Annotated in this window: 99 protein-coding genes and 2 pseudogenes (1 of these 101 running past the window's edge); 65 read left to right on the plus strand and 36 right to left on the minus strand. The window is 67.9% G+C overall.

Annotation, left to right across the window (positions count from 1 at the left end):
- Positions 1 to 590: hypothetical protein (locus A5732_RS06030; RefSeq protein WP_076101809.1), on the minus strand; the 590-nt coding region annotated here is incomplete at its 3' end.
- A gap of 305 nt (positions 591 to 895) precedes the next feature.
- Between A5732_RS06030 and arc the strand changes: the two genes are divergently transcribed.
- On the plus strand, positions 896 to 2725 hold the full coding sequence (gene arc / locus A5732_RS06035) for a proteasome ATPase (RefSeq protein ID WP_076056639.1): 1830 nt from the start codon (positions 896 to 898) through the stop codon (positions 2723 to 2725).
- A gap of 89 nt (positions 2726 to 2814) precedes the next feature.
- Here arc and A5732_RS06040 read toward each other — a convergent pair whose 3' ends face one another.
- The gene (locus A5732_RS06040) at positions 2815 to 3459 is read right to left on the minus strand and encodes a hypothetical protein (protein ID WP_076056585.1); all 645 of its coding nucleotides are present in this window, start codon (positions 3457 to 3459) and stop codon (positions 2815 to 2817) included.
- Between the two features lie 9 nt (positions 3460 to 3468).
- Positions 3469 to 4650 carry a hypothetical protein gene (locus tag A5732_RS06045; protein WP_081395993.1) on the minus strand — a complete coding sequence of 394 codons (1182 nt, stop codon included), beginning with the start codon at positions 4648 to 4650 and terminating at the stop codon, positions 3469 to 3471.
- A gap of 209 nt (positions 4651 to 4859) precedes the next feature.
- On the opposite strand from A5732_RS06045, the gene dop reads away from it, so the two are divergent.
- From dop to A5732_RS06100, 11 genes are all read left to right on the plus strand, one after another.
- Positions 4860 to 6368 carry a pup deamidase/depupylase gene (gene dop, locus A5732_RS06050; RefSeq protein WP_064951595.1) on the plus strand — a complete coding sequence of 503 codons (1509 nt, stop codon included), beginning with the start codon at positions 4860 to 4862 and terminating at the stop codon, positions 6366 to 6368.
- A 118-nt stretch (positions 6369 to 6486) separates the two neighbouring features.
- The gene (locus A5732_RS06055; RefSeq protein WP_064951594.1) at positions 6487 to 6681 is read left to right on the plus strand and encodes a ubiquitin-like protein Pup; all 195 of its coding nucleotides are present in this window, start codon (positions 6487 to 6489) and stop codon (positions 6679 to 6681) included.
- Positions 6678 to 7568 (plus strand): proteasome subunit beta, encoded by an 891-nt coding sequence (gene prcB / locus A5732_RS06060; protein WP_076056583.1) that lies wholly within the window; start codon positions 6678 to 6680, stop codon positions 7566 to 7568. The genes A5732_RS06055 and prcB overlap by 4 nt, the downstream gene beginning before the upstream one ends.
- The gene (gene prcA / locus A5732_RS06065) at positions 7565 to 8335 is read left to right on the plus strand and encodes a proteasome subunit alpha (RefSeq protein ID WP_064951592.1); all 771 of its coding nucleotides are present in this window, start codon (positions 7565 to 7567) and stop codon (positions 8333 to 8335) included. The genes prcB and prcA overlap by 4 nt, the downstream gene beginning before the upstream one ends.
- Positions 8336 to 8546: 211 nt before the next feature.
- A complete protein-coding gene (gene pafA, locus A5732_RS06070) occupies positions 8547 to 9905 on the plus strand; it encodes a Pup--protein ligase (RefSeq protein WP_139334795.1) in 1359 nt (452 codons plus the stop codon).
- 122 nt (positions 9906 to 10027) lie between these two features.
- Positions 10028 to 11065 (plus strand): helix-turn-helix transcriptional regulator, encoded by a 1038-nt coding sequence (locus tag A5732_RS06075; protein ID WP_076101456.1) that lies wholly within the window; start codon positions 10028 to 10030, stop codon positions 11063 to 11065.
- On the plus strand, positions 11062 to 12033 hold the full coding sequence (locus tag A5732_RS06080; RefSeq protein ID WP_076056580.1) for a helix-turn-helix transcriptional regulator: 972 nt from the start codon (positions 11062 to 11064) through the stop codon (positions 12031 to 12033). The genes A5732_RS06075 and A5732_RS06080 overlap by 4 nt, the downstream gene beginning before the upstream one ends.
- A 96-nt stretch (positions 12034 to 12129) precedes the next feature.
- Positions 12130 to 12408, plus strand: coding sequence for a Sec-independent protein translocase subunit TatA (tatA, locus tag A5732_RS06085; RefSeq protein WP_065056392.1), 279 nt, complete (start codon positions 12130 to 12132; stop codon positions 12406 to 12408).
- Positions 12409 to 12452: 44 nt separating this feature from the next.
- Positions 12453 to 13409 carry a twin-arginine translocase subunit TatC gene (gene tatC / locus A5732_RS06090; RefSeq protein ID WP_139334794.1) on the plus strand — a complete coding sequence of 319 codons (957 nt, stop codon included), beginning with the start codon at positions 12453 to 12455 and terminating at the stop codon, positions 13407 to 13409.
- 19 nt (positions 13410 to 13428) lie between these two features.
- Positions 13429 to 16185 carry a DEAD/DEAH box helicase gene (locus A5732_RS06095; RefSeq protein WP_076101459.1) on the plus strand — a complete coding sequence of 919 codons (2757 nt, stop codon included), beginning with the start codon at positions 13429 to 13431 and terminating at the stop codon, positions 16183 to 16185.
- A gap of 66 nt (positions 16186 to 16251) precedes the next feature.
- Positions 16252 to 16995 carry a DUF4333 domain-containing protein gene (locus A5732_RS06100; RefSeq protein WP_076101461.1) on the plus strand — a complete coding sequence of 248 codons (744 nt, stop codon included), beginning with the start codon at positions 16252 to 16254 and terminating at the stop codon, positions 16993 to 16995.
- A gap of 12 nt (positions 16996 to 17007) precedes the next feature.
- On the opposite strand, the gene A5732_RS06105 is transcribed toward A5732_RS06100, so the two are convergent.
- Positions 17008 to 17973, minus strand: coding sequence for a 5'-3' exonuclease (locus A5732_RS06105; protein WP_076056574.1), 966 nt, complete (start codon positions 17971 to 17973; stop codon positions 17008 to 17010).
- Between the two features lie 60 nt (positions 17974 to 18033).
- Here A5732_RS06105 and A5732_RS06110 point away from each other — a divergent pair, with 60 nt between their 5' ends.
- The 4 genes from A5732_RS06110 (at position 18034) to A5732_RS06130 (ending at position 24713) form a co-directional block, all read left to right on the plus strand.
- Positions 18034 to 19161, plus strand: coding sequence for a M24 family metallopeptidase (locus A5732_RS06110; protein ID WP_076101464.1), 1128 nt, complete (start codon positions 18034 to 18036; stop codon positions 19159 to 19161).
- A gap of 35 nt (positions 19162 to 19196) precedes the next feature.
- Positions 19197 to 21473, plus strand: coding sequence for an alpha/beta hydrolase-fold protein (locus A5732_RS06115; protein ID WP_076101814.1), 2277 nt, complete (start codon positions 19197 to 19199; stop codon positions 21471 to 21473).
- A gap of 89 nt (positions 21474 to 21562) precedes the next feature.
- Complete coding sequence (locus A5732_RS26730; RefSeq protein WP_142256566.1) at positions 21563 to 24460, plus strand: ADP-ribosyltransferase; 2898 nt, start codon at positions 21563 to 21565, stop codon at positions 24458 to 24460.
- A gap of 37 nt (positions 24461 to 24497) precedes the next feature.
- Positions 24498 to 24713, plus strand: a complete 216-nt coding sequence (locus A5732_RS06130) for a hypothetical protein (protein WP_076101472.1) — start codon at positions 24498 to 24500, stop codon at positions 24711 to 24713.
- A 55-nt stretch (positions 24714 to 24768) separates the two neighbouring features.
- On the opposite strand, the gene A5732_RS06135 is transcribed toward A5732_RS06130, so the two are convergent.
- Positions 24769 to 25179, minus strand: coding sequence for a F420-dependent biliverdin reductase (locus A5732_RS06135; RefSeq protein WP_064954310.1), 411 nt, complete (start codon positions 25177 to 25179; stop codon positions 24769 to 24771).
- Positions 25180 to 25214: 35 nt separating this feature from the next.
- Between A5732_RS06135 and A5732_RS06140 the strand changes: the two genes are divergently transcribed.
- Genes A5732_RS06140 through A5732_RS06155 form a run of 4 tightly spaced genes read left to right on the plus strand, consistent with a single transcriptional unit; the run spans position 25215 to position 28660 of the window.
- Positions 25215 to 25964: an SDR family NAD(P)-dependent oxidoreductase gene (locus A5732_RS06140; protein WP_076101475.1), complete on the plus strand. Its 750-nt coding sequence runs from the start codon at positions 25215 to 25217 to the stop codon at positions 25962 to 25964.
- A gap of 49 nt (positions 25965 to 26013) precedes the next feature.
- Positions 26014 to 27180 carry a precorrin-6y C5,15-methyltransferase (decarboxylating) subunit CbiE gene (gene cbiE, locus A5732_RS06145; RefSeq protein WP_076101478.1) on the plus strand — a complete coding sequence of 389 codons (1167 nt, stop codon included), beginning with the start codon at positions 26014 to 26016 and terminating at the stop codon, positions 27178 to 27180.
- Positions 27177 to 27932, plus strand: coding sequence for a precorrin-4 C(11)-methyltransferase (gene cobM, locus A5732_RS06150; protein ID WP_076056633.1), 756 nt, complete (start codon positions 27177 to 27179; stop codon positions 27930 to 27932). The genes cbiE and cobM overlap by 4 nt, the downstream gene beginning before the upstream one ends.
- A complete protein-coding gene (locus tag A5732_RS06155) occupies positions 27929 to 28660 on the plus strand; it encodes a cobalt-precorrin-6A reductase (protein ID WP_171974968.1) in 732 nt (243 codons plus the stop codon). The genes cobM and A5732_RS06155 overlap by 4 nt, the downstream gene beginning before the upstream one ends.
- Here the strand turns inward: A5732_RS06155 and sigC are convergent.
- Positions 28649 to 29203 (minus strand): RNA polymerase sigma factor SigC, encoded by a 555-nt coding sequence (gene sigC / locus A5732_RS27535; protein WP_231121020.1) that lies wholly within the window; start codon positions 29201 to 29203, stop codon positions 28649 to 28651. The genes A5732_RS06155 and sigC overlap by 12 nt on opposite strands.
- Before the next feature lie 114 nt (positions 29204 to 29317).
- Positions 29318 to 30028: pseudogene (locus tag A5732_RS27710) on the minus strand (DUF2275 domain-containing protein); the annotation flags it as partial.
- Between the two features lie 156 nt (positions 30029 to 30184).
- Here A5732_RS27710 and A5732_RS06165 point away from each other — a divergent pair.
- Positions 30185 to 31834, plus strand: coding sequence for a PPE domain-containing protein (locus tag A5732_RS06165; protein WP_076101487.1), 1650 nt, complete (start codon positions 30185 to 30187; stop codon positions 31832 to 31834).
- Here A5732_RS06165 and A5732_RS06170 read toward each other — a convergent pair.
- From A5732_RS06170 to cobG, 3 genes are read right to left on the minus strand one after another with little or no spacing between them, the layout of a single operon-like run.
- Positions 31831 to 33309 carry a precorrin-2 C(20)-methyltransferase gene (locus tag A5732_RS06170; protein ID WP_076101491.1) on the minus strand — a complete coding sequence of 493 codons (1479 nt, stop codon included), beginning with the start codon at positions 33307 to 33309 and terminating at the stop codon, positions 31831 to 31833. The two genes, A5732_RS06165 and A5732_RS06170, sit on opposite strands and share 4 nt — an antisense overlap.
- Positions 33306 to 33932 (minus strand): precorrin-8X methylmutase, encoded by a 627-nt coding sequence (locus A5732_RS06175; RefSeq protein WP_076101493.1) that lies wholly within the window; start codon positions 33930 to 33932, stop codon positions 33306 to 33308. Before A5732_RS06175 ends, A5732_RS06170 begins: the two co-directional genes overlap by 4 nt.
- A gap of 45 nt (positions 33933 to 33977) precedes the next feature.
- Positions 33978 to 35072 (minus strand): precorrin-3B synthase, encoded by a 1095-nt coding sequence (gene cobG / locus A5732_RS06180; RefSeq protein ID WP_076101495.1) that lies wholly within the window; start codon positions 35070 to 35072, stop codon positions 33978 to 33980.
- Between the two features lie 100 nt (positions 35073 to 35172).
- On the opposite strand from cobG, the gene A5732_RS06185 reads away from it, so the two are divergent.
- The 5 genes from A5732_RS06185 (at position 35173) to cobN (ending at position 42244) form a co-directional block, all read left to right on the plus strand.
- Positions 35173 to 36000 carry an ABC transporter permease gene (locus A5732_RS06185; protein WP_076101498.1) on the plus strand — a complete coding sequence of 276 codons (828 nt, stop codon included), beginning with the start codon at positions 35173 to 35175 and terminating at the stop codon, positions 35998 to 36000.
- 11 nt (positions 36001 to 36011) lie between these two features.
- Positions 36012 to 36767, plus strand: coding sequence for an ABC transporter ATP-binding protein (locus A5732_RS06190; RefSeq protein ID WP_076056550.1), 756 nt, complete (start codon positions 36012 to 36014; stop codon positions 36765 to 36767).
- Positions 36764 to 37774: an ABC transporter substrate-binding protein gene (locus A5732_RS06195; RefSeq protein ID WP_076056548.1), complete on the plus strand. Its 1011-nt coding sequence runs from the start codon at positions 36764 to 36766 to the stop codon at positions 37772 to 37774. Before A5732_RS06190 ends, A5732_RS06195 begins: the two co-directional genes overlap by 4 nt.
- 172 nt (positions 37775 to 37946) lie before the next feature.
- Positions 37947 to 38621 carry an alpha/beta hydrolase gene (locus tag A5732_RS06200; RefSeq protein WP_076101817.1) on the plus strand — a complete coding sequence of 225 codons (675 nt, stop codon included), beginning with the start codon at positions 37947 to 37949 and terminating at the stop codon, positions 38619 to 38621.
- A gap of 47 nt (positions 38622 to 38668) precedes the next feature.
- Entirely contained in the window at positions 38669 to 42244 is a 3576-nt protein-coding gene (gene cobN, locus A5732_RS06205) for a cobaltochelatase subunit CobN (RefSeq protein WP_076101501.1), read from the plus strand.
- A gap of 8 nt (positions 42245 to 42252) precedes the next feature.
- Here cobN and A5732_RS06210 read toward each other — a convergent pair whose 3' ends face one another.
- The 4 genes from A5732_RS06210 to A5732_RS06225 are packed head-to-tail and all read right to left on the minus strand — an operon-like array spanning position 42253 to position 46076.
- Complete coding sequence (locus A5732_RS06210; protein ID WP_076101504.1) at positions 42253 to 43056, minus strand: SDR family NAD(P)-dependent oxidoreductase; 804 nt, start codon at positions 43054 to 43056, stop codon at positions 42253 to 42255.
- Positions 43057 to 43058: 2 nt separating this feature from the next.
- On the minus strand, positions 43059 to 43691 hold the full coding sequence (locus A5732_RS06215) for a TetR/AcrR family transcriptional regulator (RefSeq protein WP_076056542.1): 633 nt from the start codon (positions 43689 to 43691) through the stop codon (positions 43059 to 43061).
- 4 nt (positions 43692 to 43695) lie between these two features.
- The gene (locus tag A5732_RS06220) at positions 43696 to 44841 is read right to left on the minus strand and encodes a sulfotransferase family protein (RefSeq protein ID WP_076101507.1); all 1146 of its coding nucleotides are present in this window, start codon (positions 44839 to 44841) and stop codon (positions 43696 to 43698) included.
- Positions 44838 to 46076: a DUF1214 domain-containing protein gene (locus tag A5732_RS06225; RefSeq protein WP_076101510.1), complete on the minus strand. Its 1239-nt coding sequence runs from the start codon at positions 46074 to 46076 to the stop codon at positions 44838 to 44840. The genes A5732_RS06220 and A5732_RS06225 overlap by 4 nt, the downstream gene beginning before the upstream one ends.
- Positions 46077 to 46204: 128 nt before the next feature.
- Between A5732_RS06225 and A5732_RS06230 the strand changes: the two genes are divergently transcribed.
- Both A5732_RS06230 and A5732_RS06235 read left to right on the plus strand, forming a co-directional pair.
- Complete coding sequence (locus tag A5732_RS06230; protein WP_065052391.1) at positions 46205 to 46594, plus strand: PPOX class F420-dependent oxidoreductase; 390 nt, start codon at positions 46205 to 46207, stop codon at positions 46592 to 46594.
- A 13-nt stretch (positions 46595 to 46607) separates the two neighbouring features.
- Entirely contained in the window at positions 46608 to 47471 is an 864-nt protein-coding gene (locus tag A5732_RS06235; protein WP_076101513.1) for a type 1 glutamine amidotransferase domain-containing protein, read from the plus strand.
- A gap of 4 nt (positions 47472 to 47475) precedes the next feature.
- Here A5732_RS06235 and A5732_RS06240 read toward each other — a convergent pair whose 3' ends face one another.
- The gene (locus A5732_RS06240; protein ID WP_076101515.1) at positions 47476 to 48183 is read right to left on the minus strand and encodes a dienelactone hydrolase family protein; all 708 of its coding nucleotides are present in this window, start codon (positions 48181 to 48183) and stop codon (positions 47476 to 47478) included.
- Positions 48184 to 48256: 73 nt separating this feature from the next.
- Here A5732_RS06240 and A5732_RS06245 point away from each other — a divergent pair, with 73 nt between their 5' ends.
- From A5732_RS06245 to A5732_RS27830, 4 genes and pseudogenes are all read left to right on the plus strand, one after another.
- Positions 48257 to 48796: an FxsA family protein gene (locus A5732_RS06245; protein ID WP_076101517.1), complete on the plus strand. Its 540-nt coding sequence runs from the start codon at positions 48257 to 48259 to the stop codon at positions 48794 to 48796.
- A 94-nt stretch (positions 48797 to 48890) separates the two neighbouring features.
- Positions 48891 to 50480: an amidohydrolase gene (locus A5732_RS06250; RefSeq protein ID WP_076101519.1), complete on the plus strand. Its 1590-nt coding sequence runs from the start codon at positions 48891 to 48893 to the stop codon at positions 50478 to 50480.
- A gap of 322 nt (positions 50481 to 50802) precedes the next feature.
- Positions 50803 to 52536 carry an apolipoprotein N-acyltransferase gene (gene lnt, locus A5732_RS06255; RefSeq protein ID WP_432760657.1) on the plus strand — a complete coding sequence of 578 codons (1734 nt, stop codon included), beginning with the start codon at positions 50803 to 50805 and terminating at the stop codon, positions 52534 to 52536.
- 36 nt (positions 52537 to 52572) lie between these two features.
- Positions 52573 to 53394: pseudogene (locus A5732_RS27830) on the plus strand (polyprenol monophosphomannose synthase); the annotation flags it as partial.
- A gap of 30 nt (positions 53395 to 53424) precedes the next feature.
- Here the strand turns inward: A5732_RS27830 and A5732_RS06265 are convergent.
- Positions 53425 to 53760: an RNA polymerase-binding protein RbpA gene (locus tag A5732_RS06265; protein WP_007770897.1), complete on the minus strand. Its 336-nt coding sequence runs from the start codon at positions 53758 to 53760 to the stop codon at positions 53425 to 53427.
- Positions 53761 to 53942: 182 nt separating this feature from the next.
- Between A5732_RS06265 and A5732_RS27450 the strand changes: the two genes are divergently transcribed.
- The 3 genes from A5732_RS27450 to A5732_RS06280 all read left to right on the plus strand — a co-directional run bounded on the left by A5732_RS27450 (position 53943) and on the right by A5732_RS06280 (position 69835).
- Complete coding sequence (locus tag A5732_RS27450) at positions 53943 to 54293, plus strand: hypothetical protein (RefSeq protein ID WP_075233280.1); 351 nt, start codon at positions 53943 to 53945, stop codon at positions 54291 to 54293.
- Between the two features lie 388 nt (positions 54294 to 54681).
- Positions 54682 to 67218 (plus strand): type I polyketide synthase, encoded by a 12537-nt coding sequence (locus tag A5732_RS06275; RefSeq protein WP_076101524.1) that lies wholly within the window; start codon positions 54682 to 54684, stop codon positions 67216 to 67218.
- Positions 67219 to 67237: 19 nt separating this feature from the next.
- Complete coding sequence (locus tag A5732_RS06280) at positions 67238 to 69835, plus strand: sugar epimerase family protein (RefSeq protein ID WP_076101526.1); 2598 nt, start codon at positions 67238 to 67240, stop codon at positions 69833 to 69835.
- Here the strand turns inward: A5732_RS06280 and A5732_RS06285 are convergent.
- The 11 genes from A5732_RS06285 to A5732_RS06330 form a co-directional block, all read right to left on the minus strand.
- Positions 69832 to 71058 carry a cytochrome P450 gene (locus A5732_RS06285; protein ID WP_076101529.1) on the minus strand — a complete coding sequence of 409 codons (1227 nt, stop codon included), beginning with the start codon at positions 71056 to 71058 and terminating at the stop codon, positions 69832 to 69834. The two genes, A5732_RS06280 and A5732_RS06285, sit on opposite strands and share 4 nt — an antisense overlap.
- Before the next feature lie 20 nt (positions 71059 to 71078).
- The gene (locus tag A5732_RS06290) at positions 71079 to 72038 is read right to left on the minus strand and encodes an SDR family NAD(P)-dependent oxidoreductase (protein ID WP_076056524.1); all 960 of its coding nucleotides are present in this window, start codon (positions 72036 to 72038) and stop codon (positions 71079 to 71081) included.
- Positions 72035 to 73216, minus strand: a complete 1182-nt coding sequence (locus tag A5732_RS06295; RefSeq protein ID WP_076101531.1) for a cytochrome P450 — start codon at positions 73214 to 73216, stop codon at positions 72035 to 72037. Before A5732_RS06295 ends, A5732_RS06290 begins: the two co-directional genes overlap by 4 nt.
- A gap of 11 nt (positions 73217 to 73227) precedes the next feature.
- Positions 73228 to 73644 (minus strand): hypothetical protein, encoded by a 417-nt coding sequence (locus A5732_RS06300; RefSeq protein WP_076101534.1) that lies wholly within the window; start codon positions 73642 to 73644, stop codon positions 73228 to 73230.
- A gap of 8 nt (positions 73645 to 73652) precedes the next feature.
- The gene (locus tag A5732_RS06305) at positions 73653 to 74711 is read right to left on the minus strand and encodes an NAD(P)H-dependent amine dehydrogenase family protein (RefSeq protein WP_076056628.1); all 1059 of its coding nucleotides are present in this window, start codon (positions 74709 to 74711) and stop codon (positions 73653 to 73655) included.
- Positions 74712 to 74724: 13 nt separating this feature from the next.
- Positions 74725 to 75165 carry a hypothetical protein gene (locus A5732_RS06310; RefSeq protein WP_076101537.1) on the minus strand — a complete coding sequence of 147 codons (441 nt, stop codon included), beginning with the start codon at positions 75163 to 75165 and terminating at the stop codon, positions 74725 to 74727.
- A gap of 12 nt (positions 75166 to 75177) precedes the next feature.
- On the minus strand, positions 75178 to 75873 hold the full coding sequence (locus tag A5732_RS06315) for a hypothetical protein (RefSeq protein WP_076101539.1): 696 nt from the start codon (positions 75871 to 75873) through the stop codon (positions 75178 to 75180).
- The gene (locus tag A5732_RS27715; RefSeq protein ID WP_255362120.1) at positions 75870 to 75998 is read right to left on the minus strand and encodes a hypothetical protein; all 129 of its coding nucleotides are present in this window, start codon (positions 75996 to 75998) and stop codon (positions 75870 to 75872) included. Before A5732_RS27715 ends, A5732_RS06315 begins: the two co-directional genes overlap by 4 nt.
- A 15-nt stretch (positions 75999 to 76013) precedes the next feature.
- Positions 76014 to 76814 (minus strand): CbbQ/NirQ/NorQ/GpvN family protein, encoded by an 801-nt coding sequence (locus tag A5732_RS06320; protein WP_076101542.1) that lies wholly within the window; start codon positions 76812 to 76814, stop codon positions 76014 to 76016.
- A gap of 22 nt (positions 76815 to 76836) precedes the next feature.
- The gene (locus tag A5732_RS06325; RefSeq protein WP_076101544.1) at positions 76837 to 78366 is read right to left on the minus strand and encodes a nitric oxide reductase activation protein NorD; all 1530 of its coding nucleotides are present in this window, start codon (positions 78364 to 78366) and stop codon (positions 76837 to 76839) included.
- A gap of 164 nt (positions 78367 to 78530) precedes the next feature.
- Positions 78531 to 79178: a hypothetical protein gene (locus A5732_RS06330; RefSeq protein ID WP_170880177.1), complete on the minus strand. Its 648-nt coding sequence runs from the start codon at positions 79176 to 79178 to the stop codon at positions 78531 to 78533.
- A 437-nt stretch (positions 79179 to 79615) separates the two neighbouring features.
- Between A5732_RS06330 and A5732_RS06335 the strand changes: the two genes are divergently transcribed.
- On the plus strand, positions 79616 to 80719 hold the full coding sequence (locus A5732_RS06335) for an NAD(P)H-dependent amine dehydrogenase family protein (RefSeq protein ID WP_076101547.1): 1104 nt from the start codon (positions 79616 to 79618) through the stop codon (positions 80717 to 80719).
- Between the two features lie 8 nt (positions 80720 to 80727).
- Here the strand turns inward: A5732_RS06335 and A5732_RS06340 are convergent, their stop codons facing one another.
- A complete protein-coding gene (locus A5732_RS06340; RefSeq protein ID WP_076101549.1) occupies positions 80728 to 81327 on the minus strand; it encodes a TetR/AcrR family transcriptional regulator in 600 nt (199 codons plus the stop codon).
- A 202-nt stretch (positions 81328 to 81529) separates the two neighbouring features.
- On the opposite strand from A5732_RS06340, the gene A5732_RS06345 reads away from it, so the two are divergent.
- The 4 genes from A5732_RS06345 to A5732_RS06360 all read left to right on the plus strand — a co-directional run bounded on the left by A5732_RS06345 (position 81530) and on the right by A5732_RS06360 (position 85077).
- Positions 81530 to 82318 carry an SDR family NAD(P)-dependent oxidoreductase gene (locus A5732_RS06345; RefSeq protein WP_065055089.1) on the plus strand — a complete coding sequence of 263 codons (789 nt, stop codon included), beginning with the start codon at positions 81530 to 81532 and terminating at the stop codon, positions 82316 to 82318.
- A 64-nt stretch (positions 82319 to 82382) separates the two neighbouring features.
- Entirely contained in the window at positions 82383 to 83465 is a 1083-nt protein-coding gene (locus tag A5732_RS06350) for an NAD(P)H-dependent amine dehydrogenase family protein (protein WP_076101552.1), read from the plus strand.
- Positions 83466 to 83478: 13 nt separating this feature from the next.
- Complete coding sequence (locus A5732_RS06355) at positions 83479 to 84297, plus strand: mycofactocin-coupled SDR family oxidoreductase (RefSeq protein ID WP_076101553.1); 819 nt, start codon at positions 83479 to 83481, stop codon at positions 84295 to 84297.
- A 165-nt stretch (positions 84298 to 84462) separates the two neighbouring features.
- On the plus strand, positions 84463 to 85077 hold the full coding sequence (locus tag A5732_RS06360) for a hypothetical protein (protein WP_076056510.1): 615 nt from the start codon (positions 84463 to 84465) through the stop codon (positions 85075 to 85077).
- 11 nt (positions 85078 to 85088) lie between these two features.
- Here A5732_RS06360 and A5732_RS06365 read toward each other — a convergent pair whose 3' ends face one another.
- Entirely contained in the window at positions 85089 to 85718 is a 630-nt protein-coding gene (locus A5732_RS06365) for a TetR/AcrR family transcriptional regulator (RefSeq protein ID WP_076101555.1), read from the minus strand.
- Positions 85719 to 85811: 93 nt separating this feature from the next.
- Here A5732_RS06365 and A5732_RS27545 point away from each other — a divergent pair, with 93 nt between their 5' ends.
- Both A5732_RS27545 and A5732_RS06375 read left to right on the plus strand, forming a co-directional pair.
- The gene (locus tag A5732_RS27545; protein ID WP_081389621.1) at positions 85812 to 87035 is read left to right on the plus strand and encodes a cytochrome P450; all 1224 of its coding nucleotides are present in this window, start codon (positions 85812 to 85814) and stop codon (positions 87033 to 87035) included.
- Complete coding sequence (locus tag A5732_RS06375) at positions 87032 to 88000, plus strand: SDR family NAD(P)-dependent oxidoreductase (RefSeq protein WP_253189015.1); 969 nt, start codon at positions 87032 to 87034, stop codon at positions 87998 to 88000. Before A5732_RS27545 ends, A5732_RS06375 begins: the two co-directional genes overlap by 4 nt.
- Here the strand turns inward: A5732_RS06375 and A5732_RS06380 are convergent.
- Entirely contained in the window at positions 87990 to 88664 is a 675-nt protein-coding gene (locus A5732_RS06380; protein WP_076101558.1) for a hypothetical protein, read from the minus strand. The two genes, A5732_RS06375 and A5732_RS06380, sit on opposite strands and share 11 nt — an antisense overlap.
- Before the next feature lie 79 nt (positions 88665 to 88743).
- Between A5732_RS06380 and A5732_RS06385 the strand changes: the two genes are divergently transcribed.
- Genes A5732_RS06385 through A5732_RS06395 form a run of 3 tightly spaced genes read left to right on the plus strand, consistent with a single transcriptional unit; the run spans position 88744 to position 92793 of the window.
- On the plus strand, positions 88744 to 90261 hold the full coding sequence (locus A5732_RS06385) for a carboxylesterase/lipase family protein (RefSeq protein ID WP_076056504.1): 1518 nt from the start codon (positions 88744 to 88746) through the stop codon (positions 90259 to 90261).
- Positions 90262 to 90279: 18 nt separating this feature from the next.
- On the plus strand, positions 90280 to 92292 hold the full coding sequence (locus A5732_RS06390; RefSeq protein ID WP_076101560.1) for a DUF7064 domain-containing protein: 2013 nt from the start codon (positions 90280 to 90282) through the stop codon (positions 92290 to 92292).
- The gene (locus A5732_RS06395; RefSeq protein ID WP_076101562.1) at positions 92293 to 92793 is read left to right on the plus strand and encodes a gluconokinase; all 501 of its coding nucleotides are present in this window, start codon (positions 92293 to 92295) and stop codon (positions 92791 to 92793) included.
- Positions 92794 to 92856: 63 nt separating this feature from the next.
- Here A5732_RS06395 and A5732_RS06400 read toward each other — a convergent pair whose 3' ends face one another.
- Entirely contained in the window at positions 92857 to 93480 is a 624-nt protein-coding gene (locus A5732_RS06400) for a TetR/AcrR family transcriptional regulator (RefSeq protein ID WP_076101565.1), read from the minus strand.
- A 269-nt stretch (positions 93481 to 93749) separates the two neighbouring features.
- Between A5732_RS06400 and A5732_RS06405 the strand changes: the two genes are divergently transcribed.
- The 3 genes from A5732_RS06405 to A5732_RS06415 all read left to right on the plus strand — a co-directional run bounded on the left by A5732_RS06405 (position 93750) and on the right by A5732_RS06415 (position 95158).
- Positions 93750 to 94037: a hypothetical protein gene (locus A5732_RS06405; RefSeq protein ID WP_253189016.1), complete on the plus strand. Its 288-nt coding sequence runs from the start codon at positions 93750 to 93752 to the stop codon at positions 94035 to 94037.
- A 122-nt stretch (positions 94038 to 94159) separates the two neighbouring features.
- Positions 94160 to 94549, plus strand: a complete 390-nt coding sequence (locus tag A5732_RS06410) for a TA system antitoxin ParD family protein (protein ID WP_064954262.1) — start codon at positions 94160 to 94162, stop codon at positions 94547 to 94549.
- Between the two features lie 30 nt (positions 94550 to 94579).
- Positions 94580 to 95158 (plus strand): AAA family ATPase, encoded by a 579-nt coding sequence (locus A5732_RS06415; protein WP_076101569.1) that lies wholly within the window; start codon positions 94580 to 94582, stop codon positions 95156 to 95158.
- Positions 95159 to 95168: 10 nt separating this feature from the next.
- On the opposite strand, the gene A5732_RS06420 is transcribed toward A5732_RS06415, so the two are convergent.
- Positions 95169 to 96203, minus strand: coding sequence for a DoxX family protein (locus tag A5732_RS06420; RefSeq protein WP_076101572.1), 1035 nt, complete (start codon positions 96201 to 96203; stop codon positions 95169 to 95171).
- 101 nt (positions 96204 to 96304) lie between these two features.
- Here A5732_RS06420 and pncA point away from each other — a divergent pair, with 101 nt between their 5' ends.
- Both pncA and A5732_RS06430 read left to right on the plus strand, forming a co-directional pair.
- Complete coding sequence (gene pncA / locus A5732_RS06425; RefSeq protein ID WP_170880170.1) at positions 96305 to 96865, plus strand: pyrazinamidase PncA; 561 nt, start codon at positions 96305 to 96307, stop codon at positions 96863 to 96865.
- A gap of 2 nt (positions 96866 to 96867) precedes the next feature.
- Complete coding sequence (locus tag A5732_RS06430; protein WP_076101576.1) at positions 96868 to 97665, plus strand: ketosteroid isomerase family protein; 798 nt, start codon at positions 96868 to 96870, stop codon at positions 97663 to 97665.
- A gap of 12 nt (positions 97666 to 97677) precedes the next feature.
- Here A5732_RS06430 and A5732_RS06435 read toward each other — a convergent pair whose 3' ends face one another.
- Positions 97678 to 98028 (minus strand): DoxX family protein, encoded by a 351-nt coding sequence (locus A5732_RS06435; protein WP_076101578.1) that lies wholly within the window; start codon positions 98026 to 98028, stop codon positions 97678 to 97680.
- A 168-nt stretch (positions 98029 to 98196) separates the two neighbouring features.
- Here A5732_RS06435 and A5732_RS06440 point away from each other — a divergent pair, with 168 nt between their 5' ends.
- The 5 genes from A5732_RS06440 (at position 98197) to A5732_RS06460 (ending at position 103374) form a co-directional block, all read left to right on the plus strand.
- Complete coding sequence (locus A5732_RS06440) at positions 98197 to 99141, plus strand: sigma-70 family RNA polymerase sigma factor (protein ID WP_076101581.1); 945 nt, start codon at positions 98197 to 98199, stop codon at positions 99139 to 99141.
- Between the two features lie 40 nt (positions 99142 to 99181).
- Positions 99182 to 100507, plus strand: coding sequence for an ABC transporter substrate-binding protein (locus A5732_RS06445; protein ID WP_076101583.1), 1326 nt, complete (start codon positions 99182 to 99184; stop codon positions 100505 to 100507).
- Positions 100508 to 100626: 119 nt separating this feature from the next.
- The gene (locus A5732_RS06450) at positions 100627 to 101472 is read left to right on the plus strand and encodes a carbohydrate ABC transporter permease (RefSeq protein ID WP_142254701.1); all 846 of its coding nucleotides are present in this window, start codon (positions 100627 to 100629) and stop codon (positions 101470 to 101472) included.
- A gap of 34 nt (positions 101473 to 101506) precedes the next feature.
- Positions 101507 to 102301 carry a carbohydrate ABC transporter permease gene (locus A5732_RS06455; RefSeq protein WP_064954330.1) on the plus strand — a complete coding sequence of 265 codons (795 nt, stop codon included), beginning with the start codon at positions 101507 to 101509 and terminating at the stop codon, positions 102299 to 102301.
- Positions 102302 to 102303: 2 nt separating this feature from the next.
- Entirely contained in the window at positions 102304 to 103374 is a 1071-nt protein-coding gene (locus A5732_RS06460; RefSeq protein WP_076101587.1) for an ABC transporter ATP-binding protein, read from the plus strand.
- 120 nt (positions 103375 to 103494) lie between these two features.
- Here the strand turns inward: A5732_RS06460 and A5732_RS06465 are convergent, their stop codons facing one another.
- Positions 103495 to 103782, minus strand: coding sequence for a DUF3349 domain-containing protein (locus tag A5732_RS06465; RefSeq protein ID WP_076101590.1), 288 nt, complete (start codon positions 103780 to 103782; stop codon positions 103495 to 103497).
- Positions 103783 to 104002: 220 nt separating this feature from the next.
- Between A5732_RS06465 and A5732_RS06470 the strand changes: the two genes are divergently transcribed.
- The 10 genes from A5732_RS06470 (at position 104003) to A5732_RS06515 (ending at position 113640) form a co-directional block, all read left to right on the plus strand.
- Positions 104003 to 104836 carry a DUF3097 domain-containing protein gene (locus tag A5732_RS06470; protein WP_076101593.1) on the plus strand — a complete coding sequence of 278 codons (834 nt, stop codon included), beginning with the start codon at positions 104003 to 104005 and terminating at the stop codon, positions 104834 to 104836.
- A gap of 91 nt (positions 104837 to 104927) precedes the next feature.
- Positions 104928 to 106538, plus strand: a complete 1611-nt coding sequence (gene efeU / locus A5732_RS06475) for an iron uptake transporter permease EfeU (protein ID WP_076101595.1) — start codon at positions 104928 to 104930, stop codon at positions 106536 to 106538.
- 37 nt (positions 106539 to 106575) lie between these two features.
- On the plus strand, positions 106576 to 107751 hold the full coding sequence (gene efeO, locus A5732_RS06480) for an iron uptake system protein EfeO (RefSeq protein WP_171974972.1): 1176 nt from the start codon (positions 106576 to 106578) through the stop codon (positions 107749 to 107751).
- A gap of 2 nt (positions 107752 to 107753) precedes the next feature.
- Positions 107754 to 109070 carry an iron uptake transporter deferrochelatase/peroxidase subunit gene (gene efeB / locus A5732_RS06485; RefSeq protein ID WP_076101598.1) on the plus strand — a complete coding sequence of 439 codons (1317 nt, stop codon included), beginning with the start codon at positions 107754 to 107756 and terminating at the stop codon, positions 109068 to 109070.
- Positions 109071 to 109235: 165 nt separating this feature from the next.
- On the plus strand, positions 109236 to 109760 hold the full coding sequence (locus A5732_RS06490; RefSeq protein ID WP_076056472.1) for an OsmC family protein: 525 nt from the start codon (positions 109236 to 109238) through the stop codon (positions 109758 to 109760).
- 5 nt (positions 109761 to 109765) lie between these two features.
- Positions 109766 to 110833: an acyl-CoA dehydrogenase family protein gene (locus A5732_RS06495; protein ID WP_076101600.1), complete on the plus strand. Its 1068-nt coding sequence runs from the start codon at positions 109766 to 109768 to the stop codon at positions 110831 to 110833.
- Positions 110834 to 110843: 10 nt separating this feature from the next.
- A complete protein-coding gene (locus tag A5732_RS06500) occupies positions 110844 to 111476 on the plus strand; it encodes an RNA polymerase sigma factor (RefSeq protein ID WP_076101601.1) in 633 nt (210 codons plus the stop codon).
- Positions 111473 to 111742: a hypothetical protein gene (locus A5732_RS06505; RefSeq protein ID WP_065125153.1), complete on the plus strand. Its 270-nt coding sequence runs from the start codon at positions 111473 to 111475 to the stop codon at positions 111740 to 111742. The genes A5732_RS06500 and A5732_RS06505 overlap by 4 nt, the downstream gene beginning before the upstream one ends.
- Entirely contained in the window at positions 111739 to 112653 is a 915-nt protein-coding gene (locus A5732_RS06510; RefSeq protein WP_076056466.1) for a formate/nitrite transporter family protein, read from the plus strand. The genes A5732_RS06505 and A5732_RS06510 overlap by 4 nt, the downstream gene beginning before the upstream one ends.
- 99 nt (positions 112654 to 112752) lie before the next feature.
- Positions 112753 to 113640, plus strand: coding sequence for a universal stress protein (locus A5732_RS06515; protein ID WP_076056464.1), 888 nt, complete (start codon positions 112753 to 112755; stop codon positions 113638 to 113640).
- A gap of 6 nt (positions 113641 to 113646) precedes the next feature.
- Here the strand turns inward: A5732_RS06515 and A5732_RS06520 are convergent, their stop codons facing one another.
- A complete protein-coding gene (locus tag A5732_RS06520; protein ID WP_253189017.1) occupies positions 113647 to 115176 on the minus strand; it encodes a bifunctional 3-(3-hydroxy-phenyl)propionate/3-hydroxycinnamic acid hydroxylase in 1530 nt (509 codons plus the stop codon).
- Positions 115173 to 115343, minus strand: partial view of a fumarylacetoacetate hydrolase family protein gene (locus A5732_RS06525; RefSeq protein ID WP_076101606.1) — the end only. It continues 768 nt past the right edge of the window; only the last 171 of its 939 coding nucleotides appear in the window; its start codon lies beyond the right edge, outside the window — the gene reads right to left on this strand; its stop codon occupies positions 115173 to 115175. Before A5732_RS06525 ends, A5732_RS06520 begins: the two co-directional genes overlap by 4 nt.

Below are 115343 nucleotides of genomic sequence, written 5' to 3' on the forward strand. Positions count from 1 at the left end.
GGTGCCTGGCTGGGTACGGGCGGGGGCGGCGCCGGTGGCGGGCCCGGGGGAGGCGCGGGAGCCCCCGACGTCGGAGCCGCCGGCGACTTCCCCAGCGCCAGCAGCATTTCGGCGGTGTGCCGCGACAGTTGCCATCCGCCCTGGAAGGGGGTGAACTCCATCGGGAAGCTGAAGTTGGAGTTGTTGGCCTGGGCGGTGTGCACGGCGATGGTGGTCTTCACGTTCGACGGGTTCTTGTCCGACCACGCGATGTCGTTCGCGTTGAAGGTCATGGGCAGATAGCCGTTGTCGCGCAAGGCGTTGGTGAACTTGTCCAGGGTGGCCGCGCTCTCCGGCGTCGCGCCTTCCACCAGATTCACCTTGCTGGCGCCCGGAACGTTCGGGTCGGTGAGTCGGGCGAGCACGTCGGTGAGTGCTTCGGGTGGCGGGAGGGGAGCCGTGACCGGCGCAGCAACCTGGCTGGACGAGGCGGGCGGCAGCGAAGTGGTGGTCGATGAATCACTCTTCGGGTGCGGCGACGAACACGCCGCGAGCCCAACTGCCGCCACTGCGGTGGCGGCGCTCAGCGCTACTAACAGTGGTCGGTGCATCCAGTCGTCGGTCGGCTAGGCGGCTCTGGCCGCTTCGCGAACGAACGGTGTCGCTAAGGTCGGGCCGATGGGTGCAACTGAAGTCACACCGGTGGCGGGGGCTACGGCGGCGACGCGGGTTGAGCCTGTGGCGAGGCTTTTTGCGGTCACGGCGGCCCTTTCGATCATCACGATTAGTGGCCGAGATTACCAGCGTGACGAAAATCTTAACTTTTCGTGGGTATTTGACTACGCACATCAATCGGCAATCGCCGGTAGCTTTGAAGTATCCGCCGCGCCAATTCGGTGTGGGAAAGGAGCGCAAGATGGGTAGCTCAGAGCGTTCTGACGCTTTCGGAACCCCCCTCGAATCAGACATGTCCAGCGGCGACGAGGCCGAGTTGGAGCAACTACGCCGCGAGGCAGCGATGTTGCGCGAGCAACTCGAGCACGCCGCCGGCTCGCATGGCGGCGCCCGTTCCGCGCGTGATGTGCATCAGTTGGAAGCGCGCATCGACTCCCTTGCGTCGCGGAACTCCAAGTTGATGGAGACCCTGAAAGAGGCCCGCCAGCAACTTTTGGCGTTGCGTGAGGAAGTCGATCGGCTGGGGCAGCCGCCGAGCGGTTATGGCGTTCTGCTCGCCACCCACGAGGACGACACGGTCGACGTGTTCACCTCCGGTCGCAAGATGCGGCTGACGTGCTCGCCGAATATCGAAGTCCCGTTGCTGCGCAAGGGTCAGACGGTCCGCCTCAACGAGGCCCTCACCGTCGTCGAGGCCGGCACGTACGAATCGGTCGGCGAGATTTCCACGTTGCGTGAACTGCTGAACGACGGCCACCGCGCGCTCGTCGTCGGGCACGCCGACGAGGAACGCATCGTGTGGCTGGCCGAGCCACTGGTCGCCGAGAACCTGCCGGAAGGGCATCCCGACGCGCTCAACGACGACACCCGGCCGCGCAAGCTGCGGCCCGGCGACTCGTTGTTGGTCGACACCAAGGCCGGTTACGCCTTCGAGCGCATCCCCAAGGCCGAGGTCGAGGACCTGGTGCTGGAAGAGGTGCCCGATGTCAGCTACCTGGACATCGGTGGCCTGACCCGCCAGATCGAGCAGATCCGCGACGCCGTGGAGCTGCCGTTCCTGCACAAGGAGCTGTACCGCGAGTACGCGCTGCGTCCGCCCAAGGGTGTGCTGCTCTACGGCCCGCCCGGGTGCGGTAAGACGCTGATCGCCAAGGCCGTGGCCAACTCGCTGGCCAAGAAGATGGCCGAGGTGCGCGGCGACGACGCCCGCGAAGCCAAGTCCTACTTCTTGAACATCAAGGGTCCCGAGCTGCTCAACAAGTTCGTCGGCGAGACCGAGCGGCACATTCGGCTGATCTTCCAGCGCGCCCGGGAAAAGGCGTCGGAAGGCACACCGGTGATCGTTTTCTTCGACGAGATGGACTCGATCTTCCGCACCCGTGGCACCGGGGTGTCCTCGGACGTCGAGACGACGGTGGTTCCTCAGCTGCTCAGTGAGATCGACGGTGTGGAGGGACTCGAGAACGTCATCGTGATCGGCGCATCCAACCGTGAGGACATGATCGACCCCGCCATCCTGCGGCCGGGACGTCTGGACGTGAAGATCAAGATCGAGCGACCGGATGCCGAAGCGGCGCAAGACATCTTCTCGAAGTACCTGGTCGAGTCGCTGCCGGTGCACAGCGACGACCTGGCCGAGTTCGACGGCGACCGGTCGGCGTGCATCAAGGCGATGATCGAAAAGGTCGTCGACCGGATGTACGCCGAGATCGACGACAACCGGTTCCTGGAGGTCACCTACGCCAACGGTGACAAGGAAGTCATGTACTTCAAGGACTTCAACTCCGGGGCGATGATCCAGAACGTCGTCGACCGCGCGAAGAAGAACGCGATCAAGTCCGTGCTGGAGACCGGTCAGCCCGGTCTGCGCATCCAGCACCTGCTGGACTCGATCGTCGACGAGTTCGCCGAGAACGAGGACCTGCCCAACACCACCAACCCCGATGACTGGGCGCGGATTTCGGGCAAGAAGGGCGAGCGGATCGTCTACATCCGCACCCTGGTCACCGGCAAGAGCTCGAGCGCATCTCGGGCCATCGACACCGAATCCAACCTGGGTCAGTACCTGTAGGGCTCGATACCGTTTAACGCGACATATAAACCACGCACACGACACGCCGAGGCGGGTGTGCGTGGTTTATATCTCGGCGCCGCCTGCGGTCAGTCGGTCACCAGCGAATAGCTGTTCGTCAGATTGTCCTGCAGCACCTGGGCCGGCCGCTGCGTGGTGTCCACGCGCAATTCGTCGGTGAGCACGCGCGGTTGGTAGGCCCACCCCGCCGGCAGGTCGAGACGATCGCCGAGGCCCGGTAGGTCCGCGCGCGACAGGGTGGCGTCGGCGACCTGGCTCCAGGTCTGCATGATCCAGTGCTGGCTTTGGGGATCGATGAGTTCGTACACCTCTTGGCCGGCGTTGAAGACGAACACCGTGTGGCGGTTGACGGTGTTGGGGACGTAGGGCGCCGGGTTCATCGACGACAGCAGTACGGTGGCCTGCTGGATCATCTCGATCCCGCCGAAGGATTTCGTGATCTGCGGCCCGCTGGCTTGTTTTTCGATCGCGTTCATCAGCCAATACCGGGGACCGTTGAGCAGGGCTGCGGCCGCGCCGTGTTCGGTGGCGATGGCGTGCGCGTCCAGCGCCGACCACAGCTCTTGGGGACAGTCGTTGAGCGGGAAGCTGTTGTACACCGTTGCCTGCGGGCCCGCCTCGCCCGGCGTTACGAGGAGCACTTCGCCGTAGCGCTTCCCGGACAGGTCGAGTGCGTGCTTACCGACGGCGCGGTCGGATTCAGGGGCGGACACAGGGTGAAATTAGTCACTGGTGTCGGCGCCGTCAACACGACGGACGGTGACCCCGGCGGCGCCGTGGTAGCGATTGCGCGCCGCCAAAGTCGTGTCCAGGTCGTCGATCAGCGGGTCGAGAAACGTGGACCGGTATTCCGCGTCGCCGGCCGCGCGGGCGCTGATGTACATGAACGTCAGCGCGCCGAGGAACAGCGTCATGTGGATCAGCGAGTCGGGCACCGGCAGCGTGAACCCGAGCACCGTCGCGCTGCTCTTGAAGGTGTGGGTCCACTCGTTGAGCAGCTCGGGGCTGAGCACGATGAGCCCCAGAATCAAGTAGATCGCTGTGGTCACCACCGCCACCACCAGGATCTGCGCCAGCTGAGAGACCGCCAGCACAAAAACGACGTTGAGGCGCTCCGACTTCTTCAACGGTGCGCCGGCGGCAACGTTCGGCAACGTGGCGAACGGTGTGCCCGCGAGCTTTTCGGGTTCGTCGCGCGGCGCCGTCGCCGATTGCAGCATCGGCCTGACGCGCTCTCGCGTGGCCGAGCTGACGAACGCCGCGGCGATGGTGACCAGGAACGCCATGGCCAGTGCCAGCCGGTTGCCACTGATGGTCGCGGCCATCAACCAGACGTAGGTGTTGAAGAACACCAACGCGGTCAGCAGCACGACCGGCAACGCCCGAACGGCCAATGCGCCCACGGTCGCAAGGTGCGACAGCATCATCCGTACCGCCCAGCCGAGGACCGATCCGATCCCGCTGCCGGTCAGGATCAGCACGGCGGCAACGACCATGGCCTCCTGTACGACGTCGCCCACGACGACACCGACGCACGCCACGCCCAGCACCGACGACGTCGCTATCGCGGTGCGTGTCTTGCGGCTTCGCGATCGCGAGACGAGCCATCCGACGACCGGCATCAACGGCAGGGCCAGTGCGAGCAGAGCCAGCACGGCCAATTCCGAGGTTGTCGGCTCGCCGCTGATCTCCACATCGTGGCCGCCGGTGATCAGATAAACCGCGAGGATGCACGCCTGCAGCGCCGCGTACGCGGCAAGCATGGGCGCCGACCGTGTCCAGAGCCGCCGCCATCGCGCGCGCCGGGTGAGTACGGACGGCAAACCGCGCTCCAAAAACCAGCTTTCGGCCGCGGCGCTCGGCTCGGCCCGGCGGCTCGGAGCGCGGCCGCGAAGTAGCTCCATGCCGGCTCACCCTACGGCCGGCATGTCGCCCGTGATGCCCTTATCGGAAGGGTTGCCGGACTGGCATTTTCCCGACATCGGCAAGCCCGATGAACACCCCCTGTGCGCCCCGCCGCGCGAGGCGCTCCGTCACCCGGCTGGACCTGATTGGCCGGCTCCTGTGCGCCCCGCCGCGCGGGGCGCTCCGTCACCCGGCCTACGCTTAGGTCATGCAACGAATCATCGGGACGGAGGTCGAATACGGCATTTCATCGCCATCGGACCCGACGGCCAACCCGATCCTCACGTCGACCCAGGCGGTTTTGGCTTATGCGGCCGCGGCGGGCATTCAGCGCGCCAAGCGCACCCGCTGGGACTACGAGGTGGAATCGCCGTTGCGGGATGCCCGCGGCTTCGACCTGAGCCGCTCGGCCGGCCCGCCCCCGGTGGTCGACGCCGACGAGGTCGGCGCGGCCAACATGATCCTGACCAACGGCGCGCGGCTCTACGTCGACCACGCGCACCCCGAATACTCCGCGCCCGAGTGCACCGACCCGCTCGACGCGGTGATCTGGGACAAGGCCGGCGAGCGCGTGATGGAGGCCGCCGCCCGCCACGTCGCCAGCGTGCCCGGGGCCGCGAAATTGCAGCTCTACAAGAACAACGTCGACGGCAAGGGCGCCTCCTACGGGTCGCACGAGAACTACCTGATGAGCCGGCAGACCCCGTTTTCGGCAATCATCGCCGGGCTGACCCCCTTTCTGGTCTCCCGGCAGGTGGTCACTGGTTCCGGACGGGTCGGCATCGGGCCCTCCGGCGACGAGCCCGGGTTTCAGCTGTCCCAGCGCTCGGACTACATCGAGGTCGAGGTCGGCCTCGAGACAACGCTCAAGCGCGGCATCATCAACACCCGCGACGAACCACACGCCGACGCCGACCGGTATCGGCGACTGCACGTCATCATCGGCGATGCGAACCTCGCCGAGACGTCGACGTATCTGAAGCTGGGCACCACCGCGCTGGTGCTCGACCTGATCGAAGAGGGCCCGGCGCACGGGATCGACCTGAGCGACCTGGCGCTGGCGCGGCCGGTACATGCGGTCCACGCGATCAGCCGCGATCCCTCGCTGCGCACCGCCGTGGCCCTGGCCGACGGTCGCGAGCTGACCGGGCTTGCGCTACAACGGGTTTACCTCGATCGGGTGGCCAAGCTGGTCGACAGCCGCGACCCCGATCCCCGCGCGGCCGACATCGTCGAAACCTGGGCGCACGTGCTCGACCAACTCGAGCGCGACCCGATGGAATGTGCTGAAATCCTGGACTGGCCGGCCAAGCTACGCCTGCTCGAGGGGTTCCGGCAGCGCGAAAACCTGAGCTGGTCGGCGCCGCGGCTGCATCTGGTGGACCTGCAATATTCAGATGTCCGGCTGGACAAGGGCCTGTACAACCGGCTTGTCGCGCGCGGCTCGATGAAGCGCCTGGTGACCGAACACCAGGTGCTCGAAGCGGTGGACAAACCGCCGACGGACACTCGCGCATACTTCCGCGGTGAATGCCTGCGCAGGTTCGGTGCGGACATCGCCGCGGCCAGCTGGGACTCGGTGATTTTCGATCTCGGTGGTGACTCGCTGGTCCGCATTCCGACGCTGGAGCCGCTGCGCGGCAGTAAGGCGCACGTCGGGGCGCTGCTGGACTCGGTGGACAGCGCCGCCCAACTGGTGGAACAACTCACCAGCTAGGTACCGGTTAACCGCGGGAACGTCGGGGTTGACCGGTAGGCTAGGAAAGACCAACGGGCAGTGTGGCTTGATCGGTGAATAAGCCATTCAAAGGGCCCACACAACGCAGGAGGCGGCGATGGCTCAGGAGCAGACCAAGCGTGGCGGTGGTGGCGGCGACGACGACGACATCGCCAGCAGCACCGCCGCGGGCCAAGAGCGCCGGGAAAAGCTAGCCGAGGACACCGACGATCTGCTCGACGAGATCGACGATGTACTCGAGGAGAACGCTGAGGACTTCGTTCGCGCGTACGTCCAAAAGGGCGGACAGTGAGCTGGCCTTTCTCTAATCGCCTGTCCACCAATTCCGCACTCCCCGGCTCCGGATTCTCCAGAGACCCCGCTATAGACCTCTCGTCATTTGCTGATCTGCTGCGACGCCAGGCGCCGGAATTGCTGCCGGCGAGCTTGTCCGGCACGCAGTCGGATGCCGCCACGGGGCAGCTGCCGCACGGCACCACGATCGTCGCGCTGAAATATCCCGGCGGCGTCGTGCTCGCCGGTGACCGGCGTTCGACGCAGGGCAACATGATCGCCGGGCGTGACGTCAAGAAGGTGTACATCACCGACGACTACACGGCCACCGGCATCGCCGGCACCGCCGCCATCGCCGTCGAGTTCGCCCGCCTTTATGCGGTGGAACTCGAGCATTACGAAAAGCTCGAAGGCGTGCCGCTCACGTTTGCCGGCAAGGTGAACCGGCTGGCGATCATGGTGCGCGGAAACCTGGCGGCCGCGATGCAGGGCCTGATCGCGTTGCCATTGCTGGTGGGCTACGACATCGACGCGGCCGATCCCGAAGGCGCCGGCCGCATCGTGTCTTTCGACGCCGCCGGCGGCTGGAACCTGGAAGAGGAGGGCTACCAGGCGGTGGGGTCGGGCTCGATTTTCGCCAAGTCGTCGATGAAGAAGTTGTACTCGCAGGTCACCGACACCGATTCCGCGGTGCGGGTCGCGATCGAGGCGCTCTACGACGCGGCCGATGACGATTCCGCCACCGGCGGACCGGATCTGGTGCGCGGCATCTATCCCACCGCGGTCACCATCGGTGCCGAGGGCGCGCTGGAAGTGCCGGAGGCGCGCATCGCCGAATTGGCCCGCGAAGTGATCCAAAGCCGTTCGCGCGCTGACACTTTCGGCCCCGATAGGGGTGACAAGTGAGCTTCCCGTATTTCATCTCGCCCGAGCAGGCGATGCGCGAGCGCAGCGAGCTCGCGCGTAAAGGCATCGCCCGGGGCAAGAGCGTGGTCGCCCTGGTCTACGCCGGTGGTGTGCTCTTCGTCGCGGAGAACCCGTCACGGTCGTTGCAGAAGATCAGCGAACTCTACGATCGCGTCGGCTTCGCGGCCGCCGGCAAGTTCAACGAATTCGACAACTTGCGCCGCGGCGGAATCCAATTCGCCGACACCCGCGGCTACGCCTACGACCGTCGCGACGTCACGGGCCGCCAGCTGGCCAATGTCTACGCGCAGACGCTGGGCACCATCTTCACCGAGCAGGCCAAGCCCTACGAGGTGGAGCTGTGCGTCGCCGAGGTCGCGCATTACGGCGAGACCAAATCCCCTGAGCTGTATCGGATTACCTATGACGGATCGATCGCCGACGAGCCGCATTTCGTGGTGATGGGTGGTACCACCGAACCGATCACCACGGCGCTCAAGGACTCGTACGCGGAGAACGCCAATCTGCGTGAGGCCACCCGCATCGCCGTGAAAGCGCTGCGGGCCGGCAGCGAGGCCTCCAACGGCGATCAGTCCACCCTCGACGTGGGCAGCCTGGAAGTCGCCATCCTGGACGTCAACCGGCCGCGACGGGCGTTCCGGCGGATCAATCGCGCAACCCTGGAGAATTTGCTGCGCGAGCTGGATTCCAACGGCTCGGAAGGCGACGGCGAACCGTCCGAGACTGACGGCGACTCCTCGGAGTAGACCCCGACGGCCGCACACAATTTTTGGTGCTGATGGGTCTCGTGGTGCCCACGGTGCGGGTGGGCTAACGCGTAGCCAGGGCGTCGGTGCGGGCGGACGGGTGGATTCATCGCGTCCCGCGCGGCCGCCCAGGGGCCGACGGGAAACTTCGTCGAACCGATACGCGCGGCTTGCTCACCGTCCCGGTCGGACAGCAAGTACCCTCGATTACGTGCAGCGACGAATCATGGGCATCGAGACCGAGTTCGGCGTGACGTGCACGTTTCACGGCCACCGCCGGCTCAGCCCGGATGAGGTCGCCCGCTACCTGTTCCGTCGCGTCGTGTCCTGGGGCCGCAGCTCCAACGTCTTCCTGCGTAACGGCGCCCGCCTGTATCTCGACGTGGGCAGCCATCCCGAGTATGCGACCGCCGAGTGCGACAGCCTGGTTCAGCTGGTCACCCACGACCGCGCCGGAGAATGGGTGCTGGAAGACCTGCTGGTCGACGCCGAGCAGCGGCTCGCCGACGAGGGCATCGGCGGCGACATCTACCTGTTCAAGAACAACACCGATTCGGCGGGCAACTCCTACGGGTGCCACGAGAACTACCTGATCGTGCGGGCCGGCGAGTTCTCCCGGATCTCCGACGTGCTGCTGCCGTTCCTGGTCACCCGCCAGCTGATCTGCGGGGCCGGCAAGGTGCTGCAGACCCCCAAGGCCGCGACGTTCTGCCTTTCCCAACGCGCCGAGCACATTTGGGAGGGCGTCTCCTCGGCCACCACCCGCAGCCGGCCGATCATCAACACCCGCGACGAGCCGCACGCCGACGCCGAGAAGTACCGGCGCCTGCACGTGATCGTCGGCGACTCCAACATGTGCGAGACCACCACCATGCTCAAGGTGGGCACGGCCGCGCTGGTGCTGGAGATGATTGAAGCCGGCGTCCCGTTCCGGGACTTCTCGCTGGACAACCCCATCCGCGCCATCCGCGAGGTCAGCCACGACGTCACCGGCCGTCGTCCCGTGCGGCTGGCCGGCGGGCGTCAGGCCAGCGCGCTGGACATCCAGCGCGAGTACTACAGCCGGGCCGTCGAGCACCTGCAGACCCGGGAGCCCAACGCGCAGATCGAGCAGATCGTCGACCTGTGGGGCCGCCAGCTCGACGCGGTCGAGAGCCAGGACTTCGCGAAGGTTGACACCGAGATCGACTGGGTGATCAAGCGCAAGCTCTTCCAGCGCTACCAGGATCGCTACGACATGGAGCTGTCCGACCCGAAGATCGCCCAGCTGGACCTCGCCTACCACGACATCAAGCGCGGGCGCGGTGTCTTCGATCTGCTGCAGCGCAAGGGGCTGGCCGCGCGCGTCACCACCGACGAGGAGATCGCCGAGGCCGTCGACAACCCGCCGCAGACCACCCGCGCGCGGCTACGCGGTGAGTTCATCAGCGCGGCCCAGGCCGCCGGCCGGGACTTCACCGTCGACTGGGTGCACCTCAAGCTCAACGACCAGGCCCAGCGCACCGTGCTGTGCAAGGACCCCTTCCGGGCGGTCGACGAGCGGGTCAAGCGCCTGATCGCCAGCATGTAGCCGCACCTCGGCTCAGCAACTGCCACATCAGCTCCGCCGGCACAGAACCGGCCACGGGGAATAGCGCGACGCGAGCGGCCATGGAAGCGGCGGACGAGGTCCATCGAATAATCTGGAGCCCAATGGCGACGTCAAAAGTCGAGCGGCTGGTCAATCTGGTCATCGCCCTGCTGTCCACCCGCGGCTACATCTCGGCGGAGAAGATCAGGTCGAGCGTGGCGGGATACTCCGACAGTCCCAGCGCCGAAGCATTCTCACGCATGTTCGAGCGGGACAAGAACGAGCTGCGCGACCTCGGCATCCCGCTCGAGGTCGGCCGGGCGTCGGCCTGGGACCCCACCGAGGGCTACCGGATCAACCGCGACGCCTACTCGCTCGCGCCGGTCGACCTGACCCCCGACGAGGCGGCAGCCGTGGCCGTGGCGACCCAGCTGTGGGAGTCACCCGAACTCATCACCGCGACCCAGGGCGCGCTGCTCAAACTGCGTGCGGCCGGCGTCGACGTCGATCCGGACGCACCGGTCGCAATCGCGTCGCCGGCCGGGGTACCGGGCCTGCGCGGCTCGGAGGAAGTCCTCGGAATCCTGTTGTCCGCCATCGATTCTCGCCAGGCCGTGCAGTTTCCGCACCGGCCGTCCCGGGCCGAGCCGTACGCCACCCGCACCGTCGAGCCCTGGGGCGTGGTCACCGAGAAGGGCCGCTGGTACCTGGTGGGCCATGACCGCGACCGCGACGCGACCCGCACCTTCCGGCTCTCTCGGATCGGCCCGGAGGTCACGCCGATCGGCCCGCCGGGTGCCGTCACCGTGCCGAAAGACATTGACCTGCGCAAGATCGTGGCCCAGACCGTCACCGACGTGTCGGCGCCGACCGTCGGACAGGCCCGGATATGGGTGGCCGACGGGCGAGCCACCGCGCTGCGGCGCGCCGGCAGGCCCGTCGACGCGCGCCAAATCGGCGGTCGCGGCGGCGATGTGATCGAGCTCGACATCAGGTCCGCCGACCAGCTGGCCCGCGACGTCGCCGGCTACGGAGCCGACGCCCTGGTGCTCGAACCGCAGTCGCTGCGCGACGACGTGCTGGGCCGGCTGCGGGCGCATGCGGGCGCGGACGCCGTCAGTGTGGGGCAACCGCCCGGCCGCGGGGGAGTGTCCGCATGACACCCATCTCCACCCGCCTGGTCCGGCTGCTCAACATGGTGCCGTATTTCCAGGCCAATCCGCGGGTTACCCGGGCCAAGGCCGCCGCCGACCTCGGGGTATCGGCCAAGCAACTGGAAGAAGACCTCAACCAGCTGTGGATGTGCGGCCTGCCCGGCTACTTCCCGGGTGACCTCATCGATTTTCAATTCTCCGGGGACACCATCGAGGTGACGTTCTCCGCGGGCATCGACCGCCCGCTCAAGCTCACCTCGCCGGAGGCCACCGGACTGCTGGTGGCGTTGCGTGCGCTGGCCGACATACCCGGCGTCGTCGACCCCGAAGCCGCGCGCAGCGCCATCGCCAAGATCGAGGATGCCGCGGGAGCCCTCGGCCACGACGCCACCCATGCGGTGTCGGCCGTCGGCGAGCCCGCGCCGGTGGAGAACCGCGCCGCCGCCGCGGTGCGCGCGGCCGTCCAGTCCAGGCACGCGCTGGCCATCGACTACTACTCCGCCTCGCACGACACCCTGACCAGCCGGGTCGTCGACCCGATCCGGGTGCTGCTGATCGGCGGCCAGAGCTATCTTGAGGGCTGGTCGCGCGAGGCCGAAGGCGTTCGGTTGTTCCGCTTCGACCGGATCGTGGACGCCAGCGAGCTCGACGAGCCCGCCGCCCCGCCCGAGCCGGCGCTGCACGCCCCGCCGGACACCTCGCTCTTCGACGGCGACCCCTCGCTGCCGTCGGCCAAGCTGCGGGTGGCACCCGCGGCGTCCTGGATGTTCGAGTACTACCCCATGCGCGACGTGCGCGAATTGCCGGACGGATCGTGCGAGGCAGTGATGACCTACGCCTCCGAGGATTGGATGACGCGGCTGGTCCTGGGGCTCGGGGCCGACGTGCAGGTGCTCCAGCCCGCGTCCCTGGCGCAGCGGGTGCGGGACGCCGCCACGGCCGCCGTGACGTCCTACGAAGCCCTGAGCTCATAAAAGCCCAGGCGACAAGGTCCACCGCGGCGCGGCGCGGGCCCGCCGCCACATGGCGCTACTGCGGTAGCATCGGGTGAACGTCTGGAGGTAATCAAAGTGGGCAGTCTTAGTCCGTGGCACTGGGCGATCCTCGCGGTCGTGGTGATCTTGCTGTTCGGTGCCAAGAAGCTCCCCGATGCGGCGCGTTCGTTGGGTAAGTCGATGCGGATCTTCAAGTCCGAGCTCCGCGAGATGCAGACGGAGAACAAAGCGGAGACGTCGGCCTTGGGGACCCAGGGCGAGGCCTCCGCGGCGAACCCCACTCCCGTGCAGTCGCAGCGGGTCGACCCGCCGGCGCCCAGCGAGCAGGGGCACAGCGAAGCACGTCCGGCGTAGCCGCCATCATCGTCGCGCTGCCCGAGCGCCACTGACCGAGCATCGTGAGAGTCTTCAAGGTTTCAGCGCGCACTTCCGGCCTGCTGAGGCGCCTCAACCCTCGTAACCGGCGCAGCCGAACCAACCCGGATGCGACCATGTCGCTGGTCGACCATCTGACCGAGCTCCGCGCCCGTCTGCTGATCTCCCTGGCCGCCATCCTGGTGACCACGATCTTCGGGTTCGTCTGGTACTCGCATTCGATCTTCGGGCTGGAAAGCCTTGGCGAGTGGCTGCGGCATCCCTACTGTTCGCTGCCGCAGTCGGCGCGCGCGGAGATCAGCCCCGGCGGCCAGTGCCGGCTGCTGGCCACCGCGCCGTTCGACCAGTTCATGCTGCGGCTCAAGGTCGGCCTGACGGCCGGGGTGGTGCTGGCCTGCCCGGTGTGGTTCTACCAGTTGTGGGCGTTCATCACGCCCGGCCTGTACCAGAAGGAACGTCGCTTCGCGGTCGCGTTCGTCATCCCCGCCGTCGTCCTGTTCGTCGTCGGCGCGGTGCTGGCCTACTTCGTCCTGGCCAAGGCGCTGGGCTTCCTGCTGACCGTCGGCAGCGACGTCCAGGTGACCGCGCTGTCCGGCGACCGATATTTCGGCTTCCTGATCAACCTGCTCGTGGTCTTCGGCGTCAGCTTCGAGTTCCCGCTGCTCATCGTCATGCTCAACACCATCGGCGTGCTGCCCTACGAGCGGCTCAAGGCGTGGCGGCGCGGCCTGATCTTCGCGATGTTCGCGTTCGCGGCGGTCTTCACCCCCGGATCGGACCCGTTTTCGATGACCGCGCTCGGGTTGGCGCTGTCCGTCCTCCTGGAGTTCGCCATCCAGATCTCCCGGCTGCACGACAAGCGGAAGGCCAAACGTGAAGCCCAGGCCGTGATTCCCGACGACGAAGCATCGGTCATCGAACCGCCCACCGCGATACCGGAGCCGTCGTTCACCGCCGGGCAACACGACGATGTCACCTGACCCGTCGCCGCCCCCTGACGTGGCGGAGCTGGTGGAGCTCACCCGGTTCACCGCCGAATTACCCTTCGCGCTCGACGGCTTTCAGCGGCGGGCGTGTGCGGCGCTCGAACGAGGCCACGGCGTGCTGGTCTGCGCGCCCACCGGCGCCGGCAAGACGGTGGTCGGCGAATTCGCCGTTCACCTGGCGCTGGCGTCCGGCGGCAAGTGCTTCTACACCACGCCGCTGAAAGCGCTGAGCAACCAGAAGCACACCGACCTGACGGCGCGCTACGGCCGTGACCGCATCGGCCTGCTCACCGGCGACATGTCGGTGAACGCCGATGCGCCCGTGGTGGTCATGACCACCGAAGTGCTGCGCAACATGCTCTACGCGGATTCGCCTGCGCTACATGGGCTTTCGTATGTGGTGATGGACGAGGTGCATTTCCTCGCCGACCGGATGCGCGGCCCGGTATGGGAGGAGGTGATCCTGCACCTGCCCGACGAGGTGCGGGTGGTCAGCCTCTCGGCGACGGTCAGCAACGCCGAGGAATTCGGCGGCTGGATCCAGACCGTGCGCGGCGACACGTCCGTCGTGGTCGACGAGCATCGGCCGGTGCCGCTGTGGCAACACGTGTTGGTGGGCAAGCGTCTGCTGGATCTGTTCGATTACGACAACGAAAAGCCGGTCGCGGATCGTCAGCCACGCGTCAATCCCGAACTGCTGCGCCATATTTCGCACCGCCGCGAGGCGGACCGCATGACTGACTGGCAACCCCGGCGCCGTGGCACCGGGCGGCCGTCACGTCCCCGCTTCTACCGGACGCCGTCGCGGCCGGACGTGATCGCCAGCCTGGACTCCGAGGGGCTGCTGCCGGCGATCACGTTCGTGTTTTCCCGGGCCGGTTGCGACGCCGCCGTGCAGCAGTGCCTGCGCTCGCCCCTGCAGCTGACCACCCAGGAGGAGCGCGCGCAGATCGCCGAGGTGATCGAGCACCGGTGCGGCGATCTCGCCGACGCCGACCTGGGCGTGCTGGGCTACTACGAGTGGCGCGAGGGGCTCCTGCGCGGTCTGGCGGCCCACCATGCCGGCATGCTGCCCGTCTTCCGCCACACGGTCGAAGAGCTGTTCACCGCCGGGCTGGTCAGGGCCGTGTTCGCCACCGAGACGTTGGCGCTCGGGATCAACATGCCCGCCCGCACGGTGGTGCTCGAGCGGCTGGTGAAGTTCAACGGCGAACAGCACGTGCCGCTGACACCGGGGGAGTACACGCAGCTGACCGGCCGCGCCGGGCGGCGCGGCATCGACGTCGAGGGCCACGCGGTGGTGCTGTGGAATCCCACCGAGGAGACCACCGAGCCGTCCGCGGTGGCCGGGCTGGCCTCCACCCGCACCTTCCCGCTGCGCAGCTCGTTCGCCCCGTCGTACAACATGACGATCAACCTGGTCCAGCAGATGGGTCCCGAGCAGGCGCATCGGTTGCTGGAGCAGTCATTCGCGCAGTATCAGGCCGATCGCTCCGTGGTCGGGCTGGTCCGCGGCATCGAGCGCGGCACCGCGATGCTCGACGAGATCGCCGGCGAGCTCGGCGGACCCAAGGCCCCGATCCTCGAATACGCACGGATGCGGGCACGCATCAGTGAGATGGAGCGCGCCCAGTCGCGCGCGTCCCGGCTGCAGCGACGGCAGGCCGCGAGCGACGCGCTGGCCGCACTGCGCCGCGGCGACATCATCAACATCACCCATGGCCGGCGCGGCGGTCTGGCCGTGGTGCTGGAATCCGCCCGCGACAGCTCCGATCCGCGACCGCTGGTGCTCACCGAAAACCGCTGGGCAGGAAGGATTTCGACGGCCGATTACTCGGGCGCGTCCGCACCGGTCGGTTCGATGTCACTGCCCAAGCGGGTCGAACACCGTCAGCCGCGGGTCCGGCGCGATCTGGCGTCGGCGCTGCGATCGGCCGCCGCCGGATTGACCATCCCGGCCCGGCGCCGCAGCGGGCGCGGGGACTCCGACGGCGAATTCCACGACCCCGAGTTGGCGTCGTTGCGTGATCGATTGCGCCGTCACCCGTCGCACAACACGCCCGGCCTGGAGGCACAGGTGCGGCAGGCCGAGCGCTATCTGCGGATCGAACGCGACAACGCGCAATTGGAGAAAAAGGTTGCGGCGGCCACCAATTCGCTGGCCCGGACCTTCGACCGGATCGTCGGATTGCTCACCGAGCGCGGCTTCATCGAAGGACGCGACGGTGACCCGCGCGTCACCGACGACGGCCGGCTGCTGGCGCGCATCTACAGCGAAAGCGACCTGCTGGTCGCCGAATGCCTGCGCACCGGCGCGTGGTCGGGGTTGAAGCCGGCCGAGCTGGCGGCGGTGGTCTCGACGGTGCTCTACGAAACGCGGGGTGGGGAGGGGCCCGGGGCGGGCTTCGCGGCCGACGCGCCGACCCAGCAAGTGCGGCAGGCGCTGCAGCAGACGTCACGGCTGTCGATGGCGCTGCGCGCCGATGAGCAAACGCACCGCATCGCCCCGAGCCGCGAACCCGACGACGGCTTCGTCAACGTCATCTACCGCTGGGCCAGGACCGGAGATCTGGCCGCGGCGCTGGCCGCCGCCGACCCGGCCGGCACGGGGTCACCCCTGCTCGCGGGCGATTTCGTGCGCTGGTGTCGCCAGGTGCTCGATCTGCTGGACCAGGTCCGCAACGCCGCTCCGGACGCCGAGTTGCGGGCCACTGCCAAGCGGGCGATCAACGACATTCGGCGCGGCGTCGTCGCAGTTGACGCCGGGTAGGCTAGGCCGGAGCTACCGTTAAGCGCCGAATAGTTCATGCCAAGACACAAGGGCTGAGGGAGAAAGATGAGCGGACCGCAGGGATCGGACCAGCAGTGGCAACCGCCTGGTCAGGGTCAAGGTAGCGATCACTCGTCAGACCCGACTCAGGTCGCACCGACCTGGCACGAGCAGTCGAACCAGGAGACGTCGTGGCAGGCCCCGGCCTACACGCCGCCTGCCGACTACCCCCAGTACCAGCAGCCGGCTGAACACGCGTACCCGCAGCAATACCCCCAGCAGCCCGGCTACGCGCAGCCCGGGCAGTACGGTCAGGCCGGCCAATACGCCCACCCCGGGCAGTACGCCCAGCCGGGCCAGTACCCGCAGCCGGGTCAGTATGGCCAGCCCGGCCAGTACCCGCAGCTTGGCCAGTACGGCCAGCCGGGCCAGTACCCGCAGCAGTACCCCGGCTACGAGCAGCCCGGCAAGAAGCGACCGGTCGGACTGATCGCCGGCGTGGGCGGCGCCATCGCCTTTCTGCTCATCGCGGTCGTGCTGGTGCTCGGTTTCTGGCAGCCCGGGTTCTTCGTCACCACCAAGCTGGACGTCAACAAGGCGCAGGCCGGGGTCCAGCAGGTCCTCAGCGACGAAACCAACGGCTACGGCGCGAAGAACGTCCAGAACGTCAGGTGCAACCATGGCCAGAACCCCACCGTCAAGAAGGGCGCCACGTTCGACTGCGACGTGAGCATCGACGGCGCGCCCAAGCACGTGACGGTGACCTTCCAGGACAACAAGGGCACCTACGAGGTCGGCCGGCCGCAGTAGCCGTCGGCCACATCAGTCCGGCAGCGCGTCCAGGGCCTTCTGCAGGCGGCCGATCGACGAGCCGACACCCAGCTCCGTCGCCAGTTCGGCGGTGCGCTGCGGATCGGCGGCGACCAGCGGTAGTTCGTCGTCGGGCGTCGAGAAGGTGACGGGCGCGTCGGTGGCCACGCGCACCACCTTGCCGGCCGCCTCGATGTAATCCAGCGCGCCCAGCAGTTTCGCGCGCAGGCCCTTGGCCATTTTCGACTTCGGGTCGTGGGCGGCGGCCAGGATCTGCTCGAGCGAGCCGTGCTGGGCCAGCAGGGTGGCCGCGGTCTTCTCGCCGACGCCCGGGACCCCGGGAAGGCCGTCGGACGGATCGCCGCGCAGCAGGGCGAGCTCGGCGTAGGCCGGGCCGGCCCTATCCACCGGCACGCCATAGTGTTCGGCCACCTCGCCGGGCCCGAACAGCGTGGCCTTGCTCAGCCCGCGGCCGAGGTAGAGCACCCGGACCGGGACGGGATCGTCCGACACCACCTGCAGCAGGTCGCGGTCACCGCTGACCACCACCACCGGATCCTTGCGTTCCTGCGCCGCCAGGGTGCCGAGCACGTCGTCGGCCTCGAAACCCTCCGCCCCGGCCGTCGGAATCCCGAACGCGTCAAGGAGTTCGGCGATCATGTCGATCTGGGGCGTCAGGTCGTCCGGGACTTCCTCGATGTCCGGCTCGTTCCGCGGCTCTTCCTCGGCCACCCGGTGGGCCTTGTACGACGGGACGAGGTCCACCCGGAACTGCGGCCGCCAATCGAGGTCCAGGCAGACGGCCAGCCGGCGGGGCCGCTGCTGGTTGATCACCACGGCCACCGAGTCGATGAATCCCCGGACGGCGTTGACGGGCCGGCCGTCAGGTGCGGTGATCGAGGACGGCACCCCGAAGTAGGAGCGGAACCACATGCTGGCGCCGTCGAGCAGCACGAGCGGTGATTGGGGTGCTGGCATGCCGGTTATGGTCTCACGCCGCCGCGAGGCGACGCGCGATCGAGCATTAGCCTGGCTGCCATGGAGTCTCACCGCTTCGACGCAGCAGTCTATGAGCGCCGCCTGGCCGCGGCCGCCGCGGCGGCCGCCGACGCGGGCCTGGCCGGACTGGTGATCACACCGGGGTACGACCTGCGCTACCTCGTCGGGTCGCGCGCACAGACCCTGGAACGTTTCACCGCGCTGGTGTTGCCGGCATCCGGTGACCCGACGGTGGTGGTGCCGCGGCTGGAGCTGGCCTCGCTCAAGGGTTCTGCCATCGCCGAACTCGGCCTGGCGGTGCGGGATTGGGTCGACGGCGACAATCCCTACGATCTGGTGGGCTCCGCGTTGGGCGGTGCCCCCGCCGCGACCGCCGTCACCGATGCCATGCCGGCGTTGCACCTGCTGCCGCTGGCCGGAGTGCTTGGCGTGCTGCCGGTCCTGGCCACCGATGTGTTGCGCACGCTGCGAATGGTCAAGGAGGAATGCGAAGTCGACGCGCTCCGCAAAGCCGGGGCCGCCATCGATCGGGTGCACGCCCGGGTGCCGGAGTTTCTGGTCCCGGGCCGCACCGAGGCCGACGTGGCGGCAGACATCGCGGATGCGATTGTGGCCGAAGGGCATTCGGAGGTGGCGTTCATCATCGTCGGGTCGGGGCCGCACGGCGCCGACCCGCACCACGGGTACTCGGATCGCGAACTACAGGTCGGCGACATCGTCGTCGTCGACATCGGCGGTTCCTATGAGCCCGGCTACAATTCCGACTCGACACGCACCTACAGCATCGGTGAGCCGAATCCGGAAGTGGCTGAACAGTATTCGGTGCTGCAACGCGCGCAGCGCGCGGCCTATGACGCGGTGCGCCCGGGCGTGACGGCCGAGCAGGTCGACGCCGCCGCCCGCGACGTGTTGGCCGCCGAAGGGCTCGCCGAGTATTTCGTGCACCGGACCGGGCACGGCATCGGCCTGTCGGTGCACGAAGAGCCCTACATCGTCGCCGGAAACGATCTGCCACTGGCCGAGGGCATGGCCTTTTCCATCGAGCCGGGCATCTATTTCCCGGGCCGGTGGGGTGCGCGCATCGAGGACATCGTCGTCGTCACGCCTGATGGCGGCCTGGCCGTCAACAACCGGCCACACGAACTGATCGTGGTCCCGGTGGCTTAATCGACGCGACGCGGGTTCCGCGTAGGTTGGGGATGGTGTCGATCCTGGATCTCGCGCTGCTTCCGATTCGCATTGCACGTCACGTCGCCGACGCGGTCTTGCACCCCACCGCGCCGGCACCGGCACCCACACCGGCGCCCCCGGCTGAGCTCATCGTGGTCGACGGGATGCCCGAGGGTGTGCCGCCGGCCGCGCGGCGCCCCGAGCCGAAACTTCCCACGCCCGCGGGATGGCCGTTCGGTGAGGAGTTCCCGCGTACGTGCGGCGCTGGACGAGTGGCCGGCGGTGCCCTGTTCTGGACCGACTTCCTCTACGACGACCATGGCGCGACCGGCATCCCGATCGGCGACCTGAAGATTCAGGCGCCGCCACGCGGAACCTACGTCTATCCCGGCGGGCCGGCGGCCGGCAACGGCGCCGACATCTTCCGCGTCGCCATCGGGCTCACCGAAACCCACACCTGGTGGCGGATCGACTGGAACACCCTGTTGGACGCCTCAATTCCCGTCGCGCTGTTCACCTTCGACACCGACCCCGCCCGAACCGCGGCCGAGGACTGGCCCGCCGGAGCCGGCGTCCGGTCGAAGGGCATCGACACGGCCCTGCTGGTCTCGGGAAGCGGTGCTGCACTGATCGACCTGACCACTCAGGTCAGGACGCCGGTCGAACACAGCGTCGACATACAGTCGCGGTCGTTCGTGGCGCAGGTCCCGCGGTCGCTGGCGGAGCCCACCGGGACCTGGACGGTCCGCCTGGCCGCGGGGTTGGCCAACGCGGCGGGGGACGGATTCGCCGACGTGTCCGCCCTGCACGGTGCGCTGCCCGGGCAACCCAACGTCTACAACGTGGCGTTCCGCACCAACGAGCAGGAGCCGCCGCACCTGAACTTCTGGTCGGAAGCCGCACAGGCCGCCGCCCTGACGCACGGCGACGTCTCCGAGTTCGCGCTGACGGTGCCGTGGGCCCGGCTGGCGGCCCGCGAAACCGCTCCCGAGCCGGTGATCACCGGCCCGTCGACCCGGTGGTACGTGTCGTCGGTCGAACTCGGTCAGGGCCTGGAACAAGGTTGGGCCGCCAACGACATCTTGAGCACCAAGCCGCAGTTCCTCGGCCGGGTGCAGCCGTATTCGATCTGCCTGCCCTCGAGCTACGTCCCGGGCCGCGCGCTGCCGCTGACCTTGCTGCTGCACTCGCTGTCGCTCGGGCAGAGCCAGTTCGCCGCGATCGACCCGCGGCTGCTGCACGAAGTGTGCGAGGGCCGCGACTCGGTGGTGGTCACGCCGTTGGCCCGGGGGCCGTCCACCTGGTACTTCGACACCGGCGAACTCGACGTCTGGGAAGTATGGGCGCGTGTTGCCGAACAACTCGGCACAGATCCCAATCGCACTGTGATCTCCGGCTATTCGATGGGCGGGTATGCGACCTACAAGCTGGGGCTGAGCTATCCGCAGGTGTTCTCGCAAGCGGTGGTGCTGGCCGGCCCGCCGACGTGCGGTGTGCGGCTGCTGCCCCACGTCGACATCCCCGCCGACCTTGACCTGGACTCGCCCTGTGCGCGTGAGGGCGACACCTGGAAGCTGTTGGTGAACGCCCGATGGCTGCCATATGTCATCGCCCATGGGCTGCTCGACGAGCTGGTGCCGTTCGCCTCGGCCGCCGAGCAGGTGCTGGAGCTGGACCGGCTGGGTTACCGGCACCGGTTCAGTGTCTACCCACTCGAGGACCACATCGCCTGGGTATTCCAGGACAAGTTCGAGGATCCGATCTCCCACATGGGAACCGCTGTGCGCCAAGCGGATCCGGGACACATCACATTCGCCTGGTCTCCGCAGCTGGTGCGCGCCGATCTGGGTATCGGGCCACACCAGGTGTGGTGGTTGTCGGAGCTGGCCGCCGATCCCGAGCTGACGGCGCGGCGCGGTGCCGTCGCCGAAGTCGACGCGCGCTCGTACGCGCGGCCGGATCCCACGCACACCATTCGGCACCATCGCGGCGTCATTCCGGGTTTTGAGCCGACGCCCGGGCTCTACAGCGAGCTGGACTGGCAAGTGGGACGCCCCGTCGACCCGCTGCCGTATCTGACGCTGGGCCTCAAGGGGGTTGCCGGTCTGAGGGTGGATATCGCGCGTGCCGGGCTGGCCGGGTTGCCGAAGTCGACCATCACGGTGTCCACCGATGTCGCCGCCAAGATCACGTTCGCCGGCCTGGCTGCGGCGGTTGATGTGCGGCTCGATGGGGAACCGGCCGGGCCGGCCGTCACGGTGTCGCCTGGGCGACACCAGATCACGTTGACGGCGACTGTTGGGGAATGAGTTGTCGTGCTAGGTGATCGCGGCTAGCTTGGCGGAGCGATCATCGGGTGAATAGCGGCGACGGGCGGACCTGAGCGAAAATTCCGCACGTGGCTCCCTTGGCTGTCGATCCGGAGGCGTTGTTTGTCGCCGGCACCGGTGTGAGCGTCGTCGGCGACGGGATTGCCGCAGCCCTGGGCCGATTTTCGGCTGGATTCGGGATCAACAGCGGCCAGGATTCCGCTGGAATGATATTCGCGTTGAACTACCAGAACGCGGCTCGGTCATTGTTGACCGGAGTAGCCGCCGGCATCAATGCCTGCCGGAAACTCGGGGCAAAGATTCAACTCTGCGCGTCGAACTACTCACGCGCAGAGACGGCCTCGAAAGTAGGTGGCGGCGGCCATGCACTGCCATCGCCGGGGCCACCCGCGAAAGTCGAACCTCCCAATGCGCCGGGCGTCATGGGTGCGGGCGTCGCCCGACCACTGCTGTGGGGAGTGGTGGAATCGCTGCTTGACGATGTGTGGCCGAACGGCAACGCGGTTGGAATGCACGCGGCCGCGGGTTGTTGGCGCGGACTTGGCGTGTCGCTTAGCGGCGTGCAAGCCGCGCTCAACGGCCCGAAGTCGGCGATCGCCGGGCAGCAGATACCCGAAGGCGAGTTGATCCAGCACGATCTGGCCCTACTCGCCGCCACGATGGGTAAGTTCGGCGAGCAATGCGACAAGGTGGCCGATACCTTGGACAAGTTCGCGGACGAGGTGGACGACGCCCAGAACAAGATTCGGGATCTGTTGAAACGGTTGGGGTCCCTGACTGATCTGGTCCACGACGCGATGTTGATCTTCGAAGGCGATGCGCTCGATGAGCTCGAAAAGATCGCCAAAGACATCAATGGCGTACTGCACAACATGAAGCGTGAAGCCCATGCACGCGAACAAGTGCTGAAAACCGGAATGCAGATCATTGATGGCCTGGTGGTTCAGGGAAAGAAGTTGATGGAAGGCCAGTTGGTCGAATTCCTCGGCGAGGACGTCGGGAGTGTGGCAGCGGGTTATTTCGATTCTTGGGCCGATTTCGGAGAAGGCGTCTTCAAAGGCACGGTTGGAGCTGTGGAATTCGGAAACCAACTTGATCCAAGTCGCTTTGCCTTCGATCCGAAGGGGGCCGCGGCCAGTTGGGCCGCGCTGGATAAGACTGCGGTGCAATCGATCCCGGCATATGCGCTGTTCGATCCAGGCGGCGCGGCGAAAACCGATCTCGGCCTCGCGAAAGGTCTCACCCACTGGGACGATTTGACCTCAGACCGGCCCGCGGTGGGGCTCGGTGAAATCGGCTTCGATCTTGCAACGATGGCCGGCGGCGGTGGGGCAGCGAAGGCTGGCGGGAAAGCTGCGGAGGCGGCCGGCGGCGCCGAGGCGACCGGGGAACTCACAAAGGGCGAAGAGGTACTTCAGGGTGCCAAAGGAGCGGCCGCCGGGGCGGAAGGCGCCGGGGGTGCGTTGCCTGGCATCGCCAAAACCGGCAGCGATTTAACCAAAGACCTCGAAAATCTCGGCGGAGACCTGCCGAAAGGCGATGCGCCGCCCAGTGGCAGTCCCGTGAACTTGCCGACAGGAAAGCTGCCGGAGGTACCGGTTGAGTCGGCGCCTCGTCCGGGTGATGGCGCTCCGGGCGCGCCTCACTCGCCGACGACTGCACCGGGCCCGACCCCGCCGGAGGCCCCAAGACCGGACGCCCCCACCGACCCACACGAACCGGCGCCCGCGCCGGCGTCGGCTCCGACGGTTCCTGGCGGCCCGCATGATCCGGTGCCGGTGCCCGGAGAAGCTCCGGGTCCGCAGGAGGGTGTGCCTGCGGGTGGTCCACATGGTCCGACGCCCGCGCCGCCGTCGGAGGTGCCACCTCCGCTGGCCGGCGGTCCACTTGAACCGGCGTCGGTTCTGGCTGGTGACCCGCATGAGCCCGGGTCGGTGGCGGAGGGTCCGCGTGAGCCAACCTCGTTGGCCGGGGAGGCTCCGCACGAAACGGCGCCTTCGGATGGTCCGCATGAACCGGTGTCGCCAGGTGGACCGCATGAGCAGGCGCCAGAAAGCGAACCGCGAGACCCAGGGCAAGTACCGAGCGACCGCCCACATGAGCCAGCTGGAGTACCCACCGGTGCACCTCTCGCCCCCTTAGCCGCCGCGGCCGGAGAAAGAGCGCCGGCCGCGATCCCGCATGCTGCCGAATATGCGAATGGCCATGCGATAACCCCGCATAGCGCTCCCCTTGGGGCGGCACCCACCGCTCCGAGCTCGTTGCAGGCTGCCCCATCGGCTAAGCCGGTGCTCCATTCACCAGCGCCGAGCGGCAGCCCGACCGAAGTGCCAGCGCCCGCTAGCAACCCCCATCAGCCACCGCTTAATGGCTCGTCGAAGCCCGGAGAGGGCGGTCCGCCCGAACCAAAAGTGCCACCCGATGACGGTGCGCCTGCCAATTCGGGTGACAAGAACGGCCAGGATGAAAGTCCCGATAACGACGACCATCCCCTGAGCCGCGAAGACCCGCTGAGCCCAGAACATTTGAAGCCACTCGCTGACTACACTGGCATGGGTTATACAGACCTAAACGAGGCGTTAAGGGGCGAAGCTTTGGACGCGTCTCAGGCTGCTCGAGTCGAAGCATTAAAAGCTGCATTAAGCAAACTTCCGCCGTTCGAGGGTTCCGTCGTGCGCGGTACGAACCTGCCGCCTGAAGTGCTTGCCCAGTATCGACCGGGCGACTACATCATAGAAAAAGCTTTCCTCAGCACAACAAGAGATCCAGTGGTCGCACAGTCGTCCGCGTTCGCTGGAAACGTTGAGTTCCGAATTGTGTCTTTCACCGGCCGTGATGTTTCTGCATTTTCAATGTACCCCGCAGAGCAAGAGGTTCTGTTCCCCGCGAATACGCGATTTCTAGTGCTGCGAAAGACAATTGATCCGCGAACAGGTCGAACGATTATCGATATGGTTGAAGACTAGTGAATGATTTATTCAATGCTCCGAGGAGGTTTCAACTATGAGGGAGATTGCTGGAAAGGTCTTCTTAACCCGAGACGAGGTGGGCGCCCCTCCGCCAAGCCCGGAAAAGCTTGCGCGTGCGCGGCAACTCCTGGATGAGTTTCAGGAGAAGGTAGATGCTGTTGCCGAGGAAGACCGGCCGACAGAGATTTCGCCAAAGTTCTGGGACGACATCTCGGGTACCGAGTACGACCCTCGGAAGAAAGACCGCTGATCGTCGAAATCCTGGAGTCCCGAGTTCCGGTCTCGCAGCGACTAACCCGGCTTAACTACTCGCCCCGGTCCAGAAGATCCGACGACCCCAGCACCCGCTCGATCTGAACCTCGATGACCACGCGTCGCGGGTTGGGTCGCGGCGTGCGATAGCGCTGGGCGTACCGCAATTCGGCGTCGCGCACCGCGTCGACGTCGTTGTTGACCTTGGATCGGCCCTCCAGCGACAGCCACCGCGCACCGTCGACCTGGCTGAGCACGGCCAGTCCGCCGCGATCGGCGTTGACCGCCTTCTGCGAACCCCCCGTGGTGATGACCCGAGCGATGTGCGTCTTGGGGTCGAAGGTGAAACCGACCGCCACCACGTGCGGTGAATTGTCGGCTCGCAGCGTGGTCAGCATGGCCAGATGGCGTTCCGACAGAAACGCCAAGGCGTCGTCGGTGAGCCGGGTAGTGGTATTCGCCATCACCGCTCACGCTAGCGCAGGTGATAATCGCAGCCGTGGACGACACGGGCGCAGGTCCAGTACTAATCCTGGGCGGCCGCAGCGAGATCGGGATCGAGCTGGCGCGACTCCTCGCGCCCGGCGCGACGGTGGTGCTGGCCGCCCGCAACGCCGACCAGCTCGCTGAGCAGGTCAACGCGCTCAAAGCCGCAGGCGCCACGGCGGTCGATACCCGGGAATTCGACGCCGACGACCTGGCCTCGCACGGCCCGCTGGTCGCCTCGATCGTCGCCGACCACGGTCCCATCGGCACCGCGGTGCTGGCGTTCGGCATCCTGGGCGACCAGTCGCGCGCCGAAACCGACGCCGCGCACGCGATCGCCGTCGTCCACACCGACTACCTCGCCCAGGTCAGCCTGCTCACCCATCTGGCCACGACGATGCGCAAAGCGGACACTGGCCGGCTGGTGGTGTTCTCCTCGATCGCCGGCGCGCGCGTGCGCCGCGCCAACTATGTCTACGGCTCGGCCAAGGCAGGCCTGGACGGCTTCGCCAGCGGCCTGGCCGACGCGCTGCACGGCACCGGGGTCCGGCTGCTGATCGCCCGGCCGGGATTCGTCATCGGCCGCATGACGGAGGGCATGTCGCCTGCACCGCTGCCCAGCACGCCCGCGCAGGTGGCCGCCGCGACCGCGCGTGCGCTCGCGAAGGGCCGCCGCACCGTGTGGATCCCGTGGGCGCTGGGCCCCGCGGCGGCGGTGATGCGACTGCTGCCGCAGTTCATCTGGCGCAGGATGCCGCGATGATCCGCGCTGGTGACGATGCAGAGCGAAGCGATGCGGAGGAGCGGCGCTCATGATCATCGTGGTCGGTATCGGCGCCGACGGCATGACCGGGCTCGGCGAGGCGTCTATCGCCGAACTCCGCAGGGCCGCAGTCATTTACGGCTCTAAGCGGCAACTCGACCTGCTCGACGACACCGTGCGCGCGCCCCGGCGGCAGTGGCCGTCGCCGATGTTGCCGGCGCTGCAAAGGTTGCTCGACGAACACACCGGTGACGTGCACGTGGTGGCCAGCGGCGATCCGCTGCTGCACGGCATCGGGGGCACCCTGATCCGCCTGCACGGCCGCGACAACGTCAGGGTCCTGCCGCACGTGTCGTCGGTGACGCTGGCGTGCGCGCGGATGGGCTGGAACGTCCACGAGACCGAGGTGATCAGCCTGGTCACCGCGCCCCCGCGCACCGCGGTGCGTCGCGGTGGCAAGGCGATCGTGCTGGCGCAAAGCAAGTCCACACCAACGGAACTCGCCGCACTGCTCACCGCCCATGGCCGCGGCGATTCGGAGTTCACCGTTCTCGAACGACTCGGCGCCCCGGACGAGCACCGCCGCCACGGCACCGCCCGCGACTGGGCCGAGGACGCAGGCCTCGACGACCTCAACGTGATTGCCGTGCGGTACCTGCCCGACGAACGCGTGTCACCGCTGCCCGACGATGCCTTCACCCACGACGGGCAGATCACCAAACAAGGCATCCGCGCGGTGACGCTGGCCGCCCTGGCGCCGCGCCCGGGGGAGCGATTGTGGGACGTCGGCGCGGGCTCGGGCAGCATCAGCGTGGAATGGTGCCTGAACGGAAGAGGTTGCAGCGCAGTGGTATTCGAAAGCAACGAAGAACGCCGGCGCAACCTCGAAGTCAATGCCGCGGCCTTCGGGGTCAGCATCGATGTGCGTGGCGAGGCCCCCGGCGCGTTCGACGGCGCCGAGCCGCCGTCGGCGATCTTCATCGGCGGCGGACTGACTCAACCCGGCCTGTTCGACGCCTGCTGGGCCAACCTGCCCGCCGGCGGGCGACTCGTCGCCAACGTGGTCACCACCGAGTCCGAAGCCGTTCTGACACAAGAACATCAGCGCCTGGGCGGTCAGCTGCGACGCTTCCAGCACTATCACGGCGAGCCGCTGGGCGCCTTCACCGGCTGGCGCCCGCAGTATCCCGTCACCCAGTGGGCGGTGACCAAATGACGGTGTATTTCATCGGCGCGGGGCCGGGAGCGGCCGACCTCATCACCGTGCGCGGCCAGCGGCTCCTGCAAAACTGCCGGGTGTGCCTGTATGCCGGCTCGATCATGCCCGACGACCTGCTGGCGTTATGCCCGCCGGACGCGAAAGTGGTTGACACCGGCCCGCTGACGTTGGAGCAGATCGTCGCCGAGCTAAGCGAGGCGCACGCCGCCGGCCTGGACGTGGCGCGGCTGCATTCGGGTGATCCGTCGCTCTACAGCGCGCTGGCCGAGCAATGCCGGCGGCTCGACTCGCTGGGCATCGACTACGAAATCGTGCCCGGCGTACCGGCTTTCGCCGCCGCGGCGGCCGCGCTGAAGCGTGAGCTCACCGTTCCCGGGGTGGCGCAGACCGTGACGCTGAGCAGGGTGGCGACCCTGTCGACGGCCATGCCGCCCGGCGAAGACCTGAAGACCCTTGCCCAAACGGGCGGGACCCTCGTCCTGCATCTGGCCGCTGCCCAGATCGACGCCATCGTCCCGCAGCTTCTCGAAAGCGGCTATCAACCCGAAACACCGGCAGCCGTCGTGGCTTTCGCGAGCTGGCCGCAGGAGGCGGTGCTGCGCGGCACCCTCGCGGACATCGCCGGGCAGATGCATCGGGCCGACATCACCAAGACCGCCGTCATCGTCGTCGGCGACGCACTGACCGCCGGCGGATTCACCGACAGCTACCTGTATTCGACCGGGCGCGCCCGGGGCAGCAGGCATTGATGCGCGTCCTGCTGCTCGGCGGCACCGGCGAGGCCCGCGCCCTGGCGAAAGCCCTGCACCCGCGCGTCGACATCGTCAGCTCCCTGGCCGGGCGCGTGCCGGATCCGGCCTTGCCGGTCGGCCCGGTGCGCATCGGCGGCTTCGGCGGCGTCGACGGGTTACGACGCTGGCTGCAAGACGAACGCATCGACGCCGTCGTCGACGCCACCCACCCGTTCGCGGCGACCATGACGGCGAACGCCGCCGCCGCATGCACCGACTTGCGGATCCCGCACCTGATCCTGGCCCGCCCCGCGTGGGATCCGGGCACCGCCATTGTCGTCGACTCGGACGCTGACGCCGCCGAAACCGTTGCCCGGCAAGGCTATTCGCGGGTGTTTCTCACCACCGGACGCTCGGGCGTGCGGGCCTTCGCCGGCAGCGACGCATGGTTTCTGATCAGGGCGGTCACCGACCCCGACGCGTCCGCGCTGCCGCGTCATCACCGGGTGCTGCTGTCCCGCGGGCCGTACGGCTACGACGACGAGTTCGCGCTGCTGCGCGACCACCGCATCGACGCGCTGGTCACCAAGAACAGCGGCGGGGACATGACCCGCGCAAAGCTGGATGCCGCGGCGGCGCTGGGCGTTGCGGTGGTGATGGTGGCGCGGCCGCCGCTACCCGCCGGGGTGTTGACCGTCGGCACGGTGGCCGAGGCCGCCGAATGGGTTGGCGCGCTAGCCGGTTAGGTCGCCGCGCTCGCCATCGGCCAGCAGCGCGTCGCGGGCGCGCGCAACGCGGGAGCGGATGGTGCCCACCGGGCAGCCGCAGACCGCGGCGGCGTCCGCGTAGGGCAGGCCGAGCAGCTGGGTGAGCAGAAGCGCTTCGCGCTGTTCGGCATTGAGGTTGGCGATCATCGTCGTCACCTCGACCAGGTCCTCGAATCCGCGGGCGTGGCGGTCGCCGCGCACCACGTGTTCGGGATCGGCGCCCGCGGCGGCGCGGGGCCGCGATTGCAGGTGGCGGATGTGGTCGGCCACGACGCGGCGCGCGATCGACAGCAGCCAGGTTCGCGCACTCGAGCGCCCGGAAAACCGTTCGATGGCGCCGATGGCGCGCAGGAAAGTCTCTTGGGTCAGATCGTCGGCGTTGCCCGTATCCGATAGGTAGGCGACGAACCGCCACACGTCTTGCTGGGTGGCTTTGATGAACGACTCGAGCGCTCGGGAGTTTCCGCGTGCGGCTGACAACGCGAGCTCGGTTACGGCCTCGTCGTCGCTCAGCGCGGTCATGCCCAACCACCTTTGTTGTGCGAGTTTTCCGATTCTACGACGGCTCGTCGTAGAGGACGCGCTGGGGTCGAACGCCGCGTGGTTGATGGGCCGCAGGTGCCCGCGCCGCCGACCACTGGGTGAGTCCGCCGCCCAGGCGGGGAAGTCGGCGTCGTCCGAGGCATCGGAACCACGCCGTCGGTGCGAGCCCACCCGTTCCCGCGCCACCAACAAGGCGAACGCCAGACCCAGCAACAGTGGCATGTGGCTGGCGATGCGGGTCGCGGTGACGTTGCCGTCGAAGGCGTCGACGATCACATAACCCAGCAGCGCAACGGAATACACACCGGTGATCGCGGCCACCCCGGACGCGGAGGCGGGCCACACGCCGGCGGCGATCATGGCCAGGCCCAGCGCCAGCAACCAGGCCGTCGACTCGTGCATCAGGTGCTCGCCGGACATCGCGCCGTGCATGTGACCGGACACCATGCCGAAATCGATTCCGCTGATTTGGGCGGCGGCAATGGCCACTTGGAAAAGGCCGACGGCGATCAGGCCCCACCGCCGGTAGTGCGACCGCAGCCAGCGCATCCGGGCCTGATGGCCGGTGGGCTGCTCGCCGATGCTGGCCATGATTTTCTCGACCAGATCGGGTCCGTCGCCGGGAGTCACCGAGGCCAGCCGGCGCGTCTGCACCGCCGCCCCGATCAGCCAGGAGCGGCAGCTGCGGCAGGATTCGAGATGGGCGTCGACTTGCTGCGCGAGCACCTGGGGGCGCTCGCCGTCCAATCGAGCCGACAGCGCTTCGCGCGCAATCTCACACCGCATCCCTGCATCGTTGCGCATGGCCCGGCCGCGCGCAAAGACTCGCGTGATTTGGCGCCAGACGAAATCGCCGGGAACTTATTCGCGCCGACAACCGACCTCTGATCGAACGCATCGCCCAGCCCATCCAAAGTTCACCGAAGAGGTATTCGTGCTGTTGCCTGAAGGCCCCCGACGATGACCGCCCCGATCTGGATCGCGTTTCCGCCCGAAGTGCACTCGACGCTGCTCAGCAGCGGCCCCGGCCCCGCGCCGCTGCTGGCCGCCGCTACAACATGGTCGTCGCTGAGCACCGACTATGCGACCGCGTCCGCCGAGCTCAGCGGAGTGCTTGGCGCCGTGCAGGCGGGTTCGTGGGACGGGCCCAGCGCGGACCAGTACGTGGCCGCGCACGCCCCCTACCAGGCCTGGCTGCTGGAGAGCGCGGCCAAGAGCGCGACGGCCGCAGCCCTGCACGAGACTGCGGCCACCGCCTACACCACCGCGCTGGCCGCCATGCCGACTCTCGGCGAGCTCGCAGCCAATCACGCCGTGCACGGGACGCTGGTCGCCACGAACTTCTTCGGGATCAACACCATTCCGATCGCCGTCAATGAGGCCGACTACGCGCGCATGTGGGTGCAGGCCGCCACGACGATGACCACCTACCAGGCCGTCAGCGCATCCGCCCTGGCTGCGGTCCCGGCGACGACGCCCGCGCCGACGATCGTGGCGCCGGGTGCGGAGGCGGGCACCGCCGGTGTCGCGGCGGTACAGGCGGCCGCGGTGGCCCCGGCGGCGGCTTCCGGCTCCAATCTCAACAATGCGGATACCTCGAGTGCCCAGCAGCAGGCGACGACGCAGACCTATCCGTCCTGGATGGACCAGCTCACCCAGTGGCTGCAGCAGTACACCCAGAACTTCGCGTGGCCGGTGTCCAAGGACCTCAACCCCGGCGGGTGGCCCTTCCCGCCGGTGCCGTGGGTCAACAGTCTCGCCTCATTCTTCGGGCAGCTCGGCCTGTCGCCGGCCCTGTCGACCGCGTTGGGCTGGGCCATCTTCCACACCCTGATGATCTTCTGGCCGTTCATCCAGCTCGCGATTCAGATGGCGGTGGTGCTCGCACCGGTCGTCGTCGCCGCCATCGGCGCTGCAGCGGCGGGCGGGGTGGCGGCCGCGGTCACCGCGATCAGCGTCGCGGTCCCGCTTTCGACGCCAGCGCCGTTGCCGGCCGTCGCGGCAGCGCCCGCACCGGTGGTCGCTCCGGCGCCGACGATCGCCAGCGCGCCCGTCAGTGTGAGCCACGTGCCGACACCGTCCACCGCCCCCGCGACGACGGTCGCCGGCTCGGCCGGCGGCGGACCGGTCGGTGGGGGACCCGGCGTCGGCTTCGGTCCGACGGCGACCGACGGCATCGGAGCGAACGTGTCCAATGCCCTTTATGCCGTGGGGCTTTCGGGACTGTCGGCGCGGGGCAGCGCGAGCAGCCGGTCGCGACGTAAGTCGGAGGAACCGTCGTCCGACGACGTCGACGCACCCGCCGGCGCGGCCGCGGCCGCCGCGGCCAAGAAGAAGGCCAGGGCCCGCCGGCGTCGCGGCGGCACCGCCACCGAGCGCGCGTACCGCTACGAATACATGGACCTGGACGACGGTGTGGACCCAACCGGTGACGCCGAAGACCCTTACGCCGCAAGCCCTTCCCAGGACAGTGCCGGACCGCTCGGATTCGCCGGTGCCGCAGCCAAATCCGATGCCGCGCAAGCCACCGGTTTGGTGACGTTGACCCGTGACGGGTTGAGCGACGGCCCCACCGTGCCGATGATGCCGAGCACCTGGGACCGCGACTAGCCCTGATAGCGCCGCGGCGTGAAGACCCGGTCGGTGGAATCGTGTGAGTACCACTGGGTTTGCGACGACCCGACGATCAGCAGGCAACGCATGTCGATCTCGCCGGGATTCAGATCGGCCAGCCTGACCACGCGGACGTCTTCGTCGGCGCCGGAGACGTTGCGGCCGATCACCACCGGGGTGCCGGGTTCGCGATGGGCCAGCAAGATGTCGCGCATCGCGCCGACCTGCCAGGTTCGCGTCTTGGAGGCCGGGTTGTAGATGGCCAGTACCAGGTCGGCGGCCGCGGCGGCCTGCAGCCGCGTGGAGATCACCTCCCACGGCTTGAGGCGGTCGGACAGCGAGATCACCGCGTAGTCGTGGCCCAGCGGGGCGCCGACCCGGCTGGCCACCGCCTGGGCGGCGGTCATCGCCGGAATCACCCGGACCTGCACTCCCGGCCATTCTTTGGCCTCTTCCAGCACCGCGGTCGCCATCGCGAACACACCCGGGTCGCCCGAGGACACCACCGCCACGGCGCGGCCCTGCTCGGCCAGCGCGCAGGCCAGCCTGGCCCGTTCGGGCTCGTCGCGGTTGTCGCTGGGATGACGCTGCTGCCCGTCGCGGGCCGGGACGCGGTCCAGGTAGCCGCCGTAGCCGATCAGGTCGGTCGCCGCGGCCAACTCGCGCCGGGTCTGCGGCGTCATCCAATCCATGTCGCCGGGACCCAGGCCCACCACCGTGACGCTGCCGGCGGCGGGCGCGCGCCGGCCTCGCTGCCCGCCCGGCAGGATGGCCAGCGAGAAGTACGGGACGCCGGCCGCGTCGACGTCGACGGCGGGCAGGATGCGTTGCGTGGCGGTGCTGGCCCGCTCCACGTAAAACGCGTCGTCGAGCTGTCCCGACGCCGAAAGCGCCTCCCGCACAGCGTGATACGAACGCCCGAGCTTGAGCACGACGGCGGCGTCGGCGTCGGCGAGCCGACGGGTCAGCTCTTCGACCGGCAAGGTGCCCGGCAGCACCGACAGCACCTCGTCGCCGGCCACCAACGGTGTCGCGATGGCCGCCGAGGCGGCGCTCACCGACGTCACGCCGGGCACGATGACCGCGTCGAACCGCTCCGTGAGCCGGGTGTGTAGGTGCATGTAGGAGCTGTAGAACAGCGGATCGCCCTCGGCCAGCAGGGCGACATTGCGACCGGCGTCGAGGTGCGCCGCGATGCGCTCGGTGGCCTCGACGTAGAAGTCCTCGATGGCGCCGGCATAGCCGCCGGGATGGTCGGTCGTCTCGGTGGTGACGGGGTAGACCAGGTGCTCTTCGATCTGACCGGGCCGCAGATAGGGTTCGGCGATACCGCGCGCGATGCTGCGGCCGTGCCGGGCGCTGTGATAGGCCACCACGTCGGCCTCGGCGATCACCCGGGCGGCTTTGACGGTCACCAATTCCGGGTCGCCGGGCCCCAGCCCGACGCCCCACAGGGTGCCTTGTGCGGTCACTCGCGATCGCTCGCGATCGCATTGACGGCGGCGGCGGCCATGGCACTGCCGCCGCGACGGCCCCGCACCACCAGATACGACGTTCCGCGCGGGTTCTCGATGAGCTCCTGTTTGGACTGCGCCGACCCGACGAAACCCACCGGCCCGCCCAACACCCCGGCCGGCGGCGCCAACCCGTCATCGATCAGTTCGAGCAGCCGGAACAGCGCGGTCGGGGCGTTGCCGATCGCCAGCACCGCGCCGGGCAGCCGGTCCGCCCACAGCTCCACCCCGGCCGCCGAGCGCGTGGTCTGCCGGCGAGCGGCCAGCTCGGCCGCCCGGGGATCGGCCACCAGGGACACCACCTCGTTGTCGGCCGGCAGCCGTGCGGCGGTGATCCCGGCGGCCACCATCGACGAATCGCACAGCACGTGAGCGCCGCCGCGCAGGGCCGCGCCGACGCGGTCGACGACGTCGTCGGTGAACGCGACGTGCTCGGCGACGTCGACCTGGCCGCAGGTGTGGATCAATCGGACGACCACCCGTGCCACGTCGGCGGGGAATCGCGCCAAATCGGCTTCGGCGCGGATCGTCGCGAACGACTGGCGATAGATCTCCGCCGCGTCGCGGATGTAGTCGAGCACCCGCCCACTTTAAGGCTCACCCACGCGGCGACCCGCCGCACCCGGCTACAGCCGCCGGTAGCCGTCCGGGGTAGCCACCAGCACCTCACCGGCGAGGGGACTGCCGCACGCCCGGTCGCAGCCGACGAAGTGCCGGTGCACCGTCGAGTCGGGATCCAGCGATCGCGCGGCGTCGGCCCGCACGTCGGCGGCCGAGCGCGCGCAGCCGGGGCTGCCGGTGCAGGCGCTGACGGTCAGCCAGGGGGAGTTTTCGTCGAACACCAGGCCCAGGGGCGCCAGCACCCGCAGCGCGGTGTCGGCCACCTCTTCACTGAGGTCACATACCAGCACCGAGCGCCACGGCGTGATCACCAGCGGCGCCTCGATCGCAGCCAGGTACTCCGCGACGCGCGCCGGCAGCACACCCAGCGGCACCGCGGCGCCCAGCGTCACCTGCCCGTCGTCCTGGCCGATCCAGCCCACCGGCGCCTTGGTGACGGCCGCAAAGAAGGTGGCGCGTGATTCGGCGCCGGGTAGCAGCCGCCGCACGTCGTCCAATTCCTGGACGCGCCAAGCGGTTCCGCGAATATCGACGAACCGCGTAGCGAGGGTGATCAGCGTCTCGATCACCTCGCCGGCCGCCAGCCGGACACCGGTGTCACGTCCGGCAAGTAACAGCGCACAGCCGTCGGTGAACGCGTGCACCCCGACGTCGGCACGCAGCCCCGAGACGTCGGCGCGTCCGTCGTCCAGGCTGAACCAGAACCGGCCGCCCAGCTCGGCGAGCCTGGGCTCGGCGCACAGCGCGGCATCGAGCTCGCCGACCCAGCGCCGGACGTCGAGGTTTCCTCCGGAGCGCCCCGACAGCGGTGAGGCCACGATGTTGCGGACCCGCTCGTGCGTCCTTGACGGCAACAGGCCCGCGGCCGCGAGCGTCTCGCCCACCGCGGTCACGTCGGTCAGCCCGCGCAACTGCACGTTGCCCCGGGCGGTCAGCTCGAGCGTTCCCGACCCTGACTGGTTACTGACGGCGGCCAGCGTGGCCAGCTGGGCGGCGGTGATCATGCCGCCGGGCAGCCGGATCCGGGCCAAGGCGCCATCGGCCGCCTGGTGCACCTGCAGCGCACCCGGGCATGCGTCGGTGTCGCGCGTCCTGGCCACCCGTCCACGGTACGGCCCCCGCCGAAGACGACGACCGGGATTGCCTTCAGCCAGACGTAAACCCTTACCCGAGCCCCCGGCGCGCCATAGCGTCGGCACAGTGAGCATTGCCACCGCGCTCGACGCTGCGCCGAGCAAGCCGGGCAGCGCCCCAGCCGGCGGGCCGAGCGGATTATGGGCGCGCCGCAAATGGGAAGTCGTGCGCGTCGCGTCGCCACTGGCGCTGCTGGCGCTGTGGCAGCTGGGAAGCGCGCTCGGCGTGATTCCCGTCGACGTGCTCCCGGCCCCCTCCTTGATTCTCGAGGCCGGCGTCGAGTTGACCCGCAACGGCCAGCTCGCCGACGCGCTGCACATCTCCACCGTCCGCGTTGTAGAGGGTCTGCTGCTGGGCGGGATCATCGGGATCGTGGCGGGCGCGGCGGTCGGCCTGTCCCGCTGGGTCGAATCGACCGTGGACCCGCCGATGCAGATGATCCGGGCACTGCCGCACCTTGGGCTGATCCCGCTGTTCATCCTGTGGTTCGGAATCGGCGAGCTGCCAAAGGTGTTGCTCGTCGCCCTGGGCGTGGTCTTCCCGCTCTACCTCAACACCTTTTCGGCGATCCGGCAGGTCGACCCCAAGATGCTGGAAACCGCTCAGGTGCTGGGCTTTTCGTTCTCTCAGCGGTTCACCCGGATCATCGTGCCCAGCACGGCGCCACAGGTGCTGGTCGGTTTTCGCCAATCGCTGGCCATCGCGTGGCTGACCTTGATCGTCGCCGAGCAGATCAACGCCGACAAGGGAATCGGCTTCCTGATCAACAACGCCCGTGATTTTCTGCGAATCGACATCATCATCTTCGGGCTGACCATCTACGCGCTGTTGGGCATCGTCACCGACGCGCTCGTCCGACTCATCGAACGCCGCACGCTGCGGTACCGACACTGAAAGGTCCAGGCTTGACACTCATCGTGGAATCGGCCGCCGCCACCCGAGGGCGGACGGACATCGCCGGCGAGCTGCGCCACGTCGACAAGTGGTACGGAAACCGGCAGGTGCTCAACGACGTTTCGGTGCGGGTGCGACGCGGCGAGATCGTCGCGCTGGTCGGGCGCAGCGGCTCGGGCAAATCGACGGTGCTGCGGGTGCTCGCCGGGCTCTCGGATGACCACAGCGGGCAGCGCGTGGTGGCCGGCGCCCCGGCGCTGGCCTTCCAGGAGCCGCGCCTGTTCCCGTGGCGCGATGTGCGGACCAACGTCGGTTACGGCCTCACCCGCACCCGCCTCCCGCGGGCGCAAGTCCGCGATCGCGCCGACCGGGCGCTGGCCGACGTCGGTCTGGCCGACCATGCCTGGGCATGGCCGCTGACCCTGTCGGGCGGTCAGGCGCAACGGGTTTCGCTGGCCCGCGCGCTGGTGGCCGAGCCACAACTGCTGCTGCTCGACGAACCGTTCGGTGCGCTGGACGCGCTGACAAGGCTGACCATGCACACCCTGCTGCTGGATCTGTGGCGCCGACACGGGTTCGGGGTGTTGCTGATCACCCATGACGTCGACGAAGCGGTCGCGCTCGCCGATCGTGTGCTGGTGCTCGAGGAAGGCCGCGTCGTGCACACGCTGACCATCGAGGAGCCCCGCCGCGCACCCGGCGATCCCGGTGCCCACACCGAGCGGCATCGCGCGGAGCTGCTGGATCGTCTTGGTGTGCGGCTTTGAGGCGGGGTTTCGTCGCGCTGGCCGCGGTGCTCGTATTCCTATTGGCCGGATGCGTCTCGCGCACAGCAAGTTTGGGGTCCAAGCCGCCGCCGGCCGCGGTGCCGCTGTCGGAGCTGTCCGGGCTCACCCTGCAGGTCGGGGATCAGAAGGGTGGCACCGAAGCCCTGCTGCGCGCCGCCGGGCAGCTGGACAACCTGCCCTACCGCGTCGCGTTCTCGACGTTCACCTCCGGGCCGCCGCAAGTCGAGGCGGCCACCGCCGGCAAGATCGACTTCGCGATCACGGGTAACACGCCGCCGATCTTCGGGGCCGCCAGCAACGCGAAGATCAAGGCGGTCTCCGCATACGGCGGCGGCGGGGCCGGCAATCGCGTTCTGGTGCATGCCGATTCGCCCATCACGTCGGTCTCCGAGCTGCGTGGTAAGGCGATCGCCGTCGCCAAGGGCAGCTCATCGCACGCCAACCTGCTGGCCCAGCTGGACAAGGCCGGGCTCAAACCCGCCGAGGTGAAGTTCGTGTTCCTGCAGCCCGCCGATGCGCTGTCGGCGTTCAGCCAGCACCAGGCCGACGCCTGGGCCATCTGGGATCCCTATACGGCCCAGGCCGAACAGCAGATCCCGGTGCGCAGCATCGCCGAGGCGCAGGGCGTCACCAACGGCGACTGGGTGGGTGTCGCATCCGACCAGGCGCTGGATGACCCGAAACGTAACACCGCGCTGTCCGACCTGCTGGTACGTTTCGAGAAGGCCGTGCAGTGGGCCAGGGCTCATCCCCAAGAATGGGCCCAAGACTATTCCGCCGCAGTAGGATTGGATGCCCGCGCGGCGGCGGTCGCGGCTAACCGCAGCCTGCGGTTACCGACCGAACTCGGTGACGACGTGGTCGCATCGGAACAGAAGCTGGCCGATTTGTTCGCGGCCGCAGGCCAGCTCGCGTCGGCGCCCAGGTTTGCCAACTGGGTCGACCGTCGATTCAATGAGGCGCTGCGACAAGGCCTCGCCAGCTGATCTGAGGAGCTATGGCGGCAAAGTTTTGCTGCTTCGACGAATTCATCCTGTCGGGCTATCCGCATCTGGAAGAGGCCTACTGGTTCGCCGAGGGAGTGCTGCCGGTCCTGCGCAACAAGGGCGTTGCCTGACCGAGGATTGAACACGCGCCAGTGTGGGCATCCTCGTGCCCGTGAGGACGGTGGAATATGCCCCTGGCCGGTGGGCCGACGTCTTCGGTGAGCCGGCGCCGTCCACGATCTTGCTGTGGCATGGCGCGCAAACCGATGCCCGCGCCGCCGTCGGCCCCTTGGCCGGCATGCTGGCCGGGCGCTCCGCGGTGGTGGTGGCGCCGGACTGGAACTCCCATGCGGATGACGGCGGGCGCGCAGATCTGCTGCGGTCGCTGGAGTTCACCTGCAACCTCGCCACCGACACCAGACGCATCCTGCTCGTCGGGTGGTCGATGGGCGGCGCCGCCGCGGCGGGCGTGACCCTGCGCGCGGCGCAATACGGCTTCGCTCCCGCGCGCACGGTGTGCCTCGCCGGAGCCTTCATGGTTCCCGATCCGATCTCCGGTGAGCCGCTGACCGACGGGCTGAGCGCCGCCGAGGTCGGTTCGCCGTTCTCGTTGCTGCACGGCCTCGACGACGACGTGGTACCGGTGGACGCCAGCAGGGATTTCGCCGCCCGCCTCGAACGCATCGGCTGGCCGGTGGAGGTGGTGGAACTGGCGGCCGATCACGGGTCGATCGCCGGCGCCGACTACGACGCCCTCGCGGACCGCTACGAACCGGCCAAGGACGGCCCGGCTCGGGTCGTGGCGCAACAGGTCGCCGGCCTGATCGCGGCGATGCTGGGCGGTTGACCGGTCCCAGTAGGCGCGAGCGCGCCTCGTTGCGGTACGAATGACGGGTGGCTGAGCCGACCATCCTGCTGCTGTCGACATCCGATACGGACCTGATCAGCGCCCGTTCCAGCGGGAAGAACTATCGGTGGGCCAACCCGTCGCGGCTGTCGGATGAAGAGCTGCCCGACCTGCTGGCCGACGCCGCCATCGTGGTGGTGCGGATCCTCGGCGGCTACCGGGCGTGGCAGAGCGGGATCGACACGGTGATCGCCAGTGGGGTGCCCACGGTGTTGGTCAGCGGCGAGCAGGCCGCCGACGCCGAGTTGACCGGTCTGTCCACGCTGGCGGCCGGGATCGCGGTGCAGGCGCACATCTATCTGGCCCATGGCGGCGTGGACAACCTGCGCCAGCTGCACGCCTTCCTCTCGGACACCGTGCTGATGACCGGGTTCGGATTCACCCCGCCGGTCGTGACCCCGACGTGGGGTGAACTGCCGCGGCCCAACGCCGTTGCTGCCGACGGCCCGACGATCGCCGTGCTGTACTACCGCGCGCAGCACCTGGCCGGCAACACCGGCTACGTCGAGGCGCTGTGCCGGGCCATCGAGGACGCCGGCGCTCGGGCGATGCCGGTCTACTGCGCATCGCTGCGCACCGCCGAACCCGAACTGCTGCAACGGCTGGGCGACGCCGACGCCATGGTGGTCACCGTCCTGGCGGCCGGGGGACTGAAGCCGGCCACGGTGTCGGCCGGCGGCGACGATGACAGCTGGAACGTCGAACACCTTGCCGCACTAGATATCCCGATCCTGCAGGGGCTCTGCCTGACCAGCCCCCGTGACCAATGGCGCGCGAACGACGATGGCCTGAGCCCGCTCGACGTGGCCAGCCAGGTGGCGGTGCCCGAGTTCGACGGCCGCATCATCACGGTGCCGTTCTCCTTCAAGGAGATTGACGACGACGGCCTGATCTCTTATGTCGCCGACGCGGAACGCTGCGCCCGCGTCGCGGGCTTGGCGGTCCGCCACGCGCGGCTGCGCCTGGTCGCCCCGGCGGACAAGCGGGTGGCCCTGGTGTTCTCGGCCTATCCCACCAAGCACGCCCGCATCGGCAACGCGGTCGGCTTGGACACGCCGGCGAGCGCCGTCGCGCTGCTGCAGGCGATGCGCGAGCACGGCTACCGGGTGGGTGAGCTGCCGGGCGTCGAGGCCAACGACGGTGACGCCCTGATCCACGCACTGATCGAGCGGGGCGGACAGGACCCCGACTGGCTCACCGAAGGCCAGCTGGCGGGCAACCCGATCCGGGTGTCCGCCAAGGATTACCGCGAATGGTTCGCGACCCTGCCCACCGAATTCACCGACGCCGTCACCGAGCACTGGGGACCGGCACCCGGGAATCTGTTTGTGGACCGCAGCAACGATCCCGACGGCGAAATCGTCATCGCCGCAATGCAATCGGACAATCTGGTGCTGATGGTGCAGCCGCCCCGCGGCTTCGGGGAGAACCCCGTCGCCATCTACCACGACCCGGACCTGCCGCCCAGCCACCACTACCTGGCCGCCTATCACTGGCTCGACGTCGGCTTCGGGTCGCACGCGGTGGTACACCTGGGCAAACACGGCAACCTGGAATGGCTGCCGGGCAAGACGCTGGGCATGTCGGCGGCCTGCGGCCCCGACGCCGCGCTGGGCGACCTGCCGATGATCTACCCATTTCTGGTCAACGACCCCGGCGAGGGCACGCAGGCCAAAAGGCGCGCACACGCTGTGCTGGTCGACCATCTGATCCCGCCGATGGCGCGCGCCGAATCCTACGGTGACATCGCACGTTTGGAGCAGCTGCTCGACGAGCACGCCAACGTCGCCGCGCTGGATCCCGGCAAGCTGCCCGCTATCCGCCAGCAGATCTGGACGCTGATGCGGGCCGCGAAGATGGACCACGACCTTGGCCTGACCGAACGTCCCGAGGAAGACTCCTTCGACGACATGCTGCTGCACGTCGATGGCTGGCTGTGCGAAATCAAGGATGTGCAGATCCGCGACGGCCTGCATATTCTTGGGCAAAAGCCAACGGGGGAAGCCGAACTCGACCTCGTGCTGGCGATGCTGCGGGCCCGCCAACTGTTCGGCGGCGAGCACACCCTGCCCGGATTGCGACAGGCCCTGGGCCTGGCCGAGGATGGCACCGACGACCGGACCACGGTCGATCACACCGAGGCCGTGGCCCGCGAGCTCGTCGCCGCCCTGCAGGCGACCGGCTGGGATGCCGATGCGGCCGAACGGATCGCCGGCAACGCCGACGTCGCCGCGGTGCTGCGATTCGCGGCCACCGAAGTGGTGCCACGGCTCGCCGGCACCGCCGCCGAAATCGAGCAGGTGCTGCGCGCCCTGGACGGCCGGTTCATCCCGGCCGGCCCGTCCGGATCCCCGCTGCGCGGCCTGGTCAACGTGCTGCCCACCGGCCGCAACTTCTATTCCGTCGACCCCAAGGCGGTGCCCTCCCGGCTTGCCTGGGAAGCCGGTGTGGCGCTGGCGGATTCGTTGCTCACCCGCTACCGCGACGACCACGGACAGTGGCCGCAATCGGTCGGTCTGTCGGTGTGGGGCACCTCGGCCATGCGCACCGCCGGCGACGACATCGCCGAAGTCCTTGCCCTGCTCGGCGCTCGGCCAGTGTGGGATGACGCTTCGCGGCGCGTGGTCGATCTGGCGGCGATTCCGCTGGCCGAGCTGGGCCGCCCGCGCATCGACGTGACGGTGCGCATCTCCGGTTTCTTCCGGGACGCCTTCCCGCATGTCGTGACGATGCTCGACGACGCGGTGCGGCTGATCGCCGAGCTCGACGAGCCCGCCGAGGACAACTTCGTCCGCGCGCACGCCCAGGCCGACCTGGCTCAGCACGGCGATCAACGCCGCTCCACCACAAGGATTTTCGGATCCAAACCGGGCACCTATGGCGCGGGTCTGCTGCAGCTGATCGACAGCCGCAACTGGCGCGACGACGCCGACCTCGCCGCCGTGTACACCGCGTGGGGCGGCTTCGCCTACGGCCGTGACCTGGACGGCCGCGAGGCCGTCGACGACATGAACCGGCAGTACCGGCGCATCGCGGTGGCCGCGAAGAACACCGACACCCGCGAACACGACATCGCCGACTCCGACGACTACTTCCAGTACCACGGCGGCATGGTGGCCACGGTGCGCGCGCTGACCGGGCAGGCACCCGCCGCCTATATCGGCGACAACACCCGCCCCGACGCGATCCGCACCCGCACGTTGTCGGAGGAGACCACCCGCGTGTTCCGGGCGCGGGTCGTCAATCCGCGCTGGATGTCGGCGATGCGCCGGCACGGATACAAGGGCGCGTTCGAGATGGCGGCGACGGTGGACTACCTGTTCGGCTACGACGCGACGGCCGGGGTGATGGCCGACTGGATGTACGAACAGCTCACCGAGCGCTACGTGCTGGACCCGGAGAACCGCAAGTTCATGTCGGAATCCAATCCCTGGGCGCTGCACGGCATGGCCGAACGGCTGCTGGAGGCGGCCGGGCGTGGCATGTGGGCGGAGCCGCAACCGGAAACGCTAGACGGACTGCGCCAGGCGCTGCTGGAAACCGAGGGCGATCTGGAAGGCTGACGCGGTCCCTAGATGAAGTCCGACCCGCCATCGACGTTGACCGTCGCGCCGGTGACATAGCCGTTGCGCCGCGACGCCAGGTAGGCGGTGAGGGAGGCGACCTCTTCGGGCAGCCCCGCGCGGCCGAGGTCGCAGGGCTGGTGAAAGTTGTTGTCGATCCAGGTCATGACGTCGACCGGATTGGTGGCGTCGAGGCCATCGGCGGCGAGGATGTCCTTGAGCGCTTCGGTGAAGCTCGCGGTGACGATGGTTCCCGGGCACACGCAGTTCACCAGGATGCCGTCCGTGGCAAGGCTTTTCGATAGGTTCTTGGTGACGCTGGCCAATGCCGATTTCGATGCCGTGTAGGCGATGATCCGCGGGTTTTGGCGCTGAATCGAATGCGCGGACAACGTCACGACGCGGGCCCAGTCCGCGGAGCGCAGCAGCGGCAAGGCGGCGCGAATCGATCGGACGGCCGACATCGTGCCGAGGGTGAACGCCTCGTCCCACTGTGCGTCGTCCATCTGCTCGAAATAGCCGTCGCCCGGTCCGATCGTGTGGACCAGGCTGTTGAGTTGCCCCCAACGTTGCGAGACGGCGGCGAAGCCAGCGGTGATCGACTCGGCGTCGGTCATATCCACGCTGACGCCCACGGCATCCGGCGCGCCCGCCCGCCGCAGCGACGAGACGGCGGCATCGAGCGCCCGGTGGCCTCTGGCCATCACCGCCACGCTGGCCCCCTCGGCCGCAAGGGTTTCGGCGATGGCCAGCCCCATGCCCTTGCTGCCGCCGGTAACCACGGCCGTCGATCCGGCAAAGCCCAGGTCCATCGCTAGTCTCCTTTGATCGGTTCCGCGGCCCGCACGCCCAGCCCACGCAGGCAGAACTGCAGCATGCGTTCGCGGAGCACGTCGCGGTCGAAATCGCCCGTCGCCCAGTGCTGATTGATGCCCGCCCAGACCACCCCGTGAATGAATTGGGCGCCCGTCATCGGGTCGACATCGTGGAACACCCCGCGCTGCAGGCCGCGCTGCAGCGCCTCGCTGAGCGGCTTGAGCATCTCCGCGTACGCGGGCTGAACAAGTGCGGAGGACTGCGACTGAGCTTCCATCGACAGGCGACGCAGGTCGGATTTGATGTTGTCATCGAACGCCAGGTCGAGTCGTCCGTCGATCCACGCCGCGACCGCGTCGACCTCCGTGGCGGCAGGTGCCATCCGGCGTCGCAGTCGCCGTTCCTCGGCGCGCGCCATGTCGAGAAAGAGCGCGGCCACCAAATCGTCCTTGGATTCGAAGTGCCGATAGAACGCCCGGGTGCCCAGCGCGGCCCGATCCAGCACCGCGCCGATGCTGAGCTTCCCAATTCCCTGCTCCCGCAGTACGGTCGAAGCGGCGGCCAGGATCTCGCGGCGCACCCCTGCGTCCGGGCCGAGTTTTTCGCGTCGCCGAGTGCGGGGAGTGCTCATCGCTTCAGGCGGTCGCGTCGTAGGCGGCGAGATAGTCCGCAAACCGCTCGCGAACGCCTTTGGGTGTCAGGCCGTAGTCGGCCAGGTCGTAGTCATGTGCGCCGCGCGAGCCGGGCCGGTGTTCCGTGGCCCAACGCGTGACCGCGGCGAGGGTGGCATCGGTGAAGGTCAAGCCCAGGGCGGCGTAGCTGGTTCGCAGCGTGCCCACCGGATCCGTCTGAAGGTCCGCGAACGAGACGTCGGCGAATCGGTCGTCGCCCATCCGGTTGCGGAAATCCATCGCCCGCCGGACACCCTCGACCCAGCTGTCGACTTGCTCGGCGCCGAGTTCCCTGGCGTCGTCGCGGTCGCTGCTCCAGCTGCGCACATACCTGATCAGGCTGCAGACCGAACCCATCACTTTGGCCGGATCGCGGTGACTCCAAAGGAATTTGGCGTCGGGATATGCCTCCACGAGCGCGTCGAGGGCGAACATGTGCACTGGTGTCTTGAGATGCCACAGCACCGGCGGACAGTGCCATTGCAGCAGCCGGAGCACTCGCCGATGAAAGACGTAGGTCTCGCGCATGTCGCAGCCCATCAACCACGCGAGATACCCGGGTGCGCGCACGGCACCGTCAAAGTGGAAGGTGCGGAAGCTCATTCCCATCAGGTCCTGGCATTCGGTCGGCGCTGTGGCCTCGGAGTTGTACAGGGTTTTCATCAGCGGGAACATGTCGTCGAGCATCTTCAGGCCGGCCTCGGCCTGGGCGATCCGCGGGTCGTTGTGTTCGGTGGCGGCCTCCGGCGGCGGGGTAGGCGCTTGCGACTCCCACATCCGCAGCGATCGGAACTGGGGGTCGGCGGCCACCAGCTGGCTCAGCGCGGTGGTGCCGGTGCGGGGCAGGCCGATGACGAAGACGGGGCCACCGACCGCCTGGTCGTCGATCTCGGGGTGCTGGCGGTAGACGTCCTCGACCTTGAGGCGTTGGATGAGGGCGTTGCTGATGGTGGCGTGCTGGATGACCCGCCCGATGTCGTTGAGGTCCGCCTCGCTGTTCAGCGCGTCGACGATCCGTTCGAGTCCCTCGCGGTAGTAGGACGATCCGAAATCGTCGAGACCGGTCGCGGTCCGGGCGCCGTCCTCTAACTCGTCAGCGTCGAAGGTCACCGTCCGAACCTTTCGTGCACCGTGCGGCGCCGTGCCGCAAGGATTGATGCGCGTTCATCGGGGGTGAGTTGTGCGGTGTCCGAAGGCAACTCGGTGCGAATATCGTCGAACGGCACCACTCGTGTCGTCGGAGTGGGGGCCGTTTCGGTCCGCACGCAGCGCAGGATGATCGGGCCGTTGCTGTGGCCCGCGGTGTCGAGCCAGTTGGCGATCCCGGGGTCACGATCGCATAGCACCACACGGACCAATCCATCGGAATCCACTGCGGCCTGATGGGCATTCAGGCTGGACTGGTGGCGCCCGTAGTGGATCGTCTCCCACCACGGGTTGCCGATCGAGAAGCTCCAATAGATGCCATGTGGTGGTTCCACCTCGACGATGAGGGCCTCGCCCGGGTGCAGTTCCCACCGGCCGATCACCGGCCGGTTCTCCGCGGCGGCCCCCATGTCGGTGCGATCGATCGGGGGCAGGAAGCCGTTGGGCGGTGCGGCGGAGCCGAACTGCAAAAAGAACGCCAGGTTGTCCGTGACGAAGTCGCCGAGCGCGGCCAGTTGCCTGGTCACCGCCGAGTAGGGATCGACCCGACCGGGTGTAGGCCGGACCTCGTCACCGAGTCGCTTGATGCGCAACGACGATGCCACCTCGGTATCCCAGTCGTAGAAGAAGTGCCGCACCGTCAACGTGGGGTGCTCGCCTTCGATACGCATCCAATTGCCCGCTCGCCCTGGCTGTTTCGAGGCTGACAGCACCACCTCGAAGTTCCCGTCGGGATCCGTTTCGAGCTCGTCGACCAACTCGTTGGCGGTGGCGGTGATGCCGTTCATCGTCTGCAGCCCGACATAGCGGGCGGTGCCGCGGTTGCCGTACAGCCGATAGCTCTCGGCGCCGCGCAGCGCGGCGCGGGTGTAGAGGCAATCCGGGCACTCCATTCCCCACGTCACGATGTCATCGGTGCTGGTGCGTTGGACGCGTAGTTCCGGATCCGGATCGAACCGCAGCGCCTCGTCGATGCCCGCGGTGAGCAGCACCAGCAGGTGCCGGATTCCGGCGGCGACGTCGATCCGATTGCGGCTTGCCGGATCGGATTCGACGGTCTGCGCGGCCTCGTTGAGCCGGCTCAAGAGTTGTGACCATGCCGCAAACAGATCGGGATCGCTCGCCTCGCCCGCCGATTCCATGGCCGCCTCGGCGATCGTGAACGGCAACCATGCAAGCGGCCTCTTCGAATCGCCCATGATTGCCTACCTCGATCGGTGGTCTGCGTTCTTAATTGAAAATAACGTTTTCATTTAAGCTGGCATGACTATCGCAGCCGAGCGCTGGGAATGTCAACGCCCCGACCCCGCGGCGGTAAGTTGTTCTGGTGACGCCGACCTTCGCTGACCTTGCCGAGACTCAGTACATCCTGCTGACCACGTTCACCAAGGACGGCAAGCCCAAGCCGACGCCGATCTGGGCAGCCCTGGACAAGCAGCGCGGGGACCGACTCTTGGTCATCACTCAGGAAAAGTCCTGGAAGGTCAAGAGAATCCGCAACACCCCGCGGGTCACGCTGGCCACCTGCACCATGAACGGCCGGCCCACCAGCGAGGCCATCGAGGGGACCGCGGCCATCCTCGACAAGTCGGAAACGGCCGCCGTCTACGACGCGATCGGCAAGCGCTACGGCGTCGTGGGCAAGGTGTTCAATTTCTTCAGCAAACTGCGCGGCGGCATGGACAACAACGTCGGACTCGAATTGAAAGTGGCCTGAACGCCAAGGCTCCGTGGCCACCGTTCTCATCCCGATCCCGGACCGCGACTTCGACCCGACCGAGGTCGCGGTCAGCTGGAAGGTGTTGACGGGAAGCGGCCACCGGGTGGTATTCGCGACCGAAACCGGCGCGCCCGGGGTCGCCGACGACATCATGGTGACGGGCCGCGGACTGGACCTCTGGTCCGCGCTGCCAGTGCTGGGCGGCATCCCGCTGATCGGGCTCACGCTGCGCGCCAACAAAGACGGCCGCAGCGCTTACCGAGACATGGTGCATTCCAACGAGTTTCAACATCCGCTTACCTGGGCGGAGGCCGGTCTCGACGGCGTCGACGCGCTGCTGTTGCCGGGCGGTCACCGCGCCCGCGGGATGCGTAGCTACATCGACAGCGGCATCCTGCACCGGCTGGTGGTGGAGGCCTTCGCCCGCCAGCTGGTGGTCGCCGCCATCTGTCACGGGGTGCTGCTCGCCGCGCGCAGCGTCGATCCCAGAACCGGCCGTTCCGTCCTGTACGGACGCAAGACCACGGCGTTGACGTGGGCAATGGAGCGGTTGGCCTGGCGCCTCACCCGGTTGACCCGGTTCTGGGATCGCGACTATTACCGGACCTATACCGAGGAGCCGGGCCAACCCGGCGGGTACATGTCGGTGCAGTCGGAAGTCACACGCGCGCTTGAAGTTCCGGCCGACTTCCGTGACGTCGCCCGCGGATCACCGCACTGGCGGCGAAAAACCTCGGGCATGGTGCGCGATACGGCGACCGACGCGCGGCCCGCATTCGTCGTCGATGACGGCGGCTACGTGTCGGCGCGCTGGCCCGGCGATACCCACACGTTCGCAACGGTGTTGGCGCAGAAGTTGAACGCGGCGCGCTGACCCGTTACGTCGCGGCGCCGGCGCCCAGATGCTCGCCGAAGAAGGCGAACACCCGTCGCCACGCATCCTCGGTTGCCTCGCGGTCGTAGCCGAAACCCGTGATCCGAAGCAGCGGTTGGCCCGGCAGCTCGTTGGCGAAGCTGTGCCCGACGCCCGGATACGTCTTCACATCGGCGGTGATGTTCTTGGCCGCGATGGTCTTGTTCAGCTTCTCGGGTGCACCCCGGCCCAGCGGGTCACGGCCGCCGAAGCTGGCCACGACCGGGCACGCGCCGTCCAGCGTCTTGTCCAGGTTGCGGGGCAGGGGAGTGCCGTAGAACGGAGCGGAGGCACCGAAACCCTTGGGGGACATGACAAGAGCGAACTGGCCGCCCATGCAGAAACCCGCGATGCCGACCTGTCCCGAACACTGCGGCATGGCCTTCAGGTGGTCGCGCGCGGCCAGGATGTCCTCGAGGGCACGGCCGCGTTGCGTCTGCAGCTCCTTCATGACGCGGGTGATGCAGCGGATGCGGCCACCGCGCGAATACAGGTTCGGGGTGACCGCCAGATAACCCGCCGCGGCGATGCGGTCGTTAATCGACTGCTTGTCCCGGCCGTAGCCGATCGCGTCGTGGATCACCACCACGCCCGGCCACGGGCCTTGCCCCGAGGGCGTGCTCAGTAACGCATCGATCGGGCCGTCGGGCGTATCGATCTGAATCGTCGTCATAGCGTCATCTAACTGCAACCACACCGGCGAGCACCACGGGAACTTGGGCGCGGTCCGCGCACGTTGGTCAGGCATGGTGTCGCGGCTGTTGCTGATCTACGCCGTCGTCGAGCTCGCGGTGATCTTCGCGCTGGTGTCGGCGATCGGATGGGGCTGGACCCTGCTGGCGCTGGTGGGGACGTTCCTGCTCGGCTGGGGCCTCGTGGCCCCGATGGCCGGGTCACACCTCATCCGCCGGATCGGGCAACTGCGCTCGGGCCTGACCGATCAACGCGCCGCGGGTGACGGTGTGCTGGTCAGCCTGGCCGCGCTCCTCGTGCTCGTTCCCGGCCTGGTCAGCACGGCGCTCGGCTTGATGCTGCTGATCCCGCCGGTGCGGTCGGCCGTCGGCCCCGGGTTGACGGCCAGGGCGGTGCGCAGGCTGCAGCGCCAGATGCCCGGACTTAGTTACGCGAGCGCCTTTCGCGCGGAGCCCCAACCGTCGTATCCGAGCGGGTACTACTCGGAAGCGGGCTCGAATGCCGGCTATGGCCACGGCGACTACATCGACGGCGAGGTCATCGACGTCCGCGACGTCGAGGCGCCGGCGCCGCAACGATTCGACGGACGCTGACGCGACGCGGCGAACCCGCCGACCGTTACTCGACATCCGAACCGTTGCACGTAGTTTTGGCCTGTGACCGATCGTGCCCGTTAGTCCCGCACCGGTGACCCTGCTGATCAATGGCCGGGTGCACAGTCCGGCCCAGCCCGACGCGACGGCGATGGCCGTCCGCGACGGCGTGGTGGCATGGCTGGGCAGCGACGAGGTCGGCCGTCGCATGTTTCCCGATGCCGACGTCGAAGATCTCCGGGGCGGGTTCGTGGCGCCGGGGTTCGTGGACAGCCACATCCATCTCACCGCCACCGGGCTGACGCTCAGCGGGCTGGACCTGCGCCCGGCGGCCTCGCGCGCCCAGTGCCTGCAGATGGTCGCCGAGTACGCCGCCGCCCACCCCGGCCAGCCGGTGTGGGGCCACGGCTGGGACGAAACCTCGTGGCCGGAGAACGCGTCGCCCGGCGTCGGCGACCTGGACGCCGTACTCGGCGACCGGCCCGCCTACCTGGCCCGCGTGGACGTGCACTCCGCGCTGGCGTCGACGGGCCTGCGACGGCTGGTCACGGAGCTGTCGGCGGCCGCGGGTTTCAGCGCCGAGGGGCCGCTGGTCGGCGACGCACACCATCTGGTGCGGGCCGTCGCCCGGGGCCTGCTGACGGGCGAACAGCTCGCCGAAGCCCGTGCCGCAGCGCTGCGGGCCGCCGCCGCGGCCGGCATCGTCGCGGTCCACGAATGCGCCGGCCCCGAGATCGGCGGGATCGACGACTGGCTGCAGTTGCGGGCCCTCGATCATGGCGTCGAGGTGATCGGTTATTGGGGTGAGCCGGTGAGCAGCCCCGCCCAGGCGCGCGAGCTGATGGCGGTGACCGGAGCCCACGGCCTGGCCGGGGACCTGTTCGTCGACGGGGCCCTGGGGTCGCGCACCGCGTGGCTGCATGAGCCGTACGCGGACGCCCCGGACTGCACGGGTACCTGCCATCTGGATTCGGATGCCGTCGAGGCGCACGTGCGGGCGTGCACCCAGGCCGAGGTCACCGCCGGATTCCACGTCATCGGGGACGCCGCGGTCGCGACGGCGGTGGATGCTTTCGAGCGCGTCGTCGCCGACCTCGGGCCGGTCGCCGTCGCCCGCTGCGGTCACCGCCTCGAGCACGTCGAGATGGTCAGCGCCGATCAGGCCGCCAAACTGGGCCAGTGGGGCGTCATCGCCAGCGTGCAGCCCAATTTCGATGCGCTCTGGGGCGGCGTCGACGGCATGTATGCGCGACGGCTCGGTGCCCAGCGAGGCAGTCGGCTCAACCCCTTTGCGCTGTTAGCATCCCAAGGCGTGCCCCTCGCTCTCGGTTCCGACGCTCCGGTCACGGGCTTCGACCCGTGGGTGAGCGTGCGCGCGGCGGTCAACCACCGCACCCCCGGCAGCGGGATCTCGGGGCGGGCCGCGTTTGCTGCCGCCACCCGCGGCGGCTGGCGGGCGGCCGGCGTCCGCGACGGCAAGATGGGCACGCTGGTGCCGGGAGCGCCGGCCTCCTACGCCATCTGGGACGCCGGGGCCCTCGAGGTGCACGCCCCGCGCGACACCGTCCAGCGCTGGTCGACGGACCCGCGGTCGCGCGTGCCGGCGCTGCCGCGATTGGATCGCGACGATGCCCTACCGCGGTGCCGGCGAACGGTGCATCGGGGCGCTGTCATCCATGGCTAGGTACCGGCTGGGCGATGACGAGCCCGCGGACCAAACCGATGCGGCCGACGAGGACGTGCCGCGGCGGCCCGACACCGACCCCATCAGCGACGAGGCCGAGTCGGACCGCGACGACCAGCCCGCCTACGTCCGCGTCGAGCCCGAGGACGACGAGCGCGACGGCGAACCCGACCGGGACGAGGACGCAGCGGAACCGGGATCGCCCGAGGGGCACGCGCCGGGTGGCGCGAGCCTGGGTGGTCGGCTCGGGACCGCGGCGCGCGGCGCGGTAACCGGGCTGGTGGCCGCGGTGGTCGCGCGACTACCCGCCGCCCAGGCCGCGATGCTGCCCCGCCTGACCCGGCTGAGTTGCGTCGTGATGGGTGGCTTACTGCTCTGCGCCAGTTTCCCGTCGCTCAATTGGTGGTGGGGTGCCGTGGTGGCCGCCGCCTTGCTGGCGTGGGTGCTGACGCACCCGGCGACCACGCCCGCGGGCGGCCTGGGTTACGCGTTCCTGTTCGGGCTGGCGTTCTACCTGCCGCTGCTGCCGTGGGTCGGGCTCCTGGTCGGCCCCATTCCGTGGATCGCGCTCGCGACCGTCTGCGCGCTGTTTCCCGCCCTCTTCGGCTTGTGCGCCGTCATTGTGCGCCGGCTGCCCGGCTGGCCCATCTGGTTCGCGCTGATCTGGGCGGCCCAGGAGTGGCTCAAGTCGATGCTCCCGTTCGGCGGCTTCCCCTGGGGGTCGGTGGCATTCGGTCAGACCCACGGTCCGTTCCTGCCGCTGGTCCAGCTCGGCGGCGTGGCGCTGCTGTCCATGGCGATCATGCTGGTGGGCTTCAGCGCGACGGCCATCGCGCTGGAGATCGTGAAGTGGTGGCACTCCGGTCACCCGGCGCCCCGCGCGGCCGGCGACAGCGGCGCCGCGGCTGCCGGGCACCCCGACCAGGCGCCGCCCGCGGTGGTGCTGCCCGGCGTCTGCATCTGCCTGGTGCTGTTCGCGTCGCTCATCATCTGGCCCCAGGTGCGCCACGCCGGTACCGGGTCGGGTGGCGAGCCGGCGGTGACCGTCGCGGCCGTGCAGGGCAACGTGCCGCGGCTGGGCTTCGAGTTCAACGAACAGCGGCGCGCGGTGCTGGACAACCACGTCCAGGAAACCCTGCGGCTGGCCGAGGACGTGCGCTCCGGGGCCGCCCCGCAACCTCAATTCGTGATCTGGCCGGAAGACTCGTCGGACATCGACCCGCTGGTCAACCGCGACGCCGCCCTGGAGATCTCACAGGCCGCGGCGGCGATCGGCGCCCCGATCCTGATCGGCAGCGTGCTCGAGGTGCCGGGACGCCCGCCGCAGGATCCGAACTACACCAACACCATGATCGTGTGGAATCCGGCCACCGGCCCGGCCGATCACCATGACAAGGAAATCGTGCAGCCGTTCGGCGAGTACCTGCCGATGCCGTGGCTGTTCAAACACCTGTCCGGCTACGCCGGTCGCGCCGGAAGCTTCGTGCCCCGCCAGGGCTCCGGGGTGGTGCACATCGCGGGCGTGCCCCTCGGCGTCGCCACCTGCTGGGAGGTGATCTTCGACCGGGTGCCGCGACAAGCGGTCCGGGGCGGAGCCCAGCTGCTGGCCGTGCCGGCCAACAACGCCACCTTCAACAAGAGGATGAGTGAGCAGCAGCTGGCATTCGCCAAGGTCCGGGCCGTCGAGCACGACCGGTACGTGGTGGTCGCGGGCACCACGGGAATCAGCGCCGTGGTGGCCCCCGACGGCGGCGAGTTGGGCCGCACCGACTTCTTCCAGCCCGCCTATCTGGACATGCAGGTGCGGCTCAAGACCAGGCTGACCCCGGCGACGCAATGGGGGCCGCTGGTGCAATGGGCGATGGCGCTGGCGGCCGGAGCGGTGATTCTGGCCGGGATACGGCACAATGGATGGTTCCCGCGTTCGGTACGTCTGCGGTCCACTCGCCAATCGGAAGGGGCCGGTGCGACCCCGGGCAAACCCCCGCCCGACGAGCACGACTTAGACACTGCGCCCGACTCCCGGGACCGGACGCCGGCAGACGACGGCGACTGACCACCCTCCGTCCCACCAGGACGGCCGACACTCTTTCGTTTTCGGGCGACACAGAGGAGCTACATGACCACCGGCCAGCCGGCGCCCCACGTCCCAGGCAACCGTCCCAGCCAGCGCGTCTTGGTGATCATCCCTACCTACAACGAGCTGGAGAACCTCCCGGTCATCCACCGGCGGCTCAAAGAGGCGTGCCCGCACGTGCACCTGCTCGTAGTGGACGACAGCAGCCCCGACGGCACCGGCCGGCTCGCCGAGGAGCTGGCGGCGACCGACGCCGGCCGCACGCACGTCATGCATCGCACGGCCAAGGACGGACTGGGCGCGGCGTACCTGGCGGGTTTCGCGTGGGGCTTGAGCCGTGACTACTCGGTGCTCGTCGAAATGGACGCCGACGGCAGCCACGCGCCCGAACAGCTGCACCGCCTGCTGGACGCCGTCGACGCCGGCGCCGACCTGGCCATCGGGTCGCGCTACGTCGAGGGCGGGACGGTGCGCAACTGGCCGAAGCGCCGCTGGGCGCTGTCCTGGACCGCGAACACCTACGCCCGGCTGGCGCTCGGCATCGGCGTGCATGACATCACCGCCGGCTACCGCGCCTACCGCCGCGAAGTACTCGAAGCGATCGACCTCGACGGCGTCGACTCCAAGGGCTACTGCTTCCAGATCGATCTGACCTGGCGCACGATCTGCAACGGGTTCACCATCGCCGAGGTGCCCATCACCTTCACCGAGCGCGAACTCGGGGTGTCCAAGATGAGCGGCTCCAACATCCGCGAAGCCCTGGTCAAGGTCACCCGCTGGGGTGTTCAGGGCCGACGGTCGGGTGCCCGGGCCACCAGGGCCGACAACCGCACCTAGGTCGCGGTCCGGCCCGGGCTCAAGCCGCGGTCAGCCCCGGCGGCGGGTCTTGATGATCTCGAGGCGCTCCTTGAGCAGCTCTTCGAGCTCCTCCACCGAGCGACGCTCCAGCAGCATGTCCCAGTGCGTCCGCGGCGGCTTCACCTTCTTCGGCTCGGGCAGGTCGCCCTCGATCAGGGTGCCTTCGAGGCCGTTGCGGCACAGCCAGGTGCCGGGGATCTCGGCGTCGTCGGCGAAGGGAACCTCGAACTCCTCGCCGTTCTCGGTCCGGTACTTCGCGAGCTGACGCGGCGCCAGGTCGTGGTTGCGGTCAGTCTCGTAGCTCACGGCCCCGAGGCGACTGCCTCTCAGTACGCGATCAGCCATGGCTGCTACTCCTTCAGGTCTTCTTCTCGGAGCTCTCCGGCTCCCTTACTGCAGTTCGGTGCAATCTGTCCAGTTAGCAAACGCTGCGGCGATCTGCGCAGTTCCCGGCCGGGGCCGGCATACGCGACGCGACCCTTAATGATACCGGGATCGCCGCGTAAACCCGACTAAAGTCGGCTGGCGTGAGCCGCCGTACCCACCCGCAGCCCTGTCGCTGGTGCGGCCGAGACGTTACCGATGCGGGAATGGGACGTCGCCGCCAGTACTGCCGGCAGTCCTGCCGGCAGCGCGCGTACGAACAACGGGCCTCGCTGAACCGCAACGGCGCGGCAGCCGTGCCCGAGGACGCGGTGGTGCTGTCGGCCGAGGACGCCGCCGACCTGTCGGATCGCGTCTACCAGGTGCGATGCGCGGCCGAGGACGTCGCCACGGCGGTCGACGAAGGCGCCGGGGCCACCGAGCTTCGCCAGTTATGCGACGCGCTGATCCAGGCCGCCAGGGCCGCCGACGGCTGGCGCCGAGCGGGTGTGTGACCGCTGCCGGGTCCGCGCCGCACCGAACCCTCCACGACATGCGCCTGACCACCGGCTATGGTCAGCCGGGTACAGTCGCGCCATGGACGTCGGGCCATGTCTACAGCGCACCGCTGTCCAGCGAGCACACCGGGCACCCGGCCTCACATCTTCTTTGCGCGGCGCGGCGCGGCGGTCCATGCCGGTCCTCCCGTAGCGGCCGGGAGCAGCGGACGTTTTGAAATCCAGTCGGAGTTGGCCATACTCACCAGCAATATTCTTGGGTCGGAGAGCGGCACGACGCTGGTCGGACGGGAAACGGCGTCGCCTCGTGCAGCAAAGTCCGTCAGTCGGCGAGAACCGCACCCGGCGGTGAAAGACGGCCGAACGTCGTTAGGTGAGGTTTGTGATGGTTGATCAACTCCAGCATGCGACCGAAGCGCTGCGTAAAGCGCTGGTCCAGGTTGAGCGCCTGAAGCGCACCAATCGGGCGCTGCTGGAGCGGTCCAACGAGCCGATCGCGATCGTCGGTATGTCGTGCCGCTTCCCGGGCGGCGTCGACAGCCCGGAGGCGCTGTGGCAAATGGTCGCCGACGGCCGCGATGTCATCTCGGAGTTTCCCGACGACCGCGGCTGGGACGTCGCGAGCCTGTATGACCCCGACCCCGACGCGCGCCACAAGTGCTACGTGAACACTGGCGGCTTCGTCGACGGCGTCGCGGACTTCGATCCGGCCTTCTTCGGCATCGCGCCGAGCGAGGCGCTCGCGATGGACCCCCAGCACCGGATGCTGCTCGAACTGTCGTGGGAAGCGTTGGAGCGGGCCGGAATTGACCCCAGCGGGTTGCGCGGCAGCGCCACCGGTGTGTTCGCCGGGCTGATCGTTCAGGGCTACGGCATGCTCGCCGAGGAGATCGAGGGTTACCGGCTGACCGGCATGACCTCCAGCGTCGCCTCGGGGCGGGTGTCCTACGTGTTGGGACTCGAGGGCCCCGCGGTGTCCGTGGACACCGCGTGCTCGTCGTCGTTGGTGGCGTTGCACATGGCCGTGCAGTCGCTGCGCTCGGGGGAGTGTGACCTGGCCCTGGCCGGCGGCGCGACCGTGAACGCGACGCCGACGGTCTTCGTGGAGTTCAGCCGCCACCGCGGGCTGGCGCCGGACGGACGGTGCAAGGCCTACGCGGGCGCCGCCGACGGCGTCGGCTGGTCCGAGGGTGGGGCCATCCTGGTCGTGGAACGCCTGTCGGATGCGCAGCGGCTGGGACACCCGGTGCTGGCCGTGGTCCGCGGCTCGGCGGTCAACCAGGACGGCGCCTCCAACGGGCTGACCGCGCCCAACGGTCCCTCGCAGCAGCGGGTGGTGCGTGCGGCGCTGGCCAACGCCGGGCTGTCGGCGGCCGACGTCGACGTCGTCGAGGGCCACGGCACCGGAACCACCCTGGGCGACCCGATCGAGGCCCAGGCGCTGCTGGCCACCTACGGGCAGGACCGCAGCGAGCCGCTGTGGCTGGGCTCGATCAAGTCGAACATGGGCCACACGCAGGCCGCCGCCGGCGTGGCCGGCGTCATCAAGATGGTGCAGGCGATGCGTCACGAGACGCTGCCCGCGACGCTGCACGTGGACGCGCCGAGTCCGCACGTGGACTGGTCGGCGGGCTCGGTGTCGCTGCTGACCGAGGCGCAACCCTGGAACGTCGAGCGACCGCGCCGCGCGGGCGTGTCGTCGTTCGGCATCAGTGGCACGAACGCGCACGTCATCGTCGAGGCCGCTCCGGCGGCGCCGGCACGGGAGGCCGGACCGGTGCGCCCGGTGGTTCCGTGGGCGGTGACGGCGAAATCAGCTTCGGCGTTGGCGGCGCAGGCGGCGCGGCTGGCCGAATACGTTCGCGCGCACAGCAATCTGGACGTCGCCGACATCGGCTGGTCGTTGGCGGGTCGCGCGACGTTCGAGCACCGCGCGGTCGTTGTCGGCGGTGGCCGCGACCGGCTGCTGGCCGGGCTGGACGAACTGGCCAACGACGACCCCACCGGCTCGGTGATCCGGGGCACCGCGACGCCGGCCGGCAAGACCGTGTTCGTCTTCCCCGGCCAGGGCTCCCAATGGCCGGGCATGGCGATCGAATTGCTGGATACCGCACCGGTATTCGCCCAGCAGATCCGGGACTGCGAAGAGGCCTTCGCAGAATTCGTCGACTGGTCGCTGACCGGCGTGCTGCGCGGCGCCCCCGACGCTCCCGGACTGGACCGCGTCGACGTCGTGCAGCCAGTGCTCTTCGCGGTGATGGTGTCGCTGGCCGAACTGTGGAAGTCGATCGGGGTGAGCCCGGACGCGGTAATCGGACATTCCCAGGGCGAGATCGCCGCCGCCTACGTCGCCGGGGCGCTGTCGCTGCAGGACGCGGCCCGGGTGGTCACATTGCGCAGCAAGCTGCTGACGGCGCTGGCCGGCCCCGGCGGGATGCTGTCCATCGCCTGCAGCACCGAACGGGCCCGAGAGTTGTTGGCGCCCTACGGGAATCGCGTCAGCATCGCCGCCGTCAACGGCCGGTCGGCCGTCGTGGTGTCCGGTGACGGTGCCGCGCTCGACGAGCTCGTCGGCTTCTGCGCCGACCTCGAGCTGCGGACCCGGCGGATCGACGTGGACTACGCCTCGCACTCGGTTGAGGTCGAGGCGATCCGCGCTGACCTCGCGGAGGTGCTGGCCGGCATCGAGCCGCGCTCCTCGCGCATCGCGTTCTTCTCCACCGTTACCGGAAACCGTTTGGACACAGCCGGATTGGACGCCGACTACTGGTATCGCAACATCCGGCAGACCGTGCAGTTCGACCAGGCGGTGCGCAGCGCCGCCGAGCACGGCTACCGGACGTTCATCGAATCCAGTCCGCATCCGGCGCTGGTGGCCGGCATCGAGGACACCGCCAACGACCATTTCAGCAGTGGCGCCGAGGCAGCTGACGTCACAGTCATCCCCACCCTGGGCCGCGATGACGGCGGTCTCGACAGGTTCCTGACGTCGGCCGCCACCGCGTTCGTCGCGGGCGTGAGCGTGCGCTGGCGCGGTGCGCTGGACGGCGCCGGCTTCGTCGAGCTGCCGACGTATGCCTTTGACCGGCGCCGGTTTTGGCTGTCCGGTGAGGGCATCGCGGCGGACGCGTCCGGCCTGGGCCTGGGCACCAGCGAGCACCCGCTGCTGAGCGCGGTCGTCGAGCTGCCGTCTTCGGGCGGGGTGGTGCTGACGGGTCGCCTGTCGCCGACCCAGCAGGGCTGGCTGACCGACCACGCCGTGTCCGGAACGGTCGTGTTCCCCGGGTCCGGCTTCGTAGAGCTGGCGATTCGCGCCGGCGACGAGGTCGGTTGCCCGACGGTCGACGAGCTGACGCTGCAGGCGCCGTTGATGTTGCCGGCCAAGGATTCCGGCTCGGCGTCGGTCGCCGTGCAGGTGGTGGTCGGCCCGGCCGCGGAATCCGGCCAGCGCGGGGTGTCGATCTTCTCGCGTCCCGACGCAGGCTCCGGCTGGGTGTGCCACGCCGAAGGAACGCTGAGCACCGGTTCGGTCGAGCCAGGCGCGGATCTCTCGGCCTGGCCGCCGGCGGGCGCCGTCAAGGTCGACGCGGCCGACGGTTACGAGCAGTTGGCGGCTCTCGGCTACGGCTACGGCCCGGCATTCCAGGGCCTGACCGCGGCGTGGGTGCGCGACGACGAGGTGTTCGCCGAGGTGCGGCTGCCCGACGCGGCCGGCGGCGTCAACGGTTTCGGCGTCCACCCGGCGCTGCTCGATGCGGCCATGCACGCCCTGGTCGTCAGTCACCAGATCACCGGCCAGACCGACGAAGTGGTGCTGCCGTTCTCGTGGCAGGGTGTGTCGTTGCACGCTGCGGGCGCGTCTGCGGTGCGTGCACGCATCGCGCCGGCATCGGCGCCGGGGGCGGCGTCCGCGGCGTCCCGAGCGGTCTCGATCGAGCTGGCCGACGGACTCGGATTGCCGGTGTTGTCAGTGCGGGCGATGGTCGCGCGCCCGGTGAGCGAGCGGCAGCTGCGCGCGGCGGTGTCGGCCTCGGGTCCGGACCGGTTGTTCGAGCTGGCGTGGTCGCCAGCCGCGACGACGACCGTCGGCGCCGAGCCGCCCGCGCATGAGGTCTTCGAATCCGTTGCGACCGAACAAGATCCGGTCTCCGGATCGTATGAGCGCACGCATCGGGCGCTGGCGGCCGTGCAGTCGTGGCTGACCGAGCGCGACTCCGGGGTGCTGATCGTCGCGACCCGGGGCGCGATGGGATTGCCGGGGGAGGACGTTCCGGATCTGGCCGGTGCCGCGGTATGGGGGCTGGTGCGGTCGGCGCAGACCGAGCATCCCGGCCGGATCGTGCTGGTGGATTCCGATGCGGCGCTTGATGATAACGCGATCGCGACCGTCCTGGCGATCGGCGAGCCCGCGGTGTTGCTGCGCGACGGCACGGCCCACATAGCGCGCGTGCGCGGCAGCCGCGCGGTGGACGGGATCATGACGCCCCCGGCGGACGGGCCCTGGCGGCTGGGAATCAGCAGCGCCGGCACGTTCGAAAACCTGCAATTGGAGCCGGTGCCCAACGCCGGCGCCGCGCTGGAGCCCGGCCAGGTTCGGGTGGCCCTGCGCGCCATCGCCACCAACTTCCGCGACGTCATGATCACCCTGGGCATGTTCACCCACGAAGCCCTGCTCGGTGGCGAGGGCGCGGGCGTGGTGGTCGAGGTCGGGCCGGGAGTCACCGAGTTCGCGGTCGGCGATTCGGTGTACGGCTTCTTCCCCGACGGCAGCGGCACTTTGGTGCCCGGCGACGTGCGCCTGCTGCAGCGCAAGCCCGCCCACTGGTCCTACGCCGAAGCCGCCGGCATCTCGGCGGTGTTCACCACCGCCTACATGGCGTTCATCCACCTGGCCGACGCCAAGCCGGGGCAGCGGGTGCTGGTGCACGCCGCGGCCGGTGGCGTCGGGATGGCCGCGGTGCAGCTGGGCAGGCATCTGGGCCTGGAGGTGTTCGCGACCGCGAGCCGCGGCAAGTGGGACACGTTGCGGGCCATGGGCTTTGACGACGATCACATCTCGGATTCGCGCAGCCTGGAGTTCGAGGAGAAGTTCCGGGCGGTCACCGGCGGCCGCGGCATGGATGTGGTGCTGGACTCGCTGGCCGGCGAATTCGTCGACGCCTCACTGCGGCTCGTCGCCCCCGGTGGGGTGTTCCTGGAGATGGGCAAGACCGACATTCGCGACCCGGGTGTGGTCGCCCAGGAGTATCCGGGTGTCCGGTACCGCGCCTTCGACCTGTTCGAGCCCGGCCGTCCCCGGATGCACCAGTGGATGATCGAGCTCGCCGGGCTGTTCGACGCCGGGGTGCTGGAGCCGTTGCCGGTCACGACCTTTGACGTGCGGCGCGCCCGTACGGCGCTGCGGTACTTGAGCCAGGCCCGCCACATCGGCAAGGTCGTCATGACGCTGCCCTCCGGCCTCGCATCGGGCACCGTCCTCATCACCGGCGGAACCGGCATGGCGGGCTCGACTTTGGCCCGCCACTTGGTGGCGCAGCACGGCGTCGAGGACTTGGTGCTGTTGAGCCGGCGCGGTCCCGACGCGCCCGGGGCCGCCGAGCTGATCGCGGAGCTGCAAGCCGCGGGTGCGCGGGCGCGTGTGGTCGCGTGCGACGCGGCCGACCGGGCGGCACTGGCGCGGGTCATCGACGACATCTCGGCGCAGCGGCCGCTGTCGGGCGTGATTCACGCGACCGGTGTGCTGGACGACGCGATGGTCACGTCGCTGACCCCCGATCGTGTCGACGCGGTATTGCGGGCCAAGGTCGACGCGGCCTGGAATCTGCACGAGTTGACCCGCGACCTGAATCTGTCTGCATTCGTGATGTTTTCGTCGATGGCCGGGCTGGTCGGCTCGTCGGGCCAGGGCAACTACGGGGCGGCGAACTCGTTCCTGGACGGGTTGGCCGCGCACCGGCGGGCGCACGGACTGCCGGCGATCTCGCTGGCCTGGGGGCTGTGGGATCAGGCCAGCGCTATGACCGGCGGACTGGACGCCGCCGACCTCGCCCGGTTGGGTCGCGACGGGATCTTGGCGCTGTCCTCGGACGAGGCCATGGAACTCTTCGACACCGCACTCATCGTCGACGAGCCGTTTCTGGCGCCGGCCCGCATCGATCTCGGCGCGCTGCGGGCGCACGCGGTCGCGGTGCCGCCGATGTTCACCGATCTGGTCAACGCCCCGACGCGCCGCCGGGTCGATGACTCGCTGGCCGCCGCGAAATCGAAATCGGCCCTGGCGCATCGCCTGGACGGGCTGTCCGAGGCCGAGCAGCACGCCGTGCTCCTGGATCTGGTGCGCTCGCACATCGCCACCGTGCTGGGGAACACCACCGCCGAGGCGATCGACGCCGACAAGGCGTTCCAGGAGTTGGGCTTCGACTCGCTGACCGCGGTCGAAATGCGCAACCGGCTCAAAACCGCTACCGGACTGGCACTTTCGCCCACGCTGATCTTCGATTACCCGACGCCCAACGGACTGGCCGGCTACATCCGCACCCAACTAGCCGGGGTTCCGCAAGAGATCAAGCACGCCCCGGCCGCTCGCGCCACCGACGACGATCCGATCGTCATCGTCGGCATGGCATGCCGCTATCCGGGTGGGGTGAATTCCCCCGAGGACCTGTGGGACATGCTGACCGAGGGCCGCGACGTGCTCACCGAATTCCCGACCGATCGTGGCTGGGACCTGGCCGGCGTGTACAACCCGGACCCCGATGTTCCGGGCACCTGCTACACCCGAACCGGCGGCTTCGTGGAAGGGGCCGCGGACTTCGACCCGGCCTTCTTCGGCATTGCGCCCAGCGAAGCGCTATCCATGGACCCGCAGCAGCGCATGTTCCTCGAGCTGTCGTGGGAAGCGTTGGAGCGGGCGGGAATCGAGCCCACCAAGCTGCGCGGCAGCGCCACCGGAATGTTCGCCGGGGTGTACACGCAGGGCTACGGCATGGGCGCGGCGCCGACCGCGGAGGGCTTCCGGCTGACCGGCCAGTCGTCGAGTGTGGCGTCGGGCCGGGTGTCCTATGTGCTCGGCCTGGAAGGCCCGGCGGTGTCGGTGGACACGGCATGCTCGTCGTCGCTGGTGGCGTTGCACATGGCCGCGCAGTCGCTGCGCTCGGGCGAGTGTGACCTGGCCCTGGCCGGCGGCGTCACCGTCAACGCCACGCCCGACATCTTCGTCGAGTTCAGCCGCATGCGCGGGTTGTCTGAGGACGGCCGGTGCAAGGCCTACGCGGGCGCGGCCGACGGCACCGGATTCTCCGAGGGCGGCGGCATGCTCGTGGTGGAGCGCCTGTCCGACGCCCAGCGCCTGGGGCATCCGGTGCTGGCGATGGTGCGCGGCTCGGCGATCAATCAGGACGGCGCGTCCAACGGGCTGACCGCGCCCAATGGCCCCTCGCAGCAGCGGGTGGTGCGTGCCGCGTTGGCCAGCGCCGGATTGACGCCGGCGGAGGTGGACGTCGTCGAAGGGCACGGCACCGGAACCACGTTGGGTGACCCGATCGAGGCGCAGGCGCTGCTGGCGACCTACGGGCAGGATCGCGGCGAGCCGCTGTGGCTGGGTTCGATCAAGTCGAACATGGGTCACACGCAGGCCGCCGCCGGGGTTGCCGGTGTGATCAAGATGGTCCTGGCGATGCGCCACGAGATGTTGCCCGCGACATTGCATGTCGACGAACCCAGCCCGCACGTCGACTGGTCGACCGGTTCGGTGTCGCTGCTGACCGAGGCGCGGGCCTGGAAGCCTAAGCCCGGCAACCGCCCGCGCCGGGCGGGTGTGTCGTCGTTCGGCATCAGCGGCACCAACGCGCACGTCATCGTCGAGGCGGTGCCGGCCGAGTCGCCGCGCGTCGTGGACGGCCCCAAGGCGCCGGTGGTGCCGTGGCCGGTCTCGGCGAAATCGCTGTCGGCGTTGAACTCTCAGGCCGCGCGGCTGGCGGGCCACCTGCGCGCCCACCCGGATCTGGACATCGCCGACGTGGGGTGGTCGCTGGCGGGCCGGTCGGCCTTCGAGCAGCGGGCCGTCATCGTCGGCAGCGACCGCGACCGGCTGCTGGCGGGGCTGGACGAGCTTGCCGGCGACGACCTGGGCGGCTCGATCATTCGTGGCGCGGCGACCGCCGGCAAGACGGTCTTCGTGTTCCCGGGCCAGGGCTCCCAGGTATTGGGCATGGGAATGGGATTGCACGCCGGCTATCCGATCTTCGCCGAGGCGTTCAACACGGTCGTGGCCGAACTGGATCAGCACCTGCTTCGCCCGCTGCGCGAGGTGATGTGGGGGCACGACGAAAACCTGTTGAACAGCACCGAGTTCGCGCAACCCGCACTGTTCGCAGTGGAAGTCGCGTTGTTCCGGCTGCTCGAATCCTGGGGTGTGCGGCCCGACTTCGTGATGGGCCACTCGATCGGGGAGCTCGCCGCCGCGCACGTCGCCGGTGTGCTGTCCCTGGAGAACGCCGCGGTGCTGGTGGCGGCGCGGGGCCGATTCATGCAGGCGCTGCCGGAGGGTGGCGCGATGGTCGCGGTACAGGCCACCGAGGAAGAGGTGCGGGCACTGCTGGTGTCCTCCGATCAGGCCGCCGTGGGGATCGCCGCGGTCAACGGGCCCACCTCGGTGGTGATTTCGGGCGCCGAAGACGCAGTGATGACGATGGCGGACCGACTCCGCGGCGACGGCCACCGCGTGCATCGGCTCTCCGTGTCACACGCCTTCCACTCGCCGTTGATGGACCCGATGATCGACGAATTCGGCACCGTCGCGGGCGGACTGACCGTCCGCAAGCCGACCATTCCGATCGTGTCCAACGTGACCGGACAGCTGGCCGGCGACGACTTCGCGTCGGTGGCGTACTGGAAGCGACACGTGCGCGAGGCGGTGCGATTCGCCGACAGCGTGCGTTTCGTGCAATCGGCCGGCGCGAACCGCTTCCTCGAAGTCGGGCCGGCCAGCGGCCTGACGGCATCGATCGAAGAAACGCTGGCTTCCGATCCGACGGCAGCCTCGGTGACCACCATGTCCGGGCTGCGCAAGGACCGCCCGGAGCCGGTCGCCTTGGTCAACGCCGTCGCGCAGGGATACGTCGCCGGGATGGATGTGGACTGGCGCGGCGCCCTGGGCGACGCCAACCTCGTCGAGCTGCCCACGTATGCCTTTGACCGGCGGCGCTTTTGGCTTGCCGCCGATGGCGCCCCGGCCGATGCCGCGGGCCTGGGCCTGGCCGCCAGCGAGCATGCCCTGTTGGGCGCGGTGGTGGAACTGCCGGCCTCGGGCGGAGTGGTGCTGACCGGCCGGCTGTCGCCCGGCACGCAGGGTTGGTTGGCCGATCATGCTGTCGGCGGCGTGGTGCTGTTCCCCGGCGCGGGATTCGTCGAGTTGGCCATCCGTGCCGGCGACGAGGTGGGCTGCGGAGTGGTTGACGAGCTGAATCTGGCGGCGCCGCTGGTGTTGCCGGCCGGTGGGTCGGTCGCCGTTCAGGTCGTTGTCGGCGGCCCGGACGATTCGGGCGCCCGTGCGGTGTCGGTGTTCTCGCGGGCCGAAGCGGGCTCGGGCTGGTCGCTGCATGCCGAAGGTGTGCTGCGGGCAGGGTCGGTGCAGCCGAGCGCGGACCTGTCGGCGTGGCCGCCGGTGGGGGCGGTCCCGGTGGATGTCGGCGACGGGTACGAGCAACTGGCCGAGCGTGGTTACGGGTACGGCCCCGCGTTCCGCGGCCTGACGTCGATGTGGCGCCGCGGCGACGAGGTCTTCGCCGAGGTGTCGCTGCCCACCGATGCCGGGGTGTCGCCGGCCGGGTTCGGCGTCCACCCGGCGATGCTCGACGCGGCGTTGCACGCGGTCATGTTGGCCTCCGACAGCGACGAGCTGCCCGAAGGCTCGATGCTGGTCCCGTTCTCCTGGCAGCAGGTGTCGTTGCACGCCGCGGGGGCGGGCGCGGTGCGCGCACGGATCGTGCCGGTCAGCCCCTCAACCGTGTCGATCGAATTGGCCGACGGGCTGGGGCTACCGGTGCTCTCGGTGGCGTCGATGGTGGCCCGCCCGGTCACGGACAAGCAGCTGCTGGCCGCGGTGTCGAATTCGGGACCGGACCGGCTCTTCGAGGTCATCTGGTCCGCGCAGCCGTCGGCGGCGGTGCAGCCGGTATCGCTCTCCGCCTGGGGCGCACCGGAATTGGACGACGCCGAGGCCGAGCGGTCGGCGGTGCTGTTCGAATCGCAGCCGGTGTCCGGCGATGTGATCAGCGAGGTGTACGCGGCGACGCGAGCGATACTGCCCGTACTGCAGTCGTGGTTGTCCCGCGACGGCGCCGGAACCCTGGTGGTCGCGACCCGGGGCGCGATGACGCTGCCGGGGGAGGACGTCACGGATCTGGCCGGAGCGGCGGTCTGGGGGTTGGTGCGGTCGGCGCAGACCGAGCACCCCGGCCGGATCGTGCTCGTCGACACGGACGCGCCCCTGGATTCCGGCGCGATCGCCGCGGTTCTGGCGCTCAGCGAGCCGCAGGCGATCCTGCGCAAGGGGACGGTCTACACCGCGCGGGTGCTCGGCAGCCGCGCGGTCGGCGGTCTGTTGCAGCCGCCCGACGACGGACCGTGGCGACTCGGCATGAGCAGCTACGGCACCATCGAGAACCTACGGATAGAGCGCATTCCCGACGCCGACGCGCCGTTGGGGCCCGGACAGGTGCGGGTTGCGCTGTCGGCCATCGCGGCCAACTTCCGTGACGTCATGATCGCGTTGGGTCTCTATCCCGACCCGGAGGCGATCATGGGCATCGAGGCCTCCGGCGTGGTGATCGAAACCGCCTCGCCAGACGGGCGTTTCGCGGTCGGCGACCGTGTGATGGGGCTGTTCCCGGACGGCACCGGAACCATTGCCAAGACCGACGAGCGCCTGCTCGTCAAGGTGCCGGCCGGATGGTCACCCACCGCCGCCGCGACGGCGTCGGTGGTATTCGCCACGGCGAACTACGCCCTGGTGGACCTGGCCGGCGCCAAGCCCGGTCAGCGGGTGCTGGTCCACGCCGCGGCCGGTGGGGTCGGGATGGCCGCGGTCCAGCTGGCCCGTCACATCGGTCTGGAAGTGTTCGCGACCGCCAGCCGTGGCAAGTGGGACACGCTGCGGGACATGGGCTTTGACGACGATCACATCGCCGACTCGCGCAGCCTGGAATTCGAGGACAAGTTCCGGGCGGTCACCGGTGGGCGCGGGATGGATATCGTCCTCGACTCGCTGTCCGGTGATTTTGTCGATGCTTCCCTGCGCCTGATGTCCCCCGGGGGAGTCTTCCTGGAGATGGGCAAGACCGACATCCGTGACCCCGAGGTCGTGGCCCGCGACCACGCGGGCGTCCGTTACCGCGCCTTCGACCTGTTCGAAGCCGGACCGGATCGGATCGCGCAGATGCTCGACGAGCTGGCCGCCATGTTCGGCGAAGACGTGCTGCGGCCGTTGCCGGTCACCAGGTTCGATGTGCGGCGCGCACCCGCCGCGCTGCGCTATCTGAGCCAGGCCCGCCACGTCGGCAAGGTCGTGATGACGATGCCCGACGCCTGGACGGCCGGCACGGTGTTGATCACCGGCGCCACCGGTATGGCCGGTTCGGCGGTCGCGCGTCACGTCGTAACCCGCCACGGCGCACGGAATCTCGTGTTGGTCAGCCGCCGCGGCCTGGATGCACCGGGTGCCGCGGAGCTGGTCGCCGAACTCAGCGCGGCCGGTGCGCACGTGGAGACGGTGGCCTGCGATGCCGCCGATCGCGAGGCGCTGGCCAAGGTGATCGCCGAAATCCCGATGCAGCATCCGCTGACCGGGGTGATCCATGCCGCCGGGGTCCTGCACGACGCGGTGGTCACCTCGCTGACGCCCGACCGGATCGAATCCGTGTTGCGGTCCAAGGTGGACGCGGCGTGGAACCTGCACGAATTGACCCGCGAGCTGGATGTGTCGGCGTTCGTGATGTTCTCGTCGATCGCCGGGCTCGCGGGTGCCTCGGGTCAGGCCAACTACGCCGCCGGCAACTCGTTCCTGGACGGGTTGGCCGCGCACCGGCGGGCGCACGGGCTGCCGGCGATCTCGCTGGGCTGGGGTCTGTGGGATCAGGCCAGCGCCATGACCGGCGGGTTGGGCGCCGCCGACCGTGCCCGGTTCGGCCGGGACGGAATCGTGGCCATGTCCTCGGACCAGGCGCTAGACCGGATGGACACCGCGCTGATCGTGGACGAGCCGTTCATGCTGCCCGCCCACATCGACCTCGCGGCGTTGCGCGTCAAGTTCGACGGGGGCACCCTGCCGCCGATGTTCGTCGATCTGATCAACGCGCCGACGCGTCGTCAGGTCGATGACTCGCTGGCCGCAGCCAAGTCGAAATCCGCTCTGCTGCAACGCCTCGAAGGGCTGCCCGAGGACGAGCAACAGGCCATCCTGCTGGACTTGGTGCGCGCCAACATCGCCACCGTGCTCGGCAGCGCCAGCCCGGAGGCGATCCACCCGGACCGGGCGTTCCAGGAACTCGGCTTCGACTCGCTGACCGCCGTCGAGATGCGCAACCGGCTCAAAGCCGCGACCGGACTGGCGCTTTCACCGACACTCATCTTCGACTACCCGAACTCCGCGGCGCTGGCCGGCTACATGTATCGAGAATTGGTCGGCTCGGCGGACCAGCCCGCGGCGGCGGCTGCACCGGGTGAAGCCGAGATTCAGCGGGTCGTGGGGTCGATTCCGGTCAAGCGCCTTCGCCAGGCCGGCGTGTTGGAGCTGCTGCTGGCCCTGGCCAACGAATCGTCCAGCGGAAGCGCGCCGTCCGAGGTGACCACCGAGAAGGACATCGCCGACATGGACCTCGACGATCTCGTCAACGCCGCATTGCTGGATGACGACGACGAATAGCCATGAGTGAGGGCTCTTTGTGAGAATCGCGGTCACCGGGGCCAGCGGCGTGCTCGGCCGCGGCCTCGCCACCCGGCTGCTCAGCCAGGGTCACGACGTCGCGGGCATCGCCCGCCATCGGCCCGACAGCTGGCCGAACGCGGCCGATTTCGTCGTCGCCGACATCCGTGACGCCACCGCCGTCAAGCGCGCCCTGGCCGGCGCGGACGTCGTCGCGCATTGCGCATGGGCGCACGGTTCGGGGCACGACGATCAGGTCAACATCGGCGGCACCCGCAACGTGCTCGACGCGATGGCCGAATACCATTCCAGGCGGATCGTTTTCGCGTCGTCGGCCCATGTCTACGGCGAGGGAGAAGCGCCGAAGACCGAACGCGACGCCACGGCTCCGGTGAGCGCCGAAGGTCGGCTCCAGGCCGAAGTGGAACAGCTGCTCGCGGAATCGGACGCGGAATGGGTCGCGATCCGCTCCGCGCTGATCCTGGGGCGCAGCGTCGACAACTGGGTGCGCCGCCTGCTGGCATTACCGGCGTTCCGCGACCGGTCGGGCGATCGCGGCCTGCAGGTCGTCCACCTCGACGACGCGCTTCGGCTATTCAATCGCGCACTCGTGGAGGCCGACATCACCGGCGGCCCGGTGAATCTCGCCGGTTCGGGCGAGGTGACCTTCCGGCAGCTCGCCGCCGCGCTGCGCCGCCCCGTAGTGCGCGTGGGCTTTGATCCGGCGGAGCTGCGGCTGGTGCAGGGCGCCCCGCTGATGGACACCGCGCGGCTGGAACAGGAGTGGGGCTTCCGGCCGGCCTGGGAATCCGGCGATTGCGTCCAGGATTTCGCGCAGGCGGTGCGCGGCCGGGTCACCGTGGGCAAGCGCACGCTATCGCTGCCGTGGCGGCTGGCCAACATTCAGGATCTGCCGTCGGTCGACGCGCCGAGCGACGATGGCGTCAAGCCCAATTGGGCTGGCGCAGAAGGGGATAACGGGGAATTCGATACGCCGATCGACCCACGCTTTCCCACCTTCCTGGCCACGAACTTGTCCGAAGCGCTGCCCGGCCCTTTTTCGCCGGCGTCGGCGTCGGCGACGGTGCGGGGACTGCGGGCCAGCGCCGTGTGCGTCGCCGAGCGGTTGCGGCCCGGGGGGACGATCCAGCGCGAAATCGCCATGCGCATGGTCGCGGTGTTCGCCCACCGGCTGTATGGCGCGATCACGACCGCGCACTTCATGGCTGAGACGGTGCCGTTCGTGAAGCCAACGACGGTGGTGAGCAACAGCGGGTTCTTCGGCCCGAGCATGGCCGCCCTGCCGATCTTCGCCGAGGAGCATCCGCACTCCCACACCGGCCGAATCCGCAAGCAACTGCGGACCGTCCGCAACATCGGGGTATTCGGCGTCAACCTGATCGGGCTGTCCGCCGGCGCGCCCCTGGACACCCGCGACTTCGTTGCCGACGTCGATCGCCTGGAGCGCCTGACCGACGGCGACCTCGCCGGGCTCGACGATCGTCGACTGCTGAGCCTGATCTCGCTGGCGCGTGACCAGGTGGTGCACGGCTGGGTGCTGGCGGCGGGTTCGTTCCTGCTGTGCGCGGCGTTCAACGTGCTGCTGCGCGGGTTGTGCGGGCGAGACGTCGCCGCACCCGGTGGGCCGGAATTGGTCAGCGCGCGTTCGGTCGAGGCGATGCAGCGGTTGGTGGTCGCCGCGCAACGCGATCCGAAAGTCAGTGCGCTGCTGGCCGAGCCGGGGGACCGGCTGGACAAGCTCGCCGTCGAGGCACCGGAATTTCACGCCGCACTGCTGGACGAGCTGGCGCTGATCGGGCACCGTGGTCCGGCCGAGCTCGAGATGCTGTCGACCAGCTACGCCGACGACCCCGAGCTGCTCGTGCGGATGGTGACCAGAGCGATGAGTGCGCCACCCGCGTCGCAGCCGCAGAACCCCTGGATTCCATTGCACGCCAAGCCGGTTGCCGTACTTGCCACCCAGCAACTGCGCGACCGTGAGGTCCGCCGCGACAAGGTGGTGCGGGCCAACTGGGTGCTGCGCACGCTGCTGCGCGAGTATGGGCGCAGGTCGGTCGATGCCGGAATCTTCGACGCCGCCGATGACGTGTTCTACCTGCTTGTCGACGAATTGGATGCGCTCCCTGCGGATGTGGGCGCGCTGGTGGCCCGGCGCCGCGCCGAACAACGCCGCCTTGCCGCGGTGGCGCCGCCGACGGTCTTCAGCGGAAGTTGGCAGCCCACCGCCACCTCGTCGCCCGCGCTGGCCAGCGGGGGCACCATGCGCGGTGTCGGAGTGTGCGGGGGCCGGGTGCGAGGGCGGGTGCGCATCGTGCGGCCGGAAACCATCGACGACCTGCAACCCGGCGAGATCCTGGTCGCGGAGGTGACCGACGTCGGGTACACCGCGGCCTTCTGCTACGCCGCGGCCGTCGTCACCGAACTCGGCGGCCCGATGTCGCACGCCGCGGTGGTGGCCCGCGAATTCGGCTTCCCCTGTGTGGTGGACGTCCAGGGGGCTACCAGGGCCCTGCCGTCGGGTGCCCTCGTCGAGGTCGATGGCACGACTGGCGAGATTCACGTGCTGGAGCTCGCCGCGGACGACGCGCTGAGCTAGTCGAATTCCATCTCAAGCTCGACCGGTCCGCTCAACCCCAGCATCGGTTTCCACCGTGCCGTCGCCACGCGGCGCGGGTTGGTCATCCGCCGGGCAAGGACTTTGAGCGCTCCGGCAAGCTCCGTTCGGGCGAGGTTGGCGCCGAGGCAATAGTGCGCGCCGCCGCCGAACGTCAGAATGGGCGGCGGATCCTCGCGGGTGATGTCGAACCGGTCCGGATGTGGATAGACCTCTGGATCGCAGTTCGCGGCAAAGGTATTCACCGAAATGAAGGTGCCGGCCGGAAAGGTGTACCCGGCGAACGTGACATCGTCGAGGACGGTGCGCAGGGTGGTGCAGACCGCGGGCGAATGGCGCATGCATTCCTCGACGGCTCGCATCGCGAGGTCGGGATTGTCGCGGAGCATCGCCAGCTGATCGGGATGGTCACACAGCGCGTGCATGCACGCGGCCAGCTGATTGCGGGTGGTGTCGGTGCCGGCGCTGAGGATGCTGAACGCCAGCATGCGCATCTCCGCGTTGCTCAGCCGGTCGCCGTCGTCCTGGGCGCGGATCAGCTCGGAGATCAAGTCGTCGGACAGCCGGCTCCGCCGTTCGGCGATCATGTCGTCGATGTAGGCGTCGAACTCATCCCACGCCCGCATCACGATGTGCTGCTCATTCGCCAGGTCGGAGTCGAACCTCACGATCTTGAAAATGTCCTCCGCCCATAGGGAAAACTGCTCCCAGTCCTGGGGAGGCGCGCCCAACAGCGCGCAGATGATCGGGATCGGGTACGGCCGGGCGATGTCGGTGACGAAATCGCATCGGCCGGCATCGGCGACCCGGTCGATCAGCTCGTTGATCACCGTGTCGATGGTGTCCTCCATGCGCGCGGACGCCCGCGGCGTGAAAGCCTTGGACACCAGGCCGCGCAGCCGCCGATGTTCCTCGCCCTCCATGCCCAGGATGGTTCCGAGGACCCGGTCATAGAGCGGGCCGGACGTTATCCCGCGCGCCGTCATGTGCATGCCGGGCGGGAAAACGAACCGGGGGTCGCGAAGTATCCCGCGGGCGAGTTCGTAGCCGAGCACCTCGGGCCCCAGCGGTCCGATGGCTATCGGCGACCGCGTGCGCACCTCGTGGATGCGCGGCGCGACCTCGTGCACGGTGTCGGTGATGTCGTAGTGCAGCGCCGGCAGGCCCGCGTCGAAGACGCCGGGTGTTGCGGTGTCGACGGTCATCGTGTCTCCTTCGGCCGGAATCAGCTCGGCTGGTAGCGCTTTGGCAGTACCTCGATGGGCGTTGAAATGGCCGCACCGGGGGCCAGCTCCCCGGAATCCGCCAGATCCGGCATCAACCTGGCCGTGGAGGTGTCGACGATCACGGCGAAGTTGTCCCGCACCTTTTCGAGGGTGAGACCGGAGTCGTAGTGGCCCGTGTTCTGGCCGAACACCCGGATGCCCACGTTCCCGCCGCCTGCCTCGAGGTTGGCGCCGGATACCGGACAGCTCTCGTGAGCCAGGAAGGCCACGGCCGGTGACACCAGGCCGGTCGGAAAGTGGTCCTCCATCAGCTTCGTGAACGCGGACGGGTCGTTGAAATGCCTTACGGCGCTGGTGTTTGCGGCCGGGCCCAACGCGTTGACCAGGATGCCCAGCGGCGCGCCTTCGACGGCGAGACCGCGCGTCAGCCCGAAGATTCCGCCCTTGGCGGCGCCATAGATGGACAGGTATTCCAGCCCGAACATCGCCCCTGACGTGGTGTTCACGATGCGGCCGTAACCGGCGTCCCGCATGTGTGGCCATGCCGCCCGGCACATCCACACGGTTCCCATCAGGTGCACATCGATGACGTTGCGAATATCGGCGTCGGAGATCTCGTCGAAGTGCGCCATGAAGCAGATCCCGGCATTGTTCACCAGGATGTCGAGGCGACCCCACACGTCCAGCGCGGTCTGGACGACCCGGCGCGCGCCGTCCTGGTCGGCGACGCTGTGCAGGTCCGGCACCGCCTCACCGCCCGCCGCGCAAATTTCGTCGGCCACCTGCTCGGCGTTGGCCCGCAAGAGGTTTCGCCCATCGGGTCCGACGCCGAGGTCGTTGACGACGACCTTGGCTCCCCGCTCGGCGAGCAGCTTGGCGTGCGATCGCCCCAGGCTCGGCTCCTGACCCCCGGCGCCGGTGACGATCGCGACCCTTCCGTCAAAGCGAAGCTCGGTCATGAGGCATCCTTCGCGAGGATCCGCAGCGGCAGGGAAGGCAGCGTGCACGTCGGCGACGGCCAGGTGATTTCGGGACGGTAGCCGGGATCGAGCTCGAAATGAGGTATGTGCTTTAGCCATTCGGTCACGACGACCTTCATCTCCATGCGCGCCAGGTGCGAACCCACGCAACGGTGCGGACCGCCGCCGAAGCCCCAGTGCTTGTGCACCTTGCCGTCCATCACCAGGTCGTCACCGGATATCGCATCGCTGCCATCCCGGTTGATGGCGCCGAGGCACAGCCGCACGCGAGATCCCGCGGGCAAGGTGATGCCGGCGACGGTGACCTCCTCGGTCGTCACCCGCGGGACGACGGGAGCCGACGACTCCAGCCGGACGATCTCCTCGACGAAGACACCAATTTCTTCGGGCCTTTCGCGAAGCCGGTCGCACAGTTCGGGGCGACGTGCCAATTCGAGCATCGCCGCGCCGATGGCCGACGTGACGGTGTCCAGTCCCGCGAGGACGAAGAAGAACGCCATGCCGAGGGCCTCGTCGTCGGTGAGCGCTTCCTCGCCCGCGAGCACCTGGGAGAGGACATCGTCGCCGGGATCGCGCCGATGCTCGGCGACGGCCTCGGTGAGGTAGCTGAAGAGCTCGAGCGCCGGTGCGAGGTCCGGGGCTTCACTCGCCGCGTTGGGGATGCTCAGCTCGATGATGGCGTCCTTCCAGCCGATCAGCCGTTCGCGGTCGCGCAGCGGCAGCCCAAACAGCGTCAGGAAGACCTGCGACGGGTAGGGAGTCGCCAGATCGGCCATCACCTCGCACTTGTCGCGTCCCGCAATCGATTCGATGATGTCGGCCGCCTGGCCCTGGATCGACGGCAGGATCGCGGCCAGCGCATGGGGACTGAAGAACGGCTGCAGGATCTTGCGGAACCGGGTGTGCTCCGGCGGGTCGAACGCCGCCGGTACCAGCGGAAGCGGGCTGCCGACCACCTCAAAGGCCTTCTGCGACGAGAACACGGTGGGGTTTCGCAGCGCGGTGAGGACGTCTTCGCGACGGGTCAGCGCGTACCAGCCGTCGCTCAACACCACCGGGCCGGCGTCCCGCAACGCCGCCCAGCCGACGCCGCGGTCGAGCGCCATCGGCAGGTCGTCCAGGTCGAGCTCCGGAATTTCGTGCGGCCCACGAGCCATGCCGTCTCCAATCACGGAATATTGGTCGCCAGGAATGTCAGTGGCAGGCCCAGGATCGACACGTCGTTTTCGTCGAGGTAAGTGCCCTCGCCCTCCATGTGTTGCCGGAATCGCCTTGTCGCGCCGTAGCGCTCGGCGACGGCGTCGGCGCCAGCGGCCTCCGGGACCCCGATAACCACGGTGAACACGCCGTCGCCGTGGCGCTCCAAGAACTCCGTCACCGAAACGGCAACCTCCCCGGTCGATCCCGGGATCGGGCTGATCAACTCGATGCCCCGACTCCAGTCGAGGTGGATGTCGAGGCCGAGCTCGCTCAGTTGCAGGGGTTCGAAGACGAATCCCAGATCGCTGAACATCTGCGCGGCGGCGGCATGTCGTTCCGGTGCCACGGCGAACACGACGTGATGGAGCGAGGGTTCTTCAGGCATCGGAGTTCCTATCGAGAATCGGCGCGCAGCACTCCGCGCGGAAGTAGCAGTGGCAGGTCGTTGTAGGTGACGATGCCGGGGGGCGCGGCGACGACGGCGGGTATCGCGGTGATCGCCGGCATCGCGGTGATGGTGAGACCCAGCATGATGTAGTCGTCCAGCGTCTGGCCCGCAAAGTCCGGCGGCGGAAGGAAACTCAGTGTGGTCTTGATCGTCGGCTGGCCCTGCACCTCGATCGTGTAGCCCATGTCCAGCGGCCAATCCGGATCCAGTGATTGACCCTTGCGCCATCGCCCGCGGATCTCGATGATCTCGCGATCCGCGACAATCCCTTTCCAGCGGACGTCCACGCCGGCGACGCATCCCTTTTTGATCGTCCAGTCGCCGGGAAGGTCCAGATCCTCGGTGGTTTGGGCGTAGTCGACTTCGCACCGCACGTCGTCGAGCTCGGCGCCCAACGCCTCGGCGATCAGGAATACGCCGTCGCGGAAGATGCCGGAGCCCTTCTCGGTGATGGCCGGGAGATCCGGCAGATCGATGGGATAGCCGAAGCCCATGGGTATCTCGGTGGCGGGCGAATTGTAGATAGTGGTGTCAACCGATTCCAGCATCGAGACCTTGTCCACCCGGTCGGATAGCCCCGCCGACACGATGGCGAAGAGCTGGATAAAACCGGGGTTGATGCCGCTGCCGAAGATGGTCGATCCGCCGTCTTGGCAGGCCTGCGCGATGCGTTCCCGTCCGGCGCCGAGGAAGTGGCCGGTGATGAAGCCGGCGGTGCCCACCACGTTGATGCCCGCGCCGAGGATGCGGACCAGCTCGTCGACGTCGGCGAACATCGGGTTGTAGACCACACAGTCCGGCTTGAGCGCGAGCAGCTCCTCAATATCGTTGCTGGCCTTCACATTCAGTGGTTCGATGCCGCACAGCTCGCCGACGTCGCGCCCGGCCTTCTCCGGCGACCAGGCATAGCACCCGACCAGTTCCAGCGTCGGGTTGGCGACCATCGCTTTGACCGAGCTCTTGCCCACGTTGCCGGTCGTCCACTGGACGACCCGGTAGGTCAACGGGTCCGCCCCGTCATGGGTGCGACGCCGCATGCTGTTGGGCCGCTTGGCGGGCCAGCCTGTCGTTGTGGATCTTGACGAGTTCGCGGAATCCCAGCCGGTGATACTTCGGTATCGGCTGGATGCCCCACACGTCCTGCGCGGTGGCCTTGCCCTCGGCGCCCTCGGGCGGGCCGAACGGTGGGTAGGGGTACTTGCACTCCAGCGTGTCGTTGGAGTACCGGATCTTGAGCAGTTCACTGCAGATCTGGGTGAGGCTCAGGGTTGGGTAGCCGTAGTAGACGGCCATGAACGGCAACGTGAAGGCGCCCTCGATCACCAGGGCCACCAGGCAGACCAACACGGCCCGCTTGATCCATTTGTGCATCCGCGCGTAGTACGGCGTCGTCCCCGGCTCGAGCTCGGTGCTCGGGTCTTTGTCTTCGGTGGACGCCGGTACGGAAGGGCTTGTCATGGCTACTCCTTGCTAGTCGGAGAAGATTTCGCGATTGACGGTGTGCAGATAGGGGATCGCGAGGAACGGGGTGATGTAGAAGATGTCGTAGAGCCACCAGCCGATGACCGGGAAGACGACGCCGGCGTACCGCACGTCGGCGAACATGGTCATGTTGAAGACGTAGGCCGACCAGATCACCACGCCCATCCAGCACGTGATGACCATCCATTGATGACCCCACCGCTTCATCTGCAGAAAGCCGATCGCCGCGGCCACCCGCATGGAGAACACCGTGAGGATCAGGCCGGCCACGTAGGCTTTCTCGCCCGGCCCGGCGGCGCCGCCGACCCAAAGTTCGTTGTAGTGCCAGAAATAACCGGCGTCGAACATGTTGCCCCAACCGACCATCAGCACGCGGTTGATCAGCGTGTGGTTGGCCACCAGGTCCAGGGCCCAGCCCAGGCTGTTGAGCATTCCGTCGATCAGCACCAGATAGCCGATCAGGGTGACGATCATGGGCCGGACCGACAGTCCGGCGCGCAGGGCCTGGCGCTGCAGCCACACCCCGCGCATGAAGATGGGGAAGCCGATCAGGCCCGGCGCCCACATGCCCATCAGGCCGGCGCCGACGATCATCCACTTATCGGCGCGGCGCTGAGCCTGGCGGGATTCGTCGTGGTGATCCTCGAGGCCGACCGAACTCGTTTGCGCGGCAGAGAGAGTCATAGATCCCACCACCCACGCGCAAACGACATGTAGAGCTGGATGCCGAACATCGCCAGTAGGTAGCCGTAGATGAATATCTGGAAGATGATGAGCGCCCTCTTGCGCTTCTCCTCTTGTCGGTCCATGCCGGTTGCTCCTTTCTAAGGACTGTTCGATGCGCCCGTGGCGCCCAGGCTGGCGGCCGCGACTTCGCGGAGGCCGTCGGTGACGGCGCCGTCGGTGCTCAGCGGCGCGAGTATGCAGGCGTCGGCCGCATCCAGTTCGGTTGCGCCCGCGGCGATCAGCTGTGCCGCCGTGACCAGCACCCGGGTCGACGGCGGCTCGAAGTGAAAGGCTTGGTCGGCGGTGCGGATCGCGACCGCGCACCCGACCAGCCGCCGGGCCGTGGCCAACGGGATTCCCGATTCGGCGACGATCACCTCCGCCTCGCGGTCCGGTGGCAGGTAGTGCATCGCCAGCGTGGCGAACCGTTGGCGGAACGACGGTTTGAGCTCCTTGAGGGAGCTGCGATAGGCCGGATTGTACGAGCACACCAGCATGAACTCCTCGGGTGCTTGCACAACCTCGCCGGCGCGGTCGAGATACAGCGACCGCCGGTGATCGGTGAGCGAATGCAGGATCGCCAGGGAGTCGTGGCGGGCCTCGACGACTTCGTCGAGATAGCAGATCGCGCCGGTTTTGACGGCCCGGGTCAGCGGGCCGTCGGTCCAGACCACGTCGCCGCCGGTGACCATGAAGCGGCCGACGAGGTCGGAGCTGGTGAGGTCGTCGTGGCAACTGATGGTGACCACGGGTCGCTGCAGCAGGGAGCCCATGTGTTCGACGAAGCGGGTCTTGCCGCATCCGGTCGGGCCGGTGAGCATCACCGGGATGCGCCGGTGGAAGGCCTGCTCGAACAGCTGAACTTCGTTGCCGTTGGCGAAGTATGTGTCGGTGGTCATCTCTTCCTCAGCAGGCCGGCCCTCACGCGGCGACCAGTTCACGATGGACATGGGCCAATACCCGGGGCAGTTCCTCGATGCGCCGGATCCGCTGCGACCGGCGAGGCCCGAACACCTCGGGCAGGGGATCGACGCGGGTGGGACCCACGCCCACGTAGTAGATCGACACCCCGGCCTCGTTGGCCTCCTGAACCGCGTGCGCGGCATCGGCCCAGGCATAGCGGCCCTCGTATCCCTCATCGGAGATCAGTCCGTCCCCGATCACGATCAGCAGCCGGCGCTCGGAAGCCTGCGCCAGCAGCCGGCTCGTCAAATGGCGAAGCGGCGCACCGAGTCTGGTGTATCCGCGGGTGCACAGGCCGAGCCCGCTCGGCGGTACGAACCGACGGTCCTCGAAGTCCTTCAGGCAGCGGACTTCGACTCGATGGCGGGTGTTGCCGGTGAAGACGAAGACACCGTGCCGTTCGCGCGCCAGCGTCATGGCCCGCGAAAGCGCATCGGCACAAGACAATTCCAGCTGGAATACGCGCCCGCCGTGCACCCCTAGCGACGAACTGCCGTCGAGCAGCAGCGCCGTGGTGACGTCGCGGCTGCTGGGCAGCAGGTCGCGGAACACCTTCGGCTCCTTGGCCTCGCCGGTGGCGAGATCGATGTAGTGGTTGACGTATTGGTCGACATCGAGGTCGGAGCCGTCTTCGAGGCGGTTCGTCATCGCGCGGTGGGTGTGTTCTTCGAACCACTTGCGCACGTCGACGGCCACCGGCACCGGGCGGCGGGCGTGCCGCCCGTCGGCGTGCTCGACAACGGCGACGTGGTCTTGCATGAATCGCTGTGTCCACATGTTCCATTCGGGATAGGGGATCCCGGGCCGATGTTGCGGTGTGATGTCGAGATCGTTGTCCTGCGGCCGGCTCGGCGGCGGCAAGTTGGGGTTGCGGACCCCGCCGTCGCCGCCGACCGGAACCGAATACGGTCGCGGCAGGCGCTTCTGTGTTGTGGTCCAAGGCATCCTGCCGAAGCTGCGACGCAGCTTGTCGGCCAATCCGTGCGGCGCGGTGTATGCCAGCGGCAACGAGCCCAGCAGCGGGTGGAGGGCCAATTCCTGGCGCGTGGCCGCCAATGCGATTGCCAGTTCGAGCATCCGCATGGCGGACATGTCGCCGTCTTCGATGTGGACTTCGGGCAGCCATCGTCGGGCCTCGGGCAGCAGGCCGGGCCACCGCGACGTGATCCAGCCGAGGGCGACGCCGGCCTCGACAAGCGTGAGCGCACGCAGCTCGCGGGCGGAAAGCTCGTTGAGGCGATACTCCGTGACGCGTTCCTTCGACGGCGAACACTGCAGCGCCACACCGCATGTCAGGGTCCTGCGTGTCCAATCGGGCGGCGCGGGGTAAGGAACATGAACGAACGTGAGCGCTGCGTTCACACCGAAACCCCGCCGCTCACCGGTGACCATGCGGACGCCTTCGCGACGCTGGTCGCTGAGCGCGACCGCCGTCACGGAGCAACCCCGTTCCAGCGCCATCGCGTGACCGTCGGACTGGTCAATCATCGGCGAATCCGCGGTTCAGAACGTGCCGATGTTGGAGAACAGCCAGTACCAGAACCAGATGATCAGTCCGGTGCCGCCCCACGCGGCGACGTAGCGAAGGATTTCCCATAGATAGCCCATGATGTGACTTCCTCGGTGGCGTAATGGATTTCAGGTTGCACATTTCAGTCGGAGAAGAGTTCGCGGTTGACGGTGTGCAGATAGGGGATGGCCAGGAACGGGGTGATGTAGAAGATGTCGTAGAGCCACCAGCCGACGACGGGCAGCACGACTCCGGCGAAGCGCACATCGGCGAACATGGTCATGTTGAAGACGTAAGTGATCCAGATGACCACGCCCATCCAGCAGGTGATGACCATCCACTGATGGCCCCAGCGCTTCATCTGCAGGAAGCCGATGGCCGCGGCGATGCGCATGGTGAAGACGGTCAGAATAAGGCCGACTTCCAAGGCCTTTTCACCGGGGCCCGCCGCGCCGCCGACCCACAACTCGTTGTAGTGCCAGAAGTACCCGGCGTCGAACATGTTGCCCCAGCCGTTGAGCAGCACGCGGGCCAGGATGGTGTGGTTTGCCACCAGGTCTAAGGCCCATCCGACGGTGTTGATCGCGGCGTCGATGATGACGAGGTAGCCGAGCAGCGTGACCAGCATCGGCCGTACCGAGAGGCCGTCGCGTTGGGCCCGGCGCAGCAACCGCACTCCCCAGAGGAACAGCGGTAGGCCGAAGATGCCCAGGGCCGCAGTGCCGATCAGCAGACTGCCGGAGATGAGCCATTTGTCGGCCTGGCGCTGCGCGAACTGCGAGCGTTCCATGTGCTCGTCGATGGTCAGACTCGCCTGTGCGGTGTCGCTTGCGGTCGGGGCGAGGTTCTCGCTGCCGGCATTGCGCTGGTGCAGCTTCGGCAGATTCACAAATCCTCCCCGTCTGCTGATTGGATCGCTCGTGCACTATAACAGGCTGACTGAAGTCAGCAGAAGATGCCATGCGGACTTTCCGCGAAGTTGGTACGGGCCGCCACGACACTGGCGGCGTCTCGCTGTTATACCGAGGCATAACCGGCCTGTCCACCTTCGGCGTGGCGCCCTCCGTTGGCTGCGCAGGGTGGAAGTTACTGACGAAAGTCAGCTCTCAGTCGTTGACACATCATTCAACGGACGCCTACGCTCAGCGGGCGCTCAGCCGTTGCGGCATCGTGTGCCGGCGGCGAAAGACGGTTCGTCCGCGCTAGCGCTGGTGCAAAGGAGTAGCGATGACACCCAAGCCGCCGGCCGAGAAAAAGTATCGCGTAATTCAATGGGGCGTAGGGAATGTCGGCACGGTAGCGCTCCGTCATTTCGTGCACAATCCTGCCTATGAACTGGTCGGAGTCCTGTGCAATCGTCCGGAGAAGGTAGGCAAGGACGCCGGCGAGCTCTGCGGCAAAGCGCCGACCGGGGTGCGCGCGACCACCGACAAGGCTGCCATCGAGGCACTCGACGCCGATTGCGTGTTCTATGCGCCGCTATGGTCTGACCCCGATGAGGTGTGCCGCTTACTGCGCGGGGGGAAGAATGTCGTCGCCTCCGGTGGCGCCTGGTGGTATCGAACCGAACACAGCAAGGCGGACGTCGACAAGATCGATGCCGCTTGCCATGAGGGCGGGACGTCGTTTCATGCAGGTGGTGTCAACCCGGGCTTTGCCGGAGACCTACTCGTTCTGACGCTGGCACGAATCGTCAGCCAGATTGACACCATTCACATCTACGAGGTGGTGAACTTTGGTCGGGACACGCTGAAGTACCTGCATGAGATGGGAATGGGGAGCGATCCTGCCGGGTTTGAGGACGGCCCGAACCTGTTGGGACAGGCATGGCCCCTGTTCGCTCAGTCGATGGCAATGGTTGTGGAGGGAATGGGTAAGACAGTCGAGAAATATACGACTGAGGTGGAGCTAGGGTGCGCCACGCGCGACATCCCCTTCGAGGGCGGAGAGACCAGCGACATGCCGGGCTTCAAGGGCGTGATCAAGAAGGGCACGGTTGCTCGCCAGCATCACAAGTGGACCGCTTGGGTGGAGGGCAAGCCCCTTTTGATCTTTCATGAGATATACACGATGGACACGTTCGATGCCATTGAACCGCAGGAGGATTGGCCTCAGCATTACCACTACCGCATAGTGATTGAGGGCGATTCATCCACGGAGCTGATCCTGCAGGGGGCGCAGGACCCGAATGGTGGCTACGCGCTGCCCGGCTACACCTGGACTGCGATGGGCCCCGCGAACGCCATTCCCGCAGTGTGCGACGCTCCGCCGGGGTTCATGTCCCACAACGAACTCGGGCTTATGCCGCTGCGTGGTGTCGTACGGCCTTAACGTCCGCGTCATGGTTTTAAGCTTCGCAAAGTCCTCGCGACATAGTCTTCCAGCAGCGTGCGGCCAGTCGGCCAGTGGTTGGTGGTGATCAACAGCGCGTAGAGACCCAGCAAGAAGAACACCGCACTGTTCATTGGATTGACATCCGCATCGGTCTCGCCGCGTTCTTGGGCCTGCGCGATCTCTTGGGCGACCAAGACGATCAGCGGGTGATCCCGGCCGTCTTCGGTCTGCGGACGGGTTTGGGAGAAGTGCAGCGCGAGAAAGTCATTGAAGAGTCGATCGCCCAGGCGGCGTTCCAATCCGACGACCAATCGGACTGCCTCATTCAATGCCGAGGCGAGGTCGTGTTTGGACTTCAGGAATTGCGCGAACTGCTTGGCGATTCGGTCCTCTTCGCGGTGCTCCAGCTCCAGCAGCACATGCTCTTTGGTGGGGAAGTGGAAGAAGAAGGTCCCGTGGGCGACGCCCGCTGCGGCCACAATGGCCCCCACGTCGGCCTCGGCCATCCCGGCGCGGGCGAACTCACCGATCGCGGCGCCCATCAATCGCTCCCGCGTCCGCAGGCGCTTAGCTTCTCGTGCCGACAACCGGTCCGTCACAGCCATTGCTTTCCTCACGGTTGACCTGACTCATGTCAGAGTTTCGAGGCTAACCCGACCAGTATGCCGTGTCCCAGCCAAAAAGGCTCGCACAACGTGTCATTGTTGAGCGCTCCGCACTCTGACGGATATCGGCCTCATGAATTCGTTGACTTTAGTCAGCAAGCTTCATAGATTGAACGCGCACCCACACATCGGAGGAGCCAGCATGGCATTGGAGCAGTTCAGGCTGGACGGACAGGTCGCGATCGTCACGGGAGCGGGGAAGGGTGTGGGAGCGGGCATTGCCCGGGTGCTGGCGGAGGCGGGCGCCACGGTGGTCGGGACCGCGCGGACCGAGGCGGATATCGTTGGCACGATTGAGGGTATCGAGGCCGCGGGCGGCAAGGGGCTGGCGCTCGTCGCGGACGCGATGAGTCGTCCGGATTCAGAGCGGGTCGTGAACACGGCGATGGATCGCCTCGGCCGCATCGACATTTTGGTCAACAATGTCGGCGGGTCGACCTACGCGCGGTTCCTTGACATCACCGACGAGGATTTCCGGCACACGTTCGACTGGTGTGTGACGTCGGCCTTCATCATGAGTCAGCTCGTGGCGCCACACATGCTCAGCGCCGGACATGGTTCCATCATCAATATCTCGTCGGGCTCGGCGCGATTCGGCATCCGGGCGCTGACCGCGTATTGCGTTGCCAAGGGCGGCCTGGAAGCGCTTACCCGCGCCATGGCACAGGAACTCGCCCCCAAGATTCGCGTCAACGCCATCGCCCTGGGGTCCTTCGCCACCGACGGTCTGAAGGGCAGCCTGGATCTGATGCCCGGGTCGCTGGAGAAGATGCAGGAGGCTACACCGCTGCATCGGCTAGGCGACGTCGAGGATCTCGGACGGCTCGCGGTGTACCTGTCCACGCGCGATTGTTACGCGACCAACGCGACGTTCCACGTCGATGGCGGCATCGATTCGAACAATTCGCCGCTGCCGATACCCGATTACTGACCTGCGCTGTGATTGAGCGCGTCATGATGGGTCATCACCCACCGCCGGAAGGACGAGAATAACCATGCGCAGAGTCATTCAATTCTCCACCGGTAATGTGGGCCGGCATTCGTTGCGAGCAATCATCGGCAGACCCGATCTCGAGCTTGTCGGCGTGCATGCCGCCAGCAGCGAGAAGATCGGTCAGGATGCGGCGCAGTTGTGCGGACTGGACGAACCGACCGGCATCATCGCCACCGACGACATCGACGGCCTGGTGGCCCTCGGCGCCGACTGCGTGGTCTACACGTCTCAGGGTGAGACTCGGCCGATGGAAGCCATCGAACAGATGGCCAAGTTCCTCACGGCGGGCACCAACGTGGTCGGTACATCGATGGTCTGGCTGGTCACGCCTCGCCACGCCGACGACTGGTTGCGAGAGCCCCTGGAGCGTGCCTGCGCGGCCGGCAACGCCTCCCTTTACGTCAACGGCATCGACCCCGGTTTCTCCGGCGATACCCTGGTGCACTCGGCAGTGAGCCTGACCACCCGGGTCTCCTCGATCACCGTCCAGGAGATCTTCGACTACGGTAATTACGATGATGCCGAGTTCACTGGTGCTGCAATGGGTTTCGGATCGACACCGGACGACGACCCGCCGATGATGTTCCTGCCCGGGGTGATCGTGGCAATGTGGGGTGGTCAGGTCCGAAGCCTGGCGGACCACCTCGACATAAAGCTCGACGACGTGCGCCAGCGCTGCGAACCCTGGTATACCCCTGAGCGAATCGACTGCACCATGATGACCGTGGAGCCCGGACAGATGGCGGCGGTGCGGTTCGCCACCGAGGGCGTGCGCGGCGGCGAACCGGTCATCACCCTCGAGCACGTCACCAGGCTCACCCAGGGCGCGGCGCCCGATTGGGAATTCCCGCCCGACGGCCACACCGGGGTTCATCGCGTCGTTGTGGAGGGCGAACCGCGGGTCGAAATCAACACCCACGTTTCGCACGCTCTTTTCGATTCCACTGATGCCGGCTGCATTTCGACGGCCGGCCGAGCCGTCAATGCGATCGATTGGGTATGCCGCGCGCCCCAGGGGCTGATCGGCGTGGAGGATATCCCACTCTCCGCAACGATGCGAGGCCTGATGTGGAACGAGCACTAACCGGATTTGTTGCATGACGGCATCACCTTCGGGACGCGTTGCCGGTAAACGCATTCTGATTACCGGCGCCGCCCGCGGCATGGGCCGCAGCCATGCGCTGCGGCTTGCGCAGGAGGGCGCCGACCTGATCCTGGTCGACATCTGCCAATCGCTGCCGCAGATCGAATATCCTCTGGCCACAGAGGAAGATCTCGCCGAAACGGTAGAGCTGGTTAGGGAATTGGGCCCACGTTGCGTAGGTCATATCGTCGACGTCCGCGACGATGTCGCATTGCGCAAGGCCGTAGATGACGGCGTCGGCGAACTGGGTGGCCTAGACGGCGCAGTGGCCAACGCCGGTGTGTTAACCGTCGGGCCATGGAACACCACAACTCTCGACGACTGGCGCACGGTCGTCGATGTAAACCTGATCGGAACCTGGAATACGTGCGCGGCGGCGATCCCGCATTTGCTTGACCAAGGCGGCGGCAGCCTGGTGAACATCAGCTCCGCGGGCGCCATCAAAGGCTTTCCACTGCAGCATCCTTACACCGCTGCCAAGCACGGTGTCGTGGGCCTGACGTTGGGGTTGGCCAACGAGTTGGCCGCGCACAGCGTGCGCGTCAATTCTGTGCATCCCACCGGGTGCCCGACCGGCATGATCCCTCCGTCGATCGGAGCCGTCTTCTCCGAGGAACGCCCGGACCTGATTCCCATCTTCGTCAATGCGATGCCCACGCCGGCCGTCGAGCCCGTCGACGTCAGTAACGCTGTGCTGTACCTGCTATCGGATGAGTCCAGGTATGTGACGGGATTGCAGTTCAAGGTCGACGCGGGAGTGACCATCAACTAGGACGACACAAGGTCCCTGTCAACGCGCACCCTTACTGAGATCGCGTCAACCCCATAGGCTGGGCTGTCAGATGGACATTCGTCTGGCGGCCGAATTTCGCGTGTTCGCCTGCCGGCGCGCGCGGTAACGGATACAAATAGCTGACTTCTCAAAAGGAGAGCCCTTATGAAGACGGTGCTCGGCTTGACGGCTAGCGCGGTGTTGATCGGCGCGGCGGTGGTGGGCTGCGGCGGAGGCAAGAGCCCCACGGCGTCATCCGGTTCGGCCTCGTCGTCCAGCTCGGCCGCCTCGTCGGGCTCCCCGACGAGCGCGTCGCCAGGAGCGCCGGCGGACTACAGCAACCTGCTGATCAAGCCCGGCGACGTCGGCCCCAACGCCACCGTTGACGGGCCGCCGACCCAGAATCCGAGCGGCATCACCGGCGTGGGACAGGTTTTCAAGAACCCCGACGGCAAGCGCACCATCATCGACACGATCGCGGTGTTCCCCGACGCGGCCACGGCCACCCAGACCGCGGCGAACATGCGCGACGTCGTCGGTAAGAAGGTCAACGGGCAGCAGCAGCCCATCGACGTCGGCACCAACGGGTTCATGGTGATCGGGCAGGGAACCGACCCGGCCAACCCGATGGAGATCTCCGAGGCGGTGTTCGTCGAGGGCAGGGCCATGGTCGACCTGGAGTCCGACTGTGTCATCGGCAATCCCACGCCGGCCGACATCATGCTCGATCTCGCCCGTAAGCAGGACGACGCGGTCAAAGCGGGCCTACCGGCCGGCTGAGCGGCCGCTCGTCATAGGGGCCAGCTGTCCGGCTGCACCTCATAGCGCAGGGCAGCGGCCGGAGGCAGCGGCTGACGGTCGTTGACCGAGATCGCGTCGACGACGAGGGCGACATAGCGTCGCCAGCCGTCGCTGCCCGCATCCATGGTCGACAGCACGCTGAAGAGCATCGCGACCAGGCGAGGCAGGTCGTCAGTGACCAGGTCGGTGCGGATAGTGCCGGCTCGCTGGCCCGCGCGGGCAAGCTCGCCGGGCGCGTCGTTGAGCGAGACCGAAACGTCGGACGTGAGTGATCCGGCGCGCCGCGCGGCGGTCAGCAGGCTGTGTTCCCGCGCCCCCAGCGAGATCGCCGCTTCGATCAGCTGGGTCAGACCGCGCAGCGGATCCTCGGCGCGGCGCGCCTTCTCGATCACCGGCGTGAGGTCCTCGGCGATGCTTTGATCCAGGGCCGCGCGGACCAGGTCGGCCTTTGCGGGAAACCTGCGGTAGAGGGTCCGCTCGCCGACGCCCGCCCGGCGAGCGACCGCTTCCACGGGGGCGTCGGGCCCCATCTCGCTGTAGACCTCGCGCGCCGCGCGCAGGATGCGCTCGACGTTGCGCGCCGCGTCGGCCCGCAACGGCCGGTCTTCGACCGCGGTCATCGTGACAGCGTAACTGACGGTTGACTGCCGGCAACCCGTCGCTTTACGCTCTACAACTGGCAGGTATCTGACACTTAATGGGAAACGCGGTTCATGTCAATATCATTCGAGACTTCCGACTCCTGCTCCGACGCCGGTCTTCCGGTGCTGCCCCTACCGCGGCCCGCACGCTGCCCACTCGCGCCCCCGTCCGAATTCGGGGACTGGCGGGAGCAACCCGGGCTCCGAAAGGCGATGTTTCAGGGCAACCCGGTGTGGGTGGTCAGCCGCTACCAGGACATCAGGGCGGCGCTGGTCGATCCGCGCTTGTCCGCGAAGACAATTTCGGACTCGATCATGCCGAAGGACGAGGAGAACAAGGTCCCGGTGATGTTCGCGCGGACCGACGATCCCGAGCATCATCGGTTGCGCCGCATGATGACGAGCAACTTCACCTTCCGGCGCTGCGAATCGATGCGCCCCCACATTCAGGAATGGGTCGACCACTATCTCGGCCAGATGATCGAGGGCGGCGCACCGGCCGATCTGGTGCGTGAATTCGCCCTGCCGGTCCCGTCGATGGTGATCGCGTTGCTGCTGGGAGTGCCGCCCGAAGACCTCCAACTTTTCCAGTCCAACACCACCAAGGGGCTCGACCAGAAATCGACCGACGCGGAAAAGGGACAGGCGTTCGGAGCCATGTACGCCTACATCCAGGAACTGGTGGAGCGCAAGGCGCGCGAACCCGGGGATGACTTGATCAGCCGGCTGGTCACCGAATACGTGGCGACGGGCCAACTCGACCAGGCCACCACGGCCATGAACGCCGTGATCATGATGCAGGCAGGCCACGAAACGACCGCCAACATGATCTCGCTGGGAACGGTTGCGCTACTGGAACATCCCGACGTGTTCGAGCGACTCGGACATACCGACGACTCCGCCGTCATCGCCAACCTCGTCGAAGAACTCATGCGCTACCTCAGCATCGTGCACAGCCAGGTCGACCGCATCGCGACCGAAGATCTGATGATCGGTGGTCAGCTGATTCGCGCGGGGGAGTACGTCATGATGAGCCTGCTCGCCGGGAACTGGGACGCCGAGTTCGTCGACAATCCCGAAACCTTCGACGTCGATCGAAACACCCGCGGGCACTTGGGCTTCGGCTACGGCGTGCATCAATGCATCGGCGCGAACCTGGCCCGCGTGGAAATGCAGGTTGCGTTCGCCACGCTGGCGCGCCGCCTGCCCGGGCTCAGACTGGCGGTGCCGCCGGAGCAGCTGAGATTCAAAGACGCCAACATCTACGGCATGAAAGAACTTCCGGTGAGCTGGTGAGCGGCGAGCTGAGGTTTGACGACCAGGTCGCCGTCATCACCGGCGCCGGTGGCGGTTTGGGTAAGCAATACGCGCTGCTGCTGGCCTCCCGTGGTGCGCGCATCGTGGTCAACGACTTGGGTGGCTCGGTGACCGGAGACGGCACCGACAGCCGAGCCGCTGATACCGCGGCGGCCGAGATCCGCGACCTCGGCGGTGACGCCGTAGCGGACAGCCACAGCGTCACCAGTCCCGAAGGCGGACAGGCGATCGTCGACACCGCGCTGAACGCATGGGGACGAGTCGACATCCTGATCAACAACGCCGGCATCGTCGGGGACGCGCCGTTCGAGGACATGACCGCGGAACGGTTCGAGCCACTGCTGGACGTGCATCTCAAGGGCGCGTTCTACGTCACCAGGCCGGCCTGGAAAGCCATGCGCGAACAGGGGTATGGCCGCATCCTCCATACCTGTTCGGCCGCAGGAATACTCGGGGCGGCCGGAATGAGCAACTACGGCTCGGCCAAGACCGGATTGATCGGCCTGACCCGCGTGCTGGCCGCCGAAGGCGCCGACCACAACATCAAGGTCAATGCCCTCGCCCCGATCGCCTACACCCGGATGCTGGCGCACTCCGTGGACGGCGCCGCGCAGCCCGACGATCCCGCCGCACAGGCGGTGCTGGACGACCTTGTGGGCCAATATCTTCAGAAGCTGGATCCAGCGCTGGTGGCTCCGGTGGCGGCATTCCTGACCCATCGTGACTGTCCGGTGTCGGGGGAGATCTATACCGTTGGCGCCGGCCATGTTTCGCGGTTCTTCATCGGCAGGACAAAGGGTTTCTACCGGCCCGGGTTGTCCATCGAGGACGTGCGCGATCACCTCGCGGAAATCCGCGACGAAACCGGCTACACCGTGCCGGGCGGAACCGCCGACGAGATGAGCGAGCTCTTCGCGACCATCATGGCCGGCCTCAGCACCTGAACGCCGTGCCGACACCGTCCGGTGGTGGCGCCGGCTTCAAGCAGCCGAACGGCTCGATGCCGGCGGGGCTGAATTTGGCCGCCGACTGGTGCGCGTAGTTCACGCAATACAGACCGGACTGGTCGGCGCGGCACCGGTAGTCACCGAACGACAGCGAATCCCCGTTCGCCAGTTCCGGCCCGTTGCCGTTGATGAACGGACCGGGATCGGCTCGGGCGGATCCCACCTGCAGGTTCACCCCGTCGAAGCCGATCCAGCCGCCTTGCCACTGGCCATAGGCCGTGGCGGGCGCCGGCGGCGGGTTGGTCAGACTCACCAGGCAGGCCAGCGCGCCGCCCGTGTGTTTGGCATCGGTCATGCACGAGACCTTGCCCGCCATCGCCGTCAGCGCGATGTCGTGGCCCAGTGGCGTGGCCGCACCGTCGCGCGTGGCCGTGTGAAAGCGGCCCGGATCGACCTGGTGACCGGCCTCGATCCACGCGATGACGTCAGAGATTGCCGCTCCCGCGGCCGGCGCGGCGGCCGGTGCGGGCGATTTGCTTCCCGGCGCCCCGGCGCCGGTCGATGCCTGGGTGGTGCTTCCGGTGGGCTCGGAATGGCCGCCCGTGGCATGTGAGCACCCGGCGACCATTAGTGACGCGGCGATCACCGCAGCTATCCGCATCCAGCCAGGCTAACCGGCGCGCCGGGCGATTAAGGCGCTGCGCGCGCGTTACGACAGTCATGTCGGTTACCGTCGGGTTATGCATCAGCGCACTGTCCGCGCACGCACGGCCATCGGCACCGTCGAAGGCTTCACCCGCGACGGGGTCACTCGGTGGCGGTCGATCCCCTATGCCCGTCCACCGGTGGGAAACCTGCGCTTCCGGGCGCCGCAGCCGGCCCAGCCGTGGTCGGGTGTCCGGCACTGCCATGGCTTCGGCAACTGCGCGCCCCAGCAGCGCCGCTACACCCTGCTCGGCATGTCGGGTTTGGGGGGCCGCTATCAGCCGATGAGCGAGGACTGCCTCACCCTCAACGTCGTGGCACCCGAGGGTGCGGTCGAGGGACCACTGCCGGTCATGGTGTTCATCCACGGTGGCGGCTATTTCCTGGGCAGCTCGGCCACGCCGCTCTACGACGGCGCTGCTTTGGCACGCCGGGGATGTGTGTACGTCTCGGTGAACTACCGGCTGGGCGCGCTGGGGTGCGTGGACTTCTCGTCCCTGTCGACGCCGGAGATCACCATCGACAGCAACTTGTACCTGCGCGACCTGGTGCTGGCGCTGCAGTGGATTCGCGACAACATCGCGGGGTTCGGCGGTGACCCGGACAACGTCACCATCTTCGGCGAGAGCGCCGGCGCGTGCATCACCGCCTCACTGCTGGCGGTGCCCGCCGCCAAAGGCCTGTTCGCCCGGGCGATCTCGGAAAGTCCGGCCTCGGGTCTGGTGCGGTCGAAAGAGGTTGCCGCAGAGTTCGCGAACCGCTTTGCCAACCTGCTCGGAGTGCGCAGGCAGGACGCCGCCAACGCGCTGATGTCGGTCTCCGCCGCCCAACTGGTGGAAACCCAGCACCGATTGATCGACGAGGGCATGCGGAACAGGCTGGGCGCCTTCCCGATCGGCCCCGTCTTCGGTGACGACATCCTGCCGCTGGATCCGGTGGAGGCGATGCGGCGCGGCGAGGCCCACCGGGTCCCGCTGATCGTGGGCACGAACGCCGAGGAAGGTCGGTTGTTCACCCGGTTCCTGGCGATGTTGCCGACCAACGAGACGATGGTCGAGGAGCTGCTCGCCGAGGCCGAACCCGCTATCCGCGAACGCATTACCGCCGCATATCCGGACTATCCCGAGCGGGCGGCGTGCATCCAGCTCGGCGGTGACTTCGCGTTCGCGTCGGCGGCCTGGCAGATCGCGGAGTCCCACGGCGCGCACGCGCCGACGTACCTCTACCGCTACGACTACGCCCCGCGCACGCTGCGCTGGTCCGGTTTCGGAGCCACGCATGCCACCGAGTTGCTCGCGGTTTTCGACGTTTACCGCACCAGATTCGGCGCGTTGTTGACCGCGGCGGCCGACCGGCGGGCCGCGTTGCGGGTGAGCAATCAGGTGCAGCGCCGCTGGCGGGCCTTCAGCCGCACCGGCGTGCCGGGGGAGGACTGGCCCCTCTACACCGCCGAGGACCGGGCCGTGATGGTCTTCGACCGCAAGTCCCGCGTCGAGTTCGATCCGCATCAGCATCGCCGAATGGCATGGGACGGCTTCTCATTGGCGCGTTGACCTGGCACGCTAACCCTCATGCATGCCGAGACCGAGCAAGTCATCGAACGACCCAGTGACCTCACCGCCTCCTGGCTGGCCGCGGTCATCGGCACCGGACCCATCGCCGACTTCTCGGTGGAACGCATCGGTACGGGCCAGATGAGCGAGTGCTACCGCGTCCGGCTCAGCTACGCCGAAGGGCCCTCGGTGGGGCCCGAGTCGGTGGTGCTGAAGGTCGCGGCCACCGATCCGGTCAGCCGGCAGACCGGGCTGGCGCTGGGGCTTTACGAGCGGGAGGTGCGCTTCTACGGCGACATCGCGCCGGGGCTGGGTGGTCCCATCGCGCCCTGCTACCACGCGGCGGTCGACACCTCCACCGGCGTCTTCGACCTGCTGCTCGGCGATGCCGGGCCGGCCGTCGTCGGCGACGAAATCGCCGGGGCGACAGTCGAACAGGCCCGACTCGGCGCCGTCGAACTGGGACGGCTGCACGGGCCGCTGCTCGGCGACGCCTCGCTGGCCGAGGCGCCGTGGCTCAACCGCGCGGCTCCGCTCAGCCAGGCGATGATCGCCCCGCTGTACGCCGGTTTCGTCGACCGCTACGGCGACCAGATCGCGCCGGAGCACCGCGTGGTGTGCGAACGCCTGGTGGCCGCGTTCGACGGCTACCTGGCCCAGGAGGGGGAGGTGCCCGAGCGGGGCCGCCTCCAGGGCCTGGTGCATGGCGACTACCGCCTGGACAACATGCTGTTCGGTACCGACGGCGCCGATCGCGCGCTGACGGTGGTCGATTGGCAGACCGTGTCCTGGGGTCCGGCCCTGACCGACCTGGCCTACTTCCTCGGTGGCGCGTTGCCCACCGAGGACCGTCGGCGGCACTACGACGCGCTGCTGCGCGCCTACCATGAGGCGCTGGGTCCGCGAACGCCACTGGACCTGGCCGACGTCGCCGACGGGGTGCGCCGGCAGAGCTTCTTCGGGGTGATGATGGCGATCGTCTCGCCCATGCTGGTCGAGCGCACCGACCGCGGCGACCGGATGTTCATGACGATGCTGCAACGGCACTGCGACCATGTGCTGGACACGGATGCGCTGTCGACGCTGCCCACACCGGCCGCGCCCGAGCCGTTGCGGCCGTCGGACGAGGACGAACTCGCCCACGAAGCCACCGCCGAACCGCTGTGGAGCGAGAGCTGGTACGCCGACTTCGCCGACGCGGCACAGGGATTGGGCGGCTGGTTTCGCCTGGGCCGGGTGGCTAACGAGCAGACCGCCTGGGTGCACGTGCTGTTGTGCGGCCCCGACATGCCGACGGTCGCCGTCGACGCGCAGGTGCCGCTGCCGCCGGACCCGTGGACGGTGCGCACCGATGACTTCGAGCTCGGCCATTCCGCCGAGGTGCCGCTGCAGAGCTATCGCGTCGACGTGCGGGCGCGGGGCCAGGCCTATGCCGACCCGTCCGCGTTGTTGCGCGGGGAGCCGGGAACCCCGGTCGAGATGACCATGAACCTGGTGTGGGCCACTGACGGCACGCCGTACAAGTACGGGCTGACGACGCGCTACGAAATTCCGTGCACCGTCTCGGGCGACGTCACGATCGACGGCACCGGCTACCGCCTGGAATCCGTTCCCGGGCAGCGCGATCACTCGTGGGGCGTACGCGATTGGTGGGGCATGGACTGGATCTGGAGCGCGCTGCACCTGGACGACGGCACCCACCTGCACGGCGTGAACATCCGGATTCCCGGGGCCCCCGCGTTCAGCATCGGCTACGAACAGGGCGCCGACGGCAAGGTCACCGAGCTGCAGACCGTTGACTCACGAGAGTCGTTCGCCGACAACGGGTTACCGCTCACCGCGACGTTACAGCTCACGCCGGCGGAGATCACCGCGGACGTGTGCGTGCGCGGTCAGGCGCCGGTCCGGCTCGTCGCGAAGGACGGGCGGGTCAGCCAGTTCCCCCGCGTCTGGGCCACGATCAGCACGGCCGACGGGCGCAGCGGCGTGGGTTGGCTGGAATGGAACCGCAACCTTGGCGACCACACGTAGGTGAGCGGATCGGCCCCCGTCGTGGTGATGGGCGTCTCCGGATCGGGCAAGTCGACGGTGGGGGCGGCGCTCGCGCGGCGCTTGCGGGTTCCGTTCGTCGACGCCGACACCCTGCACCCGGCCGCCAACATCGTCAAGATGGCGGCCGGCGAACCGCTCGACGATGACGACCGCTATCCCTGGTTGGAGCGGGTCGGCGACTGGTTGGCGGCCCACCGCGACGGCGGCGTCGTGAGTTGTTCGGCGCTGAAGCGGAAATATCGCGACCAGTTGCGCACCCACTGCCCGGGCGTGGAGTTCCTGCATCTCTCGGGTTCGGCGGAGCTGATCGGCGGCCGGCTGGCGATCCGGACGGATCACTTCATGCCGGCAGCGCTGCTGCGCTCGCAACTGGACATCCTGGAACCCCTCGGTCCCGACGAGGCCGGCATGACCGTCGACGTCGGTCCCGGCGTCGAGGCGATCGTCGAGACCGTCGTGAAAGGACAGCGCGACGCTTGACGGCGGAATTAGGAGCGGCGCAAGCGATTTCGGATTCCAGCCTTGAGTGACTGACTGCGGCGGCTAGTGGTCAGCACCCGCTGTTGGTGGTGGAGCGCCTTGGGGCAGTTTGGTCAGAGTCGCGAATGCTTCGGTAAAGACGGCGGCGATGTCGCGGTCGTCGGCGGTGGCTATCGGCTCCTTGTGTAGCAGGACGCGCAGGCCGGCGAGCCGGAGCAGCAGGGCCGCGACCAGGTCGGCGCGAAGTCGGGGATTGTCGGCCTGGATCCGTCGGGAGAGGTTGGCGGTCAGGCCGTTTTCGAGCTGATCGTTGAGGCGCGCGACGACGTCGGGGTCCCCGCTGGAGCGCAGCAGCGCGAACAGCGGAACGTCGCTATCCTGACGGGCCTGCAGCACGCGTTCGATCAAGGTCTGGCCCACCGCCGCATCGGTGGATAATCGGACCGTTTCGACGTTGTCGGAGATGTTGGTGGCCTCGTCGAAGAGCTGTTGTTTGGACCCGAAGTAGCGCCGGACGAGCATCACGTCCACGCCGGCTTGAGCCGCGATCGCGCGTAGCGAGGTGGCCCGATACCCGTGGCGCAAGAACTGTTCGCGCGCCGCGGTGAGCAGTCGCGCTCGGGTGGCGGCGGCGTTGCGACGTGGCGGGCCCGTATCCGGACCCGTGCGGTTTGACGTGCGCGGCATCGTGCTCCCTCGGAAATTTATCTACGACTGTAGACATGATCAGCCGAGCCGCATAGAGTTGTATGTCTACGATCGTAGACATTGTCCCAGGGGATCAGCGGCGACGAAGCGAAAGCGGGTGGGGCGTACGGCCGAGCGGCCGCAAAAGAATTCAGGCCCAGCGGGCGTCGGTGCGATTTCCCTCGGTGTGGCTGCCCTGCGGGCGGCCTGACTGGTCACCGCATCCAAAACCATGTCGTGAAAACGGAACGCTGTCAGGAGGATTCGTCATGGTCGGAGTAATGCTCGTCAAGCAAAAAGTCGGTAGCGTCGAGCAGTGGAACGCAGTCTTCCGCGATCCCGAGCTCGATGCCGTGCGACGTAACCACGGTTTGGTGGTCACCGGGACCTACGTCGACGCCGCCGACTCCAACACGGTCATCGTCGTGATGGACATGCACGACGTCGACAAGGCGCGCCAATTCGCTAGCTCGCGAGAACTGGCCACGGCCCGCGAAAGGGCCGGGGCGATCGGCGTCCCGGACGACGTGTGGTTCGGGCCGCAACGGATTCAGTGACGCGTCGCGCCAGAAGGCGATGCCGTACCGAGCCGGTCGGTTGAAACGCCCATACCAACTGCAAGTGCAATTGTGTAGCATTATGCTACAGCTTGTAACGGACTGTTGCATTGGAGGAAGCCATGGCCGAGGCTCTCGATCGTGTCACGCGGGTCGCATCCGACCTGATGGACAGCGCGGCGGCCGAGGGTGCCCGGCAGAGCCGCTCGGCCAAGCAGCAACTCGACCACTGGGCGCGGGTCGGGCGCGCGGTGTCCAGCCAGCACACCGCTTCGCGGCGCCGGGTCGAAGCCGCCCTCGCCGGCCAGCTCGCGACCAGCGAGCTCACCGTCGAGGAGGGCGTGGTGTTCAACGCCGAGATCTCCGCGGCCATCGAAGAAAGCCTGGCGCGCACCAACTACGGGGCGACGCTGGCCGGGCAGGGGGTCACCACGGTGGCCCTCAACGACGACGGCGAGATCGTCGAGCACCGCCCCGACGGCGCCGCGGTGGTGCTCGCGGGCCGGCGCTGACCCGGCGATCGTCGACGGTTCGGCGGCCCGATGGATCGACTTGACCTCGTGGTCGGGCCGAACGGTGCCGGTAAATCCACCTTCATCGCCTTCACCCTCGCGCCGCTGCTGCCGGGAAGCCTGGTGGTCAACGCCGACGAGATCGCGAGGCAACGCTGGCCGGAGGACCCGGCCTCGCACTCCTACGACGCAGCGCGCGTCGCCGCCGACACCCGCGCCAAGCTGATCGAGCTGGGTCGGTCCTTCATCGCCGAGACGGTGTTTTCCCATCCGTCCAAGCTGGACCTGATCCACACCGCGCGCCGCGCGGGCTTCACCGTCGTGCTGCATGTGCTGCTCATCCCGGAAGACCTTGCGGTGGAACGCGTCCGGCACCGCGTGCGGCACGGCGGTCACGATGTGCCGGAAGCCAAGATCCGCGAGCGCCACCGCCGGTTGTGGAAGCCGGTCGCCGAGGCCATCGCGTTGTCTGACCTCGCGACGGTGTACGACAACAGCCGGCTGCGCGGCCCGCGGATCGTCGCGCGGCTCAGCGGCGGCCTGACGGTCGGCACACCCGAGTGGCCGGCATGGACGCCGGAGAACCTGCGGTCTCGCTGGCCCGACTAGCTCGTACCCACTACCAAGACAGCTTGCGGCGGCCGGTGTCGGCCAGGTCGCTGCCCCGCTGACGGGCGGTTTCGGCGAATTCCTCGCCGCGCGCCCGCGCCGTGCTGGCCAGCTTCTCGCTGCGTTTGCGCGCCTTCTTGGCCAGTTTCTCGCTGCGCTTGCGGGCCTTCTTCGCCAGCGGTGCGGCCCGGTCGGCGGCCTCGTCGGCAAACTCTTCGCTGCGCTTGCGGGCCTTCTCGGCCAGGTACGCGGCCCGGTCGGCGGCCTCGTCGGCCCATTCCTCGCCACGCTTGCACGCCTTCTTCGCCAACGGCCTGCTCCGTTCGGCCGCGGTGCTGGCCAGTTCGCGGCCGCGTTCGAGTGCGGCTTCGGCGTAGGGCGCGCCCCGTTCCGCCGCGGTGCTGGCCAGTTCGCGGCCGCGTTCGAGTGCGGCTTCGGCGTAGGGCGCGCCACGCTCGGCCGCGGTGCTGGCCAGTTCGCGACCCCGCTCGGCGCCGATGTGCAAGCCGTGTGCGATCCGATCACCCAGCTCGGAGAAATCGGCATCGAAGGCCGAGTCGTCGGAACCGGGCCACGCCGACGACACCCGCTCGGAGAGCCGTTCCGCTGCGCGCCGGCCGCGCCATCCGAGCGAGGGCTTGCCGGCGGTGTCGGCCGAGGCGATCAACAGGCCGCCCAACAGGCTTAGGTCGGTGAGAAATTGTTGACGTTTCTGGGCTTTGGCCACCGGGTCGCTCTCGTTCCAGAACGAGTGCGTCCCAAGGTTGGCCGGCAATACCGTCACCGCGAGCGCCGCCGACGCGATGCGGGGGAGTTTGCCGCTGGCAAGCAGCAGCCCGCCGCCGATTTGAACGGCCGCGGTGATCTGCGCGACCGTCTCGGGGTCGCTGGGAATGCTGCCGCTCACCGAATCCGGCAACGCCTGAAGACCCTCCACCGCCGGGGCCGCGGCCTCCGCCGCGGATTTAGGGTTGAGCAGTGAATTGACTCCTTGCCCGATGAAAGCCACTGACAACAGAGGTCGCGCGATTCTCCTGAGCACCATGGCCGGTGTATTACCCGGCTGCCTGTCGAGCAAACCGTGGCGTCAATATCCCCAGCTAGACCGGCATGGACATAGAGGTGCACACCGATAGGGTGGAGCGCGTGCGAGCGTTGATCATCGTCGACGTGCAAAACGATTTCTGCGAGGGCGGCTCCGTGCCGACGGCCCGCGGCGCCGCGGTGGCGCCCGCCATCAACGACTATCTGTCCGGTGACCCGGGCTACCACTACATCGTGGCCACCCAAGACTTCCACATCGATCCGGGTGATCATTTCTCCGACCGGCCGGACTTCTCGTCCACCTGGCCGGTGCACTGCGTCGCCGGAAGCACGGGCGCGAATCTTCGGCCCGATCTGGACATCCGGCGCATCGATGCGATCTTTCGCAAGGGCGCCCACGCCGCCGCTTACAGCGGCTTCGAGGGCGTCGACGACAACGGGACGACGCTGCTTCAATGGTTGCGGCGGCGCGGGGTCGACGAGGTCGACGTGGTCGGCATCGCCACCGACTTTTGCGTCCGGCGAACCGCCGAGGATGCGGCGGCGGCGGGCCTGACCACCAGGGTGCTGGTCGACCTGACCGCGGCCGCGGCCGTGGACTCCGCGGCCGAGGCGCTTGCGGAAATGCGCGCCGCCGGCATCGAGTTGGTTGGGGGACCGTAACGGTGGTGCCGCTGGAACGGGAACATCTGCTGGCCGCCGTGGAGCGCTCGCCGCAGGCGGCCGCCGCCCATGATCGCGCCGGGTGGGTGGGGCTGTTCACCGGTGACGGCCGGATCGAGGACCCGGTCGGTTCGCGACCGCACGTGGGCCATGAGCAGATCGGCCGCTTCTACGACACATTCATCGGTCCGCGTGACATCAAGTTCCATCGAGATCTCGACGTCGTGGTCGGCACGGTGGTACTGCGGGACCTCGAGCTCGAGGTGGCGATGGGCTCGGCCGTGACGATGTACATTCCGGCCTTCCTGCGCTACGACCTCCGAGAAACCAACGGCGAGTGGAAGATTGGCGAACTGCGAGCCTACTGGGAGCTTCCCGCCATGGTGGCGCAATTCCTGCGCACCGGCTCCGGCGCGGCGGGCCCCGCGCTGAACCTGTCCAGGGGGCTGCTGAGCAACCAAGGCTGGCGCGGAACCGCCGGTTTCATGACCGGATTTCGGCGGGTGGGAGCGCGTCACCAGCGGCTGGTGACCACCTTCCTCGACGCGGTCGCGCGGAAAGACACGTTTTCCGCTGCACGGCTGCTGTCCTCGGAGGCCGCAATAACTTTGGGTGATCGCGACCCACTCGAACTGGCCGAGCTGGCGGAGCAACTGGACGGGGCCGCCGCGACCAAGATGAACAGCGCGGGCCCCACCGTCGCGGTCTCGCTCCACTCGGGTCACGGGCGCGCCATCGTGTTCGCCGATGTGGCCCGGCGCGGCAACGCGATCAATCGGATCAGGTACTTTCCCGCGTGACCCACGCGTGTTTCACCGGACCATCATCAGCGCCAGCGAAGCCGCGGACAGGCACAAAAACGCGCCGGGAAACGCGATGTTGTACAGGACGCGTGCCCTCACGTGCGTCGCCACCGCACCGATGAAAAACGCAACCAGGCCGGCGGCGGCCGCGATACCCAATTCCCGCAGGCCCAGCAGGCCCACAACGATGCCGGCGGCCCCGGCAAGCTTCACTGCGCCCAGCGCAGGCAACCACGACCGCGGCACCCCGACCTGGGCAGAGTTCGCCAGAACGAATCGCGCCGGAACGAAGTCGGCGATGGCGATCGCGGCGGTGATGGCGGCGGTGATCAGCGTGATCACGACAAGTGCGGTGCTCATCTGGATCAATCCCTTGTCGCGCAGCGATTTCCGCAGCGGCGAGTCGGATGCGTGCAGTGCGCGCCGCGGCGCACAATCGGTAAGGTCATGGTGCTTGTCTCCTTTGCCACAGGAAGTCCGTTGGATGCGGTCATCTTCTTGACGACTTCCGTGCGGAAAAGGTGACCCATGGGCGCAACAAAGGATTTGGCGGATCTGGCACGGCGTTTCGACGCCGATCGACGGCACCTGAGGTCCGTCGCGTTCCAGCTGCTAGGCACGGTCGCCGACGCCGAGGACGCCGTGCAGTCGGCGTGGCTCAAGGCCAGCCGTGCGGACTTCGATGCCGTCGACAACCTCTCCGGCTGGTTCACCACGATCACCGCGCGCGAGGCGTTCGACCAGCTTCGGGTGCGTAAGCGTCGCGCCGAGCAACCGCTCGGCGGGGCCGACGAACTGGACCGACTGGCCCAGACGGCGTCGCAGGCGGCCGACGAGGACGCACTGCTGGCGGAGTCGGTGAGCAGCGCCCTGCTCGTCGTGCTCGACCGGCTCTCCCCGGCGCAACGCGTTGCGTTCGTGCTGCACGACGTCTTCGCCATGCCGTTCGAGCAGATCGCCGGGCTTTTGGACCGGTCACCGGAGGCCACCAAGAAGCTGGCCAGCAGGGCACGCGGGCGCCTGCACGCCGAGCCGGCCGCCCCGCCCCGCCGCACCGCCGATCACCTGCAGGTGGTCGAGGCGTTTCTGGCGGCCACGCGCGGCGGTGACATCGCGGGCCTGCTCGACCTGCTCGCTCCCGAGGTGGTGCGCACCGTCGATCCGGCCCTCGTCCCGGCGGACGTGCCAACCACGTTGCGCGGCGCCTGTGAGGTCGCGAAGGAGACTCGCCGGTTCGCTCAGCGGGCGCGCGCCGGTGCTGTCATGCTCATCGACGGGACGCCGGGCATCGTGCTCGCGGCCCGCGGGCGCGCACAGGTCCTGCTGGTGATCGGCATCGGCGCCGACGATCGCATCCACACGATCGACATCACCGGCAATGCCGAGCGAATCCGTCAGGCCGCGCTGACATTGCCGCGGCGGCCGACCCAGGAACATCACAACCTCATCGGGTACCAAGGACGTCAGACATAGTCGGCCGGGAAACCGGCCACGGGGCAAGACCGGGAGAGCCATGCTCGATAAGCCGTTCGGACGGCGCAACCTGCTGCGGGGCGCCGGCGCGCTTTCCGCGGCCGCGCTGGCACCGTGGCCGGCCGGGTGCGCGTCCGACGACGACGCCCTCACCTTCTTCTTCGCGGCCAACCCGGACGAGCGTGACGCCAGGATGCGCATCGTCGACGAGTTTGCACGCCGCCATCCCGATATCAAGGTTCGACCGGTGCAATCCGGTCCGGGCGTCATGCAACAGCTTTCGACGTTTTGTGTGGGGGGCAAATGCCCCGACGTGGTGATGGCGTGGGAACTGTCCTACGCCGAACTCGCCGACCGCGGTGTGCTGCTGGACATGAACACGCTGTTGGCTCGCGACAAAGCGTTTGCCGACCAGCTCAAGGCGGACAGCATCCCGGCGCTGTACGAAACCTTCACCTTCAACGACAAGCAGTACGCGCTGCCCGAACAGTGGTCGGGCAACTACCTGTTCTACAATAAGCGGCTCTTCGCCGAAGCCGGGGTGCCCGCACCGCCCAAGACGTGGGAACAGCCTTGGGATTTCAGCGAATTCCTGGATGCGGCGCGCGCGCTGACCAAACGTGACGCATCCGGGCGGGCCGCACAGTACGGTTTCGTCAACACCTGGGGTTCCTACTACTCGGCCGGCCTGTTCGCGATGAACAATGGCGTCGCCTGGTCCAACCCGCGGCTGAACCCCACCCAGTTCAACTTCGACAACGCGGCGTTCCAGGAAGCGGTGCAGTTCTACGCCGATCTGGCCAACACGTACCGGGTCGCGCCCAACGCATCCGAGACGCAGTCCATGTCGACACCCAACCTGTTCGCGGTGGGGCGGGCGGCGATCGCGCTCGGCGGACACTGGCGCTACCAGACCTACATCCGCGCCGAAAACCTGGATTTCGATGTCGCCCCATTGCCCGTCGGCCCGGCGCTGGGGAGGGGCCACGCCGCGTGTTCCGATATCGGCGCCACCGGACTGGCCATCTCGGCGAGCAGCCCCCGCAAGGAGCAGGCGTGGGAATTCGTGAAGTTCGCGACGGGGCCCATCGGGCAGGCGTTGATCGGTGAATCCTGCCTGTTCGTTCCGGTGCTGCGGTCGGCGCTGCGATCGGACGGGTTCGCGAAGGCCCATCGACGGCTCGGCAATCTCAGCGTGCTCACCGACGGGCCGGCCTTCTCGCAGGGTTTGCCGATCACGCCGGCATGGGAGAAGGTCAATGCCTTGATGGACCGCAACTTTGGGCCCGTCCTGCGGGGCCGCCAGCCGGCCACGTCCTTGAGCGGTTTGTCCGGATCCGTCGACGAAGTCCTGCGCAGCCCATGACCTCGATGGACGCACCTGGGGCGATCGGCTCGGCCGGGAGGGCGACCCGGGATGCCCCGGACGATCCGAGCCCGTGGCGCCGGCACGCCTGGGCCGGTCGGTTGTTCGTCGCCCCCAACATGGTCGCGGTCGCCGTGTTCATGCTCTTTCCGCTGGGCTTTTCGCTGTACATGAGCTTTCAGCGATGGGATGTGTTCACTCCGCCGAAATTTGTGGGCCTGAAGAACTTTTCGGACCTGTTCACCTCCGACCCGCTCTTCCTGATCGCGATCCGCAACACGGTGATCTTCACCCTCGGAACGGTGGTGCCGACGGTCCTGATCAGCCTGGCCGTCGCGGGAGTGCTGAACCAGAAGGTCCGGGGCATCGGCATCTTCCGAACGATTGTCTTTCTGCCGCTGGCTATCTCGTCGGTCGTGATGGCGGTGGTCTGGCAGTTCGTCTTCAACACCGACAACGGCCTGCTCAACATCATGCTCGGCTGGGTCGGGCTCGGCCCGGTCCCGTGGTTGGTCGATCCCCACTGGGCCATGGCCTCGCTGTGCATCGTCAGCGTCTGGCGCAGCGTGCCTTTTGCCACCGTGGTCCTGCTGGCCGCGATGCAGGGCGTACCGGGAACGGTCTACGAGGCGGCCAAGATCGACGGCGCCAGCGAGATAAGGCAATTCGTCTCCATCACCGTTCCGTTGATCCGCGGATCGATATCGTTCGTGATCATCATCTCGGTCATCCACGCCTTCCAGGCGTTCGACATGGTCTATGTCCTCACCGGCCCCACCGGCGGCCCGGAATCGGCGACCTACGTCCTGGGCATCATGCTGTTCCAGCACGCGTTCTCGTTTCTCGAATTCGGATACGCCTCCGCGCTGGCGTGGGTGATGTTCGCCGTCTTGCTGGTGCTGACCGTGGTGCAGTTGCGCGTCAGCCATCGACGATCTTTGGAGACGTCGCGTGGCCTTAAATGAGGGGGCCATCAGGCACACCGTGGTGCGCGGCGGCATGGTCTATGGCGCGCTGCTCGCCGTCGCTTGGTGCGCGCTGTTCCCTATCGCGTGGGCGGTGTCGGGTTCGCTGAAAACGGAAGGAGAGGTCAGCGAACCCACGCTGCTGCCGGCCCACCCGCGGTGGTCCAACTACACCGAGGTGTTCGCGCTGATGCCGTTCGGGCGGATGTTCTTCAACACCGTGCTGTACGCGGGCTGCGTCACGGCGGGACACGTCTTCTTTTGCTCACTGGCCGGATATGCCTTCGCGCGACTGGATTTCCGCGGCCGCGACGCGCTGTTCGTCGTGTATCTCGGCACGTTGATGGTGCCCCTGACGGTGACCGTGATCCCGCAATTCCTGGTGATGCGGACCTTGGGCTGGGTCGACACCCCGTGGGCGATGATCGCGCCGGGTTTTTTCGGCAGCGCATTCGGCACCTACCTGATGCGGCAGTTCTTCCGCACCCTGCCCACCGATCTGGAGGAGGCCGCCATACTCGACGGCTGCACGCCGTGGCAGGTCTATTGGCGAATCCTGCTGCCCCACGCGCGACCGGCGGTGATGGTGCTCGCCGTGCTCACCTGGGTCAACGTCTGGAACGATTTCCTGTGGCCACTGCTGATGATTCAGCGCAACAGCCTGGCCACCCTGACCCTGGGCCTGGTCAGGATGAAGGGCGAATATGTTGCCCGGTGGCCGGTTCTGATGGCAACCTCGATGCTTATCATGCTGCCCCTGGTCATCATCTACGCCATCGCGCAACGCTCGTTTGTCCGCGGAATCGCCGTCACCGGAATGGGCGGCTAGCCATGGCCTCGGTGACATTCGAGCAAGCGACCCGGCGCTACCCGGGAGCCGACCGCCCGGCCCTGGACAACCTGGACCTCGTCGTGGCCGACGGCGAATTCGTCGTCCTGGTCGGACCGTCCGGCTGCGGCAAGACCACGTCGCTGCGCATGGTGGCCGGGCTGGAAGCCGTGGACTCCGGGCATATCCGGATCGGCGACCGGGACGTGACCAACGTCGACCCCAAGGATCGCGACGTCGCAATGGTCTTTCAGAACTATGCGCTCTACCCGCACATGACGGTGGCCCAGAACATGGGCTTTGCCTTGAAGATCGCCAAGACGCCGAAGGACCAGATCCGTGAGCGGGTGCTGGACGCGGCGAAAGTCCTTGACCTGCAACCCTATCTCGATCGCAAGCCGAAGGATCTTTCCGGTGGGCAACGCCAACGAGTGGCGATGGGCCGCGCGATCGTGCGCCGGCCGCACGTGTTCCTGATGGATGAACCGCTGTCCAATCTCGACGCCAAACTCCGGGTGCAGACGCGTAACCAGATCGCCGCGCTGCAGCGGCGGCTGGGCACCACCACCGTCTACGTCACCCACGACCAGGTCGAGGCCATGACGATGGGTGACCGCGTCGCCGTCCTGCGCGACGGCGTGCTGCAGCAGTTCGCGTCACCGCGCGAGCTCTACCGGAACCCGGACAATGTCTTCGTGGCGGGTTTCATCGGATCGCCGGCGATGAACCTGTTCACCCTTCCCATTGTGGAATCGGGGGTGTCGCTGGGTGATTGGCCCATCAAGCTGCCACGCGAGATCACCAGTACCGCGGGCGAGGTCGTGGTCGGGGTCCGGCCCGAACATTTCGAGCTGGGTGGCCTCGGTGTCGAGATGGAGGTCGACGTCGTTGAGGAGCTGGGCGCGGACGCCTATCTGTATGGGCGAATCACCGGCTCCGGCAAGGGAATCGATGGGCCCATCGTCGCGCGGGCCGACGGGCGCAACCCACCGGCGAAGGGCAGCCGAGTACGCCTGCATCCGGAGCCCGGGCACCTGCACTTCTTCGGCGTGGATGGCCGCCGAATCTGCTGAACGCGAGGATTGCAAGCGGGCCAACGGTTTCTGCAATCCTGGAAATACGCGGATTACCTGGCGGAGCGCGGCACCCGGGTGCCTAGATCACCGTGACGGTGGTGAATCGTTCGACGATGCCTATCCGCGGGAGCAGCGAAGCGCATGAACGCGTCGCTGGATGCGCGCGACGTCGTCGGGGGAGGGCAGCTGGTTGGTGATCCTGGTGATCTCGACGCCGACATCAACGGAACCGATCGGCCAGAGCCGACGCGCGATGAGATCCCTTGCGATGGCGGTGATGTCGTCGTCGCAGAGCCGTCGGCGCGTCAATGCCACCAACGGCACGTACCCGGTGGCCGGCATGCCGGCGGGGTAGCCGGCCCGCACAAAAGCCACAATGCTCGTCACCCAATGCGACAGGTCCATATGTCCACCTCGCTAACCGCCGCAAGTTGCGCGTAAGCGGCAGTGCTTGCTTAGCTAGCAACGTACCATCGGCGAGCCCATCAGCTGAGTAACGCCACACAGTTAAACGCATTTTTTACGTCCGCGGATGCCGGCGCCCCGACAGTGACTTCGGCGACGATTCACCCGAACGTGGCGCGCCGTAACGGTGTTTGGCCGCAAGGCTTTCTAGTATTGCCGCGTGGTGGATCGCTATGGAACCGATGTCCTCGCCGCGGGGCGACGCAAGCCGCGCTCGACCGAGCACCCGGCCGAATTGGGCCTGGTGGTCGAGGACGTGCAGACGGGTTATGTCGGCGCGATTGTGCGAGTGGAATACGGTCGAGTGGACCTGGAAGACCGGCGCGGTCACGTGCGTGGCTTCCCTTTGGGCCCTGGGTATTTGCTCGAGGGGCGTCCCGTCATCCTCACCGCGCCGCGGCGGCCGGCGCCGACCGCCGGGGGCAGGACCGCGTCCGGTTCGGTCGCCGTGTCGGGTGTTCGTGCCCGCGTCGCCCGGGCCAGCCGCATCTACGTGGAGGGCCGTCATGACGCCGAGCTCATCGCGCAGGTGTGGGGTGAGGACTTGCGAATCGAAGGCGTCGTCGTCGAACAACTTGGTGGCGTCGACGACCTGCTGGACATCGTCGCCGAATTCGCCCCGGGGCCGGGGCGCCGGCTAGGGGTGCTCGTCGATCACCTTGTCGCGGGTTCCAAGGAGGCGCGGATCGCCGATGCGGTGCGGCGCGGGCCGGGTGGCACCGACACACTGGTCGTCGGCCATCCCTACGTCGACATCTGGCAGGCCGTGAAACCGCAGCGGCTGGGCCTGGGCGCCTGGCCGAAGGTGCCGCGGCAGGTGGAATGGAAACACGGCGTATGCCAGGCGCTCGGGTTGCCCCACGACGACCAGGCGGACATCGCCAGGGCCTGGCGGCATATCCGTTCGCGGGTGCGCGACTGGAACGATCTGGAGCCGGCACTGATCAGTCGGGTCGAAGAACTGATCGACTTCGTGACCGCGCCGGTCTCCTGAGGCGGCAGCCAGCGGACCAGGGCTAATGTCCGCTGGGTTAGTTAGGCTACGCTGGCCGACAGTCCCGACCGACGGGACAGAAACAGGGCATATGCAGGGCGTATTCGGCGTATTCATCGGCACGTTTCTCATCGGTCTTCGTGAAGGCCTGGAGGCGTCGCTCATCGTGAGCATCGTCGGTGCCTTCCTCAAGCGAAACGGCCAGTCCATCCGCCCGATGTTCGCCGGTGTCGCTCTGGCCGTGCTGCTCAGCGTCGGCGTGGGCGTGGGCCTCGACCTGTTCGCCGCCAGCCTGCCGCAGGCCCGGCAAGAGATGATGGAGACCGTCATCAACGCCATCGCGGTGGTGTTCGTGACGTCGATGATCATCTGGATGAACGGCAACGCCGCGCAGCTCAAGGGGGAACTCGAGCGCGAGGCCCGCCAGGCCGTCAACCGCGGTGGCGCGTTCGCCCTGGTCGTCATGGCGTTCCTCGCCGTTCTGAAGGAGGGCTTCGAGACGTCGGTGTTCTTGCTGGCGGCCGCCGAGACGTCGCACGGCAACCGGTGGTTCGCCGTGCTGGGCGGCGCCGTGGGCATCTTGACGTCGGTCGGGCTCGGCGTGGGGCTGTACTACGGCGGCCTGCGCATCAACCTCGGCCGGTTCTTCCGGGTCACCGGGGTGTTTCTGGTGCTGATCGCCGCGGGGCTGGTGCTGGGCGCGCTACGCACCGCGCACGAGGCCGGTTGGGTCACCATCGGCCAGCAACAGGTGCTCGACCTGACCGGCTGGATACCCAGCAATTCGGTGCTGGGCGCGGCGACGACCGGGGTGTTCGGCATCCCCGCCGACCCCCGCCTCATCGAGGTGCTGGGCTGGCTGCTGTACGCCGTGCCGGTGCTGGTCGTTTTTCTCTGGCCCGCCGGGCTGGCCGCCACGCCGCGAGCTCGCAGCAGGCTACTGGCGGCGACCTCGGCGGTGCTGCTCATCGCCGGGGCGGGGCTGGCCCTCATGACGCCCGCCGCCGACTCGTCGCAGACGCCGCGGGTGCGCACCGTCACCGACCGCGACGGCCACACCGCTTCGGTGTCGATGGTGACCGGCCCGCACGGACGCGAGCTGGCCGTCGCCCCTCAGGGCACCTCGACCGTCCACAACGTCGTGCTCATCCCCGCAGACGACCAAACGGTGGACGGCGTGCCGGTACAGGTATGGCAGGCCACCGAGGCCGCAGGGGCCGACGGTGCGCCCGAAGTCACGCTGGATCAGTTGCTGAGCATGGCGGGGGGCCGCCTGCCGGTCGGTCTCGCGGCCGGCCGCACTCCGGGGCCGTTTCAGGGTCAATGGTCGACGACCACCGTGTACGCCGTCTTCGCGCGGGGCGATTCCGTGATCAGTGCGCACACGACGAGCAACCGCACGGCGATCTTGACCGGCGGCGGATTGACGGGGGCCAAGACCGTCAGTCTCGGCGGGCTGGCGACGGACTGGTCCACGTCGGCTACCGAAGATCACGCGACGCTGGCTGAGATCGTCGCCAGCGACCGCGATCGCGGGGAGCGGCAGCTCTGGAATGTCTGGCTGCCCCTGGTATTAGCGGGTTTTGCCTTGGCGTGCGCGCTGTCAGCGATAGCCTCGGTGCGCGTGGACCGCAGGCAAGAGGATGGGAGGAAATCGATTGATGGTGAGTCGCACCGCCTCGGCAACGTGCCGGTCTCGTGACTTCTGGTTGACCGCAACGGTTCTTGTTGCGACGGCGGTGATGCCGGTGACCGCGTGCGGCCACTCGGGCGACAACTCGAACCATGCTCAGCAGCCGAAGCCTGGGACGGCTAATGCGGTCAAGGTGACCCTGGCCAACAACGGCGGCGCGGATGGCTGCGCACTGGACACCACCAGCGTGCCCGCCGGGCCGGTGACCTTCACGGTCGCCAACACGAATGCACCCGGCATCAGTGAGGTCGAACTGCTCAGGGACCAGCGGATTGTGGGCGAGAAGGAGAACCTCGCGCCCGGCCTGGACCCGGTGTCGTTCACGCTCTCGCTGGACGGCGGCGCCTACCAGCTCTACTGCCCGGGGGCGAGCACCGAGTACCAGACCCTGACCGTGACGGGTAAAGCGCCGGCGACGCCGACGGGCACGGTGGCCAGCATCCTCAGCCAGGGCACCAAGGACTACGCCGCCTACATCGTGAACCAGATCGGTCAGCTCAACGACGGCGTCAAGGCGCTCGATGCGGCCGTGCAATCGGGCAACGTCGACGCGGCGAAGGCGGCCTACGCCAAAGCCCGATTGTTCTGGGAGCGTTCGGAATCCACCGTGGAGGGCTTCGTGTTGCCCGGCTTTGCCGTCGGCGACAATGCCGGCAGCCTGGACTATCTGATCGACATGCGTGAGTCGACGCCGGTCGACGCCAAGGTCGGCTGGAAGGGCTTCCACGCCATCGAGCGCGATCTGTGGCAGGGCGGCGCGATCACGCCCGGGACGAAGGCGTTCAGCACCGAATTGGTGGGCAACGTCGGCAAATTGAGCGGCATCGTCACGAGCCTGCAGTACAAGCCCGAGGATCTGGCCAACGGCGCCAGCGACCTGATCGAAGAGATCCAGAACACCAAGATCACCGGAGAAGAAGAGGCCTTCAGTCACATTGACCTGGTGGACTTTTCGGGCAACGTCGAAGGCGCCCAGCAGGCGTACGCGTCGCTACGGCCGGGCCTGGAGAAGATCGACGCCAGTCTGGTTCACCAGATCGATCAGCAGTTCCAGGCCGTGCTCAGCACGCTTGACGGCTATCGCGACCCGGCCGCACTCGGCGGCTACAAAACCTACACCCCGGCGCTGAAGGCCAGCGACGCAACGAAGTTGACCGCGGTGATCCAGCCGCTGCACCAAAGCCTGTCCACCGTCGCCCAAAAAGTCGTCACGGCCGGCTGATCATGACCGACGACATCACCGGTCCCTCCGACCGCGACCCTGACAACACCGGCACACCGGCCGACCCCACCACGGTGTCGCGCCGGCGCGCGCTCGGCGGCGCCATGCTGGCCGGGCTCGGCGGCGCGGGCTTCGGTGCCGTCGGCGGCGGTTTCGCCGGTCACGCGATGGCGGCGGGACAACGCGGTGACGACCACGACACCGTCGATCTGCGCCGCAGCTACCCCTTCTACGGCCAGCCCCACCAAGGCGGAATCGACACGCCGCCACAGCGTTACGCCATGTTCATGTCGTTCTCGGTGGCCGGGGGCGCGGGCCGCACCGAGCTGCAGACCCTGCTGGCGCGCTGGTCGGCTGCCGCCGCGATCCTGCAGCAGGGCAAGCCGGTCGGAACCGTTCAGCCCCAGGTCGAGGTGCAGCCGCCCGTCGACACCGGCGAGGCCTACGGGCTGAGCCCCGCCAGTCTCACCGTCACCATCGGGCTGGGCCCGTCGCTGTTCGTCGACCGGTTCGGCTTGGCCGCCCGGCGACCCGCCGTGTTCACCGACCTGCCGCCGCTCAACGGCGACAACCTGGATCCTCGCCTGCACGGCGGCGACCTGTCCGTGCAGGCGTGCGCCGACGACCCCCAGGTCTGCTACCACGCGGTGCGCAACCTGGCCCGCCTCGGCCGCAACATCGTCTCGCCATACTGGGCGGTGCTGGGTTTCGGTCGCGCCTCCGCCGGCCCCGGCCAGCACACGCCACGAAACCTCTTGGGATTCAAGGACGGTACCCGCAACATCGCCACCGAGGAGGAGTACGCCAAATTCGTCTGGGTCGACAACAGTGACCAGCCTTGGATGAACGGCGGGACGTACCAGGTCGTCCGCAAGATCCGGATGCTGATGGAGACATGGGATGTCGACCGGATCGGCAATCAGCAGAGGATCTTCGGGCGCACCAAAGAAGAAGGGGCGCCGCTGAGCGGCAAGCACGAATTCGACACACCGAATTTCGCCGCCAAGGGCGCCGACGGCAACCCGCTCATCGATCCGATGTCGCACGTCGGCCTCGCCGCCCGGGAAAACAACGACGGCATCATGATCCGCCGGCGGTCCTACAACTACACCGACGGGCTCGACGCCAACGGCCAACTCAACGCCGGTCTGCTGTTCATCTCGTACCAAAAAGATCCCCAAGATTTTATTCGCCTACAGAACCGGCTGGGCGCGCACGACCTGCTCAACGAATACATCCGCCACATCGGATCAGCAATCTTCGCGGTGCCGCCGCCGCCGGCTGAAGGCCACTACATCGGCCAAAGCCTGTTCAGCTGAGCAAATCTCGCCGACCGGCGGTGACCGGTCGGCGGCGCGACGTTTCATACGTGTGATGTTTCGTGTCGGGCTCGTAAATCAAGCGCGCCCGCCGTCACGCATCGGTGACCGCCGCGCACTAACTCCGTGAAGCCGCAGAATCAGCGAGAAACGGAGAGAACTCACATGACCGATGCGCTCGTCATCGACGCCGAAGGCCTTGACCGGCTCTCGTGTAACGCCAAGGCCGATCCCGAGGCAGGCAGGAAGACACTCAAAGCCAAGACGGTGTGCGAGACCGGGTTCCGCAACATGACCTACGTCCGGGACCTGGCGCCGATGCTGGTGGGCGAGCCACCCGCGCTGCTGGGTGATGACTCGGCCCCCAATCCGTCGGAAACCGCGCTGGCCGCGCTGGGCTCGTGCGTGTCGGTGGGCCTGTTGGCCAACGCGACCCATCGCGGCGTGACGTTGACCAAGATCGAGGTCGAGATGGAAGGCGACATCGACATCTCAGCGGTGTGGGGTGTGGGGGACACGCCGCAGGACAAGCGCCTGGGATTCAGCGCCGTCCGCTGCCGGGTGAGCCTGGCGGGCGACGCCGACGATGCCACGCTGAAAGAGATCCACGACAACGCCATCGCCTGGTCACCGGTGCTGAACACGTTTCGCAACCCGGTAGTCGTCGACTCGACTCTGAGCACGGAATGAGTGCAATGACGGCGACCATGGATCCCGCGGCCGGCACGTTGGATGTCGAACTGTTGGAGGATATTCGGGCTCACGCCGCCGCGCTGGACCGCGGTGAAGATCACTCCCGCCGCAGCTTCACCCGGCTCGGCGAGGCCGGACTGCTCGGGATCGGCGCTCCGGGCAATATCGACAACCGGCTTCCGGCGATGGCCGAGGTGATCCGGTTGATCTCTGGGGCATGCATGAGCACCGGGTTCTCCTTGTGGGCGCATCGCATGGCGATCGAGTATCTGCTCACGGCCGCAACCGAATTCAGTAATGCTGCGGTCGCACCGTTGCTTTCGGGAACGGTGCTGGGGGTCACCGGCATGGCCGCGGCGTTCAAGGAGGCGGCCGGTTGCGGCAGCGTGGAGTTGACCGCCACGTCGGTGGCCGGCGGCTACCGGGTGTCCGGCCCGATCAGGTGGGCCAGCAATCTGTATCCCGACTCGACGATGGTGACCGCGGTGCGGACCGACGCCGGCGAGAAACTGATCGTCGCGCTGGCCCTGGGCACGCCCGGCGTCGTCGTCGGCGAGCATTTCGACCTGCTGGCCATGGGCAGCACCGCGTCCTCGTACCTGAACCTGGACGGCGCCTGCGTTCCCGCCGAACAGGTGTTATCGCGCGACTCCGATGGCTTCCTGCAGGCGGTGCGCCCGACTTTCCTTGTCCTGCAGTCGGCCATGTGCCTGGGGCTGACCCGGACGACCTTGGATCAGGCCCGGCTGGGGCTCGATGGCGTCAACGCGGTGTTCGCCGACGATGTCGACCGCGTCACGCAGAAGCTGATCGGCGCCGAAGCCACGCTGGCGAAGCTTGCTGTGGCCGTGGGGGGCGTCGAGCCGCCGGCCAAGAGAGAGCTGCTGTCCCTGCGGCTCGCGGCGGCCGAATTGTCCAGCGCCAGCGCTGACCTGGAGATCCGGACCGCCGGCGGAAAGGGGTACGCGAGCAGGACGCCGGCAAGCCGGCGCTATCGGGAGGCCGCGTTCATCCCCGTCCAGTCGCCGTCCGAAGGGCAACTGCGCTGGGAACTGGCCAGGTGCGGCTGAGCGCGGGTCGATGGTGACTCCGGTGTCGGTGCCGCCGGAGGGCACCGAATCCGAACGGCTGGTCGGCGGGGTCCCGCTGGCCAGCCTGGTGCGCGACTTTCACCGGCCGATGGTGAATTTCGCTCGCACCATGGTGGATTCAGCGACGATCGCCGAGGAAGCCGTGCAAGAGGCATGGGTGCAGGTGCTGCAGTCGTCGGATTCGTTTCAGGGCCGTTCGTCGGTGAGCACCTGGCTGTTCGGCATCGTCAAACACACCGCATCCCGGCACCGGCGACGGGAAACGCGCATCCGCCACCATGAGGTGCTCGCCGCCGCCACGGAGGGTGACGCCGACGACCCGCTGTCGGGCCGCATGCATCCCGCCGGTCACCCCGATGCCGGGCACTGGCGGCTGCCGCCGTCGCGGCGTTTTCTCCCCGAAGATCACACCGTCGAAAGCGAACTCCTCGGCTACGTGCGGGCGGCGCTGGATGCGCTACCCGAACGGCAGCGGCAACTGGTCATCTTGCGTGACATCGTCGGAACCTCGGCCGACGAGGCGGCCGCGCTTCTCGACCTGTCCGCCGAGGCGCAGCGGGCGCTGCTCTACCGCGCCCGGGGAAAGCTCCGAGCCGAATTGGAAAAGCGGTATCAACGATGACCGTTCATGACAACACCGTTCCCGCCATCGATTGCGTCGACTTCGTGCGCCTGGTCGACGATCTCGTCGACTCCGACCCGCAACAGTGGGGACCGATCGTGGCCAAACACCTCGACGAATGCCCGCCCTGCCTGATCTATCTGCAACAGATGCTCGACCTCAAGATCCTGCTCAGCCACGTCTTCGACGGTGAGCAGCTCAGCGAGGACCACATTGCCGGTGTCATCAACGCGATCAACACCTTGAGGAAAGGCGAACACGGATGACGATCAACGCTGAAGCGCCGCAGCTTCAGAGCGATGCCCTGGTTGCGGATAACGTGACCGCGTTCCCTTCTGGCGTCAGGGCAAGCGGCCCACCGGAGGATCCGTTCGAGCCGCTGTCGGTGGGCGCCATGGTGGATCGGGTGGCGGCCATGGCGGTCGAAAAGGCCGCGCACCCCTGGGCATTCCTGATGCGCTCCTTGGTCGGCGGTGTGATGGTGGCTTTCGGGGCCCTGCTGTCGCTGGTGGTGAGCACCGGGGTCAAGACCCCCGGTGTGGCAAGCCTTTTGATGGGCCTGGCCTTCGGGATGTCTTTCGTCCTGATCCTGGTCTCGGGCATGTCACTGATCACCGCGGACATGGCCGCCGGCTTTCTCGCCGTGCTCAAGCGCACGCTGAGCGTGCGCGGTTACATCGTGCTGGTGACCGTCGGACTCATCGGCAACATCCTCGGCGCGCTGGTGTTCGTCACGGTGTGCGCCGCGGCGGGCGGCCCCTACCTGGGCGCGTTCGCCGAGCGAGCGGCGACCGTCGGCACGCTGAAGGCCGGCCAACCCTTCTGGACGGCACTGCTGCTTGCCGTGGTGTGCACGTGGTTCCTGCAGACCTCGATGTGCATGTTCTTCAAGGCCCGCAGTGATGTCGCCCGGATGGCGTTCGCGTTCTACGGGCCGTTCGCGTTCGTCATCGGAGGCACCCAGCACGTGATCGCCAATGTCGGATTTCTCGGACTTCCCCTGCTGCTCAACCTCTTTCACCCGGCCGCACCACGAGGCTCGATCGGTTGGGGTTTCGGCCAACACGGTTTGCTCACCAACATCGGCATCACCACGCTGGGCAACCTCATCGGCGGCACCGTGTTCGTGGCATTGCCGTTCTGGATCATCGCGCAACTGCAACGCCGCAAGATCTAGCCGGCTACGGGAGACCTCCGGCCCGGGGGGTGAGGACTAAAGCCCCACGACTGACGCGCCCTTCTCGGATAGCGTCGGTAATGATGGAGGGAGAACGTAATGTCCGCACCCGTCAAAGAACTCGGTATCGTCGTCGCGGTCGACGGTTCGGCGGCGTCAACTGTCGCCGCGGGCTGGGCGGCCCGGGAGGCGGCGATGAGACACATCCCGCTGACCGTCGTGCACGCGGTGTCGACTCCCGCCGCGACATTCCCGCCGGTTCCGTACCCCGAATCCCTCGTCACGAGCCTGGAAGACGAAGGCAAAAAGGCGATCATGCACGCGACGAAAGTCGCCGAAGACGCGATGTCGGCCGACCGCGCGGTGCCCATCGGCAGGAAACTGGTGTATTCGCCCCCGGTGCCGACCCTGCTGAAGATGTCAGATGCGGCGGAGATGATCGTCATGGGCAGCGCCGGCCGCGGGTTGTTGGCGCGCGGTCTGCTCGGGTCGGTGAGCTCGGCCGTGGTTCGGCACGCGAATTGTCCGGTCGCCGTCGTCAGGGACGAAGAACTGCCGGATCCGCGGAATGCCCCCGTCCTGCTGGGCACCGACGGCTCACCGGCTTCCGAACTTGCGACGGAAATTGCGTTCGACGAGGCGTCTCGTCGCGGTGTGGACCTGGTGGCCCTTCACGCATGGAGCGACGCCGCCGTGGTCGAAGTCTTCGAAATCGATTGGCCGGCGGTCGGAGGCGAAGCCGAACGCAGCCTTGCCGAGAGCCTGGCGGGCTGGCAGGAACGCTATCCCGACGTCACCGTTCATCGACTCATCGCTCAGGACCGGGCCGCGCGGCACCTCATTGACAAGTCAGAAACTGCACAGCTTGTGGTCGTTGGCAGCCACGGTCGGGGCAGTCTGAGCAGGATGCTGTTGGGTTCGGTCAGCAACGCGGTCCTGCACTCGGTCCGGGTGCCGATCATCGTCGCCCGGCCGCCCTCCGCATAAAAGCCGTCACCGCGGCTCGCGCAGCACCCCGGTTGTCCACGCGCACAACGCCGCGACGTCGCGTCCGGCCCGGGCGACGGTCCGGTCGGGGCGCACCACGGCAGCCCCGGCGCGCCCCCGGCACAACCACATCGCCAGGTCATCGCCGGGTCGCGGGACCAGGACGACAACGCCACGGCGCCGCAGGGATGCTTCGTCGGCGGCCGCCGGGCGAACCGTGGTGATCAGCGCGAAACTCGCGCCGAGCGCATCATCGAGGCGCCGGCCATCGCGCAGCAAGGCATTCGGGCAGAGCCGGCCGGCGAGCCGGCGCGAATCGCACACCAGCGCAGAGCGATGCAGCGGCGGCGTGGTGGAATCGACGATCCGGTGGCGCAGGCCCGGGATGAAGCGCAGCCGCGGCAACACCAGCCGGCGCGCCACATCGCCTGCGCGGCCACCGCCGGTCATCGCCCAGCCGACGCCCAACGCCAACCGGATCATCTGTCGGGTATGCGGCGCGCGTTCCTGTTCGTAGCTGTCCAGAGCGTCCGCACCCATGGTGCCGTGATGGACCGCGGCGAGCTTCCACGCCAGGTTGGCCGCGTCCCGAACCCCAGCCCCCATACCCTGGCCGATGAACGGGGGAGTGAGGTGCGCCGCGTCGCCGAGAAGGAACACGTTGCCGCGGCGCCACCTGTCGGCGATCTGAGCGCGAAAGGTGTATTCGGCGACGCGCAGCAGGGTCAGCTCGCTGTCGGCCACCGTTGCCGTCCAGGGTGTGATCAACGGCCGCACTGCGTCCAATGTGCCGAATTGCTCGGCGTTTTCGTCGGACAGCAGCTGGAATTCCCATCGGTAGCGTGCATCTCCGATGCGCATGTAGGTTGCGGCGCGGGCCGGGTCGCATACCTGGTGCACGCCCTCCCACTGGCCCAGATCCGCGTCGGTGGCGACATCGACGACCAACCAGCGTTGTTCAAAGTGCAAGTCCCGCATCGTGGCACCGATGTGGGCGCGCACCATGCTGTTGGCGCCGTCGCACCCCAGCACATAGTCGGCGGCCACGTGGTGCACGCGGCCGTCGGAGCGGTCGGTGAACGTGACGCGGATGCCGTCGGTGCCGTCGTTGATCTCGGTGATCTCGGTGACCTCGGCGTTGCCGCGCAACCGCGCGTTGGGGTAGCGCTTGAGGTTGGCGCGCAGCAGCGCCTCCAGCTCCGGCTGGTCGAACATGTTGGCCTGCGGGAAGCCGTTCGCAACGCGCGATCGGTCGCGGTTGAACTGGGCGAGGACACCGAAATCCGTGCCCAGTAACCGCAATCCCAGCGTGGGCCTGGAGATGGACGCGAACTCGTCGGCGACGCCAAGACGGGCGAGGATGCGATAGACCTCGTCGTCCAGGTGCACGGCCCGCGGCTGCGGGTACACGCCGGGCCAACGATCGAGCACCAGGCAGTCCACGTCGTGCTGGGCCAGCAGGGTCGCGGCGGTGATGCCGGTCGGTCCGGCGCCGACTATGACAACCGAGCGGCGCCGACCGTCTCCGTGGCTCACGCGAATCGGACTGTGGCGCGCTGTGTTCCGAGATCGATGGCACCGTCATCGGTGCCGATCGATGCCTCCACGACGTCACCGTCTTGCAGGTATTTTGTGTTGTCGGCCTGACGCGAGAAGAAGACCTTCCACTTGAGGTTGGGCGGCAACAGGTTTCCGATGATCTG

This window comes from Mycobacterium colombiense, assembly GCF_001953985.1.
GTDB classification, from domain to species: Bacteria; Actinomycetota; Actinomycetes; order Mycobacteriales; family Mycobacteriaceae; genus Mycobacterium; species Mycobacterium colombiense_B.

What these genes read in the sequence shown, in the direction of transcription:
- arc (WP_076056639.1), top strand. Translation starts at nt 896, where the DNA reads ATGGGTAGCTCAGAGCGTTCTGACGCTTTCGGAACCCCCCTCGAATCA.
- A5732_RS06045 (WP_081395993.1), bottom strand. Translation starts at nt 4,650, where the DNA reads ATGGAGCTACTTCGCGGCCGCGCTCCGAGCCGCCGGGCCGAGCCGAGC.
- dop (WP_064951595.1), top strand. Translation starts at nt 4,860, where the DNA reads ATGCAACGAATCATCGGGACGGAGGTCGAATACGGCATTTCATCGCCA.
- A5732_RS06055 (WP_064951594.1), top strand. Translation starts at nt 6,487, where the DNA reads ATGGCTCAGGAGCAGACCAAGCGTGGCGGTGGTGGCGGCGACGACGAC.
- A5732_RS06075 (WP_076101456.1), top strand. Translation starts at nt 10,028, where the DNA reads ATGGCGACGTCAAAAGTCGAGCGGCTGGTCAATCTGGTCATCGCCCTG.
- A5732_RS06080 (WP_076056580.1), top strand. Translation starts at nt 11,062, where the DNA reads ATGACACCCATCTCCACCCGCCTGGTCCGGCTGCTCAACATGGTGCCG.
- A5732_RS06100 (WP_076101461.1), top strand. Translation starts at nt 16,252, where the DNA reads ATGAGCGGACCGCAGGGATCGGACCAGCAGTGGCAACCGCCTGGTCAG.
- A5732_RS06105 (WP_076056574.1), bottom strand. Translation starts at nt 17,973, where the DNA reads ATGCCAGCACCCCAATCACCGCTCGTGCTGCTCGACGGCGCCAGCATG.
- A5732_RS06110 (WP_076101464.1), top strand. Translation starts at nt 18,034, where the DNA reads ATGGAGTCTCACCGCTTCGACGCAGCAGTCTATGAGCGCCGCCTGGCC.
- A5732_RS06130 (WP_076101472.1), top strand. Translation starts at nt 24,498, where the DNA reads ATGAGGGAGATTGCTGGAAAGGTCTTCTTAACCCGAGACGAGGTGGGC.
- A5732_RS06135 (WP_064954310.1), bottom strand. Translation starts at nt 25,179, where the DNA reads ATGGCGAATACCACTACCCGGCTCACCGACGACGCCTTGGCGTTTCTG.
- cbiE (WP_076101478.1), top strand. Translation starts at nt 26,014, where the DNA reads ATGATCATCGTGGTCGGTATCGGCGCCGACGGCATGACCGGGCTCGGC.
- cobM (WP_076056633.1), top strand. Translation starts at nt 27,177, where the DNA reads ATGACGGTGTATTTCATCGGCGCGGGGCCGGGAGCGGCCGACCTCATC.
- sigC (WP_231121020.1), bottom strand. Translation starts at nt 29,203, where the DNA reads ATGACCGCGCTGAGCGACGACGAGGCCGTAACCGAGCTCGCGTTGTCA.
- A5732_RS06165 (WP_076101487.1), top strand. Translation starts at nt 30,185, where the DNA reads ATGACCGCCCCGATCTGGATCGCGTTTCCGCCCGAAGTGCACTCGACG.
- A5732_RS06210 (WP_076101504.1), bottom strand. Translation starts at nt 43,056, where the DNA reads ATGGACCTGGGCTTTGCCGGATCGACGGCCGTGGTTACCGGCGGCAGC.
- A5732_RS06215 (WP_076056542.1), bottom strand. Translation starts at nt 43,691, where the DNA reads ATGAGCACTCCCCGCACTCGGCGACGCGAAAAACTCGGCCCGGACGCA.
- A5732_RS06225 (WP_076101510.1), bottom strand. Translation starts at nt 46,076, where the DNA reads ATGGGCGATTCGAAGAGGCCGCTTGCATGGTTGCCGTTCACGATCGCC.
- A5732_RS06240 (WP_076101515.1), bottom strand. Translation starts at nt 48,183, where the DNA reads ATGACGACGATTCAGATCGATACGCCCGACGGCCCGATCGATGCGTTA.
- A5732_RS06245 (WP_076101517.1), top strand. Translation starts at nt 48,257, where the DNA reads ATGGTGTCGCGGCTGTTGCTGATCTACGCCGTCGTCGAGCTCGCGGTG.
- lnt (WP_432760657.1), top strand. Translation starts at nt 50,803, where the DNA reads ATGCTGCCCCGCCTGACCCGGCTGAGTTGCGTCGTGATGGGTGGCTTA.
- A5732_RS06265 (WP_007770897.1), bottom strand. Translation starts at nt 53,760, where the DNA reads ATGGCTGATCGCGTACTGAGAGGCAGTCGCCTCGGGGCCGTGAGCTAC.
- A5732_RS06275 (WP_076101524.1), top strand. Translation starts at nt 54,682, where the DNA reads ATGGTTGATCAACTCCAGCATGCGACCGAAGCGCTGCGTAAAGCGCTG.
- A5732_RS06285 (WP_076101529.1), bottom strand. Translation starts at nt 71,058, where the DNA reads ATGACCGTCGACACCGCAACACCCGGCGTCTTCGACGCGGGCCTGCCG.
- A5732_RS06290 (WP_076056524.1), bottom strand. Translation starts at nt 72,038, where the DNA reads ATGACCGAGCTTCGCTTTGACGGAAGGGTCGCGATCGTCACCGGCGCC.
- A5732_RS06295 (WP_076101531.1), bottom strand. Translation starts at nt 73,216, where the DNA reads ATGGCTCGTGGGCCGCACGAAATTCCGGAGCTCGACCTGGACGACCTG.
- A5732_RS06300 (WP_076101534.1), bottom strand. Translation starts at nt 73,644, where the DNA reads ATGCCTGAAGAACCCTCGCTCCATCACGTCGTGTTCGCCGTGGCACCG.
- A5732_RS06310 (WP_076101537.1), bottom strand. Translation starts at nt 75,165, where the DNA reads ATGACAAGCCCTTCCGTACCGGCGTCCACCGAAGACAAAGACCCGAGC.
- A5732_RS06315 (WP_076101539.1), bottom strand. Translation starts at nt 75,873, where the DNA reads ATGACTCTCTCTGCCGCGCAAACGAGTTCGGTCGGCCTCGAGGATCAC.
- A5732_RS27715 (WP_255362120.1), bottom strand. Translation starts at nt 75,998, where the DNA reads ATGGACCGACAAGAGGAGAAGCGCAAGAGGGCGCTCATCATCTTCCAG.
- A5732_RS06320 (WP_076101542.1), bottom strand. Translation starts at nt 76,814, where the DNA reads ATGACCACCGACACATACTTCGCCAACGGCAACGAAGTTCAGCTGTTC.
- A5732_RS06325 (WP_076101544.1), bottom strand. Translation starts at nt 78,366, where the DNA reads ATGATTGACCAGTCCGACGGTCACGCGATGGCGCTGGAACGGGGTTGC.
- A5732_RS06330 (WP_170880177.1), bottom strand. Translation starts at nt 79,178, where the DNA reads ATGGAACGCTCGCAGTTCGCGCAGCGCCAGGCCGACAAATGGCTCATC.
- A5732_RS06335 (WP_076101547.1), top strand. Translation starts at nt 79,616, where the DNA reads ATGACACCCAAGCCGCCGGCCGAGAAAAAGTATCGCGTAATTCAATGG.
- A5732_RS06340 (WP_076101549.1), bottom strand. Translation starts at nt 81,327, where the DNA reads ATGGCTGTGACGGACCGGTTGTCGGCACGAGAAGCTAAGCGCCTGCGG.
- A5732_RS06345 (WP_065055089.1), top strand. Translation starts at nt 81,530, where the DNA reads ATGGCATTGGAGCAGTTCAGGCTGGACGGACAGGTCGCGATCGTCACG.
- A5732_RS06350 (WP_076101552.1), top strand. Translation starts at nt 82,383, where the DNA reads ATGCGCAGAGTCATTCAATTCTCCACCGGTAATGTGGGCCGGCATTCG.
- A5732_RS06355 (WP_076101553.1), top strand. Translation starts at nt 83,479, where the DNA reads ATGACGGCATCACCTTCGGGACGCGTTGCCGGTAAACGCATTCTGATT.
- A5732_RS06360 (WP_076056510.1), top strand. Translation starts at nt 84,463, where the DNA reads ATGAAGACGGTGCTCGGCTTGACGGCTAGCGCGGTGTTGATCGGCGCG.
- A5732_RS06365 (WP_076101555.1), bottom strand. Translation starts at nt 85,718, where the DNA reads ATGACCGCGGTCGAAGACCGGCCGTTGCGGGCCGACGCGGCGCGCAAC.
- A5732_RS27545 (WP_081389621.1), top strand. Translation starts at nt 85,812, where the DNA reads ATGTCAATATCATTCGAGACTTCCGACTCCTGCTCCGACGCCGGTCTT.
- A5732_RS06380 (WP_076101558.1), bottom strand. Translation starts at nt 88,664, where the DNA reads ATGCGGATAGCTGCGGTGATCGCCGCGTCACTAATGGTCGCCGGGTGC.
- A5732_RS06385 (WP_076056504.1), top strand. Translation starts at nt 88,744, where the DNA reads ATGCATCAGCGCACTGTCCGCGCACGCACGGCCATCGGCACCGTCGAA.
- A5732_RS06390 (WP_076101560.1), top strand. Translation starts at nt 90,280, where the DNA reads ATGCATGCCGAGACCGAGCAAGTCATCGAACGACCCAGTGACCTCACC.
- A5732_RS06400 (WP_076101565.1), bottom strand. Translation starts at nt 93,480, where the DNA reads ATGCCGCGCACGTCAAACCGCACGGGTCCGGATACGGGCCCGCCACGT.
- A5732_RS06405 (WP_253189016.1), top strand. Translation starts at nt 93,750, where the DNA reads ATGGTCGGAGTAATGCTCGTCAAGCAAAAAGTCGGTAGCGTCGAGCAG.
- A5732_RS06410 (WP_064954262.1), top strand. Translation starts at nt 94,160, where the DNA reads ATGGCCGAGGCTCTCGATCGTGTCACGCGGGTCGCATCCGACCTGATG.
- A5732_RS06415 (WP_076101569.1), top strand. Translation starts at nt 94,580, where the DNA reads ATGGATCGACTTGACCTCGTGGTCGGGCCGAACGGTGCCGGTAAATCC.
- A5732_RS06420 (WP_076101572.1), bottom strand. Translation starts at nt 96,203, where the DNA reads ATGGTGCTCAGGAGAATCGCGCGACCTCTGTTGTCAGTGGCTTTCATC.
- A5732_RS06435 (WP_076101578.1), bottom strand. Translation starts at nt 98,028, where the DNA reads ATGAGCACCGCACTTGTCGTGATCACGCTGATCACCGCCGCCATCACC.
- A5732_RS06440 (WP_076101581.1), top strand. Translation starts at nt 98,197, where the DNA reads ATGGGCGCAACAAAGGATTTGGCGGATCTGGCACGGCGTTTCGACGCC.
- A5732_RS06445 (WP_076101583.1), top strand. Translation starts at nt 99,182, where the DNA reads ATGCTCGATAAGCCGTTCGGACGGCGCAACCTGCTGCGGGGCGCCGGC.
- A5732_RS06450 (WP_142254701.1), top strand. Translation starts at nt 100,627, where the DNA reads ATGGTCGCGGTCGCCGTGTTCATGCTCTTTCCGCTGGGCTTTTCGCTG.
- A5732_RS06455 (WP_064954330.1), top strand. Translation starts at nt 101,507, where the DNA reads ATGGTCTATGGCGCGCTGCTCGCCGTCGCTTGGTGCGCGCTGTTCCCT.
- A5732_RS06460 (WP_076101587.1), top strand. Translation starts at nt 102,304, where the DNA reads ATGGCCTCGGTGACATTCGAGCAAGCGACCCGGCGCTACCCGGGAGCC.
- A5732_RS06465 (WP_076101590.1), bottom strand. Translation starts at nt 103,782, where the DNA reads ATGGACCTGTCGCATTGGGTGACGAGCATTGTGGCTTTTGTGCGGGCC.
- efeU (WP_076101595.1), top strand. Translation starts at nt 104,928, where the DNA reads ATGCAGGGCGTATTCGGCGTATTCATCGGCACGTTTCTCATCGGTCTT.
- efeB (WP_076101598.1), top strand. Translation starts at nt 107,754, where the DNA reads ATGACCGACGACATCACCGGTCCCTCCGACCGCGACCCTGACAACACC.
- A5732_RS06490 (WP_076056472.1), top strand. Translation starts at nt 109,236, where the DNA reads ATGACCGATGCGCTCGTCATCGACGCCGAAGGCCTTGACCGGCTCTCG.
- A5732_RS06495 (WP_076101600.1), top strand. Translation starts at nt 109,766, where the DNA reads ATGACGGCGACCATGGATCCCGCGGCCGGCACGTTGGATGTCGAACTG.
- A5732_RS06500 (WP_076101601.1), top strand. Translation starts at nt 110,844, where the DNA reads ATGGTGACTCCGGTGTCGGTGCCGCCGGAGGGCACCGAATCCGAACGG.
- A5732_RS06505 (WP_065125153.1), top strand. Translation starts at nt 111,473, where the DNA reads ATGACCGTTCATGACAACACCGTTCCCGCCATCGATTGCGTCGACTTC.
- A5732_RS06510 (WP_076056466.1), top strand. Translation starts at nt 111,739, where the DNA reads ATGACGATCAACGCTGAAGCGCCGCAGCTTCAGAGCGATGCCCTGGTT.
- A5732_RS06515 (WP_076056464.1), top strand. Translation starts at nt 112,753, where the DNA reads ATGTCCGCACCCGTCAAAGAACTCGGTATCGTCGTCGCGGTCGACGGT.